General features: G+C 50.3%; 109 protein-coding genes, 2 tRNA genes and 1 other annotated feature (2 of these 112 running past the window's edge). Of the genes, 55 read left to right on the top strand and 56 right to left on the bottom strand.

The genetic code is table 11. The annotated features are described in order from the left end of the window. The 5 genes in view from cmoB to A1SC_RS15730 are tightly spaced (at most 52 nt apart) and all read right to left on the bottom strand, a layout consistent with a single transcriptional unit that may run on beyond the window. A protein-coding gene (cmoB, locus tag A1SC_RS15710) for a tRNA 5-methoxyuridine(34)/uridine 5-oxyacetic acid(34) synthase CmoB (protein ID WP_001516547.1) crosses the window boundary here: on the bottom strand, positions 1-650 show its 5' portion. The gene continues 322 nt to the left of window position 1, outside the view; the window shows 650 of its 972 coding nt (coding positions 1-650); it begins with the start codon at positions 648-650; its stop codon lies off the left edge, out of view. Next, entirely contained in the window at positions 647-1,390 is a 744-nt protein-coding gene (gene cmoA / locus A1SC_RS15715; RefSeq protein WP_000019599.1) for a carboxy-S-adenosyl-L-methionine synthase CmoA, read from the bottom strand. Before cmoA ends, cmoB begins: the two co-directional genes overlap by 4 nt. Before the next feature lie 40 nt (positions 1,391-1,430). Further along, positions 1,431-1,826 (bottom strand): MAPEG family protein, encoded by a 396-nt coding sequence (locus A1SC_RS15720; RefSeq protein ID WP_000252971.1) that lies wholly within the window; start codon positions 1,824-1,826, stop codon positions 1,431-1,433. Between the two features lie 52 nt (positions 1,827-1,878). Then, positions 1,879-2,697, bottom strand: a complete 819-nt coding sequence (locus A1SC_RS15725) for a DUF72 domain-containing protein (RefSeq protein ID WP_000639250.1) — start codon at positions 2,695-2,697, stop codon at positions 1,879-1,881. Continuing rightward, positions 2,694-3,260 carry a hydrolase gene (locus tag A1SC_RS15730; protein ID WP_016262069.1) on the bottom strand — a complete coding sequence of 189 codons (567 nt, stop codon included), beginning with the start codon at positions 3,258-3,260 and terminating at the stop codon, positions 2,694-2,696. Before A1SC_RS15730 ends, A1SC_RS15725 begins: the two co-directional genes overlap by 4 nt. Positions 3,261-3,570: 310 nt before the next feature. On the opposite strand from A1SC_RS15730, the gene aspS reads away from it, so the two are divergent. The 4 genes from aspS (at position 3,571) to ruvC (ending at position 7,317) form a co-directional block, all read left to right on the top strand. Next, positions 3,571-5,343 carry an aspartate--tRNA ligase gene (gene aspS / locus A1SC_RS15735; RefSeq protein WP_001258665.1) on the top strand — a complete coding sequence of 591 codons (1,773 nt, stop codon included), beginning with the start codon at positions 3,571-3,573 and terminating at the stop codon, positions 5,341-5,343. A gap of 117 nt (positions 5,344-5,460) precedes the next feature. Next, a complete protein-coding gene (nudB, locus tag A1SC_RS15740) occupies positions 5,461-5,913 on the top strand; it encodes a dihydroneopterin triphosphate diphosphatase (RefSeq protein ID WP_010375688.1) in 453 nt (150 codons plus the stop codon). Positions 5,914-6,020: 107 nt separating this feature from the next. Then, complete coding sequence (locus tag A1SC_RS15745) at positions 6,021-6,761, top strand: YebC/PmpR family DNA-binding transcriptional regulator (RefSeq protein WP_000907234.1); 741 nt, start codon at positions 6,021-6,023, stop codon at positions 6,759-6,761. A 34-nt stretch (positions 6,762-6,795) separates the two neighbouring features. Further along, positions 6,796-7,317, top strand: a complete 522-nt coding sequence (ruvC, locus tag A1SC_RS15750) for a crossover junction endodeoxyribonuclease RuvC (protein WP_001516546.1) — start codon at positions 6,796-6,798, stop codon at positions 7,315-7,317. A gap of 1 nt (position 7,318) precedes the next feature. Here the strand turns inward: ruvC and A1SC_RS15755 are convergent, their stop codons facing one another. Continuing rightward, complete coding sequence (locus A1SC_RS15755; RefSeq protein WP_001024955.1) at positions 7,319-7,921, bottom strand: YebB family permuted papain-like enzyme; 603 nt, start codon at positions 7,919-7,921, stop codon at positions 7,319-7,321. A gap of 274 nt (positions 7,922-8,195) precedes the next feature. On the opposite strand from A1SC_RS15755, the gene ruvA reads away from it, so the two are divergent. Together ruvA and ruvB are read left to right on the top strand one after the other, a co-directional pair. Continuing rightward, entirely contained in the window at positions 8,196-8,807 is a 612-nt protein-coding gene (gene ruvA / locus A1SC_RS15760; RefSeq protein WP_000580346.1) for a Holliday junction branch migration protein RuvA, read from the top strand. Positions 8,808-8,815: 8 nt separating this feature from the next. Beyond that, positions 8,816-9,826, top strand: coding sequence for a Holliday junction branch migration DNA helicase RuvB (gene ruvB, locus A1SC_RS15765; RefSeq protein WP_000568526.1), 1,011 nt, complete (start codon positions 8,816-8,818; stop codon positions 9,824-9,826). 87 nt (positions 9,827-9,913) lie between these two features. Here ruvB and dsbB read toward each other — a convergent pair whose 3' ends face one another. Both dsbB and nhaB read right to left on the bottom strand, forming a co-directional pair. Beyond that, the gene (dsbB, locus tag A1SC_RS15770; protein WP_016262068.1) at positions 9,914-10,444 is read right to left on the bottom strand and encodes a disulfide bond formation protein DsbB; all 531 of its coding nucleotides are present in this window, start codon (positions 10,442-10,444) and stop codon (positions 9,914-9,916) included. A gap of 145 nt (positions 10,445-10,589) precedes the next feature. Continuing rightward, positions 10,590-12,131 (bottom strand): Na(+)/H(+) antiporter NhaB, encoded by a 1,542-nt coding sequence (nhaB, locus tag A1SC_RS15775; RefSeq protein ID WP_001516544.1) that lies wholly within the window; start codon positions 12,129-12,131, stop codon positions 10,590-10,592. Between the two features lie 221 nt (positions 12,132-12,352). On the opposite strand from nhaB, the gene fadR reads away from it, so the two are divergent. Next, on the top strand, positions 12,353-13,072 hold the full coding sequence (gene fadR / locus A1SC_RS15780; RefSeq protein WP_001516543.1) for a fatty acid metabolism transcriptional regulator FadR: 720 nt from the start codon (positions 12,353-12,355) through the stop codon (positions 13,070-13,072). Positions 13,073-13,215: 143 nt separating this feature from the next. Here the strand turns inward: fadR and A1SC_RS15785 are convergent, their stop codons facing one another. Beyond that, entirely contained in the window at positions 13,216-14,748 is a 1,533-nt protein-coding gene (locus A1SC_RS15785) for a SpoVR family protein (protein WP_000190867.1), read from the bottom strand. Positions 14,749-15,077: 329 nt separating this feature from the next. Between A1SC_RS15785 and dadA the strand changes: the two genes are divergently transcribed. After that, the gene (gene dadA / locus A1SC_RS15790; protein WP_016262067.1) at positions 15,078-16,376 is read left to right on the top strand and encodes a D-amino acid dehydrogenase; all 1,299 of its coding nucleotides are present in this window, start codon (positions 15,078-15,080) and stop codon (positions 16,374-16,376) included. Between the two features lie 9 nt (positions 16,377-16,385). After that, complete coding sequence (dadX, locus tag A1SC_RS15795; protein ID WP_000197889.1) at positions 16,386-17,456, top strand: catabolic alanine racemase DadX; 1,071 nt, start codon at positions 16,386-16,388, stop codon at positions 17,454-17,456. A gap of 54 nt (positions 17,457-17,510) precedes the next feature. On the opposite strand, the gene A1SC_RS15800 is transcribed toward dadX, so the two are convergent. Next, entirely contained in the window at positions 17,511-19,253 is a 1,743-nt protein-coding gene (locus A1SC_RS15800) for a potassium/proton antiporter (RefSeq protein ID WP_000338390.1), read from the bottom strand. 95 nt (positions 19,254-19,348) lie between these two features. Further along, positions 19,349-20,263, bottom strand: a complete 915-nt coding sequence (gene ldcA / locus A1SC_RS15805) for a muramoyltetrapeptide carboxypeptidase (RefSeq protein WP_000077266.1) — start codon at positions 20,261-20,263, stop codon at positions 19,349-19,351. 99 nt (positions 20,264-20,362) lie between these two features. Here ldcA and emtA point away from each other — a divergent pair, with 99 nt between their 5' ends. Next, entirely contained in the window at positions 20,363-20,974 is a 612-nt protein-coding gene (gene emtA / locus A1SC_RS15810) for a membrane-bound lytic murein transglycosylase EmtA (protein ID WP_001516541.1), read from the top strand. Position 20,975: 1 nt separating this feature from the next. On the opposite strand, the gene A1SC_RS15815 is transcribed toward emtA, so the two are convergent. Further along, positions 20,976-21,710, bottom strand: coding sequence for a flagellar brake protein YcgR (locus A1SC_RS15815; RefSeq protein WP_000020127.1), 735 nt, complete (start codon positions 21,708-21,710; stop codon positions 20,976-20,978). A gap of 199 nt (positions 21,711-21,909) precedes the next feature. Here A1SC_RS15815 and A1SC_RS15820 point away from each other — a divergent pair, with 199 nt between their 5' ends. Then, complete coding sequence (locus A1SC_RS15820) at positions 21,910-22,164, top strand: GlsB/YeaQ/YmgE family stress response membrane protein (RefSeq protein WP_016262066.1); 255 nt, start codon at positions 21,910-21,912, stop codon at positions 22,162-22,164. 49 nt (positions 22,165-22,213) lie between these two features. On the opposite strand, the gene A1SC_RS15825 is transcribed toward A1SC_RS15820, so the two are convergent. The 10 genes from A1SC_RS15825 to dhaK all read right to left on the bottom strand — a co-directional run bounded on the left by A1SC_RS15825 (position 22,214) and on the right by dhaK (position 33,957). Then, positions 22,214-24,184, bottom strand: coding sequence for a TonB-dependent receptor plug domain-containing protein (locus A1SC_RS15825; protein ID WP_016262065.1), 1,971 nt, complete (start codon positions 24,182-24,184; stop codon positions 22,214-22,216). Between the two features lie 25 nt (positions 24,185-24,209). After that, positions 24,210-25,064 (bottom strand): ModD protein, encoded by an 855-nt coding sequence (modD, locus tag A1SC_RS15830; protein ID WP_016262064.1) that lies wholly within the window; start codon positions 25,062-25,064, stop codon positions 24,210-24,212. Then, complete coding sequence (locus A1SC_RS15835) at positions 25,061-25,873, bottom strand: class I SAM-dependent methyltransferase (protein ID WP_000903986.1); 813 nt, start codon at positions 25,871-25,873, stop codon at positions 25,061-25,063. The genes modD and A1SC_RS15835 overlap by 4 nt, the downstream gene beginning before the upstream one ends. 9 nt (positions 25,874-25,882) lie before the next feature. Continuing rightward, positions 25,883-26,641: an ABC transporter ATP-binding protein gene (locus A1SC_RS15840; RefSeq protein WP_016262063.1), complete on the bottom strand. Its 759-nt coding sequence runs from the start codon at positions 26,639-26,641 to the stop codon at positions 25,883-25,885. Beyond that, positions 26,638-27,624 carry a FecCD family ABC transporter permease gene (locus A1SC_RS15845; RefSeq protein ID WP_016262062.1) on the bottom strand — a complete coding sequence of 329 codons (987 nt, stop codon included), beginning with the start codon at positions 27,622-27,624 and terminating at the stop codon, positions 26,638-26,640. Before A1SC_RS15845 ends, A1SC_RS15840 begins: the two co-directional genes overlap by 4 nt. After that, positions 27,624-28,646 carry an iron ABC transporter substrate-binding protein gene (locus tag A1SC_RS15850; RefSeq protein WP_016262061.1) on the bottom strand — a complete coding sequence of 341 codons (1,023 nt, stop codon included), beginning with the start codon at positions 28,644-28,646 and terminating at the stop codon, positions 27,624-27,626. Before A1SC_RS15850 ends, A1SC_RS15845 begins: the two co-directional genes overlap by 1 nt. Positions 28,647-28,983: 337 nt before the next feature. Further along, a complete protein-coding gene (locus tag A1SC_RS15855; protein ID WP_000804567.1) occupies positions 28,984-30,681 on the bottom strand; it encodes an alpha,alpha-trehalase in 1,698 nt (565 codons plus the stop codon). A gap of 133 nt (positions 30,682-30,814) precedes the next feature. Further along, positions 30,815-32,233, bottom strand: coding sequence for a dihydroxyacetone kinase phosphoryl donor subunit DhaM (gene dhaM, locus A1SC_RS15860; protein WP_016248799.1), 1,419 nt, complete (start codon positions 32,231-32,233; stop codon positions 30,815-30,817). A 10-nt stretch (positions 32,234-32,243) separates the two neighbouring features. After that, entirely contained in the window at positions 32,244-32,876 is a 633-nt protein-coding gene (gene dhaL / locus A1SC_RS15865) for a dihydroxyacetone kinase subunit DhaL (RefSeq protein WP_001516534.1), read from the bottom strand. A 10-nt stretch (positions 32,877-32,886) separates the two neighbouring features. Next, a complete protein-coding gene (gene dhaK / locus A1SC_RS15870) occupies positions 32,887-33,957 on the bottom strand; it encodes a dihydroxyacetone kinase subunit DhaK (RefSeq protein ID WP_000733746.1) in 1,071 nt (356 codons plus the stop codon). 226 nt (positions 33,958-34,183) lie between these two features. Between dhaK and dhaR the strand changes: the two genes are divergently transcribed. Next, positions 34,184-36,103, top strand: coding sequence for a dihydroxyacetone kinase operon transcriptional regulator DhaR (gene dhaR, locus A1SC_RS15875; protein WP_001516533.1), 1,920 nt, complete (start codon positions 34,184-34,186; stop codon positions 36,101-36,103). 37 nt (positions 36,104-36,140) lie between these two features. On the opposite strand, the gene A1SC_RS15880 is transcribed toward dhaR, so the two are convergent. The 3 genes from A1SC_RS15880 to pth form a co-directional block, all read right to left on the bottom strand. Next, a complete protein-coding gene (locus tag A1SC_RS15880) occupies positions 36,141-36,323 on the bottom strand; it encodes a hypothetical protein (RefSeq protein ID WP_016248797.1) in 183 nt (60 codons plus the stop codon). Positions 36,324-36,512: 189 nt separating this feature from the next. After that, entirely contained in the window at positions 36,513-37,604 is a 1,092-nt protein-coding gene (gene ychF, locus A1SC_RS15885) for a redox-regulated ATPase YchF (RefSeq protein ID WP_000505858.1), read from the bottom strand. A 116-nt stretch (positions 37,605-37,720) separates the two neighbouring features. Further along, complete coding sequence (pth, locus tag A1SC_RS15890) at positions 37,721-38,305, bottom strand: aminoacyl-tRNA hydrolase (RefSeq protein WP_016262060.1); 585 nt, start codon at positions 38,303-38,305, stop codon at positions 37,721-37,723. A 277-nt stretch (positions 38,306-38,582) separates the two neighbouring features. Here pth and ychH point away from each other — a divergent pair, with 277 nt between their 5' ends. After that, entirely contained in the window at positions 38,583-38,861 is a 279-nt protein-coding gene (gene ychH / locus A1SC_RS15895) for a stress-induced protein YchH (RefSeq protein ID WP_000823885.1), read from the top strand. A gap of 59 nt (positions 38,862-38,920) precedes the next feature. Here the strand turns inward: ychH and dauA are convergent, their stop codons facing one another. The 4 genes from dauA to lolB all read right to left on the bottom strand — a co-directional run bounded on the left by dauA (position 38,921) and on the right by lolB (position 43,297). Next, positions 38,921-40,600 (bottom strand): C4-dicarboxylic acid transporter DauA, encoded by a 1,680-nt coding sequence (gene dauA / locus A1SC_RS15900; RefSeq protein ID WP_001033338.1) that lies wholly within the window; start codon positions 40,598-40,600, stop codon positions 38,921-38,923. A 124-nt stretch (positions 40,601-40,724) separates the two neighbouring features. Continuing rightward, on the bottom strand, positions 40,725-41,672 hold the full coding sequence (gene prs, locus A1SC_RS15905) for a ribose-phosphate diphosphokinase (protein WP_001516529.1): 948 nt from the start codon (positions 41,670-41,672) through the stop codon (positions 40,725-40,727). 150 nt (positions 41,673-41,822) lie between these two features. Further along, positions 41,823-42,674 carry a 4-(cytidine 5'-diphospho)-2-C-methyl-D-erythritol kinase gene (ispE, locus tag A1SC_RS15910; protein WP_001516528.1) on the bottom strand — a complete coding sequence of 284 codons (852 nt, stop codon included), beginning with the start codon at positions 42,672-42,674 and terminating at the stop codon, positions 41,823-41,825. Beyond that, entirely contained in the window at positions 42,674-43,297 is a 624-nt protein-coding gene (gene lolB, locus A1SC_RS15915; RefSeq protein WP_001130692.1) for a lipoprotein insertase outer membrane protein LolB, read from the bottom strand. The genes ispE and lolB overlap by 1 nt, the downstream gene beginning before the upstream one ends. Before the next feature lie 213 nt (positions 43,298-43,510). Here lolB and hemA point away from each other — a divergent pair, with 213 nt between their 5' ends. The 6 genes from hemA to kdsA are packed head-to-tail and all read left to right on the top strand — an operon-like array spanning position 43,511 to position 48,816. Then, complete coding sequence (hemA, locus tag A1SC_RS15920) at positions 43,511-44,767, top strand: glutamyl-tRNA reductase (RefSeq protein WP_001516527.1); 1,257 nt, start codon at positions 43,511-43,513, stop codon at positions 44,765-44,767. Positions 44,768-44,808: 41 nt separating this feature from the next. Beyond that, entirely contained in the window at positions 44,809-45,891 is a 1,083-nt protein-coding gene (prfA, locus tag A1SC_RS15925) for a peptide chain release factor 1 (RefSeq protein WP_000804714.1), read from the top strand. Beyond that, on the top strand, positions 45,891-46,724 hold the full coding sequence (gene prmC / locus A1SC_RS15930; RefSeq protein WP_000456440.1) for a peptide chain release factor N(5)-glutamine methyltransferase: 834 nt from the start codon (positions 45,891-45,893) through the stop codon (positions 46,722-46,724). Before prfA ends, prmC begins: the two co-directional genes overlap by 1 nt. Continuing rightward, on the top strand, positions 46,721-47,113 hold the full coding sequence (gene sirB2, locus A1SC_RS15935) for an invasion regulator SirB2 (protein ID WP_000200357.1): 393 nt from the start codon (positions 46,721-46,723) through the stop codon (positions 47,111-47,113). The genes prmC and sirB2 overlap by 4 nt, the downstream gene beginning before the upstream one ends. Before the next feature lie 3 nt (positions 47,114-47,116). Then, a complete protein-coding gene (gene sirB1 / locus A1SC_RS15940; RefSeq protein WP_016248768.1) occupies positions 47,117-47,926 on the top strand; it encodes an invasion regulator SirB1 in 810 nt (269 codons plus the stop codon). Positions 47,927-47,961: 35 nt separating this feature from the next. Then, entirely contained in the window at positions 47,962-48,816 is an 855-nt protein-coding gene (gene kdsA, locus A1SC_RS15945; protein WP_000811071.1) for a 3-deoxy-8-phosphooctulonate synthase, read from the top strand. Between the two features lie 179 nt (positions 48,817-48,995). Here the strand turns inward: kdsA and A1SC_RS0121455 are convergent, their stop codons facing one another. Both A1SC_RS0121455 and chaA read right to left on the bottom strand, forming a co-directional pair. Further along, entirely contained in the window at positions 48,996-49,103 is a 108-nt protein-coding gene (locus A1SC_RS0121455; RefSeq protein WP_032141347.1) for a type I toxin-antitoxin system toxin Ldr family protein, read from the bottom strand. Between the two features lie 408 nt (positions 49,104-49,511). Beyond that, positions 49,512-50,612 carry a sodium-potassium/proton antiporter ChaA gene (chaA, locus tag A1SC_RS15950; RefSeq protein ID WP_001516524.1) on the bottom strand — a complete coding sequence of 367 codons (1,101 nt, stop codon included), beginning with the start codon at positions 50,610-50,612 and terminating at the stop codon, positions 49,512-49,514. A 268-nt stretch (positions 50,613-50,880) separates the two neighbouring features. Here chaA and chaB point away from each other — a divergent pair, with 268 nt between their 5' ends. After that, positions 50,881-51,111: a putative cation transport regulator ChaB gene (chaB, locus tag A1SC_RS15955; RefSeq protein WP_001146437.1), complete on the top strand. Its 231-nt coding sequence runs from the start codon at positions 50,881-50,883 to the stop codon at positions 51,109-51,111. 157 nt (positions 51,112-51,268) lie between these two features. After that, a complete protein-coding gene (chaC, locus tag A1SC_RS15960; protein ID WP_016248767.1) occupies positions 51,269-51,964 on the top strand; it encodes a glutathione-specific gamma-glutamylcyclotransferase in 696 nt (231 codons plus the stop codon). A gap of 43 nt (positions 51,965-52,007) precedes the next feature. Here chaC and ychN read toward each other — a convergent pair whose 3' ends face one another. Beyond that, a complete protein-coding gene (ychN, locus tag A1SC_RS15965; protein ID WP_001169672.1) occupies positions 52,008-52,361 on the bottom strand; it encodes a DsrE/F sulfur relay family protein YchN in 354 nt (117 codons plus the stop codon). A gap of 183 nt (positions 52,362-52,544) precedes the next feature. On the opposite strand from ychN, the gene A1SC_RS15970 reads away from it, so the two are divergent. Then, positions 52,545-53,939: a YchO/YchP family invasin gene (locus tag A1SC_RS15970; RefSeq protein WP_016248766.1), complete on the top strand. Its 1,395-nt coding sequence runs from the start codon at positions 52,545-52,547 to the stop codon at positions 53,937-53,939. On the opposite strand, the gene narL is transcribed toward A1SC_RS15970, so the two are convergent. After that, entirely contained in the window at positions 53,940-54,590 is a 651-nt protein-coding gene (narL, locus tag A1SC_RS15975) for a two-component system response regulator NarL (RefSeq protein WP_000070491.1), read from the bottom strand. Further along, complete coding sequence (narX, locus tag A1SC_RS15980; RefSeq protein WP_016262059.1) at positions 54,583-56,379, bottom strand: nitrate/nitrite two-component system sensor histidine kinase NarX; 1,797 nt, start codon at positions 56,377-56,379, stop codon at positions 54,583-54,585. Before narX ends, narL begins: the two co-directional genes overlap by 8 nt. A gap of 338 nt (positions 56,380-56,717) precedes the next feature. On the opposite strand from narX, the gene narK reads away from it, so the two are divergent. The 12 genes from narK (at position 56,718) to A1SC_RS16040 (ending at position 72,320) form a co-directional block, all read left to right on the top strand. Beyond that, the gene (gene narK / locus A1SC_RS15985) at positions 56,718-58,109 is read left to right on the top strand and encodes a nitrate transporter NarK (RefSeq protein WP_000019812.1); all 1,392 of its coding nucleotides are present in this window, start codon (positions 56,718-56,720) and stop codon (positions 58,107-58,109) included. Positions 58,110-58,500: 391 nt separating this feature from the next. Further along, on the top strand, positions 58,501-62,244 hold the full coding sequence (locus A1SC_RS15990) for a nitrate reductase subunit alpha (protein ID WP_000032963.1): 3,744 nt from the start codon (positions 58,501-58,503) through the stop codon (positions 62,242-62,244). After that, positions 62,241-63,779, top strand: a complete 1,539-nt coding sequence (gene narH, locus A1SC_RS15995) for a nitrate reductase subunit beta (protein WP_000702663.1) — start codon at positions 62,241-62,243, stop codon at positions 63,777-63,779. Before A1SC_RS15990 ends, narH begins: the two co-directional genes overlap by 4 nt. Continuing rightward, positions 63,776-64,486 carry a nitrate reductase molybdenum cofactor assembly chaperone gene (gene narJ / locus A1SC_RS16000; protein WP_000571675.1) on the top strand — a complete coding sequence of 237 codons (711 nt, stop codon included), beginning with the start codon at positions 63,776-63,778 and terminating at the stop codon, positions 64,484-64,486. Before narH ends, narJ begins: the two co-directional genes overlap by 4 nt. Continuing rightward, complete coding sequence (gene narI, locus A1SC_RS16005) at positions 64,486-65,163, top strand: respiratory nitrate reductase subunit gamma (protein WP_001160120.1); 678 nt, start codon at positions 64,486-64,488, stop codon at positions 65,161-65,163. Before narJ ends, narI begins: the two co-directional genes overlap by 1 nt. 251 nt (positions 65,164-65,414) lie before the next feature. Further along, positions 65,415-66,422, top strand: a complete 1,008-nt coding sequence (locus A1SC_RS16010; protein ID WP_010375753.1) for a 3-oxoacyl-[acyl-carrier-protein] synthase III C-terminal domain-containing protein — start codon at positions 65,415-65,417, stop codon at positions 66,420-66,422. After that, positions 66,419-67,435 (top strand): NAD-dependent epimerase/dehydratase family protein, encoded by a 1,017-nt coding sequence (locus A1SC_RS16015; RefSeq protein WP_000699365.1) that lies wholly within the window; start codon positions 66,419-66,421, stop codon positions 67,433-67,435. The genes A1SC_RS16010 and A1SC_RS16015 overlap by 4 nt, the downstream gene beginning before the upstream one ends. Then, positions 67,413-68,219, top strand: a complete 807-nt coding sequence (locus A1SC_RS16020; RefSeq protein WP_016262058.1) for an MBL fold metallo-hydrolase — start codon at positions 67,413-67,415, stop codon at positions 68,217-68,219. Before A1SC_RS16015 ends, A1SC_RS16020 begins: the two co-directional genes overlap by 23 nt. Then, positions 68,216-69,502, top strand: a complete 1,287-nt coding sequence (locus A1SC_RS16025) for a F390 synthetase-related protein (RefSeq protein WP_001516516.1) — start codon at positions 68,216-68,218, stop codon at positions 69,500-69,502. The genes A1SC_RS16020 and A1SC_RS16025 overlap by 4 nt, the downstream gene beginning before the upstream one ends. Further along, complete coding sequence (locus tag A1SC_RS16030; protein WP_010375759.1) at positions 69,499-70,116, top strand: phosphatase PAP2 family protein; 618 nt, start codon at positions 69,499-69,501, stop codon at positions 70,114-70,116. The genes A1SC_RS16025 and A1SC_RS16030 overlap by 4 nt, the downstream gene beginning before the upstream one ends. Continuing rightward, the gene (locus A1SC_RS16035; RefSeq protein WP_016262057.1) at positions 70,109-71,236 is read left to right on the top strand and encodes a sterol desaturase family protein; all 1,128 of its coding nucleotides are present in this window, start codon (positions 70,109-70,111) and stop codon (positions 71,234-71,236) included. The genes A1SC_RS16030 and A1SC_RS16035 overlap by 8 nt, the downstream gene beginning before the upstream one ends. Further along, positions 71,223-72,320: a fatty acid desaturase family protein gene (locus tag A1SC_RS16040; RefSeq protein ID WP_001516513.1), complete on the top strand. Its 1,098-nt coding sequence runs from the start codon at positions 71,223-71,225 to the stop codon at positions 72,318-72,320. Before A1SC_RS16035 ends, A1SC_RS16040 begins: the two co-directional genes overlap by 14 nt. A 16-nt stretch (positions 72,321-72,336) precedes the next feature. On the opposite strand, the gene A1SC_RS16045 is transcribed toward A1SC_RS16040, so the two are convergent. From A1SC_RS16045 to A1SC_RS16060, 4 genes are all read right to left on the bottom strand, one after another. Continuing rightward, positions 72,337-72,421 (bottom strand) — tRNA-Tyr (locus A1SC_RS16045). A 21-nt stretch (positions 72,422-72,442) separates the two neighbouring features. Then, positions 72,443-72,527 (bottom strand) — tRNA-Tyr (locus A1SC_RS16050). A gap of 159 nt (positions 72,528-72,686) precedes the next feature. Then, complete coding sequence (gene purU, locus A1SC_RS16055; protein ID WP_000555861.1) at positions 72,687-73,529, bottom strand: formyltetrahydrofolate deformylase; 843 nt, start codon at positions 73,527-73,529, stop codon at positions 72,687-72,689. A 49-nt stretch (positions 73,530-73,578) separates the two neighbouring features. Beyond that, positions 73,579-74,037 carry a YchJ family protein gene (locus A1SC_RS16060; RefSeq protein ID WP_016248760.1) on the bottom strand — a complete coding sequence of 153 codons (459 nt, stop codon included), beginning with the start codon at positions 74,035-74,037 and terminating at the stop codon, positions 73,579-73,581. Positions 74,038-74,149: 112 nt separating this feature from the next. On the opposite strand from A1SC_RS16060, the gene rssA reads away from it, so the two are divergent. From rssA to galU, 3 genes are all read left to right on the top strand, one after another. Continuing rightward, the gene (gene rssA / locus A1SC_RS16065; protein WP_024191887.1) at positions 74,150-75,061 is read left to right on the top strand and encodes a patatin-like phospholipase RssA; all 912 of its coding nucleotides are present in this window, start codon (positions 74,150-74,152) and stop codon (positions 75,059-75,061) included. An 86-nt stretch (positions 75,062-75,147) separates the two neighbouring features. Continuing rightward, entirely contained in the window at positions 75,148-76,161 is a 1,014-nt protein-coding gene (rssB, locus tag A1SC_RS16070; protein ID WP_016262056.1) for a two-component system response regulator RssB, read from the top strand. A 201-nt stretch (positions 76,162-76,362) separates the two neighbouring features. Next, on the top strand, positions 76,363-77,271 hold the full coding sequence (galU, locus tag A1SC_RS16075; RefSeq protein WP_000719000.1) for a UTP--glucose-1-phosphate uridylyltransferase GalU: 909 nt from the start codon (positions 76,363-76,365) through the stop codon (positions 77,269-77,271). Between the two features lie 143 nt (positions 77,272-77,414). Here the strand turns inward: galU and hns are convergent, their stop codons facing one another. Further along, the gene (gene hns / locus A1SC_RS16080; RefSeq protein ID WP_001287385.1) at positions 77,415-77,828 is read right to left on the bottom strand and encodes a histone-like nucleoid-structuring protein H-NS; all 414 of its coding nucleotides are present in this window, start codon (positions 77,826-77,828) and stop codon (positions 77,415-77,417) included. 599 nt (positions 77,829-78,427) lie between these two features. Here hns and tdk point away from each other — a divergent pair. Then, positions 78,428-79,045: a thymidine kinase gene (gene tdk / locus A1SC_RS16085; protein ID WP_000068068.1), complete on the top strand. Its 618-nt coding sequence runs from the start codon at positions 78,428-78,430 to the stop codon at positions 79,043-79,045. A gap of 320 nt (positions 79,046-79,365) precedes the next feature. On the opposite strand, the gene adhE is transcribed toward tdk, so the two are convergent. After that, the gene (gene adhE, locus A1SC_RS16090) at positions 79,366-82,038 is read right to left on the bottom strand and encodes a bifunctional acetaldehyde-CoA/alcohol dehydrogenase (RefSeq protein WP_000301631.1); all 2,673 of its coding nucleotides are present in this window, start codon (positions 82,036-82,038) and stop codon (positions 79,366-79,368) included. 478 nt (positions 82,039-82,516) lie between these two features. On the opposite strand from adhE, the gene ychE reads away from it, so the two are divergent. The 6 genes from ychE (at position 82,517) to oppF (ending at position 89,484) form a co-directional block, all read left to right on the top strand. After that, positions 82,517-83,164 (top strand): NAAT family transporter YchE, encoded by a 648-nt coding sequence (gene ychE / locus A1SC_RS16095; RefSeq protein WP_000616766.1) that lies wholly within the window; start codon positions 82,517-82,519, stop codon positions 83,162-83,164. 733 nt (positions 83,165-83,897) lie between these two features. Next, positions 83,898-85,529 (top strand): oligopeptide ABC transporter substrate-binding protein OppA, encoded by a 1,632-nt coding sequence (oppA, locus tag A1SC_RS16100; protein WP_010377652.1) that lies wholly within the window; start codon positions 83,898-83,900, stop codon positions 85,527-85,529. Positions 85,530-85,614: 85 nt separating this feature from the next. Next, entirely contained in the window at positions 85,615-86,535 is a 921-nt protein-coding gene (gene oppB / locus A1SC_RS16105; RefSeq protein WP_000911114.1) for an oligopeptide ABC transporter permease OppB, read from the top strand. A gap of 14 nt (positions 86,536-86,549) precedes the next feature. Continuing rightward, the gene (gene oppC / locus A1SC_RS16110) at positions 86,550-87,458 is read left to right on the top strand and encodes an oligopeptide ABC transporter permease OppC (protein WP_000979659.1); all 909 of its coding nucleotides are present in this window, start codon (positions 86,550-86,552) and stop codon (positions 87,456-87,458) included. An 11-nt stretch (positions 87,459-87,469) separates the two neighbouring features. Beyond that, entirely contained in the window at positions 87,470-88,483 is a 1,014-nt protein-coding gene (gene oppD, locus A1SC_RS16115) for a murein tripeptide/oligopeptide ABC transporter ATP-binding protein OppD (RefSeq protein ID WP_000110968.1), read from the top strand. Continuing rightward, a complete protein-coding gene (oppF, locus tag A1SC_RS16120; RefSeq protein ID WP_016262055.1) occupies positions 88,480-89,484 on the top strand; it encodes a murein tripeptide/oligopeptide ABC transporter ATP-binding protein OppF in 1,005 nt (334 codons plus the stop codon). Before oppD ends, oppF begins: the two co-directional genes overlap by 4 nt. Before the next feature lie 50 nt (positions 89,485-89,534). Here oppF and A1SC_RS16125 read toward each other — a convergent pair whose 3' ends face one another. Both A1SC_RS16125 and cls read right to left on the bottom strand, forming a co-directional pair. Next, a complete protein-coding gene (locus A1SC_RS16125; protein WP_000366964.1) occupies positions 89,535-89,864 on the bottom strand; it encodes an HI1450 family dsDNA-mimic protein in 330 nt (109 codons plus the stop codon). A gap of 34 nt (positions 89,865-89,898) precedes the next feature. Then, positions 89,899-91,359: a cardiolipin synthase gene (gene cls, locus A1SC_RS16130; RefSeq protein ID WP_000214527.1), complete on the bottom strand. Its 1,461-nt coding sequence runs from the start codon at positions 91,357-91,359 to the stop codon at positions 89,899-89,901. Positions 91,360-91,501: 142 nt separating this feature from the next. Between cls and A1SC_RS24995 the strand changes: the two genes are divergently transcribed. Then, positions 91,502-91,675 (top strand): YciY family protein, encoded by a 174-nt coding sequence (locus A1SC_RS24995; protein ID WP_122983112.1) that lies wholly within the window; start codon positions 91,502-91,504, stop codon positions 91,673-91,675. A 34-nt stretch (positions 91,676-91,709) separates the two neighbouring features. Here A1SC_RS24995 and kch read toward each other — a convergent pair whose 3' ends face one another. Both kch and A1SC_RS16140 read right to left on the bottom strand, forming a co-directional pair. Beyond that, complete coding sequence (kch, locus tag A1SC_RS16135) at positions 91,710-92,951, bottom strand: voltage-gated potassium channel protein (protein WP_000020081.1); 1,242 nt, start codon at positions 92,949-92,951, stop codon at positions 91,710-91,712. 319 nt (positions 92,952-93,270) lie between these two features. Beyond that, a complete protein-coding gene (locus A1SC_RS16140) occupies positions 93,271-93,567 on the bottom strand; it encodes a YciI family protein (RefSeq protein ID WP_000967596.1) in 297 nt (98 codons plus the stop codon). Between the two features lie 223 nt (positions 93,568-93,790). On the opposite strand from A1SC_RS16140, the gene tonB reads away from it, so the two are divergent. Beyond that, positions 93,791-94,510, top strand: coding sequence for a TonB system transport protein TonB (gene tonB / locus A1SC_RS16145; protein ID WP_001516503.1), 720 nt, complete (start codon positions 93,791-93,793; stop codon positions 94,508-94,510). Between the two features lie 39 nt (positions 94,511-94,549). On the opposite strand, the gene yciA is transcribed toward tonB, so the two are convergent. The 3 genes from yciA to A1SC_RS16160 form a co-directional block, all read right to left on the bottom strand. Next, positions 94,550-94,948, bottom strand: coding sequence for an acyl-CoA thioester hydrolase YciA (yciA, locus tag A1SC_RS16150; RefSeq protein WP_000108161.1), 399 nt, complete (start codon positions 94,946-94,948; stop codon positions 94,550-94,552). Between the two features lie 104 nt (positions 94,949-95,052). Beyond that, the gene (locus A1SC_RS16155) at positions 95,053-95,592 is read right to left on the bottom strand and encodes a septation protein A (protein WP_000808656.1); all 540 of its coding nucleotides are present in this window, start codon (positions 95,590-95,592) and stop codon (positions 95,053-95,055) included. Positions 95,593-95,622: 30 nt separating this feature from the next. Next, positions 95,623-96,366 (bottom strand): YciC family protein, encoded by a 744-nt coding sequence (locus A1SC_RS16160; RefSeq protein ID WP_000028560.1) that lies wholly within the window; start codon positions 96,364-96,366, stop codon positions 95,623-95,625. 516 nt (positions 96,367-96,882) lie between these two features. Between A1SC_RS16160 and ompW the strand changes: the two genes are divergently transcribed. Next, entirely contained in the window at positions 96,883-97,536 is a 654-nt protein-coding gene (gene ompW, locus A1SC_RS16165; protein WP_000737210.1) for an outer membrane protein OmpW, read from the top strand. Positions 97,537-97,704: 168 nt separating this feature from the next. Here the strand turns inward: ompW and trpA are convergent, their stop codons facing one another. The 6 genes from trpA to trpL all read right to left on the bottom strand — a co-directional run bounded on the left by trpA (position 97,705) and on the right by trpL (position 104,371). Beyond that, the gene (gene trpA, locus A1SC_RS16170; protein ID WP_001516501.1) at positions 97,705-98,511 is read right to left on the bottom strand and encodes a tryptophan synthase subunit alpha; all 807 of its coding nucleotides are present in this window, start codon (positions 98,509-98,511) and stop codon (positions 97,705-97,707) included. After that, positions 98,511-99,704 carry a tryptophan synthase subunit beta gene (trpB, locus tag A1SC_RS16175; protein WP_000209515.1) on the bottom strand — a complete coding sequence of 398 codons (1,194 nt, stop codon included), beginning with the start codon at positions 99,702-99,704 and terminating at the stop codon, positions 98,511-98,513. The genes trpA and trpB overlap by 1 nt, the downstream gene beginning before the upstream one ends. An 11-nt stretch (positions 99,705-99,715) precedes the next feature. Then, positions 99,716-101,077, bottom strand: coding sequence for a bifunctional indole-3-glycerol-phosphate synthase TrpC/phosphoribosylanthranilate isomerase TrpF (gene trpCF, locus A1SC_RS16180; protein ID WP_000983852.1), 1,362 nt, complete (start codon positions 101,075-101,077; stop codon positions 99,716-99,718). After that, the gene (gene trpD / locus A1SC_RS16185; protein ID WP_000763504.1) at positions 101,078-102,673 is read right to left on the bottom strand and encodes a bifunctional anthranilate synthase glutamate amidotransferase component TrpG/anthranilate phosphoribosyltransferase TrpD; all 1,596 of its coding nucleotides are present in this window, start codon (positions 102,671-102,673) and stop codon (positions 101,078-101,080) included. Then, positions 102,673-104,235, bottom strand: a complete 1,563-nt coding sequence (gene trpE, locus A1SC_RS16190) for an anthranilate synthase component I (RefSeq protein WP_001194558.1) — start codon at positions 104,233-104,235, stop codon at positions 102,673-102,675. The genes trpD and trpE overlap by 1 nt, the downstream gene beginning before the upstream one ends. Before the next feature lie 21 nt (positions 104,236-104,256). Further along, positions 104,257-104,350 (bottom strand) — a sequence feature (Trp leader region). After that, complete coding sequence (gene trpL / locus A1SC_RS23255; RefSeq protein WP_001700591.1) at positions 104,327-104,371, bottom strand: trp operon leader peptide; 45 nt, start codon at positions 104,369-104,371, stop codon at positions 104,327-104,329. (Overlaps the previous feature by 24 nt.) Positions 104,372-104,508: 137 nt before the next feature. Here trpL and rnm point away from each other — a divergent pair, with 137 nt between their 5' ends. From rnm to A1SC_RS16220, 6 genes are all read left to right on the top strand, one after another. Then, on the top strand, positions 104,509-105,390 hold the full coding sequence (rnm, locus tag A1SC_RS16195) for an RNase RNM (RefSeq protein ID WP_001285652.1): 882 nt from the start codon (positions 104,509-104,511) through the stop codon (positions 105,388-105,390). Further along, positions 105,387-106,007 (top strand): L-threonylcarbamoyladenylate synthase, encoded by a 621-nt coding sequence (locus A1SC_RS16200; RefSeq protein WP_001516499.1) that lies wholly within the window; start codon positions 105,387-105,389, stop codon positions 106,005-106,007. The genes rnm and A1SC_RS16200 overlap by 4 nt, the downstream gene beginning before the upstream one ends. A 27-nt stretch (positions 106,008-106,034) precedes the next feature. Then, positions 106,035-107,936 carry a DUF2207 domain-containing protein gene (locus tag A1SC_RS16205; protein WP_016262054.1) on the top strand — a complete coding sequence of 634 codons (1,902 nt, stop codon included), beginning with the start codon at positions 106,035-106,037 and terminating at the stop codon, positions 107,934-107,936. A 212-nt stretch (positions 107,937-108,148) separates the two neighbouring features. After that, a complete protein-coding gene (gene rluB, locus A1SC_RS16210; protein ID WP_001291217.1) occupies positions 108,149-109,024 on the top strand; it encodes a 23S rRNA pseudouridine(2605) synthase RluB in 876 nt (291 codons plus the stop codon). A 169-nt stretch (positions 109,025-109,193) separates the two neighbouring features. Beyond that, positions 109,194-110,216, top strand: coding sequence for a hypothetical protein (locus tag A1SC_RS16215; protein WP_001516497.1), 1,023 nt, complete (start codon positions 109,194-109,196; stop codon positions 110,214-110,216). Between the two features lie 10 nt (positions 110,217-110,226). After that, positions 110,227-110,535: a hypothetical protein gene (locus A1SC_RS16220; protein WP_001516496.1), complete on the top strand. Its 309-nt coding sequence runs from the start codon at positions 110,227-110,229 to the stop codon at positions 110,533-110,535. 52 nt (positions 110,536-110,587) lie between these two features. On the opposite strand, the gene cobO is transcribed toward A1SC_RS16220, so the two are convergent. Beyond that, positions 110,588-111,178, bottom strand: coding sequence for a cob(I)yrinic acid a,c-diamide adenosyltransferase (cobO, locus tag A1SC_RS16225; RefSeq protein WP_001516495.1), 591 nt, complete (start codon positions 111,176-111,178; stop codon positions 110,588-110,590). Then, positions 111,175-111,933, bottom strand: a complete 759-nt coding sequence (locus A1SC_RS16230) for a YciK family oxidoreductase (RefSeq protein WP_000559299.1) — start codon at positions 111,931-111,933, stop codon at positions 111,175-111,177. Before A1SC_RS16230 ends, cobO begins: the two co-directional genes overlap by 4 nt. 217 nt (positions 111,934-112,150) lie before the next feature. Here A1SC_RS16230 and sohB point away from each other — a divergent pair, with 217 nt between their 5' ends. After that, positions 112,151-113,200, top strand: coding sequence for a protease SohB (gene sohB, locus A1SC_RS16235; protein WP_000422073.1), 1,050 nt, complete (start codon positions 112,151-112,153; stop codon positions 113,198-113,200). A 35-nt stretch (positions 113,201-113,235) separates the two neighbouring features. Here the strand turns inward: sohB and A1SC_RS16240 are convergent, their stop codons facing one another. After that, positions 113,236-113,487: a YciN family protein gene (locus tag A1SC_RS16240; protein WP_001031530.1), complete on the bottom strand. Its 252-nt coding sequence runs from the start codon at positions 113,485-113,487 to the stop codon at positions 113,236-113,238. Between the two features lie 379 nt (positions 113,488-113,866). On the opposite strand from A1SC_RS16240, the gene topA reads away from it, so the two are divergent. Then, positions 113,867-115,343: the 5' portion of a type I DNA topoisomerase gene (gene topA, locus A1SC_RS16245; RefSeq protein ID WP_001516492.1), read on the top strand. 1,121 nt of this gene lie beyond the right edge of the window; 1,477 of the gene's 2,598 nt are visible here — the first part of the coding sequence; its start codon is at positions 113,867-113,869; the stop codon falls past the right edge of the window.

Below are 115,343 nucleotides of genomic sequence, written 5' to 3'. Positions count from 1 at the left end.
ACCAGTTGATCTTTTAACTGCCACAGATGTTCCAGCGGTGAGCGGCGATGGTACAGCACGCCCATCGAAAAGACGGTATCAAAGGCTTTCAGCGCCGGAAGTTGTTCAATACCTAACGGCAGCAGATGCGCGCGCTGATCGTTACCTAACAACTTACGCACCGCTTCGAACTGGCAGAGAAAAAGTTGCGTAGGGTCAATCCCCACCGCCAGATGCGCGCCTGCGCCAATCATGCGCCACATGTGATAACCGCTGCCGCAGCCAACATCGAGGATCGTGCGCCCGGTCAAATCAGAGAGATGCGGCAGAACACGATCCCATTTCCAGTCAGAACGCCATTCGGTGTCGATGTTAACGCCATACAGCGAGAACGGCCCTTTACGCCACGGCATCAGGTTGCGCATCAGTGTTTCAATGCGTTTAATCTGCCCGGCACTCAGCGGCTCTTTGCTTTCCGCCGTTACGCTATGCAGTAAATCAAGACGATACGGTTTAATTTCGGGCAGAAATTCCACCGCATTGGACCACTGTTTAAACAGACCGTGCTGCTGTTCACGTTGCCAGTTGGCAATCTGTGCAGGGAGGGTTTCCAGCCAGTGCGAAAGATGATTTTTGGCAATCAGAGAATAAAAGTTACCAAAGTCGATCATGCAGCGTCCTCTGCTTTCAATGCCACCAGTGAGCCAAAGTTAAAGCACTGGAACCATAACTCGCTATGTTCAAATCCGGCTTTATGCAGGCGTGCTTTATGGGTTTCCACAGAATCGGTCAGCATCACGTTTTCTAACATGCTGCGTTTTTGGCTGATCTCCAGCTCGCTGTAACCGTTGGCGCGTTTAAAATCGTGGTGCATGTTGAACAGCAGTTCACCGACTTTGGCATCTTCGAAACTGAATTTTTCCGAAAGCACCAGCGCACCGCCAGGATTCAGTCCTTGATAAATTTTATCCAGTAATGCCTGACGTTCAGAAGGCTCAAGGAATTGCAGGGTAAAATTCAGTACCACCATCGACGCGTTTTCAATGGCAATATCGCGAATATCACCCTCGATCACTTCTACAGGTGTTGGCGCTTTATAGGCGTCGATATGGCGACGGCAGCGTTCAATCATCGCCGGGGAGTTGTCGATGGCGATAATTTTACAATTATCATGATGAATATTGCGACGCACCGAGAGCGTCGCCGCGCCCAAAGAACAGCCCAGATCGTAAACCTGCGTACCAGGTTGTACGAAGCGTTCGGCCAACATGCCAATCATTGAAATAATATTGGAATAGCCGGGAACGGAACGCTGGATCATATCCGGGAAGACTTCGGCTACCCGTTCATCAAAGGTCCAGTCGCCCAGTCTGGCGATAGGGGCAGAAAATAACGTGTCGCGGTGAGACATAACGTAAAAATCCGGGAAAAAGAAAGTGGCGTATTGTGCGCTAACGCAGGGAGAAAACCAACTCCCAGGGCATATACCAAAGATTCGCCAGCACCATCAGCAACAGCGCACACCAGGTGGCGCTCATGCCGGAACGCCGCCAGCGAAACAGACGGTGATGAAAACCGTAATAATGCATCAGACGCCCGGCAAGCAGAACAATGCCGCAAATATGTACCATCCAGGTTTCTGCGCCATTCATTTCCATAAACAGCATCAATACAATCGCGATGGGAATATATTCCACCGCGTTACCGTGAATGCGAATGGCGCTTTGCAGTTCGCTAAAACCGCCGTCACCATAGGCAACGCGATATTGCATTCGCAGGCGAACAACATCAAAAGAGAACTTCATTAATAACAACGCACCTAAAACGGCATACAGCGCGCTTACCATACAAACTCCCTTTAAAATGGCCGATGGCTCCTGTCTATGATAGGTGGCAATTTCAGAAAAGAGAAGATTGCTGTGGAATAGCCGGAACTGCTCCGATCTCTGGAAGTGTCTTACGTAAGTCTTCCCAAAGGGTATGTACCAGTTCCGGTGCCTGGGCAATATCTGGCGTATGTAAAAAAAGATAAGGTGTGGTGGTCTGGTGCCACTGTGCTAATTTTTGTAACCAGACCTGAAATAATTCCCGATTTTGCGTCATATCATCGCTGCCGATAAAACGGATCAGTGGGTTTGTCGCTGTTAATACGGCATGAACCGGAACTTTGGGCTTTTTCCGTTGCGCGTCGCGAATGGCTTCATTATGCGGACGCGCTGCATGAACCGGACGGCTGTCTAAAATCACCCGATTAACGCCGCGCTGATGCAAACCGCGATTAAGCGTTTGTTCCTCTACCTCTTTGGCAAAAAACAGCGGATGACGAACTTCCACACCATAGGTAAATTCGCGAGGAAGGGAATCGAGAAAGTGCCACAGTGCAGACAGATCCCGGGGGCCAAATGTGGCGGGCAGTTGCAGCCAGTATTGCCCAATGCGCGGCGCTAACGGTGACATGCGGGTTAAAAATTCTGCTACTAAATCATCGCAATGTCGCAATGCGGCCTGGTGCGAAATGGTCGCCGGAAATTTAAAACAAAAACGAAAATCATCGCTGGTTTGCTCGCGCCAGCGCAGAACCACTTCCGGCTTTGGCAGAGCATAAAGGGTCGTGTTGCCCTCCACGCAGTTAAAATGGCGGGCGTACTCTTCCAGGCTGGAGATCCCCAACCGCACCCATTTTGGATGCGACCATTGCGGCAGACCGATATAAATCATAACGCGTTGAGGATCTCTTCCACGCGACGCACACGGGCAATGCGCGGGTAGATATGGTTGATGCTGTTGTTGTGCTGTTCGGTACTGGCGGCGCTACAGGCGTCTTCAGCGATCACCAGATTAAACCCTAACTCCCACGCGTTACGGGCGGTGGACTCAACGCCGATATTGGTTGAAATCCCACACAAGACAATGGTGTCAATGCCACGACGGCGTAATTGCAACTCCAGATCCGTACCGTAAAACGCACCCCATTGACGTTTAATGATTTCAATATCGCTGTCAGTTGCACCTAACGCCGCAGGATGCCGCCACCAGTTCTCCGGCAACGTTTTGGCAGGCGAAGGCGTATCAACCGGCTGTTTCAATGCTTCGGCATAATCGGCAGACCAGCCGACGCGCACCAGAAATACGGACTGTCCGTTTGCGCGAAATTTCGCCGCCAGTTTTCCGGCGCGATTAACAACATCCTCGGCAGTATGTGGGCCACCGGCAAAAGGCAAAATGCCTTCCTGTAAATCAATCACCACCAGCGCAGTGGTTTTAGCATTAAGCTCAAGCATGATCTCTCCTGATAAAACAAAATCGTACCTCTCACCTTAATGCGATTAGCCGATGGCAGGATGACAAATTTTGTTAATTTTTATGTGTTCAGGCAACACCTTTATAGCAAACAAGGGTAGAGTCTGATTCCAGGCCTGATATAAAGTGGTAACGAGTCGTTCCAGAGCGGGCCAGACTCTTACGGTGCGGCAGAATTTCCAGTATAATAGCCGCCTTTTTTCATTCAGTTGTGACATACAGCTAACGCTGCGACTTAGGTCACCTGCGCAGCAGGGGACATCCGCCGGCAGCTAAGTTAAGGGATATCTCATGCGTACAGAATATTGTGGACAGCTCCGTTTGTCCCACGTGGGGCAGCAGGTGACTCTGTGTGGTTGGGTCAACCGTCGTCGTGATCTTGGTAGCCTGATCTTCATCGATATGCGCGACCGCGAAGGTATCGTGCAGGTATTTTTCGATCCGGATCGTGCGGACGCGTTAAAGCTGGCCTCCGAACTGCGTAATGAGTTCTGCATTCAGGTAACGGGCACCGTGCGTGCGCGTGACGAAAAAAATATCAACCGCGATATGGCGACCGGCGAAATCGAAGTGCTGGCGTCTTCGCTGACCATCATCAACCGCGCAGACGTTCTGCCGCTTGACTCTAACCACGTCAACACCGAAGAAGCGCGTCTGAAATACCGCTACCTCGACCTGCGTCGTCCGGAAATGGCTCAACGCCTGAAAACGCGCGCTAAAATTACTAGCCTGGTGCGCCGTTTTATGGATGACCACGGCTTCCTCGACATCGAAACTCCGATGCTGACCAAAGCGACGCCGGAAGGCGCACGTGACTACCTGGTGCCGTCTCGTGTGCACAAAGGTAAATTCTACGCGCTGCCGCAGTCTCCGCAGTTGTTCAAACAGTTGCTGATGATGTCCGGTTTCGACCGCTACTATCAGATCGTTAAGTGTTTCCGTGACGAAGACCTGCGTGCTGATCGTCAGCCTGAATTTACCCAGATCGATGTGGAAACTTCGTTCATGACCGCGCCGCAAGTGCGTGAAGTCATGGAAGCCCTGGTGCGTCATCTGTGGCTGGAAGTGAAGGGCGTAGATCTGGGCGATTTCCCGGTAATGACCTTTGCGGAAGCTGAACGCCGTTATGGTTCTGATAAACCGGATCTGCGTAACCCGATGGAACTGACCGACGTTGCCGACCTGCTGAAATCCGTTGAGTTTGCGGTATTCGCGGGGCCAGCGAACGATCCGAAAGGTCGTGTTGCTGCTCTGCGAGTTCCGGGCGGGGCATCGCTGACCCGTAAGCAGATCGACGAATACGGTAACTTCGTCAAAATCTACGGCGCGAAAGGTCTGGCTTACATCAAAGTCAACGAACGCGCGAAAGGTCTGGAAGGTATCAACAGCCCGGTAGCGAAATTCCTCAACGCTGAAATCATCGAAGCCATCCTGGATCGTACCGCCGCACAAGATGGCGATATGATTTTCTTCGGTGCCGACAACAAGAAAATTGTTGCCGACGCGATGGGCGCACTGCGTCTGAAAGTCGGTAAAGATCTCGGCCTGACCGACGAAAGCAAATGGGCACCGCTGTGGGTTATCGACTTCCCGATGTTTGAAGACGATGGCGAAGGCGGCCTGACGGCAATGCACCATCCGTTCACCTCACCGAAAGACATGACTGCCGCCGAGCTGAAAGCGGCACCGGAAAATGCGGTGGCGAACGCTTACGATATGGTCATCAATGGTTACGAAGTGGGCGGTGGCTCTGTGCGTATCCATAATGGTGATATGCAGCAGACGGTGTTTGGCATTCTGGGTATCACCGAAGAAGAACAGCGCGAGAAATTCGGCTTCCTGCTCGATGCCCTGAAATATGGTACGCCGCCGCACGCAGGTTTGGCATTCGGTCTTGACCGTCTGACCATGCTGCTGACCGGCACCGACAACATCCGTGACGTTATCGCCTTCCCGAAAACAACGGCGGCAGCGTGTCTGATGACTGAAGCCCCGAGCTTTGCCAACCCGACTGCACTGGCTGAGCTGAGCATTCAGGTTGTCAAGAAGGCTGAGAATAACTGATATGAATAAAATACACGAAATCATTTGCGGTGCATCGAGGCGGCAACTGAGTGAACTCCCATGAGCATAGATAACTATGTGAATGGGATGAGCGAAAGCAGCCAACGAAGAGGCAGCGTGAAGGATAAAGTGTATAAGCGTCCCGTTTCGATCTTAGTGGTCATTTACGCACAAGATACGAAACGGGTGCTGATGTTACAGCGGCGTGACGATCCTGACTTCTGGCAGTCGGTAACCGGCAGTGTGGAGGAGGGTGAAACCGCGCCGCAAGCTGCTATGCGCGAAGTAAAGGAAGAGGTCACCATTGATGTTGTTGCTGAACAACTGACCTTAATTGACTGTCAGCGCACGGTAGAGTTTGAAATTTTTTCACATTTGCGTCATCGCTATGCGCCGGGCGTGACGCGTAATACGGAATCATGGTTCTGTCTTGCGCTACCACACGAGCGCCAGATTGTTTTTACTGAACATCTGGCATACCAATGGCTTGATGCGCCCGCTGCGGCGGCGCTTACTAAGTCGTGGAGCAACCGACAGGCGATTGAACAATTTGTAATTAACTTAGCCTGAGAAGGCGTATACACAAAATCCTTCGAGCTGTATCAAGGTGGTAAACGAGAGCCGCTAACGCAGGCAGCCTGAAGGATCAAGTGTATAGTTATTTTGGAGATATTTTTATGGCAGGTCATAGTAAATGGGCCAACACCAGACATCGTAAAGCTGCGCAGGATGCTAAGCGCGGTAAAATCTTCACTAAAATCATTCGTGAGCTGGTGACCGCAGCTAAACTGGGTGGTGGCGATCCGGATGCTAACCCGCGTCTGCGTGCTGCCATTGATAAAGCACTGTCTAACAACATGACCCGTGACACCCTGAACCGCGCAATTGCACGTGGTGTGGGCGGTGATGATGATGCGAACATGGAAACCATCATCTACGAAGGTTACGGTCCTGGTGGCACTGCAATCATGATTGAATGTCTCTCTGACAACCGCAACCGTACCGTTGCTGAAGTGCGTCACGCATTCAGCAAATGTGGTGGCAACCTCGGTACTGACGGTTCCGTGGCTTATCTGTTCAGCAAAAAAGGTGTGATCTCCTTCGAGAAAGGTGACGAAGACACCATTATGGAAGCGGCGCTGGAAGCAGGTGCTGAAGACGTTGTGACCTATGATGACGGCGCGATTGACGTTTACACCGCATGGGAAGAGATGGGTAAAGTACGCGACGCTCTGGAAGCGGCAGGTCTGAAAGCAGATAGCGCGGAAGTATCTATGATCCCGTCAACCAAAGCTGATATGGATGCAGAAACCGCACCGAAACTGATGCGTCTGATCGATATGCTGGAAGACTGCGACGACGTGCAGGAAGTTTACCATAACGGTGAGATCTCTGATGAGGTTGCAGCGACCCTCTGATGAGGCCGGCTAAACAACAAAACGGAGACGCGTGATGGCGATTATTCTCGGCATTGACCCGGGTTCACGCGTTACCGGTTACGGCGTTATCCGCCAGGTGGGCAGACAACTGTCCTACCTGGGTAGCGGATGCATACGCACCAAAGTGGATGATTTACCGTCTCGTCTGAAGCTCATTTATGCAGGCGTGACGGAAATCATCACCCAGTTCCAGCCAGATTATTTCGCAATCGAACAAGTCTTTATGGCGAAGAACGCCGATTCTGCCCTGAAACTGGGGCAGGCGCGTGGTGTGGCGATTGTGGCAGCGGTGAATCAGGAATTGCCGGTATTTGAGTATGCCGCTCGCCAGGTAAAGCAAACCGTGGTGGGTATTGGCAGTGCCGAGAAAAGCCAGGTGCAGCATATGGTTCGCACCTTGCTGAAACTTCCCGCTAACCCGCAGGCAGACGCCGCTGATGCGCTGGCAATTGCCATCACCCACTGCCATATCAGTCAGAATGCGATGCAGATGAGCGAATCGCGGCTGAATCTGGCTCGCGGGCGACTGCGTTAAATTATACTGCCTCGGTCAGTTCAGGCTGAGGCGTATCTACTCCTTCGGCATGAATCAACACCAGACCCGGGTGATGCCACAAACTCGCTGGCGTTACGGTTTTTCGCGCCCACGGAATTGAGCCTAAAAACCAGAATTTCCAGAAAGTAAGTTTTGCATGTGGATTGCTGTGTAATAACTCTTCAAAAGTTTCTATCTCGCCTACCGGAATACATAATGCTTCTTTATAAATATCAAAGACAAACTTTGAGCAGAACTGGCGAGATGACTCATATTTAAACCCGGTGTGATAGAGCTTGCGCAGTCGAGAGGGAACCTGTTCTATCAGCCTTTGTTTTTGCTGTTCTGTCAGCCCTGCACCTAATCGCTTTACGGCATAGCGTTGGTGAGAAGAACGTTTAATAAAATGGGACAGTGTGGTGATGGTGGAGAGGGGAACACGGCTTTCTGCGACCAGAAAATCATCGCCGTCATGACCGATAATGATCCCGACGTGATTACTCCAGCAATTCGATGCGGCAGAAATTTGGCCGAATAATGCGGCACCTATACATGTAAATACAATATCACCAGTTTCATATTCAGCAGGATAATTAATATTCACTTTATCATTCCATCGAAATAAATTTGAATATGTTTAATAACATAAAATCTTTTTTATCGCAGGTATAGTCAAGTTTATTTTTTTTGGGGTCTTTTACCTGAATATTTAATATATAAAATATTTGCTCTCAATATGACCTGGAGAATGAATTATGCAGTGACAATTCTCCGTTCATCGAGACGCCTCGCAATTTTTCTGCATCCTTCGCTGGATATCTATCCAGCATTTTTTTATCATACAGCATTATCTTTGATTCATTACGCAGGAGCGTCATGTGATAGGCAGGCTGAGAGGCATCATTCTGGAAAAACAACCCCCGCTGGTGTTACTTGAAGTGGGCGGCGTAGGCTATGAAGTGCATATGCCGATGACCTGTTTTTATGAACTCCCTGAAGCGGGCCAGGAAACGATAGTCTTCACCCACTTTGTAGTACGTGAAGACGCGCAGTTACTGTACGGTTTTAACAATAAGCAAGAACGCACGCTGTTTAAAGAACTGATTAAAACCAACGGTGTGGGGCCGAAACTGGCACTGGCGATCCTCTCTGGTATGTCAGCGCAGCAGTTTGTTAATGCCGTTGAGCGTGAGGATCCTGCAGCACTGGTGAAATTACCTGGCATAGGTAAAAAAACTGCCGAACGGCTGATTGTTGAAATGAAAGATCGCTTTAAAGGCCTGCACGGCGATCTGTTTACACCGGCTGCCGATCTGGTGTTGACCTCACCGGCAAGCCCGGCAACCGACGATGCCGAGCAGGAAGCGGTTGCTGCGCTGGTGGCGCTGGGCTATAAACCACAAGAAGCCAGCCGCATGGTGAGCAAAATCGCTCGTCCTGATGCCAGCAGTGAAACATTAATTCGCGAAGCCCTGCGCGCCGCGTTATGAGGTAAAGGATGATTGAAGCAGACCGTCTGATTTCTGCCGGTACGACCTTGCCGGAAGATGTGGTAGATCGCGCTATTCGCCCCAAATTACTGGAAGAGTATGTTGGTCAGCCGCAGGTCCGTTCGCAGATGGAGATTTTCATCAAAGCGGCGAAACTGCGCGGCGATGCCCTCGATCATCTATTGATTTTTGGTCCTCCTGGCCTGGGAAAAACCACGTTAGCCAACATCGTTGCCAATGAAATGGGCGTCAATTTACGCACAACGTCTGGTCCGGTACTGGAAAAGGCGGGTGACCTGGCGGCAATGCTGACCAACCTTGAACCGCACGATGTGCTGTTTATTGATGAGATCCATCGTCTCTCGCCAGTCGTGGAAGAGGTGCTGTATCCGGCGATGGAAGATTACCAGTTGGATATTATGATTGGTGAAGGCCCGGCAGCGCGTTCGATAAAAATCGATCTACCACCGTTCACCCTGATTGGCGCGACCACGCGTGCTGGCTCATTGACATCGCCATTGCGTGACCGTTTCGGTATAGTGCAGCGCCTGGAGTTTTACCAGGTGCCTGATCTGCAATATATCGTCAGTCGTAGCGCACGGTTTATGGGGCTTGAGATGAGTGACGATGGCGCACTGGAAGTCGCTCGCCGGGCACGAGGTACGCCACGTATCGCTAATCGTTTGCTGCGTCGTGTGCGTGATTTTGCCGAAGTGAAGCATGATGGCACCATCTCGGCAGATATCGCCGCCCAGGCGTTGGATATGCTTAATGTCGATGCAGAAGGTTTCGATTATATGGATCGCAAGTTATTGCTGGCGGTAATCGATAAATTCTTCGGTGGTCCGGTTGGCCTGGATAACCTGGCTGCAGCCATTGGCGAAGAGCGTGAAACCATTGAGGATGTGCTGGAACCTTATTTGATTCAGCAAGGCTTTTTGCAGCGTACACCGCGCGGGCGTATGGCGACAGTGCGGGCGTGGAACCACTTCGGGATTACACCGCCAGAAATGCCGTAGAGCGGATAAAGCGTTAACGTCGCATCTGGCATTGAATTATTGACAGGATGAATCGAGACAGGCGCTCCCGCAGGAGCGCCTGATTGATTAGCGACCAAACAGGTCACGTTTTTTCGCTTTAAATGGCTGGGAAATCACCACCAGCACTGCGACAATCAGGTAAGCAACAAAAATACCGAGCAACCACTGCGGCATATCCAGACCTAAAAACTCCCACTGACGCTCAGCGCAATCACCAGAGGCGACAAACACTTGTGGCACCCATTTATCCAGCGGCACCCAGTCCGGGAAGCGAACCATGAAATCACAGGTCATAAACGGCGAAGGATAGAGCTGGAGCATGGTGTGTTCGTAAGTTAACTGCACACCACGAAACGCGCTATACAACCAGATAATCATCGCCACATAACGCAGCGGCGTTTTCGGGGCGATAGCGCCAATCAACGCGGCACCCAGAACACCGAATAACGCGCAGCGTTCATAAATACAGAGCACGCAAGGTTTCAATAACATCACATGCTGGAACCACAGCGCCGTCAGTTCCAGTGCCAGAGCGGTAAGCGCCATTAACAACCAAGCACCCCGCCCCTGTGAACATTGGTTCAAAAATCGCAACATAATAATTTCCCTGCAATATGCATCGAATGCGCAGTTTAAACCAATTCATTCGTTGCGCCACCAGGAGGGAGTAAAAATAGGATGTAATTGAACAATTATCGGGCGGAAAGGCAAACCGGGCATGAATATGCCCGGTAAGTTGTTATCAAAGCGTTGCTATCCACCCCATTTGCATAAACCATTCAGTTACAGGGGCAAGAGTAAACTCTACGCAGAGTAGCCCGACGAGGGTCAGTACGAGGGTGTAGGGCAGAGCCATCCATACCATGCGGCCATAAGAAAGACGTATCAATGGCGCGAGAGCGGAGGTTAACAGGAACAAGAACGCAGCTTGTCCGTTCGGCGTGGCGACGGATGGCAGGTTGGTCCCGGTGTTAATGGCGACGGCCAGCAGTTCATATTGCTTCATACTGATAGCGCCGCTCTCCATTGCTGCTTTGGCTTCGTTGATATAAATCGTTCCCACAAAGACGTTATCCGAAATGGAAGACAGCAAACCGTTGAAGATATAGAACAGCGATAGCTGGGCGTGTTCTGATGCCTGCAATACAAACTGGATAATTGGGGAGAACAGTTGTTGGTCGATAATCACCGCAACTACCGAGAAAAAGACCGTCAACAGTGCAGTGAATGGCAGAGATTCGGTGAAGGCTTTGCCGATAGCATGTTCATCAGTGACACCGGTCAGTGATGTAGTCAGAATAATGACAGACAAACCAATCAGGCCGACTTCCGCCAGATGCAACGCCAGCGCGGTGACCAGCCAGACGCCGATAATCGCCTGGACAATCAGGCGAATTTTATCCTGACGTGTACGCTGGTTACGGCTTTGATCGTCAAACTGCTGCAGCACTTCGCGGACTTTCTCCGGCAGCGTTTCACCGTAGCCAAACCAACGCATTTTCTCCACTAACAGGCAGGTTAACAAACCACAAATCAGAACCGGGACGGTTACCGGTGACATGCGCAGGAAGAAATCGCCAAAATGCCAGCCAGCAGCTTTCGCAATAATCAGGTTTTGCGGTTCACCGACCATGGTCATCACACCGCCTAATGCAGTACCGACACCCGCGTGCATCATCAGGCTACGCAGAAAACCACGGAACTGCTCCAGCACCACCTTGTAATGCTTGTCGATATGGCTGTCGTCTTGCAGATCGGTATCTTCGGCACGGGAAGAAGCCACTCGGTGATAAATACCATAAAAACCCACCGCAACGCTGATCACCACGGCCACTACAGTTAAGGCATCCAGGAACGCGGAGAGAAACGCAGCCGCCACACAAAAAGAGAGCGATAACAGCATCTTGGAGCGAATGCTTAACAGCAAGCGGGTAAAGATGAACAGCAATAGCTGTTTCATAAAATAGATACCCGCCACCATAAACATCAGTAGCAGCAAGACTTCAAGATTCGCCGCCACCTCTTCACGGACGTGCTCCGCGCTGGTCATGCCTATGAATACCGCTTCGATAGCCAACAGGCCGCCAGGCAGTAGCGGATAGCATTTGAGCGCCATCGCCAGGGTGAAAATAAATTCCGCTACCAACAGCCAGCCAGCAACAAAAGGGCTGATGAGGAAAATTAACGGGTTAACAATTAAGAAAATAATGAGGGCAAGTTTGTACCAGTCAGGTGACTGGCCCAAAAAATTGCGCCATAACGCGCGGCCCCAGGAGATCTCCATGATGGTTTCCCTTACCTTACAAATAATAAATGATGTTTTTATGTTAGAACACAAAGCTTAACGGCCAGGCAGGAGTGAGGCAAGTCTTGATAGTCAAGCGGAAAGAGATGCGGAAAATGAAGCCCTGATCCCTTTTTTCTTCTTTTTGTCTGCTATCAGCGTAGTTAGCCCTCTGGTATGATGAGTCCAACTTTGTTTTGCTGTGTTATGGAAATCTCACTATGGTCATTAAGGCGCAAAGCCCGGCAGGTTTCGCGGAAGAGTACATTATTGAAAGTATCTGGAATAACCGCTTCCCACCCGGGACTATTTTGCCCGCAGAACGTGAACTTTCAGAATTAATTGGCGTAACGCGTACGACGTTACGTGAAGTGTTGCAGCGACTGGCACGAGATGGCTGGTTGACTATTCAACATGGCAAGCCAACGAAGGTGAATAATTTCTGGGAAACCTCCGGTTTAAATATCCTTGAAACACTGGCGCGACTCGACCACGAAAGTGTGCCGCAACTTATTGATAATTTGCTGTCTGTGCGTACCAATATTTCAACTATTTTTATTCGCACCGCGTTTCGTCAGCACCCTGATAAAGCGCAGGAAGTGCTGGCAACCGCCAATGAAGTGGCCGATCACGCCGATGCTTTTGCTGATCTGGATTACAACATTTTCCGCGGTCTGGCGTTTGCCTCTGGCAACCCGATTTACGGCCTGATCATTAACGGGATGAAAGGGTTGTACACGCGCATTGGTCGTCACTATTTTGCTAATCCGGAAGCGCGCAGTCTGGCGCTGGGTTTCTACCACAAGCTGTCGGCATTGTGCAGTGAAGGCGCGCACGATCAGGTTTACGAAACGGTGCGTCGCTATGGGCATGAGAGTGGCGAGATTTGGCACCGGATGCAGAAGAACTTGCCAGGTGATTTAGCCATTCAGGGGCGATAATCCATCCAGACTGATGACAAACGCGTAATTGCCTGATGCGCTATGCTTATCAGGCCTACGTTGTTCTTGCAATATATTGAATTTTCGATACTTTGTACGCCACATCAGGCAAAAATGAGTCCTCCTCAAATGAGGAGGACTTTTTACAGATTTCCCATTCTTGGCGGGCAACGTTCCAGCAACTCGACGCTGCCATCTTCGTTTTGCTGCTCCAGCGTCACATCAAATCCCCACAAACGATGCACATGTTTCAGCACCTCTTTACGTCCCCGATCCAGCGGAGCGCGGTTATGCGGAATGTAGCGTAGAATCAGCGAACGGTCGCCGCGCAAATCCACGTTCCAGATCTGAATATTCGGCTCCAGATTGCTTAAGTTATATTGCGACGATAATCGGTTACGGATCTCCCGATAACCTTCCTCATTATGAATGGCAGAAATTTCCAGATAATTATGCCGATCATCATCCAGCACGGTGAAGAAGCGGAAATCACGCATTACCTTCGGTGACAGGAATTGACTGATAAAGCTCTCATCTTTGAAATCACGCATCGCGAAATGCAGCGTTTCCAGCCAGTCAGAACCGGCGATATCCGGGAACCAGTATTTGTCTTCTTCCGTTGGTGACTGACAAATCCGCTTAATATCCTGGAACATGGCGAATCCGAGAGCATACGGATTAATGCCGCTGTACCACGGGCTGTTATACGGTGGCTGGAAGACCACATTGGTGTGACTATGCAAGAACTCCAGCATAAAGCGTTCGGTCACTTTCCCTTCATCGTACAGATGGTTAAGGATGGTGTAGTGCCAGAAGGTGGCCCAGCCTTCGTTCATCACCTGAGTCTGTTTTTGCGGATAAAAATACTGGCTCACCTTACGCACAATGCGCAGGATTTCACGCTGCCATGATTCCAGCAGTGGGGCATTTTTCTCCATAAAATAGAGCAGGTTTTCTTGTGGTTCGGAAGGATAGCGGCGCGCTTCGGCAACGGTTTTCTCTTCTTCGCGTTTCGGCAGGGTACGCCAGAGCATATTGACCTGACTTTGCAGATACTCTTCGCGGCTTTTCTGCCGGGCTTTCTCCTCTTGCAGCGAGATTTTTTGCGGGCGTTTGTAACGATCCACTCCGTAGTTCATCAGCGCATGGCACGAGTCCAGCAGCTTTTCTACCTCATCAACGCCATAACGTTCTTCGCACTCGGTAATGTATTTGCGGGCGAAAATCAGGTAATCGACAATCGAACTGGCATCGGTCCAGCTACGGAATAAATAATTGTTTTTGAAGAAAGAGTTATGGCCGTAACAGGCATGCGCCATCACCAGCGCCTGCATGGTAATGGTGTTCTCTTCCATCAGGTAAGCGATACACGGGTTAGAGTTTATGACAATTTCATAGGCCAGCCCTTGTTGGCCATGCTTATACAGGCGCTCAGTTTCGATAAACTTCTTACCAAATGACCAGTGCGGATAGTTAATCGGCATACCGACGCTGGAGTAGGCATCCATCATCTGTTCTGAGGTGATCACTTCAATCTGGTGCGGGTAGGTATCCAGCCGATAGAGTTTCGCCACCCGGTCTATCTCTGCCAGATAAATATCCAGCAGCTCGAACGTCCAGTCGGGTCCATCGCTCAAACGTGTGGTGTCCTTATTCATAGAATCGATCGTCGCCATACGCGCACCTCATTGTTGTCGGTACTCTCTGTGTGGAGGACCTCATTTCAAGCATAGAACACCCGTTAAAAACCGCGTCGCCGGAGAATTTTTTTCTTTGCGATTTCTTATTATCGTAGTGCCAATAATCAGCCTCTGAACGGAATTTTCTGCTGGATAAAAAGCACCTTCAGCAGGAGATACCAAAGACGGCATATTCCCGCAGCGTCAGGGAGATGTGAGCCAGCTCACCATAAAAAAGCCATATGTTGAATAATACTTTCATCTAGGTTATCAAGATGTAATTAGATTATTGTTCTTTTACTGTATCTACCGTTATCGGAGTGGCTATGCGAGTTGTCATACTGGGAAGTGGTGTGGTAGGCGTTGCCAGCGCCTGGTATTTAAATCAGGCAGGACATGAGGTCACCATTATTGATCGGGAACCGGGAGCAGCCCTGGAAACCAGCGCAGCAAATGCCGGGCAAATCTCGCCTGGTTATGCGGCACCGTGGGCGGCGCCAGGTGTGCCGTTGAAGGCGATTAAATGGATGTTTCAGCGCCATGCACCGCTGGCGGTTCGTCTCGACGGTACGCAATTTCAGTTGAAATGGATGTGGCAAATGTTACGTAACTGCGACACCAGCCACTACATGGAAAACAAAGGGCGGATGGTGCGCCTGGCGGAATACAGCCGTGATTGCCTGAAAACATTACGTGCTGAGACTAACATCCAGTATGAAGGGCGGCAGGGCGGGACGCTGCAACTGTTCCGTACCGAACAACAATATGAAAACGCGACTCGCGATATTGCCGTTCTGGAAGATGCTGGTGTGCCGTACAAACTACTGGGATCCAGCCGTCTGGCGGAAGTGGAGCCAGCGCTGGCCGAAGTGGCACACAAACTCACCGGTGGCCTGCAACTGCCCAATGACGAAACCGGCGATTGCCAGCTCTTTACCCAGAATTTAGCGCGAATGGCGGAACAGGCGGGGGTTAAATTCCGCTTTAATACGCCTGTCGATCAACTGCTTTGCGACGGTGAGCAGATCTATGGCGTGAAGTGTGGTGATGAAGTGATTAAGGCCGATGCGTATGTGATGGCATTTGGTTCTTACTCGACAGCGATGCTCAAAGGCATTGCTGATATTCCGGTCTACCCGCTGAAAGGTTACTCGCTGACCATTCCTATTGCACAAGAAGATGGTGCGCCGGTGTCCACTATTCTCGATGAAACCTACAAAATTGCCATTACACGTTTCGATAATCGCATCCGTGTCGGCGGAATGGCGGAAATTGTTGGCTTTAATACTGAACTGCTACAGCCGCGTCGTGAAACGCTGGAGATGGTGGTTCGCGATCTCTATCCGCGCGGCGGTCATGTTGAGCAGGCCACGTTCTGGACGGGGCTACGCCCGATGACGCCAGATGGCACGCCGGTTGTGGGGCGTACACGCTTTAAAAATTTGTGGCTGAATACCGGTCACGGCACGCTCGGCTGGACGATGGCTTGCGGTTCTGGTCAGTTGTTAAGCGATCTGCTCTCTGGTCGCACGCCCGCTATCCCGTATGAGGATTTAAGCGTGGCGCGCTACAGCCGTGGATTTACGCCATCGCGCCCGGGTCATTTACATGGCGCGCACAGCTAAGGACGCGAGATGACCAGACCGATACAGGCCAGCCTCGATCTGCAGGCATTAAAACAGAATCTGACCATTGTTCGCCAGGCCGCGCCGCATGCGCGTGTCTGGTCGGTGGTAAAAGCCAACGCGTATGGTCACGGTGTCGAGCGTATCTGGAGCGCGCTCGGGGCCACCGATGGCTTTGCATTACTTAATCTGGAAGAGGCGATAACGTTACGCGAGCGCGGCTGGAAAGGGCCGATCCTGATGCTGGAGGGATTTTTCCATGCTCAGGATCTGGAAATTTATGACCAGTACCGGCTGACCACCTGTGTACACAGCAACTGGCAGCTCAAAGCGTTGCAAAACGCGCGACTAAAGGCACCGCTGGATATTTATCTTAAAGTGAACAGCGGGATGAATCGGCTGGGCTTCATGCCTGAGCGTATGCTTACCGTCTGGCAGCAATTGCGGGCGATGGCGAATGTTGGCGAAATGACGCTGATGTCGCATTTTGCCGATGCGGAGCATCCTGATGGGATTTCTACGGCGATGGCGCGTATTGAGCGAGCAGCAGAAGGGCTGGAGTGTCGGCGTTCGTTGTCTAACTCGGCGGCAACCCTGTGGCATCCGGAAGCGCATTTTGACTGGGTTCGACCAGGCATTATTTTGTATGGTGCTTCGCCGTCCGGTCAGTGGCGGGATATTGCCAATACTGGATTACGTCCGGTAATGACATTAAGCAGCGAGATTATTGGTATCCAGACACTAAAAGCAGGAGATCGTGTGGGCTATGGCGGTCACTATACCGCGCGCGATGAGCAGCGAATTGGCATTGTCGCCGCCGGATACGCCGATGGTTATCCGCGTCATGCGCCAACCGGTACACCTGTTTTAGTGGACGGAGTACGCACCATGACGATAGGGACAGTCTCGATGGATATGCTGGCGGTTGATTTGACGCCCTGCCCGCAAGCGGGAATTGGTACGCCGGTTGAGCTGTGGGGCAAGGAGATCAAAATTGATGATGTCGCCGCCGCTGCCGGAACGGTAGGCTATGAGTTGATGTGCGCGCTGGCGTTACGCGTGCCAGTTGTGACGGTGTAACTTGCTGTTAGCCGGATAAGACGCACAGCGTCGCATCCGGCGATACAAACTACATCAAATTTTAGATTCGGCTTCGTCCTCTGCCACCCGAACGCCGATCTTCAACACGGCATTATCTTCTTTCTCAGCCACCGTCCAGATCATCCCGGCAAACTCCACCTGGTCACCGACAACCGGTGCCGCGCCTAACAACTGCTGAACAATTTCACCCAGTGTTTGCTGTTTATCGCGATATTCCCGGCCGTCTTCCAGACCATATATCAGCGCCACATCAGCATATTTGGCGCTGGCTTCGAGAATGAAGTCACCAAAGAAGCGTTGATCCAGCGCGACTGGCGGCGACTGGCTGAACAGTTTACCGAGCGCCGGAAGATCGCGCTCCCGACCAATTACACACAGCACATCGCCTTCGCGCAGTCGGGTGCTGCCGGTGGGATGAAGCAACTGGTTATCACGAAACAGTGCCGCAATACGCGTCTCTTTTGGCATATGCAGATCGCGCAGTGCCGCACCCACGCACCATTTATCGGCACTTAACTGATAAACAAACTGCTCCCACGGGTTTTCCGGGTGAATATCCAGGCCAACGCGTGATACAGGACGTCCGACGGGCGGAACCACGACTTTGGCTTTTTTCGCTGCCCACGAGAGTGATGTTCCCTGTAATAGCAGTGAAACCAGCACCACGAAGAAGGCGACGTTAAAGAACAAGCGCGCATTTTCCAGCCCCGCCATCATCGGGAATACTGCCAGAATGATCGGCACCGCGCCGCGTAATCCCACCCAACTGATAAACACCCGTTCGCGCAGATTGAAGCCGCGGAACGGTAATAATCCGGCAAATACCGACAGGGGACGGGCGAAGAAAATCATCCATGCGGACAATATGAGCGCCGGAATGGCAATAGGCAGCAGGTCGCTCGGATTAACCAACAGGCCGAGCACGAGGAACATGGCGATTTGTGCCAGCCAGGCGAGGCCGTCGAAATTTTGCAGAATGCCGTAGCGGTTGCGAATCGGGCGATTACCCAGCAGAAAACCGCACAGATAAACTGCCAGAATACCGCTGCCTTCCAGCGCCGTGGTTAAAGAGAAAATCAGGATACCGCCGCTTAATGCCAGCAATGGATACAAGCCCGCAGGCAGAGCAATGCGGTTAATCATTTGCAGCAGTAAATAACCACCGCCAAGACCGATCACAATTCCCAGCCCAAATTGCTGCAGAATATCGACAACGAACATCCAGCTAATAGTGCTTTCATGATGCTGGATCATCGCAATCAAGGTAATCGTCAGAAAGACGGCCATCGGATCATTGCTGCCGGATTCTATCTCCAGCGTTGAGCCAACACGTTCGTTAAGTCCCTTGCCGCCAAGCAGAGAAAAGACCGCTGCGGCGTCGGTGGAGCCGACAATGGCACCGATTAATAAGCCTTCAATCAAATCAAGATTAAACAACCACGCCGCCATCATGCCGGTTAAACCGGAGGTGATAAGCACGCCGACTGTCGCCAGTGAAAGCGCCGGACCTAATGCAACGCGAAATGAGCTGGCCTGGGTTCGCATCCCGCCGTCGAGCAAAATAATTGCCAGCGCCAGATTACTTACCATGTAGGCAAAAGGATAATTATCAAACGGAATGCCGCCGACGCCATCGACGCCCGCCAACATGCCAATCGCCAGGAAAATAACCAGAATCGGAATGCCAAGGCGGGAAGAAAATGAACTAAGTAAAATACTACTGGTGACAAGGATGGAGCCTAAGATGAAAAGGCTAATGATTGTTGCGGCATCCAACGGTCGGTTACTCCTGATTACGCTGTCTCGTACTATAAACCCTACCATATTCACGGCAGAAACAGCGTTTTACTTGGCCCTGAAGCGTGATTTTTTTACGCTTTCAGAACAGGATGACCGCTTATTGTCATCCGTGTGCCTCTTTTATCGTTATTGAGTATGGCATGTGCGCCCAACGGCAGTGTAACCGTGCGTTGTTCATGACCAAAATCGAGGCCGGTGATGAGTGGGATCGACAGACGAGAGCGCAAGAACGCGTAAACTGACTCCAGGTTGTAACCCGCGTCATAATCATTTGGCGCGCTGCCACTGAAACTACCGAGAATGATCGCGCTCTGACGATGTAAAATACCTGCGTGATAAAGCTGTAACAACATGCGCTCGACGCGGAAAGGATGCTCGTTGATATCCTCCAGCACCAGAATGCCGTTCTCGATTTGCGGCATCCAGGGCGTACCAATCAGCGAAATCAACATCGCGAGGTTGCCTCCCCACAACGTGCCTTCGCTCTGACACGCCGGGCCTTCCCCTTGCCATTCAATGGCGAACGTTTCATTACGTAACGCCAGCCAGAAATGGTGCTCGGTAAAGGCGTTCAACTCATCCGCGCCAAAATTCGCCACCAGCATCGGTCCGCTAAAGGTGATGACATTGCCTTGCGCCAGAAGAGCGCACTGAATGGCCGTAAAATCGCTATGCCCGCAGATGAGCAACGGATCATGTTGTTGGCGAGTTACCAGTGCCTGCCAGTCAATGTCTGCCAGTAAGCGACTGGCACCGTAACCGCCGCGTACTGCCAGTACGATAGTGTTGGGTGACGTCAGCCTGGCAAGGGCATTGATATCCTCCAGTCGCTCCGTTTCCGTACCAGCAAAACGCTCACAGCGTCGGGCAATGACCTCTACGTTATTGACCTGATGACCTGCATCCGTCAGGCGTTGAATACCGCGCTGCGCGGCGTGCTGATTAATGCAGTAACCCGACGGGGCGATTAAGTGAAACTGAGACATGGCAATTCCTTGCTGACAACAGAAACGAATTGTATATCATGCCGCTTAGGTGTGCTGTTGTCACCTCAACGGCGATTCCAGGCTATAAGGATAGATGAAGTGAAATTGAGATGGTTTGCCTTTTTGATTGTGTTATTAGCGGGTTGTTCATCTAAGCATGACTACACGAACCCGCCGTGGAACGCGAAAGTTCCGGTACAACGTGCAATGAAGTGGATGCCAATAAGCCAGAAGGCCGGTGCGGCCTGGGGTGTCGATCCACAATTGATCACGGCGATTATCGCTATTGAATCGGGCGGTAACCCAAACGCGGTCAGTAAGTCGAATGCGATTGGTCTGATGCAGTTGAAAGCCTCAACGTCCGGACGTGATGTTTATCGCCGCATGGGGTGGAGTGGCGAACCGACAACCAGCGAACTGAAAAACCCGGAGCGCAATATCTCAATGGGGGCGGCTTACCTGAATATTCTGGAAACCGGCCCGCTGGCAGGAATTGAAGATCCGAAGGTACTGCAATATGCACTGGTGGTGTCATACGCCAACGGAGCTGGCGCGCTGTTACGGACTTTCTCATCAGATCGGAAAAAGGCGATCAGTAAAATCAACGATCTGGACGCTGACGAGTTCCTCGAGCATGTAGCGAAAAATCACCCCGCACCGCAGGCACCGCGCTATATCTACAAACTCGAGCAGGCACTGGATGCGATGTAACTCAGTCGCGTATTTTGTCCGCTTTCTCCCGGGCTTCCCGTTCGAGTGAGAAAATAATTCGCTGTAATTGCCGCTCCACCGTCGGGCCGACGTTAAGAAAACGAAAGCTCAGACGGGGAGTGGAGATGGTTTCATTTTTGCCATCAATCAATTTGCGTTCGCTGATAGCCAGTAACTGGGCGTCAAAGTGAAAAACTCCCCATTGTCCCATGTTGACCTCAATCTGTGCGAAGCGCATGCCTTCGTGCAACCCGGCTGGTTTTTCCGTTTCCAGCAATGCGCCCATGCCACCTAACGATAAATCATACAGGCGAAAACGTAACGTACTGTTATCTGCCAGTTTGGTCTGGCAATAATAAGGCGGATGAAGTGGGGCGGAGATGCGAAAATATCGGCGTCGTTGTACAAACCATAAGGCGGGAGGGAGTGTGGTGATGAACGCAGGAAGCTGCAAATACTCACTTTGCTGTAATTGTTCAACAGTAAACTCGACTTTCGCCCCCTGAGTTTCGGCGGTAATAGTAATGTGCTGCGCTTTAAGCGCTGCATTATTGTCTTCTGGTTGACTGCCGTGATCCAGCACCAGTTTATCAGGGCTTATTGCCAGTATTTTGCTGATCAACTGACCGCCTGACCAACTGATACGCAAGGGAACAGCGGCTTTGTGCAAATCGCGTAAAATGCCCAGGACTGCTAACGGATTTTGTTTCAGGAACTGCTCATGGTAATGACTCACGCGGAAAAACTCCTGACCGACAAACTGTCTTTGGTTTATCGGTAGTGATTAACAAAACTTAATACAAATGCGTGAATATTTTTTACACGTTGATCTTAAATCAACCGACAGACGCCAGCATCGATCCAGCCCTTGCCTATACTTAGAGCGTTGACGTAAACATTTTCTGCGTCCGATTCATCGAAACGAGGGCCTGAACATGGGAATTATTGCCTGGATTATTTTTGGCCTGATAGCCGGCATTATCGCCAAGCTGATCATGCCAGGGCGTGATGGTGGTGGATTTTTCATGACCTGTATTCTCGGGATAGTCGGTGCGGTTGTCGGCGGCTGGCTGGCGACCATGTTTGGCATTGGCGGTTCCATCAGCGGTTTTAATTTGCACAGCTTCCTGGTGGCGGTGGTCGGCGCTATCCTGGTTCTGGGGGTATTTCGCCTTCTGCGAAGAGAATAAGATTTTCATAAGGCGGATAGCGGTGCTGACGCCGCTATCCGCTTTCAAATCAGAACGTATACTCCACACCTGCCCAGAAATTACGCCCTTCTTCAATAAACCCTTCGCTGTAGGCATATTTCGTATCAAACAGGTTATTGACGGACGCATTGACGCTGAAGCCATGACCTAAGGCGTAATCGGCACGAATGTGGGTCACCGCAAAACCGGCGGCTTTTTGTGAACCGTCGCTGTTGCTGTAACTGGAAGAACGCGCCTCTTCCGACAGCGTTACGCTTAACGGCTCCCACGGTTTGAGTGTCATCCATGCAGTCATTGTCTGTGTCGGCAGATCGGTTATCTTGCCGATATCTTTGCGTTTGGCATCGGCATGAATCAGAGCGTAGCTCAATCCTACATCCAGTACATTGCTGATTTTCCCCTTAATACCGGCATCCAGGCCACTGTAATCTACCGTGCCGCTGTTCTGGTTTTGAATGGTATCGGCATCGATATTGTGTGAAAGGATGGCGTCACTTACCCGGTTATAGTAAACGCTGACTTCAAATCCCCAGGCGCGGGTGAAAGCGCCATTCCAGGTTAAATCCACTCCGCGAGCGCGTTCTGGCTTAAGTTGTGGATTAACAATGGCTATCTGGTTATACGCCGGTTTGGACGTGGTATAGCGTTCTTTCAGTGTCGGGAAGCGCGTGCGGTCATAGTATGAAAGCGCCAGCGTGTCTTCATTGGCAAAGTGGTATTTCCCCATCACCTGCCAGTTAAAAGCTGACTGATTGTTGTCGTCATAATGGGTGATGCTGCCATCTTTTTCGTGTTTTTTCGCTTCTACGCTATCACGCCAGTCATAGCTGATCCCGGCCACAACATCCAAATTATCAGCAGCAGCCCATTGATATTCACTGGCGAGCGACCAGGTACGATCTTCATAGCGATCGTAAGCGGCGTGAGGTGCACCTTTTTCCCGGTGTACGTCATCCTTCCAGTTAACGGCAAACGACAGCAGATCGTTTTCACGTACATCGGCCGCCAGTTGTAATCCGGCACCATCGCTGTAATCGGAATAGTGACTATAGCTACCGTTTTTACTTTTCAGATCGGCCAGCGAGTTGTACATCATGAGCGTATTTTCAAAGGTGTCGCGATACAGCCGGCTTTTCAGGGTAAAACGGTCGTTTAGCTGTGTGGTTCCCTGATAGTAAAAACTTTCTTTGTCATACTCCGGCCACTGCCAGTAGCGTGACTTTTGGCCACTGTTTCCGCTGTATGGCGGGTTGTCTTTTTCGCCATCCTGCTTAATGTAAGTCAGCGTGTATTCATCGTTTTCACGCGGTGTAAAACCGAGCTTCACAATGCCGCGTTTGTCATCGGCAGATGAGTTAATCATCTTGCCGTGCTTGCCTGCAATATCATTATTAACACCGTGTGGCAGGCCGAGAAAATCCTGTTTTAGCTGGCTGCCGCTGACTTGCAAGTATCCCAGATCGCTGCTGGCGGCAAATGAAGCGTGCATATCGTAGGCGTTGTCCTGACTACGGCTCCATCCCTGACGATATCCCAGACTCGCTTCCAGCGGTTTGGTCGGTTTCTGAGTGATGATGTTTATGGAACCCCCCATCTGATTAGGCCCCTGTAGCAGTGAGGAATACCCTTTGGAAACTTCGACCGTGCCCAGATTGTTGGTTAAAATCCGCGCCAGATCGAGGTTACCATCATAGGGAACATAAATGGGGACGCCGTCGAAATAGACCGGCACCTGACGGCTATCAAAACCACGAACTTTGACCTGTTCTTCGTTGCGGCTGCCTGATTTTTGCAGCACCACGCCGGGAACGACACTTAATGCCTGAGCAACATTTTGTTTATCCAACGCCTTTATGGTGGGTTGATCGAGAATGGTGGTCGTCGTCGATGATACAGGGCTGGACCATACAGTCAGTGTATCGCTCTCTTGAGCTGCTACGGCCTGCTGGGCAAGTGCAATTGATAATGCTGTGCAGAGATAATGTTTTTTGAATCTCATAAAATAAATTCCGTTTAATAAAGAATTAAAAAGAGGCTTTGGGTTTCAGACTGACTTTGATATCAGCCGGTGCCGCGTAATAAGGCGCGGAGGTAATAAACAGTCGGATGCCACAATCGAGGTAATTTTTGAGAGTTGTCAGATTAATTCCACCCGTCAGAGCCAGCGTGCAGTGAGGAGCCAGTGACGGTGCTTTTTGCGCAATTTCCGTTGCCTGCTGCGGACTAAATTTGTCGAGCTGAAGTACGTCTGGTTGCGCGCGTAACGCGGCAATTGCCTCTTCAGGCGTATCGGCTTCAACAACGATTTTCTTCTCCGGTGCGTGGCGACGTAACTGAGCGATTGCGCCCGACCAGTCCTGCTTGTCGGCAAGAAAATGACGGTGGTTGGCAAACAATAATATGGTCTCCGCACATCCGGCACGGTGAATCAATCCCCCTGCGGCCAGAATTGCCTGCGCTGCCAGTAAACGGGTGCCGGGGATCGCTTTTCTGGTGCAGGCAATATTGCCATCGGAATAACGTTCGCGAAGCAGCATCAACATTTGAGCGAGATAATCAGACACGCCGCAACTCCACTCCAGCACGTTCTGGACTGCTTTCCACCCCTGATGAAGTGCAGCGGCATTGCCATGTGCCCGGATTAGACGCTGACCCGGGTTCGCTAGTGAACCGTCGCTGACAGCATCATCGATGGTTAATCCCAGCGTGGTTAACATCTTGCAAGCCACCGCCACGCCACTGACGCAGCCGCCCTTGCGGTGAAAAAAATCAATAACACCAGGCTGTTCACCGATGCCTAATGCGCGTGTGGTCAGGTCACCGCCCTGGATATCCTCCAGAAGTAACGCATCGATTTGTGCCTGAGAAATGAAAATCATCGCAGTGCCTCCTGTGGCACGCTGTCCCACCAGATGAGTGCCCAGTCGCGGCTGGCAGGGGCGAGGGCGCGAGCATCCTGTTGTTGATACCAGCGATATAACCGTTCGCGTTCATCGTCGTTAAGCGTGCCGAGACTCCAACTGACGTTCTGCTCAAAACGTTCCCAGGTACTGTTATCCTGTTGGCAATTTTGTCCACGGATAAAATCAACGTGAGCATAAATTCCCATCTGATACAGCACGTTAAGTGCAAAGATATAGTTGGGTAATTCGATCACTTCCCGACCTGCCGCCCGCTGGATGGCAGGGGAGACGAACGAGGTACTGACAAGATGGGTGGTATAGACGCGTAACCGTGCCTGATTATTCAGTTTGGTCATCGCCTGGCGCATGTCAGCCACCAGCGTGGATCGGGAAGCCACGGCAATATCGCAGCGTGGCAGGTCACTCCAGTCCTCTTCCCAGGCGCGTTGGATCCAGTGGACATTGTCGGCCTTCATCGCGGCGGCGCGACGGGCGGCAACGTTCAGCATCCCCTGACTGTAATCAACGCCATAAACGGTAGTGACTTTATCAGCCAGTGCCAGTGACACAGTGCCCGGTCCACAGCCCATATCGAATAAGGAATTTGCGCCCTGCAGGTCAATTTTAGCGATCAGTTGTTGCAGATAGCTGTCCGTTGGCGAGGCGCAATTCTCGGCCATTTTTTCCGCCCGTTGATCCCAGTGATCTGGCGTTTTTTCTGTTCGGTGAGCCAGCTTTAATTGCTGAAGATAAAGGTCTGCAAAATCAATATCATCAATGAGCATGATTGTTCCTTAGCGTTTAATGGCAGAGAGGTGATGATGAATCTGGGCGGCGGAAACCCGATACAGGGCTGCCAGTTTGTCCATTGTCAGTTGTTCAGCCGGTAAGCCTTGTGTTACGCGTCCATCTGGCTCAACCCGGATAACGCTGTCGGCAATGGCGTTAGCATGTAGCGGATGATGGGTCGACATCAGCATCGTCATTCCGTTATTTTTTAGCTGCGCCAGGGTGTCCAGCAGTTGGATCTGATGACCAAAATCGAGGCTGGAGGCAGGTTCATCCAGTAACAACAAGCGTGGTTGCTGAAGCAGGGCGCGGGCGATTAATGCCATCTGGCGTTCACCGCCGCTAAGGGTATTCCAGCGCCTTGTCGCCAGATGCGAAATACCCAGCCTTTCCAGTTGCTCTGTGGCTTTCAGGCGTTCTTGCTTACCGGGGACGGAAAACGTCCCCATTATTGGAGTCAGTCCCATTAACACCATGTCCAGTACACTGAAAGCAAAAACACCGTCGTGCGCTTGCGGCACCCAGGCAATAGCTTGCGCGCGCTGGTGATGGCTAAGTTTCTGAACAGGTACGCCATCCAGCAAAATCTCGCCACCTGACAATGGAATCACGCCAAGAATGGTGCGCATCAGCGTAGTTTTACCGCAGCCATTGGCTCCCAGCAGGCAACAAATTGATCCCTGAGACAGGTTGAAGGAAACGTCGTGTAGCACCGGATGGCGGGAGTAACCCAGAGAAGCATGACGGACGGCAAGCAAAGTCACTGGCGACCTCCGCGTAACAACAACAGCAGAAAAAATGGTGCACCAACAAAAGCGGTCAGAATGCCGAGCGGGATTTCTGTTGTCCCAATGCTTCGCGCCAGTGTGTCGGTGAGCAGAAGCAGAATGGCACCTGTAGACATCGCCACAGGCAATAGTTGCTGATGGTTGTGACCAGTCAACAAGCGGGCAATATGTGGGACGACGAGGCCGATCCAACCAATAATTCCTGCTATTGCCACTGTGCTGGCGGTGATTAGCGTGGCGCAGATAATCAACCCTAACCTCAGGCGCGCAACATTCAGCCCCAGCGAGCTGGCTTCATCGTCGGAAAGTGTGAGTAAATTCATGCGCCAGCGGAGGAAAAACAGGGGCAGGGAGCCAATTAGAATGATCGGCGCAGCGTAGTAAAGATCACGCAAGGTTACGGTGGACAGCCCTCCCAGCAACCAGAAGGTTATTGAAGGTAACTGGGTGTAGGGATCGGCCAGAGTTTTTATTAGCGAAATACCGGCTCCGCATAGCGTACCCAGCGCAATACCGACCAGTACCAGAGTTAAGACCGGATCGTGGCGGGTAACCCGGCGTGTAATCAACCAGACACCCGCGACGACCAACAGTCCGCCGCAAAACGCGTACAGTTGGATGTAAACAATCGATAATCCCCACAGGATTGCCGCGCAGGCTCCGAGTCCGGCACCCGTGGAGACACCCAGAATATCTGGTGAAACTAAGGGATTACGGAACATACCCTGATAGGTGGTTCCCGCCCCCGCCAGCGCAGCGCCCAGTAACAGCGCAGCAAGAATGCGCGGTACGCGGATTTGCCAGAAGACAATGTGTTCCTGCACTGGGACATCTTCTTGACGAAGAATGAGCGCCAGCAACTGCTGCATATCGAGGTGATAAGCCCCACTTACGGCAGCAAAAGTGATGCTGATGGCTGCCAGCAGCAAAAGCAAAATAAACCCGTTCACTGTTCTCATTAGCTCGCCACCATTTTTTGATAGTCGGCGTCACTTAATGTGCTATGCCAGAACAGTTGGGCGTAACGCTGCATATCATCTTTAAACTGGCTGTTGACTACGGGATCGAGCCAGGCATGCAATCGGCGTAACCCCAAAAGGCGATTGATTCCTGGTGGGGCATCCAGCCAGCCAAAGGGCAAACCAGTTAAAAATAAGATGCGTCGTTCCGCGACAGCTTTTACCCCCTGCCAGAGCGTGTCGTTACGGATAAAGTCAGCAGTGACGGGATCCTGAACCAGAATAATATCCGGCTGCCAGCGCAGCAGGTTTTCCATGGATACTTGCGCCAGCCCATGACGATCGGCAATTTGTGCAACATTGTGCAGACCTAATAATTCTGCCGCCTCAGTATGCAACGAACCTTGTAAACCTGTTTCCAGCCCCCGGGCACCACGCGCGGCATAAAAGCGAATGTTGGCAGCGGGCGAGGCGGCGAACGCCTGAGCTTCACGAACGAAACGGTTGGCGAGACTGGCTTGTTCTGCGGCGCGGTTTTCTTCGCCTAACGTTTTGCCCAGCGTTGTTAACTGTTCTGCGGATTGCTCCAGTTTCCCGTTAAGCAATAACCAGGGGATTTGTGTCTGCTCGCTAACCTGCCAGGCCTGGGAGATCCAGGTGTCATCTGTATTGCCGCAATCAACGACCAGATCGGGCTGCAATGCCATCAGCCCTTCCATCGAGAGCGAACTGGCGCGCCCGGCAAGCCGCCCAAGTTTAGGTAAATGGCGAATCGCCGGGGGTAATGGAATAGCCGCTTCGCGGGCAAAGTCAAAGGAAGAAAAACCGACCAGTTTTTCCGGAGCGACAGCCAGCAAAAGCAGATCCGCAGGCGCACCAGCGCTGACTATGCGCGTAATCTTTTTTGCGTCGGGGAGCATCGGTGAGGCCCAGAATTTAACGGGTTGTGCAAAGGACGGCAAATGATACAGGAGCAGGGTGGATGCAAGAGCCTGCGTAAACATCCGTCTGGTTAGTGGCATGAGTAATATCCTGACAATCAAAACCGCTATATATTTAGATATATATCGATAAAGATCATGTTTGATATCAAGATTTATTTAAAGAAACAGATTGGTCTGCTTATTTGCTAAACAGCATTTTGTTTAACAAGAAAAATTATCAGGGAGAATGGGAGACAGACAAAAATATAAATAGAATCGTAATGATTAATAAATTGATAATGCAAGATTTAACGCTTGCTCTGATATAAGGCGGCTAAGGTATAGAACGTATAATGAGCGATTTTTGATATTTCATGGAAAAAATGGGCAATGCCAATTTAATGTGCGGAATGACATTGCCCGATATACAGTAAATTTAAGGCGTAGGTTCCGCCTCTTTTTGTTTAACCGGCGGTGTTGTTGATTTACTGAGTGGGCGACTTGCCGGAACGTTGTCACACGGTTGCGCTTTCGGGCAGATCAAATCCAGCATTTTCAGCGTCACGCCGTTGGTCCAGCCAAAGCCATCCTGCAACGGATATTCGCCACCGCCGCCACCTGTTCCGGTGGTGCTGACATCATATTTTTCGACCAGCTTTTTCTCCCGGTCATAAGTGTGTTGAACATTGGTCAGGAAATTCCAGCTAATATCCATCGCCACCTCATTTTGCCCGTAGTTTTGCAATCCTTCGGTAGCAACCCATTGCAACGGTGCCCAGCCATTTGGCGCATCCCATTGCTGTCCACTTCTCACCGAGGTGGTGTTCAGTCCGCCAGGTTGCAGCAGATGCGTTCTGGTCGCCGTTGCCATTTTGCTGGCACGATCTTTCGCCGCAGCGTTGACATACAGCGGGAACAGGGCGGCGGCAGTTAACTGATTGCGTACTTTATGGCTCTTCAGATCGTAATCGGCATACCAGCCTTGCTGGTCGTTCCACAGGTATTTTTCGATCCCTTGCTGACGGGCATTGGCTAATGTTTCATATTGACTGGCCATCGCGTTATCCCCGGCGGCTTTACTGGCGCTGGCGAGAATTTTTTCCATTTTATACATCAGACTATTAAGATCGACCGGCACAATGCTGGTGGTGCGCAAGGTATTTAACTGCTGTGGATTATCCATCCAGCGCGAGCTGAAATCCCAGCCAGATGCGGCGGCGGAACGCAGGTCGCGATAGATTTCCGTAGCGGGGCGACCGGGATTGCTTTTAGCTGTGGCGATATCTTCCACCCACGATTCCGGACGCGGTGTATCGCGGTCGTCCCAGTAGCGGTTAAGGATAGTGCCATCCTTGAGCTTTACAACGCGTTTTTCCTGTTGCCCGGCTTGCAGGTTTTCAACGCCGTCCATCCAGTAAGCATATTCTTTTTGCAGTTGCGGCAGATACTGTTTCAACGCTGCATCGCCTTCATGTTGTGCCAGTAACTCCACCATCAGGGCAAAGAAGGGTGGTTGTGAACGGCTCAAATAATAGCTGCGATTACCGTTTGGAATATGTCCGTAAGTGTCTATTTCATAGCCAAAATTCGCCACCATATCCGCAACTTTATCCCAGTGACCGCTTTCAGCAAGCCCCAGCATAGTGAAGTAGCTGTCCCAGTAATATACTTCCCGGAAACGCCCCCCCGGCACGACATAGGGTTTCGGCAACGGCAGCAGAGAGTCCCATTTTTCGGTGCTTTCGGTTGTGCGGGTTAATACCGGCCAAAGCCCATCAATATGTTCACGTAGCGACTGTCCCTTTGGTGGGATGTGTTTCTCGCCTTCTTTTGGCAGGGAGAAATTGACTTTCACGAAGTGACGCAAATCAAACCCGCTCTGGTTCTGTTGCATCCGGTAATCAGCGAGGATCATCAGCGGATCGCTGTTTGGCACGGCGTCGGCAAAGGTTTTTTGATCCGGAAAAAGTTTGGCGTTTTGTACATCGTCAAACAACGGTCCCAACAAAATATCAGGCGATTGTGGTGTGACGGCAATTTCTTCCGCTTGTGCCGATAGCGCGGCAAAACACAAAAAAAGTGTGGTGGGAATTAACGCCATTCTTTGTGGATGACGAGGGACACGTGGTTTCATCAATCATTCTCCTTTGGCGATACCGAACAAAACGGTATTCAAGTATCAGAAAACCTTAGTTCAGGATCGCCGTAAGGACATGATTGAAATCTTATTCTGCGAACTGACAGACAAATCTGACGGAGAATCTAATTTAACTCTGATGCCTGAAGCGTTGTGCTTTTACATCCAGGGTTAATGTCTCTTCAGGTTGTAGCGCATACAGTTTCTCGCCCTGCTGACAAACCCAGCCAATGCCCAGTTCACGGGCAATTAAGGCGCTGTGGGATACCGGGCTTCCGGCGCTAAGACAGATGCCTTTAACGACAGTCGGGTCCAGTTGCAACATGGTGGAAGGGTAAATATTCTCCGCCAGTAAAATAGTCGGCGCGCTAAATTGCGGCAGTTCTTCTTTCGTCTGTGTCAGGTGGAGCAGGGTACGATGCAGAAGATCGTCTACATCAATATAGCGAGCTTGCAAATATTCATCATCAAGCTGCTGATATTGCTGGCTAAGTTCTTTAAGAACCTGCTGCCAGGCATATTCTGCTGTGCAGTGTTCATGCTGAAGGAGTTCGCTTGCCGCCGCCAGTAGCTCAGGATCGTCTAACAGAGTATGGTGGCCGGAAAAGATCGCGGCGATATCGTCGAGCCCGTTTGCCTCTGCCTTTGCCGATAAGGCCATCAAATCTAACAATGTGAAGTCAATCGCCTGGCGTAATCGTTCCTGTTCTTGTTCCGCTGTCAGAGTTGATTTCGCCTGCACTGTGCATAAAACCGGTTGATAATAGAAGGCTTTACCCGTGACAGGAGGGACTGGGCGCAGAGTCGGTGGCGCTATCTCTTCCGTTTCACCAAAGTTATCTTCAGCCAACTGGCGGAAAGCGGCCAGCGCCTCTTCAGCTTCAGGCCCTTTCACAATCAGGCGCAGAGTATCGTTATAGCGGACTTGTAACAGCGCAATCTGGTTAATACTTTCCGGCGTGACGCATTTACCGTTTTTCTCCAGCAACATGTCCGCATTAAATACCGATAAGGTATAGACCAGTCGGGAGGCAGGGCGCACGTGGAGGCCGTTACGGTTTTTAATCACCACCGCCAGAGAACGAGCTTCTTCATCGTGCGGAGGGCATATGTCAGAGATTTCACTGTTGGATGACGGTAAACCCAGTTGTTCGCGTTTGGCTTCCAGCGCATGCATTGCGTCATGGATAACCTGGTTGATATCTGCACCTGACGCCGCGCTGACCGTCGCAGCCAGCGTCCCTTCAACCAACGGTGCGGCGCACAACCGTACTTTTGCGGCGATCTCTGGCGCAAGCAATTCCAGTGCGGTTTCTGCACTCAATAACGCGCTCCCCATATCCATCATGACCAGCACATGGTCGGCATCGGCAACAGATTCGATGGCTTCCATCACTTTGACGGCATCGGTGCCGATGGGATTTTGTGGATCATCAATCCCCGCGGCAACGGCGATTTTACAACTATCGCTCATCAGCATCTGACGGGCTAATTCACCAACACCTTCTCCCAGTCGGGCGCTATGTGAAACTATGACCAGGTTTACCATCACCAATTCCTTACTCTTTCGCGGCTAAAGCCAGCATTTTCATCATAAACATCACGGAGGTCGCGCCAGGATCCTGGTGACCGATACTGCGTTCACCGAGGTAACTGGCACGGCCTTTGCGGGCTTGCATCGTAATCGTGCTTTGTGCAGCGGATTCAGCGACGCTGCTGGCAGCGTCGAGCGCCGCCGGAACAGAGAGATTTTGCTCGCAGGACTGACGTAACGACTCAACCACCGGCACCCAGACATCGCACATGGTCTTATCGCCGGGCTCGGCTTTTCCCCGGCTGATTACGCCATCCGCACCATCGCGGAACATCTGATAAAGCTCTTCCAGCGTCAGGCTTTGTCGTGCCTGAGTTACCTGTGCGGCGCGAATAAAAAACGTACCGAACAGCGGACCACTGGCACCGCCGACGCTGGAAAGCAACGTCATACCGGTATTTTTGAGGATGAAACCAATATCCTTGTCCTCGATGGCGGGTAGTTTCTCCACCACTTTGCTAAAGCCACGATTCATATTCAGCCCGTGGTCAGCGTCACCAATTTCACGGTCAAGGCTGGTGAGATAATCGCTCTCTTTGCTGAAAATTTCTCCACAGCGAGTGAGCCAGTTAACAATCTGTGTTCTGCTCAGTGACATCATCATCTCCTTATTTACCCCAGTTGAGTGCCGGGGTATGAACCGGGGCGTCCCATAGTGCCAGCATTTCGTCATCAACTTTCAGTAAGGTGATAGAAAAGCCGGACATATCCAGTGAGGTGCAGTACGCGCCAATTAAATTACGCTCGATAGTCAAACCCGCTTGCTGACAACGCGTGGTCAGGCGGTTATAGACGCCGTATAGCTCAGAAAGCGGTGTGGCACCAAGATTGTTGACCAGTGCAATCACCCGATCGCCAGACTGTAGCGGCTGTTTGGTTTGCGTCTGTTCCAGCCAGTTTCCTTGTTGATAATCCCAGAAACGCAGCGTGCGATGATATGCGCCATTTTCCAGCAGGGTATCGAACATTTCATCGACGGTTTGATTAAGGGAAGAGAAGGGGCGACGGTCAATACCTGGTTCACCATGAATGCCAACGCCAAACTCCATCTCATTATCCGCCAACGTAAAAGACGGTTTGCCTGCGGCAGGAACGGTACAGGCACCGAGGGCGATACCAATTGAGTGACCCTGATTATTCAACTTACGCCCCAGTTCTGCACAGGCGTCCAGTGAGTCGCCACGTTCCGCCGCCGCACCCACCAGTTTTTCAATTAATACCGTGTTGGCAACGCCGCGCCGCCCGGCGGTGTAAAGACTGTCTTTCACCGCAACGTCGTCATCGACAACCACTGTGGTGACTTTTACGCCGCTGTCGTGCAGTAATTCTGTTGCTGTTTCGAAGTTAAGAATATCGCCGGTGTAATTTTTGATAATCAGCAGCACACCTTCGCCGCCATCAATTTGCATGGCGCATTCAAAGATTTTGTCTGGCGTCGGAGAGGTGAATATTTCGCCAGGACATGCCCCCGAGAGCATTCCCTGGCCGATATAACCGCAGTGCATCGGCTCGTGTCCGCTGCCGCCGCCCGACAGTAGAGCGACTTTTCCTGCAACGGGTGCATCAGCTCGGGTGACATACAGTGGGTCCTGATGCAGCGTCAGCGAAGGATGGGCTTTCGCCAGCCCTGCCAGTTGTTCGTTCAGTACGTCTTGCACATCATTGATCAATTTTTTCATTATTTTGCTCCAGCATTTACGGTAGGGCATGGATGATGTTCAACGATACGGCGACCACTGACTGCCGATGAATCCATTGTGCATCAGGCAAGGGAAAAGAAAATTAACCCAAATTGTGTTTCATAATGGAACATATGCTTTAATGAATGTTTCATATTGAAACTTGTATGTGTCTTAATACTAAAAATTGCGAGCCGGAACACCTTTTGTCATAAGTGAGCGGAATATGAATGGCGGTTTTAACGACGATAGCCGGGGGCTTTCTCCCTTAATTGCAGCCTCCTGGGAGCGATGCTGTAAGCTGATGAAACGGGAGTTATGGAGCAAACCGCACCAGGCACAGGGCGTAACATTTGCTTCTATTTGTCGGCGTAAAAAGGCGATGCTGACGCTCGGGCAAGCGGCGCTGGAAGATGCCTGGGAATATATGGCACCCCGAGAGTGCGCCCTGTTTATCCTTGATGAAACGGCCTGCATTCTTAGCCGTTATGGGGATCCGCAGACGTTGCGCCAGCTCAGTCTGCTGGGATTCAGCGACGGTACATATTGTGCTGAAGGGATCATTGGCACTTGTGCATTATCGTTAGCGGCTATCTCCGGTCAGGCTGTGAAAACGAAGGCCGATCAACATTTTAAGCAGATGCTTTGGGATTGGGCATTTTGTGCAACGCCACTGTTTGACAGCAAAGGGCGATTGACGGGGACGATAGCCCTGGCGTGTCCGGCTGAACAATCAACGGCAGCCGATTTGCCGTTGACGCTGGCAATTGCTCGCGAGGTGGGGAATTTACTGCTGACGGACAGTTTGCTTGCTGAAACTAATCGGCATTTAAATCAGCTTAACGCCCTGTTAGAAAGTATGGACGATGGGGTGATTAGCTGGGACGAGCAGGGTAATTTGCAATTTATCAATGCTCAGGCGGCGCGTGTTTTGCGTCTGGACGCGACGGCAAGTCAGGGCAAGGCGATCACTGAACTGTTAACGTTACCCGCCGTTTTGCAACAGGCAATAAAACAGGCGCATCCGCTCAAACATGTGGAAGCGACCTTTGAAAGCCAGCATCAGTTTATTGATGCGGTCATTACCCTTAAACCGATAATAGAAACGCAGGGAACCAGCTTTATTCTGTTGCTGCATCCGGTGGAACAGATGCGGCAATTGATGACCAGTCAATTAGGCAAAGTTAGTCATACATTTGCCCATATGCCGCAGGACGATCCGCAAACCCGCCGCTTGATTCATTTTGGCCGTCAGGCGGCGCGCAGCAGTTTTCCTGTTCTACTTTGTGGGGAAGAGGGCGTTGGTAAAGCCCTGTTAAGTCAGGCAATTCATAATGAAAGCGAGCGGGCAGCAGGGCCTTATATCGCCGTCAATTGCGAGTTATACGGTGATGCGACGCTGGCGGACGAGCTTATTGGCAGCGATCGCCCGGAGAACGAAAATGGTCGCCTGAGTCGGCTGGAACTGGCGCACGGCGGCACATTGTTTCTTGAAAAAATTGAATATCTGGCAGTGGAGTTACAGTCTGCTTTATTACAGGTTATCAAGCAGGGGGTTATCACGCGGCTGGATGCGCGGCGTTTAATACCGATTGATGTCAAAGTCATTGCTACAACGACCGCGGATCTGGCAATGCTGGTGGAACAAAATCGCTTTAGCCGGCAACTTTATTACGCGCTGCATGCGTTTGAAATTACTATCCCGCCGCTGCGTATGCGGCGCGGCAGTATTCCGGCGTTGGTGAATAACAAGCTGCGCAATCTCGAAAAACGTTTCTCAACCCGCCTGAAAATTGATGACGATGCGCTTGCCCGCCTGGTTTCTTGTGCATGGCCCGGCAATGATTTTGAACTGTACAGCGTCATCGAGAACCTTGCCCTGAGCAGCGATAACGGGCGAATTCGCATCAGTGATTTGCCTGAACATCTGTTTACCGAACAGGCGACAGATGATGTCAGCGCCACACGTCTTTCAACCAGTCTGTCATTTGCGGAAGTCGAAAAAGAGGCAATTATTAATGCAGCTCAGGTTACGGGCGGACGTATTCAGGAAATGTCTGCATTACTGGGGATTGGTCGCACTACGCTGTGGCGAAAAATGAAGCAACATGGCATTGATGCGAGTCAGTTCAAACGCCGTGGATAGTGGGAGAGTATGTACTCTCCCGTCTATGACTTACTAATTAATAGCGACTATGACCAGGGCTGCCATGATTTGGCCCACCATTTGAGGGGGGCATTGGCTTACCGGAGGCCGCAGGGCCACGAGGGCCATCGCTGTGGCGGTGATGATGGTGAGGAACACAAGCACTTAACAGGCTGGCGAAGACAATTGCTAACAGGCTGAAGGTAAATGTTTTTTTCATGACAAACTCTTGAACGGTTAATGCACTGTGATTGTTATCACATAAAAGCCATATTGTTAATATTGCCAGGAGTCTGATTATGAATTTCTGTAACTCAGAATTGGAAGCAGCAGCGTAGCAGGTAAAAAAAAGCCATTATGTGCAACTCACATAATGGCTCATTATTAACCGCTCGGGTATTACGCGGAATTAGACGTTGAACAGGAAGTTCATCACATCGCCATCTTTAACGATGTAATCTTTACCTTCTGCACGCATTTTGCCCGCTTCTTTCGCGCCTTGTTCACCTTTGTAAGTGATGAAATCTTCAAACGAGATGGTTTGTGCACGGATAAAGCCTTTTTCAAAATCGGTGTGGATTTTGCCAGCAGCCTGCGGAGCCGTTGCACCAACCGGAATGGTCCATGCGCGCACTTCTTTCACCCCAGCGGTGAAGTAAGTTTGCAGATTCAGCAGTTTATAACCAGCACGGATCACACGGTTCAGACCCGGCTCTTCCAGTCCCAGTTCCTGCATAAACTCGTCACGTTCTTCGTCGTCCAGTTCGGCAATGTCTGCTTCAACAGCAGCACAAACCGGAACCACGATAGAGCCTTCTTTCGCCGCAATCTCACGCACCTGGTCAAGATACGGGTTGTTTTCAAAACCGTCTTCGTTGACGTTGGCGATGTACATCGTCGGTTTCAGAGTCAGGAAGCTCAGGTAACGAATAGCCGCTTTCTCTTCTGCGCTTAAATCCAGCGCGCGCAGCATACCTGCGTTTTCTAGCTGTGGCAGACATTTTTCCAGAACCGCCAGTTCGGCTTTCGCGTCTTTATCGCCACCTTTGGCCTTCTTCTGTACGCGATGAATTGCACGTTCACAGGTGTCGAGATCCGCCAGTGCCAGTTCGGTATTGATAACGTCAATATCGTCCGCCGGGTTAACTTTGCCGGAAACGTGGATGATATTGTCATTTTCAAAGCAACGAACAACGTGGCCGATCGCTTCGGTTTCACGGATGTTGGTCAGGAACTGGTTACCCAGACCTTCACCTTTCGACGCGCCTTTTACCAGACCGGCGATATCGACAAATTCCATGGTGGTGGGAAGCGTGCGCTGCGGTTTTACGATTTCAGCCAGTTGATCCAGGCGTGGATCGGGCATTGGTACGACGCCGGTGTTCGGCTCGATGGTGCAGAATGGAAAGTTGGCCGCTTCAATACCGGCTTTGGTCAGCGCGTTGAACAGGGTAGATTTCCCGACGTTGGGCAAACCGACGATACCGCATTTGAATCCCATGATTTAAATCACCTTAATATCTTAATAATCAACCTGTTATCGTAAACAGATTGTAGAAATGGAAATAACTTTGCCTATTATACACGGCACTCGGCAAAAATGCCGCAGACAACGACTTATTGCGCTTTAAAGGCGTGCAATCGGTTCGTTGCTTTGGTCAGGCCATCTGTAAACCACATTTCAGTACAACGTGCCGCTTCGTCGATGGCGTCATCAATTAACTTCTGTTCACTAACAGGTGGTTTGCCTAACACAAAGCCGACAACTTTGTTTTTATCGCCCGGATGACCAATTCCGATGCGTAAACGGTGAAAGTTAGGGTTATTACCTAATTTACTGATGATGTCTTTCAGTCCATTGTGACCACCGTGGCCACCGCCCAATTTAAATTTGGCGATGCCAGGAGGCAGATCCAGTTCGTCGTGGGCGACCAGAATTTCATCCGGGTTAATGCGGAAAAAACTGGCCATCGCTGCGACTGCTTTGCCGCTGAGATTCATAAATGTAGTCGGGACTAACAGGCGGACATCTTCTCCTCCGAGAGTCACTCGTGAGGTATAACCGAAGAATTTAGCTTCTTCCCGTAGAGGGGCGCGTAAACGCTCCGCCAGTAAGTCAACGAACCAGGCACCAGCATTATGTCGCGTTGCTGCATATTCAGCGCCGGGGTTCGCCAGGCCGACAATCAATTTAATCGTCACGTTTTTTTGTCCTGAGTGAGTACATAACTGGCGCGTAGTTTACTGGTTGCGGCCCCGCTTGACAAAAAACAGCGCCTTATATGCTGACAACACAATAATTGCCTCTACAGACTATTAGAAAGTCAGGGTGTTCAGATGGTTATTTGTAAAGTTTTGTTGAAATAAAGGGGGTAATTGTGATCACACCCGCACATAAGCCACAGGGTGTTGTCTATACTTTACACATAAGGATGAGGGGTATTCCCTGTTACAACCCAGAAAGTTCCGGAGGTGACATATGAAACGCAAAAACGCTTCGTTACTCGGTAACGTGCTCATGGGGTTGGGTCTGGTGGTGATGGTGGTTGGCGTGGGGTATTCAATCCTCAACCAGTTACCACAGTTTAATATGCCCCAGTATTTCGCACATGGTGCAGTGCTGAGTATTTTCGTCGGTGCCATTCTCTGGCTGGCGGGTGCCCGTGTTGGTGGGCATGAACAGGTGTGCGACCGTTACTGGTGGGTTCGCCACTATGACAAACGTTGCCGCCGTAGCGATAATCGTCGTCATAGCTAATGTATAATGCAGTTTACTGACCAGTCAGTTTGCGCTGACTGGTCAATTTAATGCCTTTCTTACAGATCAGCCATCGCTGCGCTGCGATTCGGGAAGAACGCCAGGCGTCCCGGAATCGGTTGAATACCGGATCGAGCCATTGTGCGCAGAGGCTGAAATTCCACGTTACACACGCGCAGTTCACACCCTTCAGGCAGTCGCTTCACAAAACGCTGGAACGCATCAAGACCACCGGCATCAAGCACCGGAACGGCATCCCACTTCAGAATAACAATTCGTTTTCCTTCCAGACGTGATTCCAGTTCAGTGAACAGACCTTCAGCCGCAGCGAAAAACAGCGGGCCGATAACACGCAGAACCAGTACATCGTCAGGCACGTCTACTGCTACCGGAGCCAGGCGAGTCATACGGGCGATACGGCGCATAAACAGCAGCGATGCCAGCACGATCCCTACGCTGATGGCAATAACCATATCAAACAGCACGGTCAGTGACATGCACAGCAGCATGACGATGATGTCATCCTTCGGCGCATGACGCAGCAAATCGACCACTTTATGCGCTTCACTCATGTTCCACGCCACCATCAGCAGCAGGGCAGCCATGGCGGAAAGCGGCAGCCAGGAAAGCAGCGGTGCCAGTACCAGCAGGGCAAGAATAACCAGAATAGAGTGAATTACCGCCGAGATGGGGGAAGTCGCCCCGGCACGGACGTTAGCGGCAGAACGCGCGATCGCGGCTGTAGCGGTAATACCGCCAAAGAATGGGGCAATGATATTCCCCAGCCCCTGGCCGACCAGCTCACTATTCGCTTTGTGTTTCGTCCCGGTCATACCATCCAGTACCACAGCGCAGAGCAGAGATTCAATCGCCCCGAGCATTGCCATTGAGAATGCTGCAGGCAGAAGAGTGCGAATGGAGTCCCAGCTTAGCGTGAATTCTGAATTGGGCAGATCCCATGGTAGCACCAACTGCGGCAGCAGTTGCGGGATACCGTTACCCTGGGAGCCATCGGCCAGAACGTAGTGGAATTGCGAGCCGATGGTAGCAACATGCCCGCCGAGTAGGTTAACAATTCCCATCACCGCACAACCGGCCAGCAATGCTGGAAGGTGACCAGGTAAACGGATGCCCAGGCGCGGCCAGAAAATCAGGATCCCAAGCGTAACAATACCAATTGCGGCATCACCCACGTTAATCGTCGGCAGAGCCATAAATAATGCGCCAACTTTTTGCAGATAATGTTCCGGGACATGAGCCATTTGCAGACCGAGAAAATCTTTAATCTGCATCGTACCGATGGTGATCCCGATACCCGAGGTGAAGCCTAAGGTAACGGAAACCGGAATATACTCAATCAGGCGGCCAAAGCGTGCCAGCCCCATCAGGATCAAAAAGATCCCAGACAACAATGTCGCAACCAGCAGGCCTGCCAGTCCAAACTGTTGCGAAACAGGATAGAGAATTACCACAAATGCCGCAGTCGGACCGGAGACGCTAAAGCGCGACCCACCCGTCAGAGCAATGACAATCCCTGCAACAGCAGCGGTGTATAAACCGTACTGTGGAGCTACGCCACTGCCAATTGCTAACGCCATCGCCAGCGGAATAGCAATAATCCCGACGGTAATCCCGGCAATCAGGTCACGGGTAAACCGTGCGGCAGTGTATTTTTCTTTCCAGCAAGCGTCGATCAGAGCGCGGAAAGGCATCACATGTGAGGAGAATATTTTGTTCACAATAATGTTTCATCCGTGAGCGCATCATCTGTCAACTAAATGGCAGGTGAAGGAGGCATAGGTCATACAAATGGATATTACAGACAAAAAAACCCGCCGCAGCGGGTCTTTGAGCCGGGTTCGATTAATGTTCGAACATAGCAGAGATCGATTCTTCGTTGCTGATACGACGAATCGCTTCGGCCAGCATACCTGACAGGGTCAGAGTACGCACGTTCGGCAGTAATTTGATTTCATCGCTCAGCGGAATAGTATCGCAGACAACGACTTCATCAATTACAGAGTTACGCAGGTTGTTCGCCGCGTTGCCAGAGAAGATCGGGTGAGTCGCATACGCAAATACACGTTTAGCACCACGTTCTTTCAGCGCTTCAGCAGCTTTACACAGCGTACCGCCAGTGTCGATCATGTCATCGACCAGTACGCAGTCACGGCCTGCAACGTCACCGATGATATGCATCACCTGGGAAACGTTCGCACGCGGACGACGTTTATCGATGATTGCCATATCGGTATCGTTCAACAGCTTAGCGATAGCGCGGGCACGCACAACGCCGCCGATGTCCGGAGAAACCACAATCGGGTTATCCAGATTCAGCTGCAGCATGTCTTCCAGCAGGATCGGGCTACCAAATACGTTATCAACCGGAACGTCGAAGAAACCCTGAATCTGTTCAGCGTGCAGATCCACTGTCAGCACACGGTCAACACCGACGCTGGAGAGGAAGTCTGCAACCACTTTCGCAGTGATTGGTACACGAGCGGAACGGACGCGACGGTCCTGGCGCGCATAGCCAAAGTAGGGGATAACAGCGGTGATACGACCTGCGGAAGCACGACGCAGGGCATCAACCATAACGACTAATTCCATCAGGTTGTCGTTAGTAGGGGCACAAGTGGACTGGATGATGAAAATATCACCACCGCGTACATTTTCGTTGATTTGTACGCTGACTTCGCCGTCGCTAAAGCGACCTACAGCGGCGTCGCCGAGTGAAGTGTACAGGCGGTTGGCAATACGTTGTGCTAGTTCCGGGGTGGCGTTACCAGCAAAAAGCTTCATATCAGGCACGAGAAGAACCTCAGGCATGCGTCCATTGGTGGAAAGAATCTGCCGAAAACTGTGCGGGCCAGGCAATATTCTTTCCAGGCGGTGTATTAAAGAGCGCGATGCAACGTCTGGAACAAGGTGACGTTGTCACCGAAACTCAGCTTGCCCGGCTTAAAGCATGGCTCTGTGCAATGGGGAAAGGTTGACGCCTTTCGCCACAAAGCCATTGAGCCATTCCGGGGCTTGCTCTAGCACCTGGCGGGCTTCAGACTCTGTATCAAATTCAGCAAAGACACAGGCCCCTGTCCCAGTCAGGCGCGACGGGGCGTATTCTAACAGCCAGGAAAGCACCGCATCAACCTCGCGAAAACGTTTTCTTGCGATAACCTCGCAATCATTGCTAAATTCACATTTTAGCAACGTTTCTATTGACCTTTTCGGCGTGTTGCGCGGGAGTTCGGGATCTTTAAAAATTACCGGTGTCGGAATACTCACACCAGGGTGCGCTACCAGATACCATTTTTCTGGCGGATCCACCGGTGTTAATATTTCGCCAACGCCTTCGGCAAAAGCAGCATGACCACGCACAAAGACAGGCACATCAGCGCCCAGCGTCAGCCCCATTTTCGCCAGCTCCTCGATGCTGAGTCCACATTGCCAGAGATGATTTAACGCCACCAGAACAGTCGCGGCATTGGATGAACCGCCGCCCAGACCACCGCCCATCGGCAAACGCTTGTCAATACTGATATCTGCACCGCTTCCCGCCGGAAGACGCCCGCTGGCGGCTGCTGTTTTCATCAGCAAGCGTGCCGCGCGAACAATCAGGTTATCTTCGTTTTCCACGCCTTCAACGGGCGTTAACAGGCGAATTTCCCCATCGTCACGAAGTTCAATGTTGATGGTGTCGCCGTAATCAAGAAACTGAAACAGCGTTTGCAACGTGTGGTAGCCGTCCGCACGCTGACCGGTAATGTATAAAAACAGATTAAGTTTTGCCGGAGAAGGCCACTGAGTCCGCATTATTTCACTATCCAGTTATCCATTTTTAACTTGATGCGCTGACCGCCGTCGGTGAGCTCCATATTGGCAGGCATCGCGGGTTGCGTTTTAGTGTCATAACCACCGTATACCACTTTCCAGTTTTTGCCGTTCTGGCTGTAGGTGATTTCACTCAGGCGATATTGATCGTCCAGTTTGTAGTCGGTCGCGTCTCCCGGCAAACCTAAAATCCACTGACGCAGACTATTGAGCGGTATTGGCATTCCGGTCAATTTGCCTATCATCTCTTCGGCATCATCAGCGGTGTAGCGCTGGCCTTTGTTATCCACTAACTGCACGTTACCTGGTTGCGCATTCAGCTCCAGCTCGGTGCTGCCCAATGGGTTAGTCAGCAGCAGACGGTAACGATCCTGACCGGTTTGCTGCCAGAAAAAGCGGGCGTAGACTTTCTGTTGATCGGAAATATAAGCAAACGCACCGCGAGTCTGATACTGATTAAGATTACGAACGTCTTGCTGATGCTGACGCCACTGTGGCGAATCCGGGCTTTTGCCTGGACCTTTGGGCGTGGTAACGGAACAGGCAGTGAGCACGAGGGCTGCCAGCGGTAGCAGGCGGATAAGACGAAAATCGGGCAGGGGCATAATGATGACAAGTCCTTGAGATACGTTGCAGTTATAACCCTTAATGCTAGCGTTACCGTCCGCTATCGTCTATGTTCAAGTTGTCTTAATTGCCAGAATCTAACGGGTTTCGGCAATTACTCCAAAAGGGGGCGCTCTCTTTTATTGATCCCGCGCATCCTGTATGATGCGAGCAGACTAACCATATCAACGTTGGTATTATTTCCCGCAGACATGACCCTTTTAGCACTCGGTATCAACCATAAAACGGCACCTGTATCGCTGCGAGAACGTGTATCGTTTTCGCCGGATAAGCTCGATCAGGCGCTGGACAGCCTGCTCGCGCAGCCGATGGTGCAGGGCGGCGTGGTGCTGTCGACGTGTAACCGCACAGAACTTTATCTTAGCGTTGAAGAACAGGATAACCTGCAAGAGGCGCTTATTCGCTGGTTGTGCGATTACCATAATCTTAATGAAGAAGATCTGCGTAATAGCCTCTACTGGCATCAGGATAACGATGCGGTTAGCCACTTAATGCGTGTCGCCAGTGGTCTGGATTCACTGGTTCTGGGCGAGCCGCAAATTCTCGGCCAGGTGAAAAAAGCGTTTGCCGATTCGCAAAAAGGCCATATGAAGGCGAGCGAACTGGAGCGCATGTTCCAGAAATCTTTTTCTGTAGCGAAACGCGTTCGTACCGAAACAGATATTGGTGCCAGTGCCGTGTCTGTCGCTTTTGCGGCTTGTACACTGGCGCGACAGATCTTTGAATCACTCTCTACGGTGACGGTATTACTGGTGGGGGCGGGCGAAACTATTGAGCTGGTGGCACGTCATCTGCGCGAACATAAAGTGCAGAAGATGATTATCGCCAACCGTACTCGCGAACGAGCACAAATTTTGGCAGATGAAGTTGGCGCGGAAGTGATTGCATTGAGCGACATCGATGAACGTCTGCGTGAAGCCGATATCATCATTAGTTCTACCGCCAGCCCATTGCCGATCATCGGTAAAGGCATGGTGGAGCGTGCATTAAAAAGTCGTCGCAATCAACCGATGCTGCTGGTGGATATTGCCGTTCCGCGCGATGTCGAGCCGGAAGTCGGCAAACTGGCGAACGCCTACCTTTACAGCGTTGATGATCTGCAAAGCATCATTTCGCACAATCTGGCACAGCGTAAAGCTGCCGCCGTGGAGGCGGAAACCATCGTCGCTCAGGAAGCCAGCGAATTTATGGCGTGGCTGCGTGCACAAAGCGCCAGTGAAACCATTCGCGATTATCGCAGTCAGGCAGAGCAGGTTCGCGATGAGTTAACCGCCAAAGCGTTAGCGGCCCTTGAACAGGGCGGCGACGCGCAAGCCATTATGCAGGATCTGGCATGGAAACTGACTAACCGCCTGATCCATGCGCCAACGAAATCACTCCAACAGGCCGCCCGTGACGGGGATAACGAACGCCTGAATATTCTGCGCGACAGCCTCGGGCTGGAGTAGCAGTACATCATTTTCTTTTTTTACAGGGTGCATTTACGCCTATGAAGCCTTCTATCGTTGCCAAACTGGAAGCCCTGCATGAACGCCATGAAGAAGTTCAGGCATTGCTGGGTGATGCGCAAACCATCGCTGACCAGGATCGTTTTCGCGCATTATCTCGTGAATATGCGCAGTTAAGTGATGTTTCGCGCTGTTTCACCGACTGGCAACAAGTGCAGGAAGATATCGAAACCGCACAGATGATGCTCGACGATCCAGAAATGCGTGAGATGGCGCAGGATGAACTGCGCGAAGCGAAAGAGAAAAGCGAGCAACTGGAACAACAACTTCAGGTTCTTTTGCTGCCAAAAGATCCTGATGACGAACGCAACGCCTTCCTCGAAGTGCGCGCCGGAACCGGCGGCGATGAAGCCGCGTTGTTTGCTGGCGATCTGTTCCGCATGTACAGCCGCTACGCGGAAACCCGTCGCTGGCGTGTGGAAATCATGAGCGCCAGTGAGGGTGAACATGGTGGTTATAAAGAGATCATTGCTAAAATCAGCGGCGATGGTGTGTATGGTCGGTTGAAATTTGAATCCGGTGGTCATCGCGTGCAGCGTGTCCCTGCCACGGAATCGCAGGGGCGGATCCATACTTCTGCTTGTACCGTTGCTGTAATGCCGGAACTGCCAGAAGCGGAACTGCCAGATATCAACCCGGCGGATTTGCGCATTGATACTTTCCGCTCTTCAGGAGCGGGAGGTCAGCACGTTAACACCACCGATTCGGCAATCCGTATTACCCACTTGCCGACCGGCATCGTTGTTGAATGTCAGGATGAACGTTCACAGCATAAAAACAAAGCGAAGGCGCTTTCAGTGCTCGGTGCTCGCATCCATGCGGCGGAAATGGCAAAACGCCAGCAGGCGGAAGCCTCGACCCGCCGTAACCTGCTGGGGAGTGGCGATCGCAGCGACCGTAACCGTACCTATAACTTCCCACAGGGGCGCGTCACCGATCACCGTATCAACCTGACGCTCTACCGTCTGGATGAAGTGATGGAAGGTAAGCTGGATATGCTGATTGAACCGATTATTCAGGAACATCAGGCTGACCAACTTGCGGCGTTGTCCGAGCAAGAATAATGGAATATCAACACTGGTTGCGCGAAGCAATAAACCAACTTCAGGCGAGTGAAAGCCCGCGACGCGATGCTGAAATTTTGTTGGAACATGTTACCGGCAAGGGACGCACTTACATTCTCGCCTTTGGTGAAACGCACCTGACTGACGAGCAACGAGAGCAACTCGACGCGCTGCTGGCGCGTCGTCGCGCCGGTGAACCCGTTGCTCATTTAACCGGTGTGCGTGAATTCTGGTCGTTGCCGTTGTTTGTTTCGCCAGCGACTTTGATTCCTCGTCCGGACACCGAATGTCTGGTAGAACAGGCGCTGACACGCTTGCCTGAACGGCCTTGTCGCATTCTCGATCTTGGTACTGGCACCGGGGCGATAGCCCTGGCATTGGCCAGTGAACGCCCGGATTGTGATGTTACGGCGGTTGACCGAATGCCTGATGCAGTTGCCCTTGCAAAGCGCAATGCACAGCATCTGGCGATTAAAAATATCCATATCCTGCAAAGCGACTGGTTTAGTGCACTTGACGAGCAGCAGTTTGCGATGATTGTTAGCAATCCACCGTATATCGACGAGCAGGATCCACATCTTCAACAAGGCGATGTCCGCTTTGAGCCGTTGTCGGCGCTGGTTGCGGCAGACAGCGGTATGGCTGATATCGTTCACATCATCGAACAGTCGCGTAATGCACTTGCATCCGGCGGATTTCTGCTTCTGGAACATGGCTGGCAGCAGGGTGAAGTGGTGCGGCAGGCATTTATGCAGGCGGGTTATCGTGATGTCGAAACCTGTCGTGACTACGGTGATAACGAGCGCGTGACGCTTGGTCGCTATTATCGATGACAAGTTTCAACACGCTGCTTTGCGTTCATCTCATCAGTATCGTGCTTTCTGTCGGCTTTTTAGCCCTGCGTTTTTGGTTACGCTACCAGGAGCATTCACTGGCATTTGCTCGCTGGACGCGAGTATTGCCGCCAGTTATTGATACAGTGTTATTGTTCAGCGGCGTTGCGCTGATGGCTAAAGCGCACATCCTGCCATTTTCCGGGCAGGCACAATGGCTGACTGAAAAGCTGTTTGGAGTTATCATTTATATCGTTTTGGGTTTTATTGCTCTCGATTACCGTCGGGTGCACAGTCAGCAGGTGCGCATTATTACCTTCCCGCTGGCGCTGGTGGTGCTGTACATCATCATTAAACTCGCCACCACAAAAGTACCGTTACTGGGGTAAGTCATGAGATCGTTAGCTGATTTCGAATTTAATAAAGCGCCGCTGTGCGAAGGCATGATCCTGGCTTGCGAAGTAATCCGCCGCGATTTTCCCTCGCAAGATGTATACGACGAACTGGAGCGTCTCGTTAGTCTGGCGAAGGAAGAAATTAACCAGCTTCTACCTTTAGAAGAGCAGTTGGAAAAATTGATCGCGCTGTTTTACGGCGAATGGGGGTTTAAAGCCTCACGCGGTGTTTATCGCCTCTCCGATGCTTTATGGCTTGACCATGTGTTGAAGAACAGGCAGGGCAGTGCGGTATCGTTAGGTGCCATTTTGTTGTGGGTCGCTAATCGTCTCGATTTGCCGCTACTGCCGGTGATTTTCCCGACGCAGCTTATTTTGCGCATTGAATGTTCGGATGGCGAAATTTGGCTGATTAACCCTTTTAACGGCGAATCGTTAAGCGAACATATGCTGGATATATGGTTAAAGGGAAATATCAGCCCATCTGCGGAACTGTTTTATGAAGACCTGGATGAAGCAGATAACATTGAGGTTATCCGCAAGCTGTTGGATACGCTGAAAGCATCACTGATGGAAGAAAACCAGATGGAACTTGCATTACGCACCAGCGAAGCCTTGTTACAGTTCAACCCGGAAGATCCGTATGAAATTCGCGATCGCGGGTTGATTTACGCGCAACTGGATTGCGAACACGTTGCGTTGAATGATTTAAGTTATTTCGTTGAACAGTGTCCGGAAGACCCGATCAGCGAAATGATCCGTGCGCAAATTAATAACATCGCGCATAAACATATTGTGCTGCATTAATTAATCGACATTTTACTTAAGATTAAGGCGATCCTATGAAACAAAAAGTGGTTAGCATTGGCGACATCAACGTAGCAAATGACCTGCCGTTCGTGCTGTTTGGCGGTATGAACGTGCTGGAATCCCGCGATCTGGCGATGCGCATTTGCGAGCACTACGTAACCGTGACCCAGAAATTGGGTATCCCTTACGTGTTCAAAGCCTCTTTTGACAAAGCCAACCGCTCCTCCATCCACTCTTATCGTGGGCCGGGCCTGGAAGAAGGGATGAAAATCTTCCAGGAGCTGAAGCAAACTTTTGGCGTAAAAATTATCACCGACGTTCACGAGCCAAGCCAGGCACAGCCTGTTGCTGATGTTGTGGATGTGATTCAGCTACCGGCGTTTCTTGCTCGCCAGACCGATCTGGTGGAAGCCATGGCGAAAACTGGTGCGGTAATTAACGTCAAGAAACCACAGTTTGTCAGCCCAGGCCAGATGGGTAACATCGTTGATAAATTCAAAGAAGGCGGCAACGAAAAAGTTATTCTTTGCGATCGTGGCGCTAACTTCGGTTATGACAACCTGGTTGTCGATATGCTGGGCTTCAGCGTAATGAAGAAAGTGTCTGGCAACTCGCCGGTAATTTTCGACGTTACCCACGCACTGCAATGCCGCGATCCGTTTGGTGCAGCTTCCGGTGGTCGTCGTGCCCAGGTGGCCGAACTGGCACGTGCCGGTATGGCAGTAGGTCTGGCTGGTTTGTTTATTGAAGCGCATCCGGATCCGGAACATGCGAAATGCGATGGTCCATCCGCGCTGCCGCTGGCGAAACTGGAACCATTCCTCAAGCAGATGAAAGCAATTGATGAGCTGGTTAAAGGTTTCGAAGAACTCGATACCAGCAAGTAATCTTTTTGCTTAAAAACAAAAGCCTTAGCGTTTTGGCTGCACCCCAAAAGTTGGACACCCAACTGATTAAGGTGCAGTTTTTTATGGCCAAAGGATACAAAAAAGGCCGCAGGTTGTTACTCCTGCGGCCGGTTTCGGGCGCATATTGCCATCACGGCAGCCTGACACCCGTCTTCACCTTATTTCCGGTTACGCCACCAGCCGACAATCGCTGCGGTGATAATTCCCGCAAGGATCGGTGCTGCCAGGTCGTGCCAGAAAGTTATGGCAAACTGCGCGAGCGTCATATAGCCGCCTTTTTGTTGTAATGACAACGTTTTGCGGCTATTCTTGAAGTGTCTGGTTTCAAGATTAGCCCCCGTTCTGTTGTCAGGTTTGACCTCTCAACGTGCGGGGGTTTTCTCTTTCCAGCAACCAATGCCGCCAGGGATAAAGCCCCCACAACATTGCGCCTCACCGGATAACTCCGGCTTGGCGTGGATACTACACTTCAAATCTTCTTTACTTCACCCCTGAAACGTTCGTAATGAAGAGTACATTCCGGATTTTCACCAACTGTTGCAGTGATTTCGTGCAAGCGGTGGCGCAGGCTCGCAGTTCTGATTAATGAATTACTCAGGAAGGTCAAAAGAGATGAAACACGGAGGGGTTTTTCTTATCTCCCCCGATCTCTGTCATCAGGGGAGATATCAATGTCAGGCAAATATCGTCATCAAATAGGCGGCAAACAGAGCCAGATGCGCTGCGCCGTTGAGGACGTTAGTACGCCCGGTGGAGAATGAGATATGACACAGTACTAAAGAGGCCACCATCACCACCATCTCCGGTGCACCAAGAGCAAACTGCAATTCGTTGCCCGTCAGAAAGGCGATCAGCGTTACGACAGGTACGGTCAGTGAAATTGTCGCTAATACCGAACCAAAGAACAGATTCATCGCACGCTGGACCTGGTTGTTTAATACGGCTTTTAACGCCCCTAAACCTTCCGGCGAAAGAATCAACAGTGCCACCAGGAAACCGGTAAAGGCCACCGGGGCATTCATGCTGGTGAGGAGCGTTTCCAGTGGGCTGGCGTTCATTTTGGTGACTGCAATCACCGCTATCAGATGGATAATCAACCAGACAGCATGCCACAGACTGCTATGGGCAGACGGTTTGCCGTGGTGCGGATCGTCATCATCGCTGTCATCCTCGTGCTCATAGACAAACAGACTCTGGTGCGTTTTGGTCTGAATCAGCAAAAATACGCCGTACATTGCCGCGGAAATTAAAGCCACCAGTAACGCCTGACCGGTTGAGAAATTCGCCGCAGGCAGAGCCATCGGGAATACCAGCACAATAATTGCCAGCGGAAACAGGGCGATCAAATACTGTTTAATACCAAACAGATTCATATATTGGGTGGCAAATTTGCGTCCGCCCAACAGTAATGAAAAACCAACCAGCCCACCGGTAACAATCATAATGATTGAATAGAGCGTATCTCGCATTAACGTCGGCGCGGCATCGCCGGTCGCCATTAAGGCTGAGATCAGACTGACTTCAAGAATAACCACTGAAAGGCTAAGAATAAGAGAACCATAAGGTTCACCCAGGCGATGCGCTAATACGTCAGCATGACGGACAACACTAAAGGCACTGCTTAAAATACCAATAAGCGCAAGAAGGTTGATGGCAATGACCACTGGTAGTGTCTGAGCGCTTCCCCACAGGAACAGCACCACCAGCGCCAGAACCGGGAAAATAAGCGAGGTCTCCTTGTGGCGGGTTTTTACCGCCTCGTGAGCATTTGTCATTATGGTTATCCCTTTGCAGATGAATTTGTCGGAAATGTAATAAATCGGTGGAAAAAATAACAGAAAGTGTCTGGATATCGGTAACATTTTACGAAATTTTACCCCGCTGCCGCTTTTTTACTCTTTGGGGGATAAAAATAATCAACGCGTTTAGCCAATGTTTGTATTAGCGTCTCTTAAGAAGATTCTAACGTGGGAATTCTTATACGCTGGCAAGCGTGGGTATTGTTGACCACACTTAAAGTTCACCTTTAAAAAGGAGTCAATAATGCCGTATAAAACAAAAAGCGATCTGCCAGAAAATGTAAAACACGTTCTACCGTCTCATGCCCAGGATATCTATAAAGAGGCATTCAACAGCGCCTGGGATCAATATAAAGATAAAGAAGATCGGCGTGATGACGCCAGTCGTGAAGAGACAGCGCATAAAGTGGCCTGGTCCGCAGTGAAACATGAATATGCCAAAGGGGATGATGATAAATGGCATAAAAAAGAGTAATCCCCGGAGATGAACTAAAGCTATTCGTGCGGCGTCGCCTTGCAAGTGGTCTGAGAAATGCATATTGTCCCGAGAGTGGTTTCAAAATGAGCAGTAAAAATGTCCGGAAGACACCAATAAGTTGTCGCAAGGAAGTATGCAGTGGCGGAGGTATAAGGTGATAACGCGTGATTTCTTAATGAATGCCGATTGTAAAACGGCATTTGGTGCCATTGAAGAATCACTCTTATGGTCAGCAGAACAACGGGCGGCCTCGCTGGCGGCGACGCTGGCTTGCCGTCCTGATAACGGACCGGTGTGGATCTTCGGCTATGGGTCGCTGATGTGGAATCCGGCGCTGGAGTTTATCGAGTCGTGTACCGGTACGTTGGTTGGGTGGCACCGGGCGTTTTGTCTGCGTCTGACCGCGGGGCGCGGGACAGTGCACCAGCCGGGACGGATGCTTGCCCTGAAAGAGGGCGGTCGCACCACAGGGGTGGCGTATCGCTTACCGGAAGGGTCGCTCGAGCAGGAACTGACTTTGCTGTGGAAGCGGGAGATGATTACTGGCTGTTATCTGCCAACCTGGTGCCAGCTTGATCTTGATGACGGGCGCACAGTAAACGCACTGGTATTTATTATGGATCCACGGCATCCAGAATATGAATCCGACACTCGTGCTCAGGTCATCGCGCCGTTGATTGCGGCAGCGAGCGGTCCGCTGGGAACCAACGCACAATACCTGTTTTCACTGGAACAAGAGCTTATCAAGCTGGGGATGCAGGATGACGGGTTAAATGATTTGCTAGTGTCGGTGAAAAAACTGCTGGCGGATAATTTTCCGGATGGTGTGTTACGGCCAGGATTTGCCTGATGAAACATCTGTCATAGTGGGGCGTCGGACGCCCCGCCAGACATTAAAATGTGAGCACTTTATCGGCTGCCAGCGTCCATTGCGCCAGTTCGACCAGAGTGCCAATTTCAACCCCGTCAATCAGCGGAAGTGGGCTGATGCCGCGACCATCGGTGCAGGTCTTGCACAGTTTCACGGGTACATTTTGCGCCGTGAGGATCTCCAGCATTTGCTGAATATTGTAGCCTTCCCCTGGTTTTTGTCCGCGCAATCCGGCAGTGACCGCATCAGACATCAGAAACAGACGCAGATCCAGGTCGCTCTTCTGCTCTCGTAGCGCAATGGCCAGCCGCAGGCTGTTAAATAAGGATTCACTCCCGTAGGGGGCTCCATTGGCAACGATCACGATTTTTTGCATTATTCACTCCTGTATTCAGAGAATTAGACTTTCTATTTATATCTTACTGTTTTTGTGCTGTCTGACCAATTTGCCGCATTTTTAGGATTTTCCATAAAGCGTGAGAAAGTACGAGAAAAGTTACCAGTAATCGTTATTCTATAAAGTAATGAGTGTTCATTTTTATCGGAAACTACTGACGTTTTGAGCCGTATCGTCTTTCGTGTTATCCCGCTTTTTTTACTCTTGCTGCTGGCAGGCGGTATGGCTGATGCACAGCCATCCTTTGAGCAGCAATCGACAAATCCTTTTGATAACGATAATGATGGTCTGCCGGATTTAGGAATGGCACCGGAAAATCATGACGGTGAAAAACACTTCGCTGAAATTGTGAAAGATTTTGGCGAAACCAGTATGACTGATAACGGTCAGGATACAGGCGAACAAGCGAAAGCCTTTGCGCTGGGAAAAGTCCGTGATGCGCTTAGCCAGCAGGTTAATCAGCATGTAGAATCCTGGCTTTCGCCGTGGGGGAACGCCAGTGTTGACGTCAAAGTGGATAACGAAGGACATTTCACCGGAAGTCGGGGAAGCTGGTTTGTACCGTTGCTGGATAACGAGCGCTATCTCACATGGAGCCAGGTTGGACTGACCCAGCAGGACGATGGTCTGGTAAGTAATCTTGGCGTGGGTCAACGCTGGAAGCATGGCTCGTGGTTGATGGGATACAACACGTTTTATGACAACTTGTTGGATGAAAATCTTCAGCGGGCAGGCTTTGGTGCTGAAGCCTGGGGAGAATATCTGCGCCTGTCGGCAAATTATTATCAGCCTTTTGCCTCATGGCGTGAACAGACAGCTTCGCTTGAGCAACGTATGGCGCGCGGTTACGATCTGACCGCCCGAATGCGAATGCCGTTTTACCAACATATCAACACCAGCGTCAGCGTCGAACAATATTTTGGCCAGAGTGTTGATCTGTTTAACTCTGGCACGGGGTATCACAATCCAGTTGCCTTGAGTCTGGGGCTAAATTACACACCTGTGCCACTCGTCACAGTGACCGCCCAGCATAAACAAGGCGAAAGTGGAGAACGCCAAAATAACCTCGGACTGAATATTAACTACCGTTTTGGCGTGCCGCTCAATAAACAACTGTCTGCTGGTGAAGTTGCGGAAAGTCAGTCGCTGCGCGGTAGTCGCTATGACAATCCGCAGCGAAATAATTTGCCGGTTATTGAGTATCATCAGCGTAAAACTTTAACGGTGTTTCTGGCGACGCCGCCCTGGGATCTTAAACCCGGCGAATCTGTACCGCTGAAATTACAAATCCACAGTCGTTACGGTATTCGCCAATTGATCTGGCAGGGAGATACGCAGATGTTAAGTCTGACGTCGGGAGCAACTGCCAACAGTACGGATGGCTGGACGCTGATCATGCCGGACTGGCAGAGCGGGGAAGGGGCGAGCAATCACTGGCGATTGTCGGTGGTGGTGGAAGATAACCAGGGACAGCGTGTCTCCTCCAATGAGATCACGCTAACGCTTGCCGAACCTTTCGATGCGATGGCAAAGGACGAACTGCGCTGGGAACCATAATCAGAAAATACGTTCCTGATGCACCCATACCGCGGCTTCCACACGAGATTTGAGCTTCATTTTTTTCAGCATGTGCTTCACATGTACTTTTACCGTGCTTTCTGTGATGTCCAGGCGGCGGGCAATCATCTTATTCGGTAAGCCCTGAGCAATCAGCTTCAAAATATCGCGCTCGCGCGGCGTTAACTGGTTGACGTCGCGTTCAGTAGTCGCGCGGTTAGCACGCAGGCTGGCGGCCAGAACGGGGGTTAACGCCTCGCTTAATACCATTTCGCCAGCAGCAGCCTGATGTAACGCTTTCAACAGATCTTCCGGCTCCATATCTTTTAACAGATAGCCATCTGCGCCGCGTTTCAGGGCGGTGACCACGTCCTCTTCATGGTTAGAGACGCTGAATACCACAATGCGACCGGATAAAGATTTTTCACGCAGTTTATCCAGCGTTTCCAGACCGTTCATGCCGGGCATATTCAGATCAAGCAGAATCAGATCCGGATCGAGAGATTCCGCCAGTTCAATACCCTGCTCGCCATTACTTGCTTCGCCAACCACGGTGATATCGGGGGCCATGCTGATAAGCTGTTTTACGCCAGTTCGCAGCATCGGGTGATCGTCGATCAGCAGGATAGTAGCCGGTTCCTGATTACTCATGGGTATCTCCTTGGACGTCTGTGAAAGTTTTTTCGGGAATAAAAGTGACCACCACTTCGGTGCCACCTGATTCACGACGGCGGACGCGGCAGTCGCCACGCAGACTTTGCGCACGGTCACGCATAATTATCATGCCGTAGTGATTGCTGCGGATGGCATTTTCAGGCACTCCGCAGCCGTTATCCTGGACGGTCAATTTGACCTGATTATCGTTTTGCGCCACTGTTACCACGACCTCGCTCGCTTGCGAATGTTTGAGGGCGTTACTTAATGCCTCACGGGCAATTTGCAACAGATGGATTGCCTGATGCGAAGGCACCAGGCGCGGTGGCAATTGGTAATCCAGCTTCACCGGAAAGCCAAATTTGGCGCTGTATTCTTCACAACTTGCTTCCAGTGCCGGGCGTAACCCCGGTTCGGTGAGCTGTAAACGGAATGTGGTGAGCAGCTCACGCAACTGCGCCCAGGAAGCATTCAGTTCGTTACGGATCTGGCTTAACAGGTCGCGGCTGCTTTCTGGCAGCGCGTCGCCTTGCATCTGTAAACAACTCACCTGCATCTTCATGCAAGAGAGAGATTGGGCAATAGAATCATGCAGTTCGCGCGCAATGGTGGCACGCTCTTCCATCACGATCAACTGCTGCTGGCGTTCCTGATGGCGATCCAGTGCCAGAGTGGCGGTTAATTGCTCAACCAGCGTATCCACCAGTTGCTGTTGATCATGGCTTAGATGGCGGCCCTGCGGCAGAGTCGCCAGCAAAATTCCGTACTGCATATGAGAATCGGTCAGTCGCCATTTCAGGGTCGTGCCGCGATCGCCAACAGGTAATACGCCGCGCGGGCAGAGTTGGCAGCCTTTGTCGTCGCAGGTCATATCCGACTGGCAGGTGAACTCCTGATGGTTCTCTTCATCTTCAGTGTCATACACCCGCAGTTCGATATCACGCAGTAGGGTTAAATTTTGTAAGCCGTTGAGTACGGGAGACAGGCGTTCACACAGCGGGGCGCGAGAATGCAAACGACGGTTAGCCTGCCACAAAAAAGAGAGGATCTGATTTTTATGTTCCAGACCGGCGGTTTTTTCCCGTACTCGCTGCTCAAGTACGGCATAACTCTCCGCCAGTTCCGCAGACATATTGTTCAGCGCTGTTCCTAACATCGCCATTTCATTGCGACCGCTGATATGTGCCCGCTGGCTAAAATCACGGTGACTTACCGCACTCGCCATCGCCAGCAATTGCCGCCACGGTTGCAGCAGTCGCGCTCGCAGCCAGATAATGGTGAAGACCAAGAGCAATGTCATAAACACCGCCATCACCCGGTGGACCATCACTACCGTCTCAATGCGCATTTCAGTGGTGTGATCAAAACCTGAGACTAACTGATCCAGCCCGGCAACAAACTGACTGACGTCTGCCGATACGGTTTCTCTGGTTTGCGCACGTAATAGTCCTGGAACGAGTTCATTGCGCCAGTACTCCTGCAAACTTTTTAGTTGTTCCTGTTGCCCGTCGCGTTCTGCGGCACGGCTTAATTCTGGGCTAAAGGCGGTTTGCTCCATCTCTTTTAGCAACGGCGTGTCTTTCTCGCTTAATGGCACCGCTGCCAGCAGGCGGTAACTTTGCATACGCAGCGATCCTGCTTTGTTGATGGCATGAGCGCTGCCCTGAACGCCTTGCACCAGCCAGCCAGAAACCGCCATCCCCGCCAGTCCAATAGCGGTAGAAAGCAAAACAATAAGCGCAACCTGATTGACCAGGGTGAGCGGAGAGAGACAACGTTTAAGCATGTAAACCTCTTCCTTCAGGCTTTGAATGAGCAATAACCTTAATGAATGTGATGATACATTCTGAAATGGCATTATTCTCAGCTATTGGCTGAAGTATACCCATACCCGGAAAGAGTTACTCCTTATTTGCCGTGTGGTTAGGCGTTTTACATCAGTAAGGGTAGGGATTTTACAGCGCCGTGAAAAATCTCATAATTTTTATGAAATCTCTGTACTCACTATGGGTAATGATAAATATCAATGATAGATAAAGTTATATTGTCGTTTGATTTATATCAAATTACCTTTAGCTACAGCCACTAAGGTGGCAGACATCGAAACGAGTATCAGAGGTGTCTATGAGTCACTCATCCGCCCCCGAAAGGGCTACTGGAGCTGTCATTACAGATTGGCGACCGGAAGATCCTGCGTTCTGGCAACAACGCGGTCAACGTATTGCCAGCCGCAACCTGTGGATTTCCGTTCCCTGTCTGCTGCTGGCGTTTTGCGTATGGATGTTATTCAGTGCTGTCGCGGTGAACTTACCGAAAGTCGGCTTTAATTTTACGACCGATCAGCTATTTCTTTTAACCGCACTACCTTCGGTTTCTGGCGCATTATTGCGGGTGCCATACTCCTTTATGGTTCCAATCTTCGGTGGGCGTCGCTGGACGGCGTTTAGTACTGGTATTCTGATTATTCCTTGTGTCTGGCTGGGTTTTGCCGTGCAGGATACCACTACGCCATACAGCGTATTTATCATCATTTCTCTGCTGTGCGGCTTTGCTGGCGCGAACTTCGCTTCCAGTATGGCAAACATCAGCTTCTTCTTTCCGAAGCAGAAACAGGGTGGCGCGCTGGGCCTGAATGGTGGTCTGGGTAACATGGGCGTCAGCGTTATGCAGTTGGTTGCTCCGCTGGTGGTATCACTGTCGATTTTTGCTGCATTTGGTAGCCAGGGCGTAACACAACCGGATGGCAGCGAATTGTATCTGGCTAACGCCTCCTGGATATGGGTGCCGTTCCTAGCCATCTTCACCATTGCGGCGTGGTTTGGCATGAACGACCTTGCTACCTCGAAAGCCTCCATCAAGGAGCAGTTGCCGGTACTCAAACGGGGTCATCTGTGGATTATGAGCCTGCTGTATCTGGCGACTTTCGGCTCCTTCATCGGCTTCTCTGCGGGTTTTGCCATGCTGTCAAAAACGCAGTTCCCGGATGTGCAGATTCTGCACTACGCCTTCTTCGGACCGTTTATTGGCGCACTGGCACGTTCTGCGGGGGGGGCTCTGTCTGACCGTCTCGGCGGCACCCGTGTAACGCTGGTGAACTTTGTCCTGATGGCGATTTTCAGCGGCCTGCTGTTCCTCACCTTACCGACTGACGGGCAGGGCGGAAGTTTCATGGCGTTCTTCGCGGTCTTCCTCGCGCTGTTCCTGACGGCGGGGTTGGGGAGTGGTTCCACCTTCCAGATGATTTCCGTGATTTTCCGTAAACTGACGATGGATCGCGTGAAAGCAGAAGGTGGTTCTGACGAACGCGCTATGCGTGAGGCTGCAACCGACACTGCAGCGGCGCTGGGCTTTATCTCTGCCATTGGTGCTATCGGTGGCTTCTTTATCCCGAAAGCGTTCGGTAGCTCACTGGCATTAACGGGTTCGCCAGTCGGTGCAATGAAAGTATTTTTGATTTTCTATATCGCCTGCGTGGTAATTACCTGGGTGGTATATGGTCGGCATTCTAAAAAATAAATCGTAATATTTGATTATCCTTTGCGCGGCGTAATGTCGCGCTTTTTTTATTTGTCATTTAGTTACAACATCCTTCCAGAGAGATAATTATTTCAACGGCGTCATTAAGCATCATTAATATGTCATCCATGGGGGATACTCCTTAATACCCACCTGTATAAAAATCCGAAGCGTTTAAATGTGCTTAGATGTAAAAGTCATTAACTTACAATATGTTAGGTGAAACATTTTAATTACCCCAAAGGGGTATATTAGGAAATTACTTTATTTTTCATCCCCTCCACACTTGATCGTTATCAATTCCCACGACGTTTCAGAGCGTTACCTTCATTTTAAACATTAGCAATGTCGATTTATCAGAGAGCCGACAGGCTCCCACAGGAGAAAACCGATGAGTAAATTCCTGGACCGGTTTCGCTACTTCAAACAGAAGGGTGAAACCTTTGCCGATGGGCATGGCCAGCTTCTCAATACCAACCGTGACTGGGAGGATGGATATCGCCAGCGTTGGCAGCATGACAAAATCGTCCGCTCTACCCACGGGGTAAACTGCACCGGCTCCTGTAGCTGGAAAATCTACGTTAAAAACGGTCTGGTGACCTGGGAAACCCAGCAGACTGACTATCCGCGTACCCGTCCGGATCTGCCAAACCATGAACCTCGCGGCTGCCCGCGCGGTGCCAGCTATTCCTGGTATCTCTATAGCGCCAACCGCCTGAAATACCCGATGATGCGCAAACGCCTGATGAAAATGTGGCGTGAAGCGAAAGCGCTGCATAGCGATCCGGTTGAGGCATGGGCTTCTATTATTGAAGACGCCGATAAGGCGAAAAGCTTTAAGCAAGCGCGTGGACGCGGTGGTTTTGTTCGTTCTTCCTGGCAGGAAGTGAACGAACTGATCGCCGCGTCTAACGTTTACACCATCAAAAACTACGGTCCGGACCGTGTTGCTGGTTTCTCGCCAATCCCGGCAATGTCGATGGTTTCTTACGCATCGGGTGCCCGCTATCTCTCCCTGATTGGCGGTACTTGCTTAAGCTTCTATGACTGGTACTGCGACCTGCCTCCAGCTTCTCCGCAAACCTGGGGTGAGCAGACTGACGTGCCGGAATCTGCTGACTGGTACAACTCCAGCTACATCATTGCCTGGGGTTCTAACGTTCCGCAGACCCGTACTCCAGATGCTCACTTCTTTACCGAAGTGCGTTACAAAGGCACCAAAACCGTTGCCGTAACACCTGACTATGCTGAGATCGCTAAACTGTGCGACCTGTGGCTGGCACCGAAACAAGGCACCGATGCGGCGATGGCGCTGGCGATGGGCCACGTAATGCTGCGTGAGTTCCATCTTGATAACCCAAGTCAGTATTTCACCGACTATGTGCGTCGCTACACCGACATGCCGATGCTGGTGATGCTGGAAGAACGCGATGGTTATTACGCTGCGGGTCGTATGCTGCGTGCCGCCGATCTGGTTGACGCGCTGGGCCAGGAAAACAATCCTGAATGGAAAACCGTGGCCTTTAATACGCAAGGCGAAATGGTCGCGCCGAATGGTTCTATTGGCTTCCGCTGGGGCGAGAAGGGCAAATGGAATCTGGAGCAACGTGACGGCAAAACCGGCGAAGAAACCGAACTGCAACTTAGCCTGCTGGGTAGCCAGGATGAGATTGCTGAAGTGGGCTTCCCGTACTTTGGCGGCGACGGCACTGAACACTTTAACAAAGTGGAACTGGAAAACGTTCTGCTGCACAAACTGCCGGTGAAACGCCTGCAACTGGCTGATGGCAGCACCGCGCTGGTGACTACGGTTTATGACTTGACGCTGGCAAACTATGGCCTGGAACGTGGTCTGAACGACGTCAACTGCGCAACCAGCTATGACGATGTGAAAGCCTACACTCCGGCCTGGGCTGAGAAGATCACCGGTGTCTCACGTTCGCAAATTATCCGTATAGCACGTGAATTTGCTGACAACGCTGATAAAACGCACGGTCGTTCGATGATTATCGTTGGTGCCGGTCTGAACCACTGGTATCACCTCGATATGAACTATCGTGGTCTGATCAACATGCTGATTTTCTGCGGTTGTGTCGGTCAGAGCGGCGGCGGCTGGGCACACTACGTAGGTCAGGAAAAACTGCGTCCGCAAACCGGCTGGCAGCCGTTGGCGTTTGCCCTTGACTGGCAGCGTCCGGCACGTCATATGAACAGTACCTCTTATTTCTATAACCACTCCAGCCAGTGGCGTTATGAAACCGTCACGGCGGAAGAGCTGCTGTCACCGCTGGCGGATAAATCCCGTTATACCGGCCACATGATCGACTTTAACGTGCGTGCTGAACGTATGGGCTGGCTGCCATCTGCTCCGCAGTTAGGCACTAACCCGCTGACCATCGCACGTGAAGCAGAAAAAGCCGGGATGAATCCGGTTGACTATACGGTGAAATCCCTGAAAGACGGTTCCATTCGTTTTGCTGCGGAGCAGCCGGAAAACGGCAAAAACCATCCGCGTAACCTGTTCATCTGGCGTTCTAACCTGCTGGGTTCTTCCGGTAAAGGTCACGAGTTTATGCTCAAGTACCTGCTGGGGACGGAACATGGTATCCAGGGCAAAGATCTGGGGCAGCAGGGCGGAGTGAAGCCGGAAGAAGTGGACTGGCAGGACAACGGTCTGGAAGGCAAGTTGGATCTGGTGGTGACGCTGGACTTCCGTCTGTCTAGCACCTGTCTCTACTCCGACATCATTTTGCCGACTGCAACCTGGTACGAAAAAGACGACATGAATACTTCGGATATGCATCCGTTTATTCACCCGCTGTCTGCGGCGGTCGATCCGGCCTGGGAAGCGAAAAGTGACTGGGAAATCTACAAAGCCATCGCGAAGAAATTCTCCGAAGTGTGCGTTGGTCATCTGGGTAAAGAAACCGACATCGTCACGCTGCCGATCCAGCACGATTCTGCCGCTGAACTGGCGCAGCCGCTGGATGTAAAAGACTGGAAAAAAGGCGAATGCGACCTGATCCCAGGTAAAACCGCACCGCACATTATGGTCGTAGAGCGCGATTATCCGGCAACTTACGAACGCTTTACCTCTATCGGTCCGCTGATGGAGAAAATCGGCAACGGTGGTAAAGGTATCGCCTGGAACACCCAGAGCGAGATGGATCTGCTGCGTAAGCTCAACTACACCAAAGCGGAAGGTCCGGCGAAAGGCCAGCCGATGCTCAACACGGCGATTGATGCGGCAGAAATGATCCTGACACTGGCACCAGAAACCAACGGTCAGGTGGCCGTGAAAGCCTGGGCGGCACTGAGTGAGTTTACTGGTCGTGACCATACGCATCTGGCGCTGAATAAAGAAGACGAGAAGATCCGCTTCCGCGATATTCAGGCACAGCCGCGTAAAATTATCTCCAGCCCGACCTGGTCTGGTCTGGAAGACGAACACGTTTCTTACAACGCCGGTTACACCAACGTTCACGAGTTGATTCCGTGGCGCACGCTCTCTGGTCGTCAGCAGTTGTATCAGGATCATCAGTGGATGCGTGATTTCGGTGAAAGCCTGCTGGTTTATCGTCCGCCGATCGACACCCGTTCGGTGAAAGAAGTGATGGGGCAGAAATCCAACGGTAATCCGGAAAAAGCCCTCAACTTCCTGACGCCGCACCAGAAGTGGGGGATCCACTCCACTTACAGCGACAACCTGCTGATGCTGACCTTAGGTCGCGGTGGCCCGGTGGTCTGGCTGAGCGAAGCTGATGCGAAAGAGCTGGGTATTGCCGATAACGACTGGATTGAAGTCTTCAACAGCAACGGTGCGCTAACTGCCCGTGCGGTTGTCAGCCAGCGTGTTCCGGCAGGGATGACCATGATGTACCACGCGCAGGAACGTATCGTTAACTTGCCTGGTTCAGAAATCACCCAACAGCGTGGGGGCATCCATAACTCGGTCACCCGTATTACGCCGAAACCGACGCATATGATCGGTGGCTATGCCCATCTGGCATACGGCTTTAACTACTATGGCACCGTAGGTTCTAACCGCGATGAGTTTGTTGTAGTGCGTAAGATGAAGAACATTGACTGGTTAGATGGCGAAGGCAATGACCAGGTACAGGAGAGCGTAAAATGAAAATTCGTTCACAAGTCGGCATGGTGCTGAATCTCGATAAGTGCATCGGCTGCCACACCTGTTCAGTTACCTGTAAAAACGTCTGGACCAGCCGCGAAGGCGTGGAGTACGCGTGGTTCAACAACGTTGAAACCAAGCCGGGTCAGGGTTTCCCGACCGACTGGGAAAACCAGGAAAAATATAAAGGCGGCTGGATCCGTAAAATCAACGGCAAACTGCAACCGCGCATGGGTAACCGCGCCATGTTGTTGGGTAAAATCTTCGCTAACCCGCATCTGCCGGGGATCGACGATTATTACGAGCCGTTCGATTTTGACTATCAGAACCTGCATACCGCGCCGGAAGGCAGCAAATCGCAGCCGATTGCTCGTCCGCGTTCGCTGATTACTGGCGAACGGATGGCGAAAATCGAAAAAGGGCCGAACTGGGAAGATGACCTGGGCGGCGAATTTGACAAACTGGCGAAAGACAAGAACTTCGACAACATCCAGAAGGCGATGTATAGCCAGTTCGAAAACACCTTCATGATGTATCTGCCGCGCCTGTGCGAACACTGTCTGAACCCGGCATGTGTGGCGACCTGCCCGAGCGGTGCGATCTACAAGCGTGAAGAAGATGGCATTGTTCTGATCGATCAGGATAAATGCCGTGGCTGGCGTATGTGCATCACCGGATGCCCGTACAAAAAAATCTACTTCAACTGGAAGAGCGGTAAGTCTGAGAAATGCATTTTCTGTTATCCGCGTATTGAAGCGGGTCAGCCGACCGTGTGTTCAGAAACCTGCGTGGGTCGTATCCGTTATCTCGGCGTGCTGCTGTACGATGCGGACGCTATTGAACGTGCAGCCAGCACCGAGAACGAGAAAGATCTCTACCAGCGCCAACTGGAAGTGTTCCTCGATCCGAACGATCCGAAAGTCATTGAGCAGGCAATTAAGGACGGTATTCCGCTGAGTGTTATTGAAGCGGCACAGCAGTCGCCGGTTTATAAAATGGCGATGGAGTGGAAGCTGGCGCTGCCGCTGCATCCGGAATATCGCACGCTGCCGATGGTCTGGTACGTTCCGCCTCTGTCACCGATTCAGTCTGCGGCAGATGCGGGCGAACTGGGTAGCAACGGCATTCTGCCAGACGTTGAAAGTCTGCGTATCCCGGTTCAGTATCTGGCGAATCTGCTGACCGCCGGTGATACCCAACCGGTGCTGCTCGCGCTGAAACGTATGCTGGCAATGCGTCATTACAAACGAGCTGAAACCGTTGACGGTAAAGTCGATACCCGTGCGCTGGAAGAGGTCGGTCTGACCGAAGCTCAGGCGCAGGAGATGTACCGTTATCTGGCGATTGCTAACTATGAAGATCGCTTTGTGGTGCCGAGCAGCCATCGTGAACTGGCGCGGGAAGCTTTCCCGGAGAAAAATGGCTGCGGCTTTACCTTTGGTGACGGCTGCCACGGCTCAGATACGAAATTTAATCTGTTCAACAGCCGCCGTATCGATGCCATCGACGTGACCAGCAAAACGGAGCCGCATCCATGATCGAACTCGTGATTGTTTCGCGCCTCCTTGAATATCCGGATGCTGCCTTGTGGCAGCATCAACAAGAGATGTTTGAGGCTATTGCCGCGTCGGAAAACTTACAGAAAGAAGATGCCCATGCGCTGGGCATTTTCCTGCGTGATTTAACTGCGCTTGATCCGCTGGATGCGCAGGCGCAGTACAGCGAACTGTTTGACCGTGGTCGCGCCACATCGCTACTGCTGTTCGAACATGTTCATGGCGAATCCCGCGATCGTGGCCAGGCAATGGTTGACCTGTTGGCGCAGTACGAGCAGCACGGCTTGCAGCTAAATAGCCGTGAATTGCCGGATCATCTGCCGCTGTATCTGGAGTATCTGGCGCAGTTGCCGAAAAGCGAAGCGGTAGGGGGCTTGCAGGACATTGCGCCGATTCTGGCGTTGCTGAGTGCTCGTCTGCAACAGCGTGAGAGCCGCTACGCGGTGTTGTTTGATTTGCTGCTCAAACTGGCGAATACCGCTATCGACAGCGACAAAGTGGCGGAAAAAATTGCCGATGAAGCACGCGATGATACGCCGCAGGCGCTGGATGCCGTCTGGGAAGAAGAGCAGGTTAAGTTCTTTGCTGACAAAGGCTGCGGTGATTCGGCAATCACTGCCCATCAACGTCGCTTTGCGGGTGCCGTCGCGCCGCAATATCTGAATATCACCACCGGAGGACAGCACTAATGCAATTCCTGAATATGTTCTTCTTTGATATCTACCCGTACATTGCAGGGGCGGTCTTCCTGATTGGTAGCTGGCTGCGCTATGACTACGGGCAGTACACCTGGCGCGCGGCGTCCAGCCAGATGCTGGATCGCAAAGGGATGAACCTGGCGTCGAACCTGTTCCATATCGGGATTCTGGGGATTTTTGTCGGTCACTTCCTCGGTATGCTGACGCCGCACTGGGTTTACGAAGCGTGGCTGCCGATTGAAGTGAAACAGAAAATGGCGATGTTTGCTGGTGGTGCCAGCGGCGTGCTGTGCCTGATTGGTGGTGTGCTGTTACTGAAACGCCGTCTGTTCAGCCCGCGCGTGCGTGCAACCACTACCGGAGCAGACATCCTGATCCTGTCACTGTTAGTCATCCAGTGTGCACTGGGTTTGCTGACCATTCCATTCTCCGCTCAGCATATGGACGGTAGTGAGATGATGAAACTGGTTGGTTGGGCGCAGTCAGTAGTGACCTTCCACGGTGGCGCTTCTCAACACCTCGACGGCGTGGCGTTTATTTTCCGTCTGCACCTGGTGCTGGGGATGACTTTATTCCTGCTGTTCCCGTTCTCGCGTCTGGTACACATCTGGAGCGTACCGGTAGAGTATTTGACGCGTAAGTATCAGTTGGTGCGTGCTCGCCACTAAGCCAGAAAAATAAGTCGTCTGGCGCAAAATGGCAAAGTGCCTGATGCGCTGCGCTTATCAGGCCTACGAGAATTCTGCAATATATGGAATTAGCTCATTTTTGTAGGCCTCACGCCGCATCCGGCATAACGCAGAGTACGTTGTCAGCCTGCTGAAATTGCCAGTTACACACTGTCAATTTTTTCGGATTGTAGGGAAACGTATCCCACCTCTATGATAGGTCCCCCTGGAGCAGTGAAGGAGCACTGACCGTGGATCGACCTAATCAACCGACGATCTCCGCGGCGTTAAAAATAATCGCCACGGGGATCGCCTTACCACCGAATAAAATCACTTCTCAACAACTGGATGTTCAGCTAAATAAACCTGCGGGCTATGTTGAGCGACGTTCCGGCATTTGCTGGCGTTATTTCGCCAGTAACGACGCCAGTCAGGCCGAACTGGCAGCAGAAGCTTTGCATAATGCGTTGTCGACTGCTGCGTTAAAACCGTGTGATATTGATCTGTTAATTTGTGCGTCAGCCGTTGCTGTACAGGCATTACCCTGTAGCGCAATTCATATTCTCAAAGCCGCAGCCATGCCTGCAGGCATTGCTGGGTTTGATATCAACAGCAGTTGCGTTAGCTTTATTTCTGCACTGGAAGTGGCTGCCGGATTATTAAACAGCGGAGCATATCGGCGGATCGCCATCGTTTCGGCGGATATCGCTTCACGCGGTATTGACTGGAACCATGAAGAATCGTCATTAATTTTTGGTGATGGTGCGGCGTGCGCGATTGTTGAGCGGGGCAATGGTCGCAGCGGGATTATTGCCAGCCTGATCGAAATGTACCCCGAAGGCAGCGAACTATGTGAAATACGCGCTGGCGGCACGCGGTGTAATCCACGCTCAGGCGTCAGTAACAGCGACTTTCTTTTTCATATGCAGGGGAAACCGCTGTTTCGTTTTGCCTCTTCGCTTATTGAAGATTATTTTTCGCGCTTACTGCAAAAAAGCGACCTGCGACTGAGTGATATCGGCACGGTCGTTCCTCACCAGGCCAGTCATCTATCCCTTGAACATATGCGAAAACGGCTGCAAGTGCCGGGACCCGCGCTCGTCGATGTCTACCGTTTCTACGGCAATCAGGTGGCGGCCTCTATACCCACGGCGCTGCATGAAGCGGTGATTAGCGGTCGTTTCACTGCAGGTAGACCTGCGATGTTGATTGGCACGGCAGCAGGATTAACACTGGCTGGTCTGGTGCTTTTACCGTGAAGATCCTCGTGACGGGGGCAACCAGCGGCCTGGGGCGAAATGCCGTGCAATATTTGTTGCAATCGGGTGTGTCGGTAGTGGCAACAGGGCGAAATTGCGAGGTCGGTAAAAATCTGACAAGCGCAGGCGCACAGTTTGTGGCTCTCGATTTAACCCTGGCAACTGAGGATGATTGCGCACGGCTGGTAGAAGGCTGCGATGCTGTCTGGCACTGTGCGGCGAAGTCTTCGCCCTGGGGCAACAAAACGGCATTCTGGCTCGCCAATGTCAAAGCGACCCACACTCTGGCACAGGCGGCAGGCAGGCTGAGGATCCCCCGGTTTATCCATATCTCTACGCCTGCGGTTTACTTTGATTTTCAACATCACTATGACTTGCAAGAAACCTATCTTGCGCGAGCATTCTCCAGCCATTACGCCCGCAGTAAATACGCCGCTGAGCAGGCTATTGCCAGGGCAGTAGCTCAATATCCTGCCACGAGGTTTATTCTTTTGCGTCCCCGTGGTTTGTTTGGCCCTCATGACCAGGTGATTGTTCCCCGTCTGATGCAGCAACTGCAACAGGGCGGCGGCTGCTTACGTTTGCCGCGGGGTGGTGAAGCGTTACTGGATCTCACTTTCGTGCAGAACGTGGTGTATGCCATGCAACTGGCAACGCAGGTTGCAGGCTTACGCTCGGGCAGTATTTACAACATCAGCAATCATCAGCCGCAGAAATTATCTGTAATGCTTGACGCCTTGCTGCACCAGCAATTGGGCTTGAGCTACCGAATTGCTGCCGTTCCCTGGCCATTGCTTTCTGTGGTTGCGCGAGGCCTGGAACTGTACGGGAAATGCGTTAATCAGGAACCTGTCATCACACGTTACAGCGCCGGAACACTCTGTTTTGATATGACGCTGAGTGCGCAAAAGGCCATTACAGAGCTGGGATATCACCCGCGCTTTTCGATGGAACAAGGTATTGCAATCACGGGACAATGGCTGAGGGAACATGGCAAAAATAACCGCATTTGAAACGGGCTGGTGTACACATATTGGCTGTATTGCGCTGAAAGGGGCAGGGCTGAAAGTGTGTAAATTCCCCGCCCGTGCGTGGCTGCTGGAAGCGGGTGAGAAACGCTGGCTGTGGGACACCGGCTATTCTTCGTGGTTTGCACATTACACGCAAGCCGGCGTATTTCGCTTTTATCGTCAGGTCACTCCGGTATATTTCGAGCCGCAACAAGCGCTGGTACGGCAACTCTCCGCACAGGGACTGATGGCGAAAGATGTTGATACGATTATTCTGTCGCATTTTCACGCCGATCATATTGCTGGCCTGCGAGATTTCCCTAATGTCGCCTGCATCTGTTCTGGTGAAGGCTGGCGGCAGGTAAGAACTCTGCGTGGTGTCGCTGCGCTGCGCCAGGCCTTTGTGCCAGGGCTAATCCCGGAGAGTTTTGAGTCCTCACTCCGTTTTATTGAAAGTTTTGAAGCGGTAAGTTTGCCCGCACAACTGGCACCGTTTGAGCATGGTTACTTGCTACCAGAAAGCCGTGGTGAAGTCATTCTTGTACCGCTGCCGGGCCATGCTGCCGGACACATTGGGGCGTTTGTTCTTACTGATGACGGCTGGATTTTACTGGCTGCCGATGCCGCGTGGGCACCTGCTAGTTATCGGGAACTGCGTGGACCGTCACCGCTGGCGCATCTGGTTATGTCTGACAGCCACGCCTACTACCGCACGCTTGGGCAATTACATCAGCTTTGGCAAAACGGCGCAGTGGATATTCGATTATGCCACGAGGGGGAACTATGATCCCGCTGACGTTGCTCTGGCGCTACTTTCGTACCCGCAGGCTGCATTTTACCGATCGCCAGGCGCTGGAAAACTGGCAGGCAAAAAGGTTGCATTTGTTCCGGCAAAATACCTTGTCTAAAAGTCTGTGGTTTCAGCGTTATCTGGCGTTGCCCTTTAACCAGTGGCCATTGATGGACAAAGCGTTAATGATGACGCATTTCGATGAGATGAATACCGCAGGTTTAAAGCGCGATGAGCTTCTCGCCTGTGCGATGCGCAGTGAGCAGAGCCGTGATTTTAAACCCTGTGTTGGCAAGTTCAGCGTTGGACTTTCATCTGGCACATCGGGGCGTCGTGGGCTTTTTGTCGTTAGCCCACAGGAGCAGCAGATTTGGGCCGCAGGTGTGCTGGCAAAAGTGTTGCCCGATGGATTGTTTGCCAAAGAGCGAGTAGCACTGTTTCTGCGAGCAGATAACAACCTCTATCAAAGTGTGAATAATCGCTGGTTAAGCCTCGATTTTTACGATCTGTTAGCGCCATTCCAGGCGCAAACCAAACGGCTGGAACAACGTTCGCCTACGATCATTGTCGCACCAGCTCAGGTATTACGCGCACTCGCGCTGGCGGTCATTGCGGGAGATTTGACGCTGAAGGTCAAAAAAGTGGTTTCGGTGGCGGAAGTTCTGGAGCCGCAGGACAGGGAATTACTGCGCAGCGTGTTCAACAATGTGGGCGAAATTTATCAGGCGACAGAAGGGTTTCTCGCTTCTACCTGCCGTTGTGGCACGTTACATCTCAATGAAGAATTTATTCACGTTGAACCACAATGGCTGGATGAACGCCGTTTCGTACCGATCGTCACTGACTTTACTCGCACCACACAACCGGTGGTGCGTTATCGACTTGATGACGTGTTGGTGGCAAGCGAACAGCCATGCCCCTGTGGCAGCGCGACAATGGCGATTGCGCGTATCGAAGGGCGGCAGGATGATCAACTGCAACTGCCGACAAGATCTGGTGATGTTCAGACCGTTTTTGCCGATGCCTGTAGTCGTGTGCTGGCGATGACGTTGCCGCTAACAGCCGATTATCGACTGCTACAAACCGGAGCAGCACAGTTGACGTTATTAGCTGATTGCGAACTGCGGATGCTGGAGCATTGTCGGGAGGCGTTGAATGCCTTGTTTATGCGCCAGAATATCGCGGTAGAGCAACTGATATGGTCGCTGGAATCGCAAACTGTGCCCGTTGCTTTTACAGCCAAGCGGCGGCGGATTGTGCGTCAGTGGGGGCGGGAATGAGCAATCTGTTGCGACGCCTGAAACAGATGCTGTTTGGCTGGGGAACTGTTGGGGTTATCTACAACTTTAGCGATCGCCTGCAAGGTGAGGGATGTCAATTAACGCCTTCCGTGATTGATAATCTGATTCCATTTTCCCCTTCAGCCGTGTGGTTGTATCTCTCGTTTTTTCTTGTTGTACCGTTAGGCTATTTATCAACACCACTTTCCCACCTGCGCTGGCTGGCCCGGTCAATGCAACTTTCGGCACTGGCGGCTGGTGTGTTTTATCTTCTCTGGCCCACAACAATGCAATATCCCCCGTTTGTGCAGTCTGGGGTATCTGCGGGTGCACTAAACGGGCTGATAGCGATTGACTCAAGCCAGAACTGTTTCCCTTCTTTACACGCTGCGCTCACGCTGTTGACAGTATGGGCAATAGCCAAAAAGGGGAACCGTTGGCTGACGCTGATGAGCGTGGTTTGGGCGATAGCTATCGCCTTTTCAATTCTGCAATTACGCAGGCATTTATTTATTGATTTAGTCGGTGGCGTGATGTTGGCGTTGATTTGCGGTTGGATAGCTGCGTGGCTGGATATGCGCGACAGGCGAGAAAGGAATATGAATCATGAGTGACTTATTAACCCCTATTATCCTGATGATGTTATTTGTGTTAGTCGAAGCCGGAGTATTGCAAGTATCAGGACGACAGAAAATCGACTGGCTGGACGTTATTTTCAATATCAACTCCGGACATATGATGCTGTGGCTATTTCGCTGCCTGGAAGTACTCTGCTATAGCCTGGTGGTCAATCACTTTAGCTTTGGGCTGTTTGATAATGCGCCCGTGATCCTGCTGTGGCTGTTTACTTTGCTGGTGTGGGATTTCGGTTTTTACTGGCTACATCGATGGCATCACGAGGTGCGCCCGCTGTGGGCGGTTCATGTAGTGCATCATCAAGGGGAACACTACAACCTGTCATTAGGTGTACGTAACTCGTGGTACTCCTCATTGACCTCAATTCCGTTTTTTATGCTGCTGGCGCTGCTTGGAGTACCACTAAGTGTCTTTCTGGCAGTTTCCATCGCGCATTACAGTTGGCAGTTTTTTAACCATAATGCGCTAACGCCGAAACTGGGTTGGCTGGAAAAGGTGCTGATCACGCCTTCTCACCATCGCATCCATCATTTGAATGAAAAACAATATGCCGATACCAATTACGGTGGCACCTTTTTGTTGTGGGATAAACTTTTTGGTTCGTATAGCGCCGGGCCGGATCATGGCAATGTTGCCTATGGCGTAAAAAATAGTCGATTATCCTGTAATCCGATGCGCGAAAGTAATCTGCCTTTTTTACGCTTAATGGGTTTTCACTCTGTTGGCAAAGCGATTGAACGCCGATACCAGAGTTCTCCGTGGGCTGTGGGTGCAGGGGTTATTCTGCTGTTTATGATGGTGCTGGGCTACATCCAGCAATATGGCTATGGCATTGAGTATATTACCAGTGAGCAGGCTGTATTATTCGTGTTACTGGTGGCAGGCTCAGTAGCTCTGGGGGGCATGGGCGATGGACAACGTTGGGGAATGATTTTGTGGTGCTCTGTGACGTTGTCACTGCTTTATTTTATTCTTTATATGTGTTCATGGAGCACTCTGGTCTGGAAGGGATTAGCTGGCGTTTTGCTGGCCCATTGTGTGTTATTCGTGAGTGGTGTGGGGCGTAAGTCGCTAAGGAAACACTATGAACCTGTTTAATCCCAACAGGTTAATCACTTTTCCTGCCGATGATCCGCACCTGGTAAAACAGTTGCAAAAGGGTACGAAAGCGTATCTGGCAAAATCAGGTGATCATCGATATGCCGACGGATGGGCATTTGCCAAAATGGTGACACTGATTATTGCTTGCCTATCCTGTTATTCACTGGCGTTGTCTCAAAGCCAGTGGGTGTTATATCTATTGTGGTATCTGGCGATGATATTTTGCGCCATGTTGTTAGCAGTCAATGTGGTGCATGACGCTTCGCACGATGCATTTTGGCGTGGTAAAAAGGCCAATGCCTGGCTTAATCGGATGGTTGCTTTTCCGATAGGGCTTGATCCTGACTGCTGGCGGGTGCGCCATGTACGCTTTCATCACGGTTTTACCAATATCGAATTTTACGATCCTGACACCGCAGAAAATGGCATTCTTCGCCAGACGCCATGGCAACGGTGGCGACCTTTTATGCGCCAGCAACATCGCTACTGGCCGCTGGTCGCGGCGCTAACCTTTCCCTGGTATATCTGGGTAGTGGACTGGCTCGATCGTGGAGGGTTCACGCCGGTAACGCCGCATCTGGCATTGCGTGGTTTTACTGGCTGGGGGTATTTTTTAGGCGGCAAACTGGCGCATTTCGCCATGTGCCTGCTGCTTCCTTTCTGGCTATTGTCCGATGTGTTTAGTTTTAGGGCTATTCTGCTGATTTATTTGCTCAGTCAAATGCTCGCTTCTCTGATCTTTGTCATGCTGATCATAGGAACACATTGGGCAAAGGGGAATACCCAGTTGCCGCCAGAAGAGGGGAAAATAGCAGTGGGCAGGCTGGCTCATACTTTCGCTACAACCTTTGACTGGACGCCACAACCGGCATCGCTTGGCTATTGGTTGGGCGGGATTAATTTGCATCTTACCCATCATCTTTTTCCCCACTGGAATCATCGCCACTATCCGGCGTTAAGTCGCATTATTGCGGATATCGCAAAGCAGAAGGGGCTGGATTACCAGTTACTGACGTTATCGGATTTGTTGGGGCTACAGCAGCAATTTTTACGGCGAATGGGTGAGAAGCCTAAGAATTGAGATAAGAACTAAGTGATGGTGGTGGGGGAAGGATTCGAACCTTCGAAGTCGATGACGGCAGATTTACAGTCTGCTCCCTTTGGCCGCTCGGGAACCCCACCAGGGGAAAGTAACGCTTGAGATGGTGGTGGGGGAAGGATTCGAACCTTCGAAGTCGATGACGGCAGATTTACAGTCTGCTCCCTTTGGCCGCTCGGGAACCCCACCACGGGGTAATGCTTTTTACTGGCCTGCTCCCTCATTGGGAAGCGGGGCGCATCATATCAAATGACACGCCGCTGTAAAGTGTTACGTTGAGAAAAATGAACTAGTTGCGTAATTTTCATCCGTAACGGATTAAAGGCAACCAGTTCTTTTGGCTGGCGATTAAAGAATAATCGTCCGGTTACCGTAAACAAAAACGCGCTGGGCCAAAACCTGGTAAAGCGCGCGGCTTAATACATTTTTCTCGACATCACGACCTGCCCGCATCATATCTTCAGCAGTGTAAGTATGATCCACATGAATAACGTCCTGCATGATGATTGGACCTTCATCCAGATTGTCATTTACGTAGTGTGCTGTTGCACCAATAATCTTCACCCCGCGCTCATACGCCTGATGGTACGGGCGTGCGCCAATAAATGCCGGCAGGAATGAATGGTGAATATTGATAATCTTATTCGGAAAGCGCGCCACGAACTCCGGCGTTAATACACGCATATATTTCGCCAGCACCACGTAATCAGGCTGATAAGCATCAATAGCATCTGCCATCTTCTGATCGTGTTCGTTACGACTTAATCCTTCATGGCTGACCAGTTCAAACGGGATATCAAAACGCTCCACCAGTGAACGCAAAGTGTCGTGGTTGCCGATGACTGCCGCTATTTCCACATCCAGTCCGCCATAAGTGGCTTTCATCAGCAGATCGCCAAGGCAATGTGCTTCTTTAGTGACCAGAATGACTATCCGACGACGACCGGCGGGAGTGAGCTCACGCACAGAACCTTCCGGCAATGCGCTATCGAGATCCGCCAGCAGGGTGGAATCATTAAATATGCCTTCCAGCTCCGTGCGCATAAAAAAGCGCCCGGTGCGGTGATCAACAAATTCATTGTTCTGCACGATATTTAACTCGTGCTTGTAGCAAATATTAGTAATACGCGCGATCAGACCCTTTTGATCCGGGCAAATGGTACGCAAAACTTTTCGTTGGAGTGAATGCATTGCTGGAAAAACCTTGTTGAGAGTGTTTGCTTAACCGTACCGTCAACCATTATTGGCCGCAGCACTTTTTAAATTTTTTACCTGAACCACAAGGGCAGGGATCGTTGCGGCTAAACTGTGGACGTGTACCGTCAATATAGTACCACTGACCGTTTTCTTTCAAAAATCGCGAACGTTCAATTATCGCTCCTGTTTTACCCTGTTCGGTAAATCGAGCGACGAAACTAACATAACCTACGTCATCACCTTCATGGTATGAGCGTTCAAATACGGTCAGCCCCAACCATTCGGTATGCGCAAATCCGGCCATCAATTCGGTACGCAACGCTGCAGCGCCACAGGATGGATGCCAGGTCTTTATTAAATAATCTGCGTCTTGCATCACAAAAGCGCAGTAACGCGAACGCATGAGATGTTCAGGATCAGGTGCAACCTTTTCACCAGACACATAAGGGTGGCAACATAGGCTATACTCGACAGCACTACCACAGGGACAAAGCTCAGACACAAATAATCTCCCTGGAAACAATAACGGCGTATTAATCGCCTGCGTAGCACTATGTTAACCGAGCAGTAGCGATGTGGCTACGGCTGCATTCCAGGGGAAGCTTGCAGGAATAATGAGAAAGATAAAAATAGGGCTGGCGCTAGGATCCGGCGCGGCGCGAGGATGGTCGCATATTGGCGTCATTAACGCGCTAAAAGAAATGGGCATTGAAATAGATATCGTTGCAGGATGTTCAATCGGTTCGCTGGTGGGCGCAGCCTATGCATGTGATCGCCTGTCCGCGCTGGAAGAGTGGGTCACCTCTTTTAGCTACTGGGATGTTTTACGGCTGATGGATCTCTCCTGGCAGCGTGGCGGATTGCTGCGCGGTGAGCGTGTATTCAATCGGTATCGCGAAATTATGCCGGAAACAGAGATAGAAAATTGTTCACGCCGTTTCGCTGCGGTCGCCACAAATTTAAGTACGGGGAGAGAACTGTGGTTTACCGAAGGCGATCTCCATCTTGCTATTCGAGCATCATGCAGCATTCCCGGCCTGATGGCACCGGTTGCTCATAACGGCTATTGGCTGGTTGATGGCGCAGTTGTTAATCCGATTCCTATTTCCCTCACGCGTGCGATGGGCGCTGATATCGTAATAGCGGTTGATCTCCAGCACGATGCGCACTTGATGCAACAAGACCTTCTTTCATTCAATGTCAGTACTGAAAATGATGACACTGAAGATGCTTTACCGTGGCATGCACGGCTGAAAGAGCGGTTAAGCAGTTTTACTGCGCGCCGGGCTGTCACGGCACCGACAGCGACAGAAATTATGACTACCTCAATCCAGGTGCTGGAAAACCGCCTCAAACGAAACCGCATGGCTGGAGACCCGCCTGATATTCTGATTCAACCTTTATGTCCGCAGATATCTACCCTGGATTTTCATCGTGCCAACGCCGCGATTGCGGCAGGACAATTGGCGGTAGAAAAGAAAATGGATGAACTTTTACCGCTGGTTCGAACTAACGTTTTAATCTGATTTTTTATCTACACTTAAGTTAATTCTGACAGGCACTGATGGCAATAGCATGTCACTATTGAATAAAGCCAGTCAGGGGAGAGAACATGACGCAGCCATTGGTCGGAAAACAGATTCTCATAGTTGAAGATGAGCCAGTCTTTCGCTCGCTTCTGGATTCGTGGTTTTCCTCATTGGGAGCGACAACGGTACTGGCGGCTGATGGGGTGGATGCCCTTGAGCTACTGGGAGGTTTCACACCCGATCTGATGATATGTGATATTGCAATGCCAAGAATGAATGGCTTAAAACTGCTGGAGCATATCCGTAACCGGGGGGACCAAACTCCTGTCCTGGTGATTTCTGCTACGGAAAATATGGCAGATATTGCGAAAGCGTTACGCCTGGGGGTAGAAGATGTTTTGCTGAAACCGGTTAAAGATCTTAATCGCCTGCGTGAGATGGTTTTTGCTTGTCTTTATCCCAGCATGTTTAACTCCCGGGTTGAGGAAGAAGAAAGACTTTTTCGCGACTGGGATGCAATGGTGGATAATCCCACCGCTGCCGCGAAATTATTGCAAGAATTACAACCACCGGTTCAGCAGGTGATTTCCCATTGCCGGGTTAATTATCGCCAACTCGTAGCTGTTGATAAACCTGGTCTGGTACTTGATATTGCAGCACTATCGGAAAATGATCTGGCTTTTTATTGTCTTGATGTAACCCGAGCTGGACATAATGGCGTCCTTGCCGCTTTGTTATTACGTGCGCTGTTTAATGGCTTATTACAGGAACAGCTTGCGCACCAAAATCAACGTTTGCCAGAGTTAGGCGCGTTATTGAAGCAGGTAAACCATTTACTACGCCAGGCCAATTTGCCTGGTCAGTTTCCGCTATTAGTCGGCTATTACCATCGTGAATTGAAAAATCTCATTCTGGTTTCCGCAGGCTTGAATGCGACGTTGAATGCGGGCGAACACCAGATTCAAATCAGTAATGGCGTTCCGTTAGGGACATTAGGTAATGCCTATTTGAATCAATTGAGTCAGCGATGTGATGCCTGGCAATGCCAAATTTGGGGAACCGGTGGAAGGCTGCGGTTGATGTTGTCTGCGGAATGAGCAAACGATAATTTTGGATAAAATTGCATTACCCGCTAATGTTGGCTGGTGGTACTATCGTCGCCATTCGTATAAGTAATTGTCTTAATTATGTTAACTCACATCCTTTTCGGAACCAGGCCTTGTCAGGGTACTGATATACTGGGATGTGATACAGAAATATGAACACGTTCAATACACGAACAGTCCAGGAGAATTTAAATGGCTGCCATTAACACGAAAGTCAAAAAAGCCGTTATCCCGGTAGCGGGATTAGGAACCAGGATGTTGCCGGCGACAAAAGCTATCCCGAAAGAGATGCTACCGCTTGTCGATAAGCCATTAATTCAATACGTCGTGAATGAATGTATTGCGGCTGGCATTACTGAAATTGTGCTGGTTACTCACTCATCTAAAAACTCTATTGAAAACCACTTTGATACCAGTTTTGAACTGGAAGCTATGCTGGAGAAACGTGTAAAACGCCAGTTGCTTGATGAAGTGCAGTCTATTTGTCCGCCGCACGTGACTATTATGCAAGTTCGTCAGGGGCTGGCGAAAGGTCTGGGGCACGCGGTATTGTGTGCTCACCCGGTCGTTGGTGATGAACCTGTGGCTGTTATTTTGCCAGACGTTATTCTGGATGAATACGAATCCGATTTGTCGCAGGATAACCTTGCAGAGATGATCCGCCGCTTTGATGGAACTGGTCATAGCCAGATCATGGTTGAACCTGTTGCTGATGTGACAGCATATGGTGTTGTGGATTGCAAAGGTGTGGAATTAGCGCCTGGTGAAAGTGTGCCGATGGTTGGTGTAGTAGAAAAACCGAAAGCAGATGTTGCACCATCTAATCTCGCTATTGTTGGTCGTTACGTACTTAGCGCTGATATTTGGCCGCTGCTGGCAAAAACTCCTCCGGGAGCAGGCGATGAAATTCAACTGACCGATGCTATTGATATGCTGATCGAGAAAGAAACGGTTGAAGCCTATCATATGAAAGGGAAGAGCCATGACTGTGGTAATAAATTAGGTTACATGCAGGCATTTGTCGAATACGGTATTCGTCACAATACACTGGGTACTGAATTTAAAGCCTGGCTTGAAGAAGAAATGGGCATTAAGAAGTAACATCTATAGCGATGTTTTCTACGGAACGGCATTGAGTTATCAATGCCGTTTTTTTATAGCTTATTCTTATTGGATAGTCTTAAAACGGACAATAAAAAATCCCGCCAATGGCGGGATTTTAAGCAAGCTGAATCTAAAAAAGATTATTGCTTGATCAGGAAATCGTCGAGGGATTTACCTTGCTCATCCATTGCTTTTTTGATTACTGCCGGAGTACGACCCTGGCCAGTCCAGGTTTTGGTTTCGCCGTTCTCGTCAACGTAGCTATATTTAGCCGGACGCTGTGCACGTTTAGCTTTGGTGCCAGATTTAACAGCAGCCATGCTATTCAGCAGTTCGTTCGGGTCAATACCGTCAGCGATCAGCATTTCACGATATTGCTGCAGTTTACGAGTGCGCTCTTCAACTTCAGCAGCAGCCGCACTTTCTTCTTCGCGACGTTCGTTAACGACAACTTCTAATTTTTCCAGCATTTCTTCCAGCGTTTCAAGTGTACATTCTCTTGCCTGCGCACGAAGAGTACGGATGTTGTTCAGAATTTTAAGTGCTTCGCTCATTGTAGTAATCTCAAACTTATATTGGGGTGGTTTGTTGAGGTAATAATAGAGCCTTAAATTCAGTTGTGCAATAGCCAGGAATGTAAGGAATTCAAAATTGTTCTTTATTTTGTGCCGCCAATAAATATCTTTTCATAAAATTAGTCAGAAAAGACGCGGCATATAGCCCTATTTGCATCGGTACTTTTGCACCACCTAAGGTTAAAACTTCCTGATTCATGTCACATTTTATGTAGGGATTAACATGTGCTGGCACCTTTTACTCTTCGGTATTAGTCATGTTTACGAAATCCCCTATTAAGCGAATGATGAAAAGTAGAACAGTTGCAATAAGTGCAGGGACTTTGTATTGCCGTATGCTGGAGGTCAACAGGGGGTTATTACTTGTGCAACAAGTTAAAGATTGTGAATAGTTACCAGGAGTCATTTACGCAGTTATAACAAGCAAAGCAGTCGCAATGATAGCTCTGAAGGATTATGCCATCCTTCTAAAAGAATGACGTATATACCTCTTCTGCGCGTACTGTTGCACTGTAAAACTGGCGAATTATGATAAACTTCAACCAACTTTATTTCATATCATTGAGGGTCTGTGGCTGATGGCACAGCTATATTTCTACTATTCCGCAATGAATGCGGGTAAGTCTACGGCATTGTTGCAATCTTCATACAATTACCAGGAACGCGGTATGCGCACTGTCGTATATACGGCGGAAATTGATGATCGTTTCGGAGCTGGGAAAGTCAGTTCGCGTATAGGCTTGTCATCACCTGCAAAATTATTTAACCAAAATTCATCATTATTTGATGAGATTCGTGCGGAGCATGAACAACAGGCAATTCATTGTGTATTGGTTGATGAATGCCAGTTTTTAAGCAGACAACAAGTATATGAATTATCGGAGGTTGTCGATCAACTCGATATACCTGTACTTTGTTATGGTTTACGTACCGATTTTCGCGGTGAATTATTTACCGGCAGCCAATACTTACTGGCATGGTCAGACAAACTGGTCGAATTAAAAACCATCTGCTTTTGTGGCCGTAAGGCAAGCATGGTGTTACGTCTCGATCAGGAGGGTAGACCTTATAACGAAGGCGAGCAGGTGGTTATTGGTGGTAATGAGCGTTATGTCTCAGTTTGCCGTAAACACTATAAAGAAGCGTTAGAAGTCGGCTCTCTGACGGCTATTCAGGAAAAACACCAACACGATTAATAAGATTTTCTTTACTGACAGGATGAACGGGACGCCTTTATCCTGTCAGTTCGTTTTACTAACTTCTTCCGAGTCATAAATCCTTCCCTACTCTTAACCATCGCTAAAAGTGTAACCAAACGGTTTTAGTGCTCCGATGCTTCGTCATCTACGAAGTAGAGTCGTTTACAGGTTATCGCAGTTTTCGCACATTAGATAACAGTATAAATATGAGAATACTAACGCTGCTGAGTTATTTGATCTTGCATAGTATCGGTTTATGACAAAAACAAAAAACGGCCCCAAAAGGGACCGTTTATACTGTTATACAGAGTTATTGATTAAGCGGATTTCTTCGCTTTTTTCTCTGCTTTAGCCGGAGCTGCTTCCTTTGCTGCTGGTGCACCTTCTACATAATCACGACCATAGTAGGTATCCAGCAGAATCTGTTTCAGCTCGGAGATCAGCGGATAACGCGGGTTAGCGCCGGTGCACTGGTCATCGAATGCATCTTCAGACAGTTTATCTACGTTCGCGAGGAAGTCAGCTTCCTGAACGCCAGCCTCACGGATAGATTTCGGAATACCCAGTTCTGCTTTCAGCGTTTCCAGCCATGCCAGCAGTTTCTCGATCTTAGCAGCAGTACGGTCGCCCGGTGCGCTCAGACCCAGGTGGTCTGCAATTTCAGCATAACGACGGCGTGCTTGCGGACGGTCATACTGGCTGAATGCAGTCTGCTTGGTCGGGTTGTCGTTTGCGTTGTAACGAATAACGTTACAAATCAGCAAGGCGTTTGCCAGACCGTGCGGAATATGGAACTGGGAACCCAGTTTGTGCGCCATTGAGTGACATACACCCAGGAAGGCGTTCGCAAACGCGATACCTGCGATAGTTGCCGCACTGTGAACACGCTCGCGTGCTACCGGGTTTTTAGCCCCTTCGTGGTAGGACGCTGGCAGGTATTCTTTCAGCAGTTTCAGCGCTTGCAGAGCCTGACCATCAGAGAACTCAGAAGCCAGTACAGAAACATAAGCTTCCATAGCGTGAGTGACTGCATCCAGACCGCCGAAAGCACACAGGGACTTCGGCATATCCATAACCAGGTTGGCGTCAACAATCGCCATATCCGGGGTCAGCGCATAGTCTGCCAGCGGATATTTCTGACCAGTAGCGTCGTCAGTTACAACCGCAAACGGAGTAACTTCAGAACCTGTACCGGAAGTGGTGGTGACTGCGATCATTTTCGCTTTCACGCCCATTTTCGGGAACTTGTAGATACGTTTACGGATGTCCATAAAACGCAGCGCCAGTTCTTCGAAGTGAGTTTCCGGGTGTTCGTACATAACCCACATGATCTTCGCAGCGTCCATCGGGGAACCACCACCCAGCGCGATAATGACGTCCGGTTTGAAGGAGTTCGCCAGTTCTGCGCCTTTACGTACGATGCTCAGAGTCGGGTCTGCTTCAACTTCGAAGAAGACTTCAGTTTCTACGCCAGCCGCTTTCAATACGGAAGTGATCTGGTCAGCATAGCCGTTGTTGAACAGGAAGCGGTCAGTCACGATGAGCGCACGTTTGTGGCCATCAGTAATCACTTCATCCAGCGCGATTGGCAGGGAGCCACGGCGGAAGTAGATAGATTTCGGAAGTTTGTGCCACAACATGTTTTCAGCTCGCTTAGCAACGGTTTTCTTGTTGATCAGGTGTTTCGGACCAACGTTTTCAGAGATGGAGTTACCACCCCAGGAACCACAACCCAGAGTCAGGGAAGGTGCGAGTTTGAAGTTATACAGGTCACCGATACCACCCTGAGACGCCGGGGTGTTGATCAGGATACGGGCAGTTTTCATTTTCTGACCGAAGTAAGAAACGCGTGCCGGTTGGTTATCCTGGTCGGTGTACAGGCAAGAGGTATGTCCGATACCGCCCATAGCAACCAGTTTCTCTGCCTTATCTACCGCGTCTTCGAAATCTTTCGCACGGTACATTGCCAGAGTCGGGGACAGTTTTTCATGAGCGAACGGCTCACTTTCATCAACAACAGTCACTTCACCGATCAGAATCTTAGTATTTTCTGGAACAGAGAAGCCTGCCAGTTCAGCAATTTTATACGCCGGTTGACCAACGATAGCTGCGTTCAGCGCGCCATTTTTCAGGATAACGTCCTGAACTGCCTTCAGTTCTTTGCCCTGCAGCATGTAGCCGCCGTGGGTCGCGAAACGTTCACGCACAGCATCATAAACAGAATCAACCACAACAACAGATTGTTCAGAAGCACAGATTACGCCGTTGTCGAAGGTTTTGGACATCAGTACAGATGCAACAGCACGTTTGATATCAGCAGTTTCATCAATAACAACTGGGGTGTTACCTGCACCTACGCCGATAGCTGGTTTACCGGAGCTGTATGCCGCTTTAACCATACCTGGACCACCGGTTGCAAGGATCAGGTTAATGTCAGGGTGGTGCATCAACGCGTTGGAGAGTTCAACAGAAGGTTGATCGATCCAGCCGATCAGATCTTTCGGCGCACCAGCAGCGATAGCAGCCTGCAGAACGATGTCAGCAGCTTTGTTAGTTGCATCTTTTGCACGCGGGTGTGGAGAGAAAATGATGGCGTTACGGGTCTTCAGGCTGATCAGCGATTTGAAGATAGCGGTTGAAGTCGGGTTAGTGGTCGGAACGATACCGCAAATAATACCGATTGGTTCAGCGATAGTGATAGTACCGAAAGTGTCGTCTTCGGACAGAATACCGCAGGTTTTTTCATCTTTATACGCGTTGTAGATATATTCTGAAGCGAAGTGGTTTTTAATCACTTTGTCTTCAACAATACCCATGCCGGATTCAGCAACGGCCATTTTCGCGAGTGGGATTCGAGCATCTGCGGCAGCCAGAGCGGCGGCGCGGAAGATTTTGTCAACTTGCTCTTGAGTGAAACTGGCATATTCACGCTGGGCTTTTTTTACACGCTCTACGAGTGCGTTAAGTTCAGCGACATTAGTAACAGCCATAATGCTCTCCTGATAATGTTAAACTTTTTTAGTAAATCATCTGCTCGAATACGAGAGTATAGTCAGTGCGATGATGATTTGCTTAACCTTTGAAAATCAAAATCTTACTCGTGCTCACACTCACTGTGATTTACTAAAAGAGTTTAAACATTAGAGTCATTGAACTCTAATGCGTCACTTCCAGGTGGCGTAAGCAAGATTACTCACTTCTGGGTACTGATTTCGTGATCTAGATCAAAATTCAGCAAAGCTGACACCTTTCAGCTCCGCTTTTAGCTACAAAAGCTAATAGTTAATAAATTGTAGTATTTATTGTTGGCTACATTAGCATGTTTTGTACGTCTAGATAACAATAATGAATGATAGTGATTTTAAGCAGTTAGGAGGTGAAAAATGCTGCCAAAAGGCGTATTGTCAGCGCGTATTTTTTACCCTTGGTTATGACTAACATTATCCGGCCTTTGCTTCGGAGCTAACTGTGATTCAGACACTCTTTGATTTTCCCGTTTATTTTAAGTTTTTTATCGGGTTATTTGCGCTGGTTAACCCTGTTGGGATCATCCCTGTGTTCATCAGTATGACCAGCTATCAGACCGCGGCAGCGAGAAACAAAACAAATCTGACCGCCAACCTGTCGGTAGCGATCATCTTGTGGATTGCGCTTTTTCTTGGCGACACGATTCTGCAACTTTTTGGCATCTCGATTGATTCGTTCCGTATCGCGGGCGGCATTCTGGTGGTCACAATTGCGATGTCGATGATCAGTGGCAAACTTGGCGAGGATAAACAGAACAAACAAGAAAAATCAGAAACCGCAATTCGTGAAAGCATCGGCGTTGTACCGCTCGCATTGCCTTTGATGGCAGGGCCGGGAGCGATCAGCTCAACTATCGTTTGGGGAACGCGTTATCACAGCATTGGTTACTTGTTCGGTTTTTTTGTGGCAATCGCGTTGTTTGCTTTATGTTGTTGGGGCTTATTCCGTATGGCTCCCTGGCTGGTAAGGGTTCTGCGCCAGACCGGCATCAACGTGATTACCCGTATTATGGGGTTGTTACTGATGGCATTAGGGATTGAATTTATTGTTAATGGAATCAAAGGGATTTTCCCTGGCCTGCTCAATTAATTCCTTTCATCCGAAACGGAGTCATAGTGCTCCGTTTTTTCGTCATTATTTTTACTTTGGCCCAACGCAGTTATCAGAAGCAAACGAAATAGATAAATATTTTTTCTCATATTACAGCCAGTTATAAGAATATCCTTACCTCGCGCTCCTCCTCATCATGTTATTTTCGCGACATCATAATTCAGGGTCTTGCTGAAGAATAATTGAAATGATATTAGTAATTCCACTGGATTTGGTAGAGGAATGTGCTAAATAATGAGCTGTTGTTAAATTATTGTGCATTTCTCTATCATAATGGTTACCAGAAAAGACAGTCTTGCTTCCTGATTTTCTATCTTTATGTTTTTAAATGATTTTATTGGCAGCTTGATGGGGGGTTTAGGTACTGTCATGGTCAATAAAAGAGAATTGCTTAACAATTTTGCAAAATGTATTGGCGAGCAAGAAGCGCATTTGATACTTTCCGGCCAACCATCAGGCAATTTTATTGGTAATGGGAATTATTAACAATAAAAATTGCTGCAGTAAATAAATGTGTCTCGACAGGGGAGGCACAGTAAGAATCGACGTAAGGTGGTCGTCCGAATCACCAGAATAAACAAAGTCGGTGATAGTAAAGCGTAACGATAAAGTAACCTGGCAGCAGAAAGTCTCCGAATCTGTCCAGGGTCCCAATCCGGGATTACACATGCTGGTTCAAACCAGTAATTATAATGAGGGAGTCCAAAAAACAATGACCAACATCACCAAGAGAAGTTTAGTCGCAGCAGGCGTTCTGGCTGCGCTTATGGCAGGGAATGTCGCGTTGGCGGCTGATGTGCCCGCGGGTGTTCAGCTCGCAGAAAAACAAACGCTGGTGCGCAATAATGGTTCTGAAGTTCAATCATTAGATCCGCACAAAATTGAAGGGGTTCCGGAGTCTAATATCAGCCGCGACTTGTTTGAAGGCTTATTGGTCAGCGATCTCGACGGCCATCCGGCTCCGGGCGTTGCTGAATCCTGGGATAATAAAGACGCTAAAGTCTGGACATTCCATCTGCGTAAAGATGCGAAATGGTCTGATGGCACGCCAGTCACTGCGCAAGACTTTGTATATAGTTGGCAACGTTCTGTTGATCCGAACACGGCGTCTCCCTATGCAAGTTATCTGCAATATGGGCATATTGCCGGTATTGATGAAATTCTCGAAGGGAAAAAACCGATTACCGATCTCGGCGTGAAAGCCATCGATGATCACACGTTAGAAGTTACATTAAGTGAGCCTGTTCCGTACTTCTATAAATTGTTGGTTCACCCTTCTACTTCTCCGGTGCCAAAAGCCGCCATTGAGAAATTTGGCGAAAAATGGACTCAGCCGGGTAATATCGTCACCAACGGTGCCTATACATTAAAAGATTGGGTCGTTAACGAACGTATCGTTCTTGAGCGCAGCCCGACTTACTGGAACAATGCGAAAACGGTTATTAATCAGGTGACTTATTTGCCGATCGCTTCTGAAGTTACTGATGTAAACCGCTATCGCAGCGGTGAAATCGATATGACTTATAACAACATGCCGATCGAGCTGTTCCAGAAACTGAAAAAAGAGATCCCGGACGAAGTTCACGTCGACCCATATCTGTGTACCTACTATTACGAAATTAATAACCAGAAAGCGCCATTCAACGACGTGCGCGTGCGTACAGCGCTGAAACTGGGTATGGACCGCGATATCATCGTTAATAAAGTTAAAGCACAGGGCGATATGCCAGCCTATGGTTACACACCTCCTTATACTGATGGTGCAAAATTAACTCAGCCGGAATGGTTTGGCTGGAGCCAGGAAAAACGTAACGAAGAAGCTAAAAAACTGCTGGCCGAAGCGGGTTATACTGCAGACAAACCGTTAACGATTAACCTGCTATATAACACGTCCGATCTGCATAAAAAGCTGGCCATTGCCGCCTCTTCGCTGTGGAAGAAAAACATAGGTGTTAACGTCAAACTGGTTAACCAGGAATGGAAAACCTTCCTTGACACCCGTCACCAGGGAACTTTTGATGTGGCTCGTGCAGGTTGGTGTGCCGACTACAACGAACCGACCTCCTTCCTGAACACCATGCTGTCGAACAGCTCGATGAACACCGCGCATTATAAGAGCCCGGCGTTTGACAGTATTATGGCGGAAACGCTGAAAGCCACTGACGAGGCGCAGCGCACGGCGTTGTACACCAAAGCAGAGCAACAGTTGGATAAAGATTCGGCCATTGTTCCGGTTTATTACTACGTGAACGCGCGTCTGGTAAAACCGTGGGTTGGAGGTTATACCGGTAAAGATCCGCTGGATAACACCTACACCAGAAATATGTACATTGTGAAGCACTAATGGCAATACGTGGGGTAGGCGAGTCCTGCTCCACGGTGTCTGGTTTTTATCGCATTACAGAAGGCACAGGCCAGAAGGTACGGCAATGTTAAAATTTATTCTACGTCGCTGTCTGGAAGCGATTCCGACGCTATTTATTCTTATTACTATTTCGTTCTTTATGATGCGCCTCGCCCCGGGAAGTCCTTTTACTGGTGAACGCACGTTACCGCCAGAAGTGATGGCCAATATCGAAGCGAAATATCATCTTAATGATCCGATCATGACACAGTATTTCAGCTACCTGAAACAACTGGCGCATGGCGATTTCGGTCCGTCTTTTAAATATAAAGATTATTCGGTCAATGACCTGGTAGCATCCAGTTTTCCTGTTTCTGCAAAATTGGGTGCCGCTGCATTTTTCCTCGCGGTGGTGCTGGGTGTGAGTGCTGGCGTTATTGCCGCATTAAAACAAAACACCAAATGGGACTATACCGTGATGGGGCTGGCAATGACCGGGGTGGTTATCCCCAGTTTTGTGGTTGCGCCATTATTAGTCATGATATTCGCGATCATTTTGCATTGGCTACCCGGCGGCGGATGGAATGGCGGGGCGCTGAAATTCATGATATTACCGATGGTGGCGTTGTCACTCGCCTATATCGCCAGTATCGCGCGTATTACCCGTGGTTCAATGATTGAAGTTTTACACTCCAACTTTATTCGCACTGCCCGCGCGAAAGGTTTACCTATGCGCAGAATTATCCTTCGCCACGCATTAAAACCTGCGCTGTTACCCGTACTTTCATATATGGGACCCGCATTTGTCGGCATTATTACCGGTTCTATGGTCATCGAAACCATTTATGGTTTACCTGGGATCGGGCAATTGTTTGTTAATGGCGCGTTGAACCGTGACTATTCATTGGTTTTAAGCCTGACCATTCTGGTTGGTGCATTAACCATTTTGTTCAATGCCATTGTCGATGTGCTATATGCGGTTATCGACCCGAAAATCCGTTACTGATACTGGAGCTCGCGATGATGTTAAGTAAGAAAAACAGCGAGACGCTGGAAAATTTCAGTGAAAAGCTGGAGGTCGAAGGGCGCAGTTTATGGCAGGACGCACGCCGTCGTTTTATGCATAACCGTGCGGCGGTCGCCAGTCTCATTGTACTGGTGCTGATTGCTCTGTTTGTTATCCTGGCACCGATGCTTTCGCAATTTGCCTATGACGATACCGATTGGGCGATGATGTCCAGCGCTCCAGATATGGAGTCCGGTCACTACTTTGGTACTGACTCATCCGGACGCGATCTGCTGGTACGTGTTGCAATTGGTGGGCGTATCTCACTCATGGTCGGGGTTGCTGCGGCGCTGGTGGCTGTAGTCGTAGGTACGCTTTACGGTTCGCTTTCCGGTTATCTTGGCGGCAAGGTGGACTCGGTAATGATGCGTTTGCTGGAAATCCTCAATTCCTTCCCATTCATGTTCTTCGTCATTTTGCTGGTGACCTTCTTTGGCCAAAACATTCTGCTGATTTTCGTGGCGATTGGCATGGTTTCCTGGCTGGATATGGCGCGTATCGTACGTGGGCAAACCCTTAGTCTGAAGCGCAAAGAGTTTATTGAGGCAGCACAAGTTGGTGGAGTCTCTACGCCCGGTATCGTGATTCGCCACATTGTGCCGAACGTGCTCGGCGTAGTGGTGGTGTACGCATCGCTACTGGTGCCAAGCATGATCCTCTTTGAGTCTTTCCTTAGCTTCCTGGGGCTGGGTACGCAAGAGCCGTTAAGTAGTTGGGGCGCATTGCTAAGTGATGGTGCGAACTCGATGGAAGTCTCGCCCTGGTTGCTGCTGTTTCCGGCCGGTTTCCTTGTGGTGACGCTGTTTTGTTTCAACTTTATCGGGGATGGCTTACGTGATGCCCTCGACCCGAAAGATCGTTAAGGAGTGCAGCCATGAGCGTAATTGAAACTGCAACCGTACCGCTTGCACAGCAACAGGCTAACGCACTGCTGAACGTGAAGGATTTGCGAGTGACATTTAGTACCCCGGACGGCGACGTCACAGCGGTCAATGATTTGAATTTTTCTCTGCGTGCCGGAGAAACGTTGGGTATCGTGGGTGAGTCTGGTTCCGGTAAGTCGCAAACCGCGTTTGCTTTAATGGGGCTGCTGGCCGCGAACGGACACATTGGTGGATCGGCCACTTTTAATGGTCGTGAGATCCTCAACCTGCCAGAACGCGAACTCAATAAACTGCGCGCTGAACAAATCTCGATGATTTTTCAGGACCCGATGACTTCGTTGAACCCGTATATGCGCGTCGGTGAGCAGTTGATGGAAGTGCTGATGCTGCATAAGAGTATGAGCAAGGCTGAAGCGTTTGAAGAGTCGGTGCGGATGCTTGATGCCGTAAAAATGCCGGAAGCGCGTAAGCGCATGAAGATGTTCCCGCATGAATTTTCTGGCGGTATGCGTCAGCGTGTAATGATTGCGATGGCATTGTTGTGTCGGCCTAAATTGCTGATTGCTGACGAACCTACCACTGCGCTGGACGTGACTGTGCAGGCGCAAATCATGACGCTATTGAATGACCTGAAACGGGAATTCAATACTGCCATCATTATGATCACCCACGATCTGGGTGTGGTGGCGGGGATCTGTGACAAAGTATTGGTGATGTACGCCGGGCGCACCATGGAATACGGCAACGCGCGCGATGTCTTTTATCAGCCCGTTCATCCTTACTCTATCGGTTTACTCAATGCGGTGCCGCGTCTTGATGCGGAAGGTGAAGCTATGTTGACCATACCGGGAAATCCACCAAACCTGCTACGTTTACCAAAAGGTTGCCCGTTCCAGCCGCGCTGTCCACATGCGATGGAAATTTGTAGCAGTGCGCCGCCGCTGGAAGAGTTCACGCCAGGTCGCCTGCGCGCCTGTTTTAAACCAGTGGGGGAACTGTTATGAATGCTGTTACGGAAGAAAGAAAAGTTCTCTTGGAAATTGCTGATCTGAAAGTTCACTTTGAGATTAAAGATGGCAAACAGTGGTTCTGGCAACCGGCGAAAACCCTGAAAGTCGTTGATGGAGTCACACTTCGACTTTATGAAGGGGAGACATTAGGCGTAGTAGGGGAATCCGGTTGCGGTAAATCCACCTTTGCCCGTGCTATTATCGGCCTGGTTAAAGCGACCGATGGGCGCGTCGCGTGGTTAGGAAAAGAGTTGTTAGGGATGAAGCCTGATGAATGGCGTGCCGTTCGCAGTGATATCCAGATGATTTTTCAGGACCCGCTGGCGTCTCTTAACCCACGTATGACGATTGGCGAGATCATCGCTGAACCGCTGCGTACCTATCATCCGAAAATGTCACGCCAGGAAGTCCGTGAGCGCGTGAAGGCGATGATGATGAAAGTCGGCTTGCTACCTAACCTGATTAACCGCTATCCGCATGAGTTCTCCGGGGGGCAGTGCCAGCGTATCGGAATTGCACGTGCACTCATTCTTGAACCGAAACTGATTATCTGCGATGAGCCTGTTTCGGCGCTGGACGTGTCAATTCAGGCACAGGTAGTGAACCTGCTCCAGCAGTTGCAACGTGAGATGGGATTGTCATTAATTTTTATTGCTCACGATCTGGCAGTGGTAAAACACATTTCCGATCGCGTGCTGGTGATGTATCTCGGACACGCGGTGGAGCTGGGGACGTATGATGAGGTCTACCACAATCCGCTGCATCCTTATACCAAAGCCTTGATGTCGGCGGTGCCAATTCCTGATCCGGATCTGGAGAAGAACAAATCCATCCAGTTACTGGAAGGGGAATTGCCTTCGCCCATCAATCCTCCGTCTGGTTGTGTGTTCCGCACACGTTGCCCGATCGCCGGCCCGGAATGTGCCAAAACGCGCCCGGTGCTGGAGGGCAGTTTCAGACATGCGGTCTCTTGTCTGAAAGTCGATCCGCTTTAAAAATAAAAGGGCTGACAACCGTCAGCCCTTTTTCACACCAAAAGCGATATTTATTCACGCCAGATGATATGGCAAAGTTTGTGATCTTTTTCGCGACATAACAGGATACGGGCGAAAACATCGTTAATTTCACCATCTTCACTGTCCGCCAGACCAATCACCACTTCTGCAAAAAAGTCCGGGTTCAAATCGTAATCAACATGTTCCTGCCAGTCTTCTGCCGGGTCGAATAACTCCGCACCGCCACGTTCTTCAAACTGAAGATTGAACAGCAGAACATCCGCCGGATCGAGATTATCTGCGGCCAGTTCGAGAAAAATATCATAAGCCTGCTCAAGCGTTTCATCTTCAGTCAGGCGATTGTTTAAATCCATATCCATAGTCACTACCCGTTTAACATCTGTTGGCGACGTTTTACAGCAACGGACTGAAGAAGTAAAACAGTCGCTCGGCAACGCGCTGCCAGAGCGGTCGTTTTGCCCACAGCCGCGCATCAAGCAGACGTGAGCGCGAGATATAATCGTCCTGAACAGCAGCCAGGTCAGCACCAAAACCTTTATCGTCGATCGCCAGCGTGATCTCAAAATTTAACCACAGGCTGCGCATATCAAGGTTCACAGTCCCCACCAGACTTAGTTCGCCATCGACCAGCACGCTCTTGGTATGTAATAACCCGCCTTCAAACTGATAAATTTTAACCCCAGCGGCCAACAGTTCAGTAAAGAATGCGCGGCTGGCCCAGCCTACCAGCATTGAGTCATTTTTACGCGGCAGAATAATACTGACATCAACTCCGCGCTGTGCTGCTGTGCAAATCGCGTGAAGTAAGTCATCGCTGGGCACGAAGTAGGGCGTCGTCATGATTAAATATTCGCGTGCTGAATATGCAGCGGTGAGTAACGCCTGGTGAATCAGGTCTTCCGGGAAGCCGGGGCCAGAAGCTATGGTATGGATCGTATGACCGCTGGACTGTTCAAACGGCATAATATTGACATCAGGCGGCGGTGGCAGAATGCGTTTTCCGGTTTCAATCTCCCAGTCGCAGGAATAAATAATCCCCATGGCGGTAGCAATAGGACCTTCCATGCGGGCCATCAGGTCAATCCATTGTCCTACTCCCGCATCCTGTTTGAAGAAACGTGGATCGACCATATTCATGCTACCGGTATAGGCAATGTAATTATCGATCATGATCATCTTGCGGTGCTGGCGCAGATCCATGCGGCGTAAAAATACGCGCATCAGGTTAACCTTTAAGGATTCGACCACTTCGATACCAGCATTACGCATCAGCTCCGGCCACGGGCTGCGAAAGAAAGCCACACTCCCGGCAGAGTCGAGCATCAGTCGGCAATGAATACCGCGGCGGGCTGCGGCCATCAACGACTCAGCCACCTGATCTGCCATGCCGCCGGGCTGCCAGATGTAAAACACCATCTCAATATTATGGCGAGCCAGTTGGATGTCACGGATCAACGCCTGCATCACATCATCAGACTCGGTCATCAGTTGCAGTTGGTTACCTTTAACGCCCGCGATACCCTGACGGCGCTCGCAGAGCTTAAATAACGGCCCGGCGACACTGCTATTTTCTTCCGCGAAAATGTGTTTACAGGCTTTAAGATCGTTAAGCCATTTAGCCGTAGAAGGCCACATCGCTCTTGCACGTTCGGCGCGGCGCTTGCCTAAATGCAGTTCACCGACTGCCAGATAGGCAATAATTCCGACCAGAGGCAGAATGTAAATGACCAACAGCCAGGCCATAGCGGAGGGAACGGCGCGTCGTTTCATTAGAATGCGTAATGTTACGCCTGCAATGAGCAACCAGTATCCCAGAATGGCCAACCAACTCACCAACGTATAAACGGTTGTCATAGATTAGAAATCCTTTTGAAAGCGCATTGTTATGAGTTTACGCATATGGATTCATCTGGCAAATAAAAACACCGGAAAAGCACTGGTCAGCGTCGGGGGCGGAGGTATAATGACCACTCTGTTATTGCATAGAGTAGTTAACATGAAGCGGAGTAGAACGGAAGTGGGGCGCTGGCGCATGCAGCGTCAGGCTAGCCGACGGAAATCGCGTTGGCTTGAGGGGCAGTCGCGCCGAAATATGCGTATCCACAGCATCAGGAAGTGCCTTCTAAACAAACAGCGTAACTCGTTATTGTTTGCGATCTACAATATCTGAATGAGCCGGGCACCATCACGGTGCCCATCCGGTTTTATTTTTTCACAGTTTCGTTGCCATCATCGTCGTTCTTATCGCTGAAAATACCATGCCCGGAGTTCAGCAACATTGAGACGAGCATATCATTATTAACTTCTTCACCATTGAGAATACGCGCCAGGATTTCACTGCCGAACAGTTGCGGCGAGAGAATGATGTCCGGATGTACCATTTTAATTTTGTTGAGATTTTTGCTATCACTGACGGCAAGCACTGTTTTGACATCTTTGCTCATATCTTTAGCCGACAGGACGACAAAAGCGTTATCTGCATCGTTATCACTGAGCGCCAGAATAGCCCGGCAGTGATCGATTCCCGCTTTCTTTAATACCGAACTGTCATTGCTGTCCCCGGAAATAACATCAGCATTGTCACCTAATCGCTGTTCGAGTTGTTTGATGTCATCTTCTGGCAGATTACTGATAACAGTCACATTTTGTCCGCGTTGATTCAGTTGCAGAATCGTGTTGATTGCCAGAATGGAGTGCCCGCAAACAATAAAGTGATCTTTACGATTCATCGTATGCTTGTTTCCTTTCACAAGTTTATTGAATCCTCCGCGGATAAGCGGACCAAAAATAGACGTCATGGAGGTGGCGAAAACAGTAATGCCGGAAATAATAACCGAAATAGTAAACAGACGTGCCGATTCAGAAACAGGGACAATATCGCCATAGCCCACCGTTGACATCGTTTCTATCGAAAAATAGAAGGCCGTCATCAGACTCTCTATTCTCGGATTAAAACCTTCGCTTAAATAAAGCGCGCCATAGGTGGAATAAAACAGTAACGTCGTAAAACTAATAAAAGCGAAAATTGTTCCGGCTGCGGCACTACTGTGGGAGAAGTCTTTGCGCAGCACCAGCAAAATCACCAGTGTAAAGATGCAAAACCCAATGCTGAATTTCAGCCAGGGATAGAAGTGTAGGGTGTAGATAAGTGTAATCAGCAATAAAATGATACTGATCGCCCACGCCAGTTTTGCCCGAAACAGCAAGCCGATTGAGTTCAGTACAAGAAAGACACCCAGCATAAACAGAGGTGCATTCGCCAGAAGGGAGAGGTCAAGTTCTGAAAATGCCTGGATATGGAAAATATCGAGCAGATTGACCGACATGCCATAGATTGTTTTGAAAATAAGCAATCCATTTAGAAAGACGGCCAACGCGATAATATCGTGCCGTAGTGTCACCCATAAATTTACCGCTGTTTGCCGGAATGTAGCCCAGTGACTCACTGATACCTCTGTAACCACAATTTTGTTTAATTATCTTTACGCGTACATAATGTGAACATACATACGACTCATGAATGTGTTAATCAATAGTAGATGACTTTATCCGTCGCAATCAAAGGTTTTAAGGCGCTCTGTCGCATAAGGGGAGGATATTATGTATTTTTCCCCTGAATATGCTGATGATATATCAGGATATACAGATAAAGTTATTAACTGTTTGTTGCTGCTGGAGCAATCATTGTGTGGTGTACCTAAGCCAGGAAACAATAAATAAGGGCACGATTTTCACCATCGTGCCCCTTAGAAGAAGAGAAAATGTTCAGAATACTTTTTTGAAGGGTTTCACTGATACTTGTTCATATACACCGGCCGCTACGTAAGGATCGGCATCGGCCCAGGCTTGCGCTGCTTCCAGAGATTCAAATTCAGCAATCACCGTCGATCCGGTAAAACCCGCGGCACCCGGATCATTGCTATCAACCGCAGGCATTGGTCCTGCCGTCAGTAAACGGCCTTCATCATGCAGTAATTGTAAACGTGCTAAATGTGCCGGACGAACGGAAAGACGTTTTTCGAGGCTATCAGCTTTGTCTTGAGCGTAAATAACATACAACACGGGCGCAACTCCTTGTTCGGAAAAGTTGTAAAGTACGTTATTTGAAAGGACAAAGATCTGCAACGGAAAGATGATGTCTTTGTTAAGGCTGTACTTAAAGTAAGGTCAATTGAGCCAAAAAATGCATTTTCACTGATCCTGATCGCCTTGCCTTATTGAATATGATTGCTATTTGCATTTAAAATCGAGGCCTGGTTTTTCTACTGAAACGATTATGACTTCAATGACCCTTGATTTACCTCGCCGCTTCCCCTGGCCGACGTTACTTTCGGTCTGCATTCATGGTGCTGTTGTGGCGGGTCTACTCTATACCTCGGTACATCAGGTTATTGAACTACCTGCGCCTGCGCAGCCGATTTCTGTCACCATGGTTGCACCAGCGGATCTTGAACCGCCACAAGCTGTTCAACCGCCGCCAGAGCCGGTGGTGGAGCCGGAACCGGAACCTGAGCCGATACCAGAGCCGCCAAAAGAAGCGCCGGTGGTCATTGAAAAGCCGAAGCCGAAACCTAAGCCGAAACCGAAGCCGGTGAAAAAGGTGCAGGAACAGCCAAAACGCGATGTTAAACCGGTAGAATCGCGCCCGGCGTCACCGTTTGAAAATACGGCACCGACTCGCCCGACATCCAGTACGGCAACGGCTGCAAGCAGCAAGCCAGTTACCAGTGTGGCGTCAGGTCCGCGCGCACTAAGCCGTAATCAGCCGCAGTATCCAGCGCGCGCGCAGGCATTGCGCATTGAAGGGCAGGTCAAGGTTAAGTTTGACGTTACACCGGATGGCCGGGTGGATAACGTACAAATTCTTTCTGCCAAACCTGCGAATATGTTTGAGCGTGAAGTGAAAAACGCGATGCGCAGATGGCGTTACGAGCCGGGTAAACCAGGGAGTGGAATTGTGGTAAACATTCTGTTTAAAATTAATGGCACTACCGAAATTCAGTAAGCAAAAACTCAAAAGCCTCCGACAGGAGGCTTTTGACTATTACTCAACGGGTAAAGTGCGAGGCTTTCCTTCAGGATCAACAGCGACATACTTAAATAACGCTTCTGTCGCTTTATAGCGTTGCCCAATCGGTTCGGACGCCACTTTTTTCACCCACACTTCAATATTGATACTGACCGATGTTGTCCCTTTTTGGACACAGCGTGCATAGCAGCACACCACATCACCGACTGCTACAGGTCGCAGAAAGGTCATGCCTTCCACGCGAACGGTCACGACGCGACCGTGTGCAATTTCTTTTGCCAGAATGGCACCGCCAATATCCATCTGCGACATCAACCAACCACCAAAAATATCGCCATTAGCATTGGTATCGGCAGGCATGGCTAAAGTTCGTAAAACCAGATCGCCCTGGGGGACGTTATGTGTTGTTGACATGGTAAAACCGACTAAAAAGGAAAATCACAGGCGCGATGCTACTATGATTTTCCTGATGAGAACAGAGGAGATGCAGCGCCAGTCCCGCAGGACTGGCTGGCAGATTATGATTTATCTTCCTGTGGCATGTGGCGATAGATATAGATACCGCTTAACAGTGTGAAGATTAAGGTGAGGGCGGTCAGACCAAACACTTTGAAGTTGACCCAAATATTTTGTGGCAGCCAGAATGCGATGTAGATGTTCGCCAGCCCACAAAGGATAAAAAAGATTGCCCAGGCCAGATTCAGCTTCGACCACACCGGTTGTGGCAGAGTAAGCTCTTTACCCAACATACGTTGAATCAGCGGTTTCTTCATTACCCATTGGCTAACCAACAGGGCACCGGCAAACAGAGCGTAAATGACGGTGACCTTCCATTTAATAAACTCATCATTGTGGAAGAACAGCGTCAGACCACCGAAGACGGCCACCAGAACAAAGGTGATCAGGGCCATCTTCTCAACTTTACGAAAGCGAACCCAGCTATAAATAAGCACAATCGCCGTGGCGACGATCAGCGCCGCAGTTGCCGCATAGATGTCATAAATCTTGTAGAACGCGAAGAAGACAACCAACGGTAAAAAATCAAGAAACTGCTTCATTTTACGATTCCGTAATCAAATGCTTCAGGATTATTGGCGAATTAACATGTACAGGCGGAACAGATAGATGAGCAATACGGCTGAAATCAGATTGCTCAAGGTGTTCGCCAGTACAGCGCCAATTTCTGGGGTTAATGCGGCAAACGAAGAGGCAAACAGCAACAACAATGTTTTTGCCAGTAACCAGCTCAATACCGCAGGTGCCACCAGACGCATATTCGCCCATGTCAGTCGCATACTGCTGCGCATGGAGGCGAAAACGCCCATTTTATCCTGGACCAGCATCACGGGGGCCAGTGCTAACAGGATGGCCATGATGATACCAGGAACGACCACCAGCATGATGCCTATTTGCACAATTAACGTCGTCAGAAGGATTAGCAAGAATAACTTCGGTAATACCGGAGCGCTCGCGCCAATTGCCCGTAATGCGCTGACCCGCTGACCTGCGGACACTAGCTGGATAATTAATAATACGCCGCCCGCGAGAATGGCGTTACCGATTAATCCTGAAAAGGTGGACGCGGCAGACGCACGCAGCAAAATTTGCTGCTGTTCCGGGGACATATTTTGTACCAGATCGAACAACCCACCGCTGCCACTAACGGGAACACCGTCATTGAGCTGCGCAAGTTGTGCGTCACTGGGTGAGAAAACATGTCCTGACACCACTGTGATAAATGCACATAGCAGTGATACCAGCAGAATGGTCATAAATTGATTACGGAAGAAATTTCCGGTGTCACGGTATACGGACTGCGCCGTGATAGACATGCACTCTCCTTGAGTTTTATGCAGGTGTTAATTAGCGGGCAATTGTACCCTGGTTAGCCTCTCAGTGGCAGCATCAGGACATGTATGGAAAAGCATATCTTTGTAAAGCACTGGTAATCCGCCGAGGGCGTGGGCGCGATTACAGGTTTCGTTGATTTCCCAGACTTCTCCTGATATGGCAAATTTCTGCCATATGGACGGTCTGTTTGCATAAATACCGCAGTTTACCGTTTTCCAGAGGTGCTTTTCAGAGCGACACACTGACGGTTTTTTGGGGTGGCAGAGCAAAAAGGAACCAGATTCAAGAGGCAATAAGGTAGCAAAAGGATGTATTTGGAGTGAAATACGGTGGAATTGATTTACATCACATTAACCAGGATTTGCAATGCAACTTCTAAATTAATCCAGATCAATAAATGGTGATTTAGAAAATGTAGTGTGATCTGTGTAGGATCACTTGTTACTCCAATGTGGGTATATTCGTCACGTTTTTATAACCATAACGACGGAGCGAGCATGAAAAAATTAACAGTGGCGGCATTGGCAGTAAGTACACTTCTCTCTGGCAGCGTTTATGCGCATGAAGCAGGTGAGTTCTTCATTCGAGCAGGTTCAGCGACTGTACGTCCAACTGAAGGCGCGGGTGGGACTCTGGGAAGCCTGGGTGGATTTAGTGTGACCAATAACACCCAACTGGGGCTGACCTTTACCTATATGGCGACCGATAACATTGGCGTTGAACTGCTGGCAGCATCACCGTTCCGCCATAAAGTTGGCACAGCCACGACCGGAGATATTGCGACAGTCCACCATTTACCGCCAACATTGATGGCGCAGTGGTATTTTGGTGATGCCAGCAGTAAATTCCGTCCTTACGTCGGTGCTGGTATTAACTACACCACCTTCTTTAATAATGACTTCAATGATACCGGTGAAGGTCTTGGATTATCCGATCTTAGTCTGAAGGATTCATGGGGAGTGGCGGGGCAAGTTGGTCTGGATTATCTCATCAACCGTGACTGGTTGCTTAATATGTCGGTCTGGTACATGGATATCGATACCGACGTGAAATATAAATCCAACGGCGCAGTACTGCCGGCAGGACATTATTCTGACCATGTGCGCCTTGACCCGTGGGTGTTTATGTTCTCTGCGGGTTATCGTTTTTAATTCTTTGCTATCAACAAACCGCCAGATACTTTCTGGCGGTTTGTTGATGCCGGATGCGGTGTGAACGTCTTGTTTGGCTTACAAAATATTGAAAAATCAATGTATTGTATGGTGTATGCAGGCCAGATAAGCGTAGCGCATCAGGTAGTTTTGCATTTGTCATCAGTCTCAAAGACGCGTGGCGTCTTTCATCGGGCGAACAAACGTTTTCAGCTCTGCCAGCATTTTCTCTGGCTGATTAATATGTTGCTCAATGATTTTCACAATTGCTGACCCAGAAATAGCCCCCGCAGCGCCTGCCTCAATCGCCGCTTTTACCTGTTCCGGCGCGGAGATACCGAACCCTTGTAATGGAGGCGCAGCGTTATACTCTTTCAGCTTCGTGACCAGATGATTAAGCGGTAATGCCGCGCGGTTTTCCGCACCCGTCACACCCGCACGCGACAACAAATAGGTATAGCCACGACCATAAGAGGCAATCTGGCGCAGCAAATCATCGTCGGCATTCGGCGGACAGATGAAGATAGGTGCGACGTTATGGCGCAACGCGGCCTGGCGGAAAGGCGCGGACTCTTCTACAGGTACATCAGCAACCAGCACTGAATCGACGCCGACTTTCTCGCACTGCGCATAAAACTCATCAATGCCTTTGTTAAATACCAGATTGGCATACATCAGCAGGCCAATGGGAATGGTTGGGTGCTTCTGGCGAATCAGCGCCAGCATTTCAAAACACTGAGCCGGAGTTACGCCTGCGGCAAAAGCCCGCAGGGTCGCGTTTTGAATAGTTGGCCCATCAGCCAGCGGGTCGGAGAAAGGAATGCCCAACTCCAGCGCGTCGGCACCTGCTTCAATCAAGGCATCGATAATTTTCAGCGACTGTTCAATGCCGGGGTCACCGAGGGTAACAAAAGGAACAAATGCGCCTTCGTTGCGCTCCTTCAATTGGGCAAACAGAGTTTCATAGCGTTCCATCAGATTTCCCCTCGTGCTTTCAAAATATCGTGAACGGTGAAGATGTCTTTATCGCCGCGGCCAGAAAGGTTAACCACCAGCAGTTGCTCTTTCTCTGGGGCTTCGCGCATCATTTTTAGTGCATGGGCAAGGGCGTGGGAGGATTCCAGCGCCGGGATGATCCCTTCATGCAGGCACAGTGTTTTGAACGCTTCCAGTGCTTCATCATCGGTAATTGAAACGTAATCTGCGCGCCCAATGCTGTTGAGATACGCATGTTGCGGGCCGACGGACGGGAAATCCAGACCGGCAGAAATGGAGTAAGACTCTTCAATCTGCCCGTCTTCGGTCTGCATCATCGGTGATTTCATACCGAAATAGATGCCCACGCGACCATGTTTCAACGGTGCACCGTGCTCGCCGGTTTCGATGCCATGACCACCTGGCTCAACACCTATCAGACCGACGTCAGTTTCATTAATGAAATCAGCAAACATACCGATAGCATTCGAGCCGCCGCCAACGCAGGCAATGACGGCATCCGGCAGGCGACCTTCTCTTTCCAGAATTTGCGCTTTCGTTTCTTCGCCAATCATCCGCTGGAACTCTCGCACAATGGTTGGGTAAGGGTGCGGGCCGGCAGCAGTACCCAGCATATAGTGAGCAGTTTCGTAGCTACCAGACCAGTCGCGTAACGCCTCGTTACAGGCATCTTTCAGTGTTGCGGAACCGCTATGTACAGGAATCACTTCTGCACCCATTAAACGCATCCGAAAAACGTTTGGCGACTGGCGTTCGACATCTTTGGCACCCATATAGATGCGACATTTCAGACCTAGCAGGGCGCTGGCAAGCGCAGAAGCCACACCATGCTGACCGGCCCCGGTTTCCGCGATGATTTCGGTTTTACCCATCCGCTTTGCCAACAATGCCTGCCCCAACACCTGGTTGGTTTTATGCGCGCCGCCGTGGAGTAAATCTTCACGTTTCAGGTACAGCGTGGTGTTAGTTCCCGCCGTGATGTTCTGGCATTTGGTGAGTGCGGTCGGACGCCCGGCATAATTTTTCAGCAGGTCGTTAAACTGCGCCTGAAACTCAGGATCTTTTTGCGCGCTGACGAAGGCTTCTTCCAGTTGGCGCAGAGCAGGCATCAGGATTTGTGGCACGTACATGCCGCCAAATTCACCAAAATAGGGGTTAAGTAATGTTGTCATTGTTCCTTTCCTTAATATGCGCGCAGTGTCTGGAAAACCGAGGCCAAAACGCGTGCATCTTTAATGCCCGGTTGAGACTCTACAGCAGAATTAAAATCAAGCCCGGCGCAGCCGGTTTGTGCCGCTTCCACGCAGTTATCTGCGCCTAAACCACCCGCCAGCAGAACGTTGCTTAGCGATTGACCATGTAACAGTGACCAGTCGAAACGTTGTCCGCTGCCGCCCTGGCCGTTGTCGAAAATATATTTATCGACGAACTGAAGATCGCGTGCAGGCAGGACTTCACCGACGCTTAATGCTTTCCAGATGGCAACATTTTCAGGCAGAGCGTCACGTAGGGCGTCGATATACTCCTGATCTTCACTGCCATGCAGTTGTACTGCCGCCAATGCCAGGGTATTCGCTTTATCAACGACCTCATTAATATCGTGATTGCGGAACACGCCGACATATTGCAATGGTGCTGCAGCTATCACTTCCAGCGCCTGTTCAACGCTGATATAGCGCGGTGATGTGGCAACAAAAATCAATCCGCCGTAAATAGCACCAGCGTCATAAGCCGCTCTGGCATCTTGCCCACGAGTCAGGCCACACACTTTATTCTCACCCAGTAACACCCGACGCACGGCGGCGTTCAAATCGTCATGGGCCATCAGCGCCGAACCAATCAGAAAGCCGTTAGCAAAGTGGCTCAACTCGCGCACCTGAGCATAAGTATTGATTCCGGATTCGCTGATCACCGTCACGTTGTGCCCCAGTTTCGGCGCAAGCTCACGGGTACGGTTGAGATCAATCGACAAATCACGCAGATCGCGGTTGTTGATGCCAACGACTTTTGCTCCCAGCACAATGGCGCGTTCCAGTTCCTCTTCATTACTGACTTCGGTCAGCACGCCCATACCCAGACTATGGGCGACGGCGGAGAGCTGGCGATACTGTTCATCGTCCAGCACTGAAAGCATTAATAAGCAGGCATCAGCCTGATAATAGCGAGCCAGATAGATCTGGTAAGGGTCGATAATAAAGTCTTTACATAAAATTGGCTGTGGTGCGATTTGGCTGACAATAGGGAGGAAATCAAAACTCCCCTGGAAATATTTTTCATCAGTCAGCACCGAAATTGCTGAAGCGTAATGTTTATAAATGGAGGCAATACGTGCAGGATCGAAATCATCACGGATCACACCTTTTGACGGCGATGCTTTTTTGCACTCCAGAATAAACGCGGTGCGTGCGCCCTGCAGCGCATCATAAAAATGTCGCGTGCTCGGCTGAATTTCATTCTGGAAACTGGCCAGCGGTTGTTGCTGTTTGCGGGCTTCTACCCAAATCGCCTTGTCTGCGACAATTTTCGCTAAAACGGTTTGCATCATTTACCCTCGTGCCGCCAGTGCGGTGACTCTGTCGTAAGCGGAACCACTGCGCAGTACCGCAAGAACGGTTTGCGCATTGGCTTGCAGATCTTCATGGCCATGCAGGCGCATTAACATGGCGACATTCGCCGCGACGGCTGCTTCATGAGCGGCGTCACCTTTACCTTGTAACAAGCGTGTTAAAATGTCACGGTTTTCTTCCGGAGTCCCACCAGCCAGTTGCTCCTGGTGGTAGGGCGTCAGGCCAAAATCTTCAGCAGTCAGTTGATAACTTTTGATTTCTCCATCGTGCAATTCCGCAACAATCGTTGGCGCGTGCAAAGAAACTTCATCCATTCCGCCGCTATGCACCACTGCTGCACGTTGATACCCCAGTACGCGCAGGGTTTCGGCAATAGGCAGTACCAGTTCCGGGCTATAAACACCTATTAACGCCAGCGGCGGATGCGCCGGGTTAATCAATGGCCCCAGCACGTTAAACAGGGTGCGGGTTTTCAGTTGCTGGCGAACTGGCATCGCGTGGCGAAAACCGCTGTGGTACTTCGGCGCGAAGAGGAAACAGACACCTAACTCGTCCAGCGCCTGGCGCGATTTATCGGCATTCATATCCAGGTTAATACCAAATGCTGCCAGCAGATCGGACGAACCGGATTTACTGGAAACGCTGCGGTTGCCGTGTTTCGCAACTTTCAGTCCACAAGCCGCGGCGACAAAAGCACTGGCGGTAGATATGTTGATGCTGTTGCTGCCGTCACCGCCGGTGCCGACGATATCGGCAAACAGATAATCAGGTCGCGGGAACGGCGCAGCATTTTCCAGCAGGGCAGTTGCCGCCCCGGCGATTTCATTCGGGTGCTCGCCGCGAATTTTCATGCTCACCAGCGCCGCCGCCAGTTGTTCGGACTTCAGTTCGCCGCGAACTACGGCTGAAAACAACAGGTGGCTCTCCTGCTGGCTAAGCGTCTGTGCCTGATACAGCTTTTCCAGAATCGGTTGCAGCGTGTTGGCCGGTTCCAGCTTCTGTTGCGCCCACGCCAGCGTTTGCTCCAGCAGTTGTGCGCCCTGGGTGGTGAGAATCGATTCCGGATGGAACTGGAAACCGCAAACGCGATCTGCATCATGACGCACCGCCATCACCATGCCATTAAAATGGGCGTTGATGGTTAAACCGGCCGGAATGTTACTGCCAACCAGCGAGTGATAACGCGCCACCGGCAGCGGGTTGCTTAACCCGGCAAACATCGCCTGACCATCATGTTCAATACTGGAAGCTTTGCCGTGGAGTATTTCCCCCGCCTGGCCGACATAACCGCCGTAAGCCTCGACAATCGCCTGATGACCGAGGCAAATACCGATAATCGGCAGCTTGCCACGCAGACGGGTGAGTAGCTCCGGCATACACCCGGCTTCACTCGGCACACCGGGGCCGGGTGAAAGCATCAGCACCGGATTGCTCATCGTCGCCAGACGTTCAATTAAGGTTTGCGCCGGAATATGGTTGCGGTAAATCACCACGTTATGACCATTGCTGCGCAACTGATCTGCCAGGTTGTAAGTAAAAGAGTCGATATTATCGAGCAGCAGAATGTCAGCCATCAGAAAATCTCCTGTGCATGATGCGCGGTGGCGATAGCGCGCAGTACAGCGCGGGCTTTATTACGGGTTTCGTCGGCTTCCGACTGCGGAACAGAATCAAGCACCACGCCAGCACCGGCTTGCACGGTAGCGACGCCGTTTTCCACCAGCGCCGAACGGATGACAATGCAGGTATCGAGATCGCCGTGCGCGGTGAAATAACCTACCGCGCCGCCGTAGCTGCCGCGTCGACGACCTTCTGCTTCGGCAATTAACTGCATGGCGCGCACTTTCGGCGCACCGCTTAACGTGCCCATATTCATACAGGCGCGGTAAGCGTGCAGGGCGTCAAGGTCGTGGCGCAGTTCACCGACCACGCGGGAGACGAGGTGCATCACGTAGGAATAACGGTCAACTTTGGTGAGGTCGGCTACGTAGCGGCTGCCGGGGGTGCAAATGCGCGCGAGGTCGTTACGGGCGAGATCCACCAGCATCAGATGCTCGGAAAGCTCTTTATGGTCGGTACGCATCGATAGTTCAATCCGGCTGTCGAGGTCTCTGTCCAGTGAACCATCGGCGCGACGACCGCGTGGGCGTGTTCCGGCAATCGGGTAGATTTCAATCTGACGACTGGTGGCGTCGTATTTGAGTGAACTTTCCGGCGACGCGCCGAACAGAGTGAAATCATCATCCTGCATAAAAAACATGTACGGGCTGGGGTTACTCTTTTTCAGCACGTAATAAGCTGCCAGCGGTGACGGGCAGGGCAGTGAGAAACGGCGAGATGGCACGACCTGGAAAATCTCTCCGGCGCGAATCGCTTTTTGCAACGAACGCACAACACCGCCGAACTCTTCATCGCTCTGATTACATTCACAACGCATATGCGGCACGGAAACCACTGGCAGTGGCGGCGCGATTTCGGTGAGTTGCTGGCGAAGTTCGTTCAGGCGAGCAGTGAGGCGCTGTTTTTCTTCTTCATTCTGACCAAAAAGGCTGGCCTGGATGCGTGTGCTTTTCTTCTGATGGTCAATCACCATCAGCGTTTCAGCAAGATAAAAACAGAAATCAGGGCAGTTATTTTCAGCCGCCAGTTGCGGTAAATCTTCAAATCCTGCGACCAGGTCGTAAGAGAACAGGCCGCCAAAGAACATCGCTTCTCGTTCTTCCTTCGGCACATTCACCAGATCCTGCAACAAACGAAAAGTGTCAAAAACCGAAAGGGAGCATAAACGGGCATCTTCATCCAAAAGAGTGCTGACGGGCGGAAAACGCAGCACGCGACAATCTGGCGATTGTTCATTTTCTACGCCAGCAGGCAGAGTGCTATCCAGCAATGCAAGCAGAGATGTCCCATTGTCAGTTAGCGCTTTAATTGTGACAGTGTCACCTAATGCGGTAATACGCAGCGCACTATCCACTAACAGCAGACTTTTCAGATCATCTTTGCTGTCAATATCTGCCGATTCCAGCAGCAGCGTAGCAGAGCGTGCTCCGCACAACTGGTGAAAAAGCGCGGTCGGATTATCGCGATAAGCACCTGCGCAGGTTAACAGTTCGAGAGTCGGTTTTTGTGTTTGCATTGTTATTCTCTAATTTTGTTCAAAAAAAAGCCCGCTCATTAGGCGGGCTGGGTATCTGGTTGCTTTACGCATGGTGAATACACTGCCCGTTTCAGGAAGTGCGCCACCAACCTTTCAGTACGAAAATCGCTTTCATTGTCGATACCCTTTTTACGTGAACTTGCGTACTAGTTAACTAGTTCGATGGTTAATTGTCAACAGCTCATTTCAGAATATTTGCCAGAACCGTTATGATGACGACGCAAAAAACATTATCCAAAATGGGAGTGCGCCTTGAGCGACACGAATTACGCAGTCATTTATGACCTGCACAGCCATACTACGGCTTCCGATGGCTGCCTGACACCGGAAGCGCTGGTACACCGTGCCGCAGAAATGCGCGTCGGCACCCTGGCGATCACCGACCATGACACCACGGCAGGGATCTCGCCAGCAAGAGAAGAAATTTCACGTTCGGGACTGGCACTGAATCTTATTCCTGGCGTGGAAATTTCCACCGTATGGGAAAATCATGAAATTCATATTGTCGGGTTGAATATTGATATTTCTCATCCGGCAATGTGTGAATTCCTGGCACAGCAAACTGAACGGCGTAATCAGCGGGCGCAGTTAATCGCAGAAAGGCTGGAAAAAGCGCAAATACCGGGCGCGCTGGAAGGGGCGCGAAGACTAGCGCAGGGCGGCGCGGTAACTCGCGGACATTTTGCTCGTTTTCTGGTCGAGTGTGGCAAAGCCAGTTCAATGGCGGACGTCTTTAAAAAATATCTGGCGCGCGGGAAAACCGGATACGTTCCGCCACAGTGGTGTACAATAGAACAAGCTATTGATGTCATTCATCATTCTGGCGGTAAGGCGGTGCTGGCTCATCCAGGGCGGTACAATCTTAGTGCTAAATGGCTGAAAAGATTGGTTGCGCATTTTGCCGAACATCACGGCGACGCGATGGAAGTCGCGCAATGCCAGCAATCGCCCAATGAACGCACCCAACTGGCGACACTTGTACGCCAGCACCATTTATGGGCATCACAAGGCTCTGATTTTCATCAGCCGTGCCCGTGGATTGAACTGGGGCGTAAACTCTGGCTGCCCGCAGGCGTTGAAGGCGTCTGGCAGCTTTGGGAACAGCCACAGAACAAGACAGAGAGGGAAGTATGAGTCAGTTTTTTTATATCCATCCAGATAATCCGCAACAGCGTCTGATCAACCAGGCGGTGGAGATTGTGCGTAAAGGTGGGGTGATTGTTTATCCTACCGATTCAGGCTACGCACTGGGCTGTAAAATTGAAGATAAAAACGCGATGGAGCGTATTTGTCGCATTCGCCAGTTGCCGGACGGTCACAACTTTACCCTGATGTGTCGTGATCTTTCCGAACTCTCGACCTATTCCTTTGTTGATAACGTCGCGTTTCGCCTGATGAAAAACAACACGCCAGGTAACTACACCTTCATCCTGAAGGGAACGAAAGAGGTGCCGCGCCGACTGTTGCAGGAAAAACGTAAAACCATTGGTATGCGCGTGCCATCTAACCCCATCGCCCAGGCATTACTTGAGGTGCTGGGTGAACCGATGCTTTCTACCTCGCTGATGCTACCTGGCAGTGAATTTACCGAATCCGATCCGGAAGAAATTAAAGATCGTCTGGAAAAACAGGTAGATTTGATTATTCACGGCGGCTACCTCGGACAGAAACCGACAACGGTTATCGATCTCACCGATGACACACCAGTCGTAGTGCGTGAAGGCGTAGGTGATGTGAAACCTTTCTTATAAGAAATTGCGTTCCACGGATGGAAGATTATGGCAGGGATATATCGCTGCATTTTGCTGTTGATAGTTGGGCTTTTTTTCTCTTCGTTGAGTTATGCGAAAAACACGGAGATCCCTTCATATGAAGAAGGGATCTCGCTCTTTGATGTTGAAGCCACTCTGCAACCGGATGGGGTGCTCGACATCAAAGAGAATATTTATTTTCAGGCGCGAAATCAGCAGATTAAGCACGGATTTTCTCGTGATTTACCACGACTATGGATGCAGTCTAATGGGGACGCTGCACTGCTGAACTATCGTATTGTTGCCGTTACCCGTGACGGCGTTCCTGAACCCTGGCATCTTGACTGGCATATTGGGTTAATGAGTATTGTCGTGGGCGATAAACAACGTTTCTTGCCTCAAGGCGACTATCATTATCAAATTCATTATCAGGTTAAAAATGCTTTCCTGCGTGAGGGAGATTCTGACCTGCTAATCTGGAACGTGACCGGTAGTAACTGGCCGTTTGAAATCTATAAGACCCGATTTTCACTCAAGTTCTCTAATATTGCGGGTAATCCATTTAGTGAAATCGATATCTTTACCGGAGATGAGGGCGACACATATCGAAATGGCCGCATCCTTGAGGACGGAAGAATTGAATCTCGCGATCCGTTTTATCGAGAAGACTTCACGGTTCTCTACCGTTGGCCTCATGCCTTGCTGGATAATGCCCCGGCACAACACACGACGAATATTTTTAGCCATCTTTTTGGACCCTCAACATCGTCTCTTATCATTTGGTTACCGTGTTTGCTCCTGGCGTGTGGATGGTTATATCTCTGGAAGCGCAGGCCGCAATTTACGCCGGTAGATGTGATTGAAACCGATGTCATTCCGCCAGATTACACGCCCGGAATGTTACGTCTCGATGCGAAGCTGGTTTACGACGATAAAGGTTTTTGTGCCGATATCGTAAATCTGATTGTGAAAGGAAAAATTCATCTGGAAGATCAGTATGACAAAAATCAGCAAACCCTGATCCATGTTAATGAAGGCGCCACCAGAAATAATGCGGTATTACTGCCCGCAGAGCAGTTATTACTGGAAGCGTTATTTCGTAAAGGCGATAAGGTCGTTCTCACGGGGAGACGCAACAGCGTCTTACGCAGAGCATTTTTACGGATGCAGAAATTTTATCTGCCGCGTAAAAAGTCTTCCTTTTACCGACCTGATGCGTTTTTGCAATGGGGGGGAATGGCGATATTGGCGGTCATTCTCTACGGTAATCTGAGTCCCATAGGTTGGGCAGGAATGAGTCTGGTGGGCGATATGTTTATTATGATCTGCTGGCTTCTTCCTTTTTTATTTTGTTCCCTTGAGCTTTTGTTGGCCCGCGATGATGACAAGCCTTGCGTTAATCGTGTAATAATCACTTTGTTTTTACCACTGATTTGTTCAGGCGTGGCCTTCTATTCTCTCTACATCAATGTCGGAGATGTATTCTTTTACTGGTATATGCCAGCGGGTTATTTTAGCGCTGTTTTCCTGACCGGTTATCTCACTGGCATGGGGTATATTTTTCTGCCAAAGTTTACCCAAACTGGGCAGCAACGTTATGCCCATGGTGAAGCTATCGTTAACTATCTTGCGCGTAAAGAGGCGGCAACGCACAGTGGGCGGCGGCGGAAAGGGGAAACACGGAAACTGGATTACGCTTTGTTAGGTTGGGCTATATCGGCAAATTTGGGGAGGGAATGGGTGTTACGCATCGCCCCTTCGCTCTCTTCGGCTATTCGCGCTCCAGAGATTGCCCGTAACGGCGTTTTATTCTCATTACAGACGCACCTGAGTTGCGGGGCCTATACCAGTTTGTTGGGGCGGAGCTATTCCGGTGGTGGTTCTGGCGCTGGTGGCGGTGCGGGAGGTGGAGGCGGTGGTGGTTGGTAACCAAACCGATGTTAATCGAAACAAGCTTTAACCATAAAGATAGTGTAGTATGTTGCGCCTCAAAGCCAGGCCAGTTAAAACGTCGAGTCGTTTACTTAAGGCCTGAAGAGTTCAAACAGACTTTACTATCAGTGAGTCAGATGTAAGTTCTGACTCATTGTTGCACAAAAGCATATCAGACGCCTGGGAAGGCGACACCAAAAGGAAGCTCTATGAGCGAAAAGCTACAGAAAGTGCTGGCGCGTGCCGGCCACGGTTCTCGCCGTGAAATTGAATCTATTATTGAAGCCGGTCGTGTGAGTGTTGATGGCAAAATTGCTAAACTCGGCGATCGCGTTGAAGTTACCCCTGGGCTGAAAATCCGTATCGATGGTCACCTGATTTCGGTACGCGAGTCCGCTGAACAAATTTGTCGCGTTCTGGCCTATTACAAGCCAGAAGGCGAGTTGTGTACTCGTAATGACCCGGAAGGGCGTCCGACCGTGTTTGATCGTCTGCCGAAGCTGCGTGGGGCGCGCTGGATTGCCGTTGGCCGTCTCGACGTTAACACCTGTGGTCTGTTGCTGTTCACCACCGATGGTGAACTGGCAAACCGCTTAATGCACCCAAGCCGTGAAGTTGAACGTGAATATGCCGTGCGTGTATTTGGTCAGGTTGACGATGCAAAACTGCGTGATTTGAGTCGCGGCGTGCAACTGGAAGATGGTCCGGCAGCCTTTAAAACCATCAAGTTCAGTGGCGGTGAAGGGATCAACCAGTGGTATAACGTCACTCTTACCGAGGGCCGTAACCGTGAGGTTCGTCGTCTTTGGGAAGCGGTTGGCGTGCAGGTTAGCCGCCTGATTCGTGTGCGCTACGGTGATATTCCACTGCCGAAAGGCCTGCCACGCGGTGGCTGGACGGAGCTGGATCTCGCTCAGACTAACTATTTGCGTGAACTGGTGGAACTGCCGCCAGAAACCAGTTCTAAAGTTGCCGTAGAAAAAGATCGTCGTCGTATGAAGGCGAATCAAATTCGACGTGCGGTGAAACGTCACAGTCAGGTGAGTGGCGGTCGTCGTTCTGGCGGACGTAATAATAACGGTTAATTTACGTTAAGTATAAAATAAAGGCCCTGCGGGGCCTTTTCTTCATTTGAAGCATGATAAATAGTCGCAGCATTTTAATTTAATTTCATACTTGCTTATGAATAATGCCCGGAAATAGCCACATTACTATTTAATTATCTGAGATAAACTCAACGTCAAGAGGTGGGTTATGATTAGATATAGTGGAGTATTTCTATCGCTGTTAATGATTTCAGGTTGTGCAACCGATGCTTTGAAAAATGAACAAGCTGAAACTGTTATTACTGCGGGTAACAAGGCGGTGGCGGCGAATGCAAGTTTCTTTAAACAATACTATGCTTCTCGTGAAAACTTTCTTGTTAATTTTTATGCGACTAATCCGGAGTGTGCACCCCGACCAGATTATGAGGTAGTTATTGAAAACAGTACCAGTAATGAGTCATTGTGTCAGCAACCTGGAGATAAGCACAAAAAATCTCAAGAAGATCTTTTTACTACAAAGATAGTCACTACTGAAAAAGAAAGATTGCTGGCTTCTATGGAAATCATTAGCAGTATGAGTTCTTATGTCGAACTTTTGAATGAGGATTTAGATGTAAAAGACAGCAAACAGTTCATATTGCTTAAACAAGCTCTGGATCACGCGAATAATGCGGGGGCACTTCTGGGCATCAATGATGGTGGAACATTAACAAAATCTGCAGCAGCGGTTAAAGATTTAGTGGTTTATTTCAATGGGTTGTATAATACCAGGGTAAGCGCAGGGAATATAGGTAGTACGGTAAATAATCATTGGCAAAGAATAAAAAATGATCTAACTGATATACGAAACGATATCGCGACAAAAGGTAAACAAACCGGAAGAAATACCTTTGCGACGGTACATAATAATCTCGTTTATTACAATGCCTCCTTAAAAAAAGGAGGAGGTAATGAATTTAAGACATTGAAGAGCAGACAAGAATTCCTGGCTGCGATTATCAGCATTAATGAAACACGTCTTCGTGCAGCAGATCCTGCAATTCCAGCAATACAAGCACTGAACTCATTTCTTGACGAGGGGAATCACCTTAAGGATTTATACACTAATAAAACACGCACAGCGGCTGAACAAAAAAGGCTAAATGAAATATTACGTGCACAAGTAATTAGTGGGTTAAAGGCGTCTGAGGGGCTGGCAAAACTACTTATTGCTAGCGGAATAATGTTATAGGAGGCTTTTTATGAACGATGTACAAAATCGTAGAATACTGGCATTACTCGACATGCTGTATAATACCCTGGGCAATAAAACCACATGTAAGGTTTGTCATAAATATTTTATCCTTATCCTCTCGATTATGAACAACCTGACGATTAACTATGGTTCTGAAACCTCACCAGAGTTAAGCGGAATTAGTTATGAAGATGCGAATGCGTTAATTACTGAACTGATATTATTTATTGAAGATGTTGACGCTGAGAATCATGAAGCATATCCGGGACATTTGAATGAGATTAAACGCATTCTGAATTTCGCTATTGCCGCTTGAATATAATTATGATTAAAGCACCTCAAGAGGCAATCTTTTGAGGTGCTTTCACTTAATAATCAATCCCGATTTGTGCCTTAACTCCTGCATCAAACGCATGTTTGACGGGGCGTAATTCACTGACGGTATCTGCCAGTTCAAGTATATCCCGATGACAGCCACGACCCGTGATAATCACCGTTTGCTGATGTGGACGCTCATTTAAGGCTTGCACCACTTCTTCCAGTGGCAAATAGTCATACGCCACCATATACGTCAGCTCATCGAGCAAAACCATATCCAGCGAGGAATCAGCCAGCATTCGCTTTGCATGTTGCCAGACTTCACGGCAGGCAGCGGTATCAGCTTCGCGGTTTTGCGTATCCCAGGTAAAACCTGTTGCCATCACCTGAAACTCGACGCCGTGTGGTTCCAGTAGATTGCGCTCGCCGTTAGGCCAGGTGCCTTTAATAAACTGCACGACGCCCACTTTTTTTCCGTGACCTACCGCGCGTGTTGCCGTACCAAATGCCGCAGTGGTTTTGCCTTTTCCATTGCCAGTAAAAACAATAATAATGCCGCGCTCATCCTGGGCCTGCGCCACGCGGGCATCCACTTTTTCTTTAACACGTTGCTGACGCTGTTGGTAGCGTTCGTCACTCATTGGGAAATTCCTGGTTTACGGCCCGGTTGGGCGTCAAAGGTCATACCGGTTTTACGGCGGCTGTCATCGCCCATCAGCCAGAGGTATAGCGGCATGATATCGGCGGGTGTTTTGAGCTTCAGCGGATCTTCCGTAGGGAAGGCACTGGCACGCATGGCGGTGCGCGTACCGCCCGGGTTAATGCAGTTCACACGCAGACGCTGCTGATATTCATCGGCCAGTACCTGCATCATCCCTTCGGTGGCAAATTTAGAGGCAGCATATGCGCCCCAGTTGGCACGCCCCTGACGTCCAACGCTTGATGAGGTAAAGACCAGCGAACCGGCGTCCGATTTGAGTAATAAAGGAAGAAGTGCCTGGGTCAGCATAAAGGTAGCATTTACGTTGACCTGCATGACATCCTGCCAGACCTGCGGATTTTGTTCGCTCATCGGGCAAACTTCGCCAAGCAATCCGGCATTATGCAGAACGCCGTCCAGACGCGGATAATTAACGGCAATGCGCTGTGCCAGTTGATGGCAATCTTCGGATGTGCAGGTCAGCAAATCGAGAATAAACCACTGTGGCTGGTGTCCGGTCTCTTCGAACATACGCCGGGCGACCTGACGTAATTTTTCTTCGTTACGACCCAGCAAAATCACCGTCGCGCCATAACGCGCATAAGTCTGAGCGGCTTCACGACCAATTCCGTCGCTGGCACCGGTCACCAGGATAATACGATCATTGAGTAAATCTTGTTTTGGTTGGTAATGCATGGCTACTCCTCAACGACATTATCCGTCGCGTTGCCAGTGTACTTATGACTTTGAGGGGTTATGCCTTAAACAGAGGCGCATTTCAATCAGCCAGGAGCGATAACGCCGTAAAATGAATACTTTGTCATACTTTCTCGTCAAGAATATCTCTGCGAGACGGCTTAACATGCCTGTTGTAAACTGTGAAGCAAAGCGTTGTTTAACCAAGGTGGGACTCGTGGAATTGTTGTCTGAATATGGTTTGTTTTTGGCGAAAATTGTCACTGTTGTGGTGGCGATTGCGGCTATTGCCGCCATTATTGTCAATGTTGCCCAACGTAATAAGCGCCAGCGTGGCGAGTTACGGGTTAATAATCTCAGCGAACAATATAAGGAGATGAAAGAAGAACTGGCCGCAGCGCTGATGGATACACATCAGCAAAAACAGTGGCATAAAGCGCAGAAGAAAAAGCACAAGCAAGAAGCGAAAGCAGCGAAAGCGAGAGCCAAACTGGGCGAGGTGGTGACTGACAGTAAGCCCCGTGTCTGGGTGCTGGATTTCAAAGGCAGCATGGACGCGCATGAAGTGAACTCGCTGCGTGAAGAGGTCACTGCGGTACTCGCGGCATTTAAGCCGCGTGACCAGGTGGTTTTGCGTCTGGAAAGCCCCGGCGGTATGGTTCATGGTTACGGTCTGGCAGCCTCGCAGTTGCAGCGTCTGCGCGATAAAAACATTCCTTTAACCGTTACGGTAGACAAAGTGGCTGCCAGCGGCGGCTACATGATGGCCTGTGTTGCGGATAAAATTGTTTCCGCACCGTTTGCCATTGTTGGCTCCATCGGTGTGGTGGCGCAAATGCCCAACTTTAACCGCTTCCTGAAAAGTAAAGATATTGATATCGAACTGCATACTGCCGGGCAATATAAGCGGACGTTGACATTGCTGGGTGAAAACACCGAAGAAGGGCGTGAGAAATTCCGTGAAGAACTGAACGAAACACATCAGCTATTTAAAGCTTTTGTAAAACGTATGCGTCCGTCTCTGGATATTGAAGAGGTGGCTACTGGCGAACACTGGTACGGGCAACAGGCGGTAGAGAAAGGTCTGGTTGACGAAATAAACACCAGTGATGAAGTGATTCTGAGTCTGATGGAAGGCCGTGAAGTGGTTAACGTGCGTTATATGCAGCGTAAACGGTTAATAGACCGATTTACCGGCAGTGCGGCAGAGAGCGTCGACCGATTGTTGTTACGCTGGTGGCAGCGCGGGCAAAAGCCTTTGATGTAAAAGACAAACGCGAGGTTCAGGCCTCGCGTTTTGCTTTAATCTACCAGATGATATTTTTCCGAGAGCACGTGAGCCAGGTGTTTAAACATATTAAACACCGCGGTGCTTTTCGCAGTCGGCAATCCTTGTTCATCTAAAAAGTAATCGCCGGTAAACACCAGTACGCCATTACGCTGCGTAACGCCGGTGGCTTCAATTCCTGCGAGCGTATCCTCATGCTCACGAATGATTTTGTTGGCCTCTTTCAACAGCGTTTCGCGGTCGATGGGTTGTGTCTCTTTGTTCATTATTTACTCCTTAAACAAGGACATTAGTCTACGCCAGGCATGGCTTGCAGACAAATATACCACGCTGGCGTCAGGTGCGCCTTACTGGCAACTTTGGATTTTGCATGCTAATAAAGTTGCGTAACGGATTTTATCAGGTACAGTGTGACGCTTTCGTCAATCTGGCAATAGATTTGCTTGACATTCGACCAAAATTCCGTCGTGCTATAGCGCCTGTAGGCAAAGACCTGCTAACTCAGTCACCTGAATTTTCGTGAACAGAGTCACGACAAGGGGTTGATATCCGCAGAGAGCGAGTCCATATCGGTAACTCGTTGCCAGTGGAAGGTTTATCAATGTGCGACGCATTCCTGGAAGAATCAAATTAGGTAAGGTGAATATGGGTAAAGCTCTTGTCATCGTTGAGTCCCCGGCAAAAGCCAAAACGATCAACAAGTATCTGGGTAGTGACTACGTGGTGAAATCCAGCGTCGGTCACATCCGCGATTTGCCGACCAGTGGCTCAACTACTAAAAAGAGTGCCGACTCTACCTCCACCAAGACGGCTAAAAAGCCTAAAAAGGATGAACGTGGCGCTCTCGTCAACCGTATGGGGGTTGACCCGTGGCACAATTGGGAGGCGCACTATGAAGTGTTGCCTGGTAAAGAGAAGGTCGTCTCTGAACTGAAACAACTGGCTGAAAAAGCCGACCACATCTATCTCGCAACCGACCTTGACCGCGAAGGGGAAGCCATTGCATGGCACCTGCGGGAAGTGATTGGTGGTGATGATGCGCGCTATAGCCGGGTGGTGTTTAACGAAATTACTAAAAACGCGATCCGCCAGGCTTTCAACAAACCTGGTGAGCTGAATATTGATCGTGTTAATGCCCAGCAGGCGCGTCGCTTTATGGATCGTGTGGTGGGTTATATGGTTTCTCCGCTGCTGTGGAAAAAGATTGCTCGCGGTCTTTCTGCCGGGCGTGTGCAATCAGTGGCGGTTCGCCTGGTGGTCGAGCGTGAACGAGAAATTAAAGCGTTCGTACCGGAAGAGTTCTGGGAGGTGGATGCCAGCACGACCACACCATCAGGCGAAGCGTTGGCCTTGCAGGTGACCCATCAGAACGACAAACCGTTCCGCCCGGCGACTAAAGAACAAACTCAGGCAGCGGTAAGTCTGCTGGAAAAAGCGCGCTATAGCGTGCTGGAACGTGAAGACAAACCGACAACCAGTAAACCTGGCGCGCCTTTTATTACTTCCACATTGCAACAGGCTGCCAGTACCCGTCTTGGTTTTGGCGTGAAAAAAACCATGATGATGGCGCAGCGTCTGTATGAAGCTGGCTATATCACTTACATGCGTACCGACTCCACTAACCTGAGTCAGGACGCGGTAAATATGGTTCGTGGATATATTAGCGATAATTTCGGTAAGAAATATCTGCCGGAAAGCCCGAACCAATACGCCAGCAAAGAAAACTCTCAAGAAGCGCACGAAGCGATTCGTCCTTCTGACGTCAATGTAATGGCAGAATCGCTGAAAGATATGGAAGCGGATGCGCAGAAACTGTACCAGTTAATCTGGCGTCAGTTCGTTGCATGTCAGATGACCCCGGCGAAATATGACTCCACCACGCTGACCGTTGGCGCAGGTGATTTCCGCCTGAAAGCGCGCGGACGTATTTTGCGTTTCGACGGTTGGACGAAAGTGATGCCCGCGCTGCGTAAAGGCGATGAAGATCGTATTTTACCGGCTGTCGATAAAGGTGACTCACTGTCGCTTGTTGAGCTGACACCTGCTCAGCACTTTACCAAACCGCCAGCCCGTTTCAGTGAAGCTTCGCTGGTTAAAGAACTGGAAAAACGCGGTATTGGTC

Origin of the sequence: Escherichia sp. KTE52, assembly GCF_000408325.1 — a bacterium.
GTDB lineage: Bacteria > Pseudomonadota > Gammaproteobacteria > Enterobacterales > Enterobacteriaceae > Escherichia > Escherichia marmotae.
The sequence above is the reverse complement of the archived record's forward strand: the minus strand, read 5'-3'. Positions and strand labels throughout refer to the sequence as shown.

Coding starts and splice junctions, on each gene's coding strand:
- prfA (WP_000804714.1), top strand. CDS start 44,809: ATGAAGCCTTCTATCGTTGCCAAACTGGAAGCCCTGCATGAACGCCAT.
- A1SC_RS15745 (WP_000907234.1), top strand. CDS start 6,021: ATGGCAGGTCATAGTAAATGGGCCAACACCAGACATCGTAAAGCTGCG.
- yciA (WP_000108161.1), bottom strand. CDS start 94,948: ATGTCAACAACACATAACGTCCCCCAGGGCGATCTGGTTTTACGAACT.
- trpA (WP_001516501.1), bottom strand. CDS start 98,511: ATGGAACGCTATGAAACTCTGTTTGCCCAATTGAAGGAGCGCAACGAA.
- dadX (WP_000197889.1), top strand. CDS start 16,386: ATGACCAGACCGATACAGGCCAGCCTCGATCTGCAGGCATTAAAACAG.
- lolB (WP_001130692.1), bottom strand. CDS start 43,297: ATGCCCCTGCCCGATTTTCGTCTTATCCGCCTGCTACCGCTGGCAGCC.
- oppC (WP_000979659.1), top strand. CDS start 86,550: ATGATGTTAAGTAAGAAAAACAGCGAGACGCTGGAAAATTTCAGTGAA.
- aspS (WP_001258665.1), top strand. CDS start 3,571: ATGCGTACAGAATATTGTGGACAGCTCCGTTTGTCCCACGTGGGGCAG.
- sirB1 (WP_016248768.1), top strand. CDS start 47,117: ATGAGATCGTTAGCTGATTTCGAATTTAATAAAGCGCCGCTGTGCGAA.
- oppA (WP_010377652.1), top strand. CDS start 83,898: ATGACCAACATCACCAAGAGAAGTTTAGTCGCAGCAGGCGTTCTGGCT.
- trpCF (WP_000983852.1), bottom strand. CDS start 101,077: ATGATGCAAACCGTTTTAGCGAAAATTGTCGCAGACAAGGCGATTTGG.
- dhaM (WP_016248799.1), bottom strand. CDS start 32,233: ATGGTAAACCTGGTCATAGTTTCACATAGCGCCCGACTGGGAGAAGGT.
- A1SC_RS15835 (WP_000903986.1), bottom strand. CDS start 25,873: ATGCTCATTGATGATATTGATTTTGCAGACCTTTATCTTCAGCAATTA.
- cmoA (WP_000019599.1), bottom strand. CDS start 1,390: ATGTCTCACCGCGACACGTTATTTTCTGCCCCTATCGCCAGACTGGGC.
- A1SC_RS15785 (WP_000190867.1), bottom strand. CDS start 14,748: ATGGCGACGATCGATTCTATGAATAAGGACACCACACGTTTGAGCGAT.
- ompW (WP_000737210.1), top strand. CDS start 96,883: ATGAAAAAATTAACAGTGGCGGCATTGGCAGTAAGTACACTTCTCTCT.
- A1SC_RS16020 (WP_016262058.1), top strand. CDS start 67,413: ATGGCAAAAATAACCGCATTTGAAACGGGCTGGTGTACACATATTGGC.
- A1SC_RS16160 (WP_000028560.1), bottom strand. CDS start 96,366: ATGTCTATCACGGCGCAGTCCGTATACCGTGACACCGGAAATTTCTTC.
- rssA (WP_024191887.1), top strand. CDS start 74,150: ATGAGAAAGATAAAAATAGGGCTGGCGCTAGGATCCGGCGCGGCGCGA.
- trpD (WP_000763504.1), bottom strand. CDS start 102,673: ATGGCTGACATTCTGCTGCTCGATAATATCGACTCTTTTACTTACAAC.
- prmC (WP_000456440.1), top strand. CDS start 45,891: ATGGAATATCAACACTGGTTGCGCGAAGCAATAAACCAACTTCAGGCG.
- A1SC_RS15730 (WP_016262069.1), bottom strand. CDS start 3,260: ATGCTTGAGCTTAATGCTAAAACCACTGCGCTGGTGGTGATTGATTTA.
- sirB2 (WP_000200357.1), top strand. CDS start 46,721: ATGACAAGTTTCAACACGCTGCTTTGCGTTCATCTCATCAGTATCGTG.
- A1SC_RS16040 (WP_001516513.1), top strand. CDS start 71,223: ATGAACCTGTTTAATCCCAACAGGTTAATCACTTTTCCTGCCGATGAT.
- narX (WP_016262059.1), bottom strand. CDS start 56,379: ATGCTTAAACGTTGTCTCTCTCCGCTCACCCTGGTCAATCAGGTTGCG.
- A1SC_RS15850 (WP_016262061.1), bottom strand. CDS start 28,646: ATGCCACTAACCAGACGGATGTTTACGCAGGCTCTTGCATCCACCCTG.
- oppB (WP_000911114.1), top strand. CDS start 85,615: ATGTTAAAATTTATTCTACGTCGCTGTCTGGAAGCGATTCCGACGCTA.
- dhaK (WP_000733746.1), bottom strand. CDS start 33,957: ATGAAAAAATTGATCAATGATGTGCAAGACGTACTGAACGAACAACTG.
- kdsA (WP_000811071.1), top strand. CDS start 47,962: ATGAAACAAAAAGTGGTTAGCATTGGCGACATCAACGTAGCAAATGAC.
- trpE (WP_001194558.1), bottom strand. CDS start 104,235: ATGCAAACACAAAAACCGACTCTCGAACTGTTAACCTGCGCAGGTGCT.
- adhE (WP_000301631.1), bottom strand. CDS start 82,038: ATGGCTGTTACTAATGTCGCTGAACTTAACGCACTCGTAGAGCGTGTA.
- modD (WP_016262064.1), bottom strand. CDS start 25,064: ATGATTTTCATTTCTCAGGCACAAATCGATGCGTTACTTCTGGAGGAT.
- A1SC_RS15855 (WP_000804567.1), bottom strand. CDS start 30,681: ATGAAACCACGTGTCCCTCGTCATCCACAAAGAATGGCGTTAATTCCC.
- nhaB (WP_001516544.1), bottom strand. CDS start 12,131: ATGGAGATCTCCTGGGGCCGCGCGTTATGGCGCAATTTTTTGGGCCAG.
- narH (WP_000702663.1), top strand. CDS start 62,241: ATGAAAATTCGTTCACAAGTCGGCATGGTGCTGAATCTCGATAAGTGC.
- A1SC_RS15825 (WP_016262065.1), bottom strand. CDS start 24,184: ATGAGATTCAAAAAACATTATCTCTGCACAGCATTATCAATTGCACTT.
- galU (WP_000719000.1), top strand. CDS start 76,363: ATGGCTGCCATTAACACGAAAGTCAAAAAAGCCGTTATCCCGGTAGCG.
- ychF (WP_000505858.1), bottom strand. CDS start 37,604: ATGGGATTCAAATGCGGTATCGTCGGTTTGCCCAACGTCGGGAAATCT.
- ruvC (WP_001516546.1), top strand. CDS start 6,796: ATGGCGATTATTCTCGGCATTGACCCGGGTTCACGCGTTACCGGTTAC.
- A1SC_RS16030 (WP_010375759.1), top strand. CDS start 69,499: ATGAGCAATCTGTTGCGACGCCTGAAACAGATGCTGTTTGGCTGGGGA.
- A1SC_RS16215 (WP_001516497.1), top strand. CDS start 109,194: ATGATTAGATATAGTGGAGTATTTCTATCGCTGTTAATGATTTCAGGT.
- A1SC_RS16035 (WP_016262057.1), top strand. CDS start 70,109: ATGAGTGACTTATTAACCCCTATTATCCTGATGATGTTATTTGTGTTA.
- A1SC_RS16220 (WP_001516496.1), top strand. CDS start 110,227: ATGAACGATGTACAAAATCGTAGAATACTGGCATTACTCGACATGCTG.
- A1SC_RS15845 (WP_016262062.1), bottom strand. CDS start 27,624: ATGAGAACAGTGAACGGGTTTATTTTGCTTTTGCTGCTGGCAGCCATC.
- cobO (WP_001516495.1), bottom strand. CDS start 111,178: ATGAGTGACGAACGCTACCAACAGCGTCAGCAACGTGTTAAAGAAAAA.
- A1SC_RS16125 (WP_000366964.1), bottom strand. CDS start 89,864: ATGGATATGGATTTAAACAATCGCCTGACTGAAGATGAAACGCTTGAG.
- ldcA (WP_000077266.1), bottom strand. CDS start 20,263: ATGTCTCAGTTTCACTTAATCGCCCCGTCGGGTTACTGCATTAATCAG.
- A1SC_RS15820 (WP_016262066.1), top strand. CDS start 21,910: ATGGGAATTATTGCCTGGATTATTTTTGGCCTGATAGCCGGCATTATC.
- A1SC_RS16205 (WP_016262054.1), top strand. CDS start 106,035: ATGGCAGGGATATATCGCTGCATTTTGCTGTTGATAGTTGGGCTTTTT.
- oppF (WP_016262055.1), top strand. CDS start 88,480: ATGAATGCTGTTACGGAAGAAAGAAAAGTTCTCTTGGAAATTGCTGAT.
- chaA (WP_001516524.1), bottom strand. CDS start 50,612: ATGACAAATGCTCACGAGGCGGTAAAAACCCGCCACAAGGAGACCTCG.
- tonB (WP_001516503.1), top strand. CDS start 93,791: ATGACCCTTGATTTACCTCGCCGCTTCCCCTGGCCGACGTTACTTTCG.
- trpB (WP_000209515.1), bottom strand. CDS start 99,704: ATGACAACATTACTTAACCCCTATTTTGGTGAATTTGGCGGCATGTAC.
- A1SC_RS16240 (WP_001031530.1), bottom strand. CDS start 113,487: ATGAACAAAGAGACACAACCCATCGACCGCGAAACGCTGTTGAAAGAG.
- narJ (WP_000571675.1), top strand. CDS start 63,776: ATGATCGAACTCGTGATTGTTTCGCGCCTCCTTGAATATCCGGATGCT.
- A1SC_RS0121455 (WP_032141347.1), bottom strand. CDS start 49,103: ATGACGCTCGCGCAGTTTGCCATAACTTTCTGGCACGACCTGGCAGCA.
- oppD (WP_000110968.1), top strand. CDS start 87,470: ATGAGCGTAATTGAAACTGCAACCGTACCGCTTGCACAGCAACAGGCT.
- dsbB (WP_016262068.1), bottom strand. CDS start 10,444: ATGTTGCGATTTTTGAACCAATGTTCACAGGGGCGGGGTGCTTGGTTG.
- ychH (WP_000823885.1), top strand. CDS start 38,583: ATGAAACGCAAAAACGCTTCGTTACTCGGTAACGTGCTCATGGGGTTG.
- A1SC_RS24995 (WP_122983112.1), top strand. CDS start 91,502: ATGAAGCGGAGTAGAACGGAAGTGGGGCGCTGGCGCATGCAGCGTCAG.
- narL (WP_000070491.1), bottom strand. CDS start 54,590: ATGAGTAATCAGGAACCGGCTACTATCCTGCTGATCGACGATCACCCG.
- purU (WP_000555861.1), bottom strand. CDS start 73,529: ATGCATTCACTCCAACGAAAAGTTTTGCGTACCATTTGCCCGGATCAA.
- A1SC_RS15880 (WP_016248797.1), bottom strand. CDS start 36,323: ATGAAAAAAACATTTACCTTCAGCCTGTTAGCAATTGTCTTCGCCAGC.
- cls (WP_000214527.1), bottom strand. CDS start 91,359: ATGACAACCGTTTATACGTTGGTGAGTTGGTTGGCCATTCTGGGATAC.
- A1SC_RS15990 (WP_000032963.1), top strand. CDS start 58,501: ATGAGTAAATTCCTGGACCGGTTTCGCTACTTCAAACAGAAGGGTGAA.
- A1SC_RS16025 (WP_001516516.1), top strand. CDS start 68,216: ATGATCCCGCTGACGTTGCTCTGGCGCTACTTTCGTACCCGCAGGCTG.
- dhaL (WP_001516534.1), bottom strand. CDS start 32,876: ATGTCACTGAGCAGAACACAGATTGTTAACTGGCTCACTCGCTGTGGA.
- narI (WP_001160120.1), top strand. CDS start 64,486: ATGCAATTCCTGAATATGTTCTTCTTTGATATCTACCCGTACATTGCA.
- rluB (WP_001291217.1), top strand. CDS start 108,149: ATGAGCGAAAAGCTACAGAAAGTGCTGGCGCGTGCCGGCCACGGTTCT.
- A1SC_RS15720 (WP_000252971.1), bottom strand. CDS start 1,826: ATGGTAAGCGCGCTGTATGCCGTTTTAGGTGCGTTGTTATTAATGAAG.
- chaB (WP_001146437.1), top strand. CDS start 50,881: ATGCCGTATAAAACAAAAAGCGATCTGCCAGAAAATGTAAAACACGTT.
- hns (WP_001287385.1), bottom strand. CDS start 77,828: ATGAGCGAAGCACTTAAAATTCTGAACAACATCCGTACTCTTCGTGCG.
- ychN (WP_001169672.1), bottom strand. CDS start 52,361: ATGCAAAAAATCGTGATCGTTGCCAATGGAGCCCCCTACGGGAGTGAA.
- rssB (WP_016262056.1), top strand. CDS start 75,148: ATGACGCAGCCATTGGTCGGAAAACAGATTCTCATAGTTGAAGATGAG.
- hemA (WP_001516527.1), top strand. CDS start 43,511: ATGACCCTTTTAGCACTCGGTATCAACCATAAAACGGCACCTGTATCG.
- narK (WP_000019812.1), top strand. CDS start 56,718: ATGAGTCACTCATCCGCCCCCGAAAGGGCTACTGGAGCTGTCATTACA.
- dhaR (WP_001516533.1), top strand. CDS start 34,184: ATGAATGGCGGTTTTAACGACGATAGCCGGGGGCTTTCTCCCTTAATT.
- A1SC_RS16200 (WP_001516499.1), top strand. CDS start 105,387: ATGAGTCAGTTTTTTTATATCCATCCAGATAATCCGCAACAGCGTCTG.
- ruvB (WP_000568526.1), top strand. CDS start 8,816: ATGATTGAAGCAGACCGTCTGATTTCTGCCGGTACGACCTTGCCGGAA.
- fadR (WP_001516543.1), top strand. CDS start 12,353: ATGGTCATTAAGGCGCAAAGCCCGGCAGGTTTCGCGGAAGAGTACATT.
- tdk (WP_000068068.1), top strand. CDS start 78,428: ATGGCACAGCTATATTTCTACTATTCCGCAATGAATGCGGGTAAGTCT.
- dadA (WP_016262067.1), top strand. CDS start 15,078: ATGCGAGTTGTCATACTGGGAAGTGGTGTGGTAGGCGTTGCCAGCGCC.
- A1SC_RS16230 (WP_000559299.1), bottom strand. CDS start 111,933: ATGCATTACCAACCAAAACAAGATTTACTCAATGATCGTATTATCCTG.
- A1SC_RS16155 (WP_000808656.1), bottom strand. CDS start 95,592: ATGAAGCAGTTTCTTGATTTTTTACCGTTGGTTGTCTTCTTCGCGTTC.
- A1SC_RS15725 (WP_000639250.1), bottom strand. CDS start 2,697: ATGATTTATATCGGTCTGCCGCAATGGTCGCATCCAAAATGGGTGCGG.
- ispE (WP_001516528.1), bottom strand. CDS start 42,674: ATGCGGACTCAGTGGCCTTCTCCGGCAAAACTTAATCTGTTTTTATAC.